Genomic DNA, 112,464 nt, shown 5'->3' with positions numbered 1-112,464 from the left:
AGCTGGATCGCGGCGAACCCAGACATCTGCTCGCGCGGGAGGCCCGAAATCGGGATCAGCTCGTTGCGCTCTTCGGCGCTGTCGCCGACCACCAGGATCTCGGCCTGCGCGCCCTCGTCGAGCGATTTGAGTTTGGCGACTTCGCGCGCCTTGATCGTGATCCCGCTTTCGGCGCGGGACGCATCGGGATTTCCGAGCGAGAAGGTCAGCGCCAGCGCCAGCGCGGCGACCAGCCCGCCGCCCAGCGCGAGGCGGCGGTGCGCCTTGCCGTCGCTGCCGAGCCAGCGCTGCTCGAAGGAGAGGGGCAGGCTTGCCATTACGACATGCCCCCTTGCTTGCCGGCGCGATCAAGAATGTCTTTCTTGCTGCCGTCGGCCACGATCTTACCCTTGTCGAGCACGATGATCCGGTCGACGAGATCGAACAGCGCTGGGCGATGGGTCGAAACCACCAGCGTCTGCTGCTCACCCAGCGAACCCTTGAGGCGTTCGACGAACAGCCGTTCGGTCTGCGAATCCATCGCACCGGTTGGCTCGTCGAGGAACAGCAACTCGCTGGGCGAGACAAAGGCGCGCGCCAGCGCGAGGAAGCTGCGCTGCCCGCCGGAAAGCCGGCGGCCCTGTTCGCCGACGGCACGGTCGAAACCGCTGTCATCGCGCGCGAGAAACTCGTCGGCGCCGCTCAGCCGCAGCGCCTCGAACAGGCGATCATCGTCGATCCCCGGGGCGCCGAGCGAAAGATTGTCCTTGATCGAACCGGTAAACAAAGTCGCGTCCTGGCCTACAAAGCGGAAAGCACTGCGCAAATCCTGCGGCCGGAATTGCCGCGAGTCGATGCCATTAACCAGGAAAGCGCCGTCCGTGGGCTGGTAAAGTCCGCAAATTAACCTTCCGAGCGTGGACTTTCCCGAAGCGACACGCCCGATGAGGGCAATCCTTTCACCCGGCTCGATCGAAAGGTTCAATTTGTCGAGCGCGGGCACCGGCGCCTCGGGATAGGCGAAGGTGCAATTCTCGAGTCGCAGGGCGGCATTGCGCACCGTAGCGGGAATGCTGGACACGCCTTGCTTGCGCTCGTCGGGCACCTCGAACAGCCTTTCGATCGAATCGAGCGTCTCGCGCGCCTGGCGGAAACGGGTGAGCAGGAAGGCGATCTGGCCCGCCGGAGCGAGCGAACGCGAGGCGAGCATGACGATCGCGATGATCGCACCCATCGTGATCACGCCGGCATCGAACAGGTAATATCCGCCGATGATGAGCGAAATCGAGGAGACCTGCTGGAAGCTCTGCGCCAGGCCAATCGCGATCGACTGGATGCGCTTGAGCCGCTTCTGCGAATTGCTGCCAATCTCGGCGAGATTGTACCAGCGCCCCATCATCGCCCGCTCGCCGGTCATCGACTTGAGCGTTTCCATGCCCGCCACCGATTCCACCAGCAGCGTCTGCTGCAGGCCGTGATCGGCCTGTGCGTCGCGCGCGGCATCGGTAACCTGGCGCTGCAGGTAGAACCCTGCCGCCGCCATCAGTATCATGGCGACGATCGGCACCAGCGCGAGCCACCCGGCAATGTAGGCAATCACCGCGACGAACAGCACCAGGAAGGCAAGGTCGACCACCAGCACAACGGTGGTCGAGGCGAAGAAATCGCGCACCACGGCATATTCGGAAACGCGCGCGGCCAGCGCCCCGGTATTGCCCTGCCGCGCTGCCAGCGGCAGGCCGAGCACGCGGCCGAAGATCTTCTGGCTGAGCTTGATATCGAGCCGGCGCCCGATCTCGTCGATCACATTGGTCCGCGCCGCACGCAGCGCGAATTCCATCAGGAAGGCGAGCAGCACGCCGATCCCGAGCACCCACAGCGTCGAAGTGGCGCGGTTGGGGATCACCCGGTCGTAGACGTTCATCGAGAACAGCGGCAGCGACAGCGCCAGCATGTTGATGATCAGCGAGGCAACCAGCACCGAACGGAACGCCTTGCGTTCCTTGCGCAGCTCACCCCAGAACCAATGATGGCGGCCCTTCTTGTGCCACGGCGCTTCCTGTTCGCGCAGCGCATCGGGATCGCCGAAGACCGACAGGAACTTGCCCGCATAATCGGCCTGCAGGTCGTCGCGCGCGATCCAGCGCGCTTCGGGCCGTGCCGCCCCGGGCATCCAGACCAGCAATTGCCCATCCTTGGCCTCGTGGATCACCGCCGCACCGCCATCGGACAGTGCGATCAATGCAGGATAATCGGCATCGCCAACGGGCAGCTTCTTGTGATCGTGGATGTCGAAGTCGAGGCCCGACAGCTCAAGCGCGGAACTCGCCTGATGGAACGGCAACCGTCCCTTGGCATCGCGCGCAAGCGAATCGAGCAAGGCCGGGGAAAAGGCGAGGCCGTAACGCCGCGCCAATTCCCCGATTGCCTCGATCAGAGGGTCATTCGCCTGAAGCGAGTCAGACGTTCGGTCTTGCAGCACGCATTCCCCTCTGCAGTTGGATTACCGCCTCGCCTCAGTCGGCGTAGCGGCGGTAATCGGTTTCGGCCTCCTTCGAGGGGCCGTAGTCGAAGCGCTCCCGCTCGGCCTTGCCGGCACCGGCACCCGGAGCGATGTTCATCGCGTCGAGGAACTGGTTGGTCGCCGCAAGGATCTGATACTGCGCGAAAAGCTGCGAGAAGCGCGAGGTTTCCAGCCGTACCTGCGTGTTGAAGCGCGTGTTCTGCGCATCGAGCACATCGAGCAGCGACCGGCGACCGACGTTGAACTGGCTACGATAGCTCAGCAGCAGGTCGTCACTCACTTCCGACTGGCGGGCGAGAGCGGCACCGATGTTCTGCTGCGCACGCAGCGCGGTCCAGGCGTTGGAAGCGTCTTCCTCGGCGCGGCGGGTCATTTCGTGCAGGCGATAGCGGGCTTGCGAGGCGCGGTGGACCATTTCCTGGTACCGGCCCTGTTTCAGACCGCCGTCGAAGACGTTCCAGCGCAGGTAGACCCGCGCCTGGATATCGTTGGTTTCGCCAGCGAACCCGTCGATGTCCTCGCCCACTCGGCCACGCGCATCGATCCCGATGGTGGGCCAGAACTCACCCTTGGCCGCCATGACCTGGCCATGCGCCGCATCGACATCGGCCTGGGCTTCACGCACCAGCGGATTGCGGGTCCGGGCAAGGCCCAAGGTCTCGTCCTCGGTCGAGGGAAGCGCCGCTGAAAGGTCGGGCGGCAGGGTCACGGTGTTGATTGTCAGGCCCGTCAACCGGCGCAGCGCGTGCTGTGCAGATTCGAGCGATTCCACCGCCTCGCTCTCGCGCACCTTGGCCGAAAGGAACCGTTCTTCCGCTTGCTGGAGGTCGGCGATCGAAATCGACTCCTCCTCCACGCCGCGCGACAGATCGGTCACCAGCGTATTATGGAACGCAAGGTTGTCCTGCGCGGCTGCCACGATCCGCTGCTGGAGCAGCACGTCGAGATACTGTCGGGCAGTGGCCAGGGCGATGAACTCGCTGCGTTCCGTCACGCGCAGCGAAGCACCGTCGACACGGGCCGCCTGACGCAGCAATTCGCCGCGACGACGACCGAAGTCGAGGATGGTCCAATCGGCGCTCACCTGCGCCTCGAGCGGATAGAGCTCGTCATTGGCAATGCCGAGGTTGCGGCGCGTGTTGTTTTCGAGCCGACGAATGCCTGCCGAAGCCTCGATATCGAGCCGTGGCAGGTACAGCGACTGCGCCTGTTCGCGTTCCATCTGGATCGCTTCGGTGTTGTATTGCGCCTGCAGGATTTCCGGGTTGGCGGCCATCGCCACCTCGATGGCTTCCTGCATCGAGATCACATTGCCGGTGTTGGCCGGCGCCGTGGTCATATCCTGTGCGATCGCAACGCTCGAAGTCGCCCCAAGCAGGACGGCGGCAGCGAAGCTCGTGAATGTTGTCTTCTTCATGTCACCCTCCCTTTACTTGCTAACCTGGATTTCAACGCGGCGGTTCTGCGGCTCGCGCACACCATCCTCGGTCGGAACGCGGGGTTCGCCTTCGCCCTTCGAGGCCGGTGCGGCCAGCATGTTAGCAGGAACTTTCTCGGCCAGCATGTTGTAAACATTGGTTGCGCGCTCCTGCGCGAGGCGCATGTTGTACTCTACACTGCCCGAACGGTCGGCGTGACCGACCACCGCAATCGAATTCCAGCCACAAGTCTGGAAGTTACCGGCGACAAAATCGACAACCTGCTGCGCTTCGGCAGCGGGCGGTTCGGCAATGTCGAATCCGAAGAAGATCAGCTTGGGATCCTCGCAGATCGCAGGCGCTTCGCCGGCCGCCCACAGCGGCACAGGCACGCGGCGGGTATTATCCTGCATCAGCGCCGTGGCGCGTGCGCATTTGCCCACCGAAACCGGATCCTTGGTCCCGCTCTTGAGATAGCCCAGCGCGATGCCGCACTGTGCCTTGGCCTCGTTCGCCCACACGAAGCGGGTGTCGTCGGCATTGACCACCCCCCCATCGTTCGAAGCAGCCAGCGCCGCGTCGAAACGAGTCTGAATTTCGCCCCTGAGACTGTCATTGTCGAGCGCCATCAAGGCGTCGGCATCGTTTGTTTGGGCCTGGGCACCCTGGTGCATGGCGAGTGCCATCACCAGCGTCGCCGTAGCCGCGCTTGTTTTCTTGAACCGCATATTTTTCCCCCTGGTCAAAGGAATTGTTTTAAGCACTTGCGGCCGCCAGGGCTGCTGCATCTTCGTGCAATTCAGCCATGGTGCCATTGTCAAAAGCGAAGGCGCCTCCGTCAATCGAGAAGTTCAGGGCATCATTGCCCAGGTAGCCGCCGGCATCGTTCACGGCGAAATATTCGCCCTGATCGCCGGTGAAATGATCGATCAGGTTGTCGACCTCGGTACCGGCCAAGGCATCATCGAGGACAGCCTCGACCTCTGGCAGGTCCTGCGTGGACTTGGTCGCACCGTCGTCGGCAGCGGTATCGTTGGCAGCAAGCGCCAGCAGCGCTTCCATCGTACCATCGACATCGCCTGCAGTCATGAAGGCCGCGTCGGCGACTTCGCCGGTGCTGCCGTCAGCCATGGTATAGCTGGCGGTGCCGAAGACAGTGACGTCGCCATCGGCGGCGGCAAACACATTGCCGTCGGAGACGAGTTCGATCGAAGTGATGCCCGCATCCTTCAGCGAGACGAATTCGCCCGCGTCGGACACCGCGTCTAGATCGGCGTCGATCCACAGGCCGAAGCTTTCGTAAGCTGCATCCTGCGCATCGAGCACGCCGTCGCCATTGTCGTCATAGAGCGCCGCGACCGCTTCTAGGTCGGTCACGCCATCGCTGCCGAAGACGAACTCCGAAGCATTGTTGACGAAGCCGTCAGCGTTCATGTCGTAGGCAAGGATCGCGCTGCCTGCGGCCATCCACGCGGTCTTGGTCTTCACTCCATCGCCATCGTAATCGTAAGCGATACCGGCGGCGAGGCTCGAGAAATCGGCGCCTCCTCCATCGAGATCGAGCACGATCGGTGCTGCCGGCGCGAAGGGGGTCAGCCCGTCGGCCACGCGGACGCTGAAGTCCTGCGTCGAAGTGGTGTCGCCGTCACCATCGGTGAGCTGCAGCGAGAAGTTGATCGTCTTGTCGATCGAGGAGTCTGCCACCCCGACGTTGGTCAGATTCAGCTTCATCTCGCCGGTCGTCATGTAGGCGTCGACATAATCGATGAACGTGCCTGCGGGCGCCGTGATCGTGAAGCTGCCGGTATCGGTGGTACCGTCGATCACAAAGGTCTGCGAGGTGTTGTCAGTATAGTGAGCTACGAATGTGATGATCTCGTTCTGTTTGGGATTGCCTCCCGTTTGCTGGAAATTGAAGAACGAAAAAGTCGCATAGGAGACATCTGCGATGTCGAGAGGGCTGGGCGGCGTCCGACCATCCGTGGTGGGCGGTACGTAGCTACCGGCGCCGTCATAATCATTGGCGTCACCGAAGTCGAAGCGCAGGAATTCATCCTGGTCGAAATTATTGTTGCCGCGGCCCCAACCTTGGGTCGAGCCGTTGACGTCACTCTGCTGGATCGCATTGCTCCAGGTCGAAGGGTCATTCTTGTTGAACCCGGGCCCAGCTGACCAGGCGGTAACAAGCACAAGATCTCGTCCGGATTCGTCCGAAAACTCGTTGACGAGCACCGAGTTGGTCGGGCCCACACCGAAAGAACTTCCCGAGCCGATCGGAACGTCGGTAATCGTCGGATCGAGCGCGGTGATCAGGTCGAAGGTGTACTGGCCAGATGCACCTGCATCAGGGTTGACCGTCAGCGTGAACACTGCGGTCGTTTCACCTGGATCGAGCACACCATCTGAGTCGGCGTCGATATAGGCCGTCAGCACATTGCCGACCTGCTCGGTAACGAGCGGCCTGCCGCCCGAGGTAATGCCGGTCGTGTCGGCGGTAATTACCATCGTCGCTCCGGTATCGTCGGCACCCGCCTCGAAATTCAGCGTGCCCACAGCCGGGGTCTGCGTCGGATCGTTGCTCGCCTGCTGGTCCTGGATGGTGCCCAGCGTCGGAACATCGTCGACCACATTGACGGTAATCGTACCCGTGGTCGTGTTACCGTTGCCGTCAGTCGCGGTGTAGGTGAAGGCTTCCCCGAACTCGGTCGTTACGCCATCGTTATCGTTTGGCGTGGTCTCGACCGGCGCAGTGAGCGTGTAGGTGAACTGACCCGTGGTCTCGTTGATCCGGATCGTCCCGAAGCTACCCGCCAGCGTGGTGAAGCCAGCCGACGAGGTTCCGCCCTGGATGCCGAATGCCGTCGCGCCGGCGACCACGACCGTGCCGTTGGCACTCTCGGTGGTCTCCGCAGGGGCCGAGCCGAAGATCGTTCCGGCCGCGACATCGCCCGCATCGACAGTGTCGTCGAGGGCTTCTTCGTAGACCGTCACGCTTGGCGCATTGCCCGACAGGTTCACCGGCGTGACCGCGAAGGTCAGCGTGGTGGAAACCTCGTCCCCATCATTGTCGACGATCGTGTAGGTGAACACATCGTTGCCGCCGGTGGTGACGCTGTTGCCCGCAACGGCGTAGGTATAGGTGCCGTTCTGGTTGAGCGTGAGCGTGCCGAATTCGCCGGCAAGCTGGAATTCACCCGCGGTAACCGTGGTATCGCTGGTCCCCTGGTTGGTGCTGGCGATTCCGACGATTGCCGGGCTTTCCAGCCCGTCGGCACCGCCCTCGTCCGCCTGAAGCGCCGAACCGACATTGCCGCCCGTACCGTCAAGCACGTTGCCCGTCGTCGAGGAGCCCTCGGTTACATTGTCCACATCGGCATTGGCGCGCGGGGTATCGTCGTCGACCGTGACCACGACCGAGCCGATCGCATCGGTCCGGTCGCCATCGATATCGGTCGCATAGACCAGGCTGCCGAAGTCGATGTCGATATCGACCACGTTCTCGCTGTCGTTCGTGTCGTCATGGTCGAGCGGACCTTCGAGCACGAACTTCCAATCGCCCGAGGCCGGATCGTTGAGCGTGAAGGTGAACACAGGCGAACCGCCCGCGGTCGCCGTTACCGTGTCCCCATTGATGACGTAAGTCACCGTGACGCCATTCGATTCGAGGCCGAGCGCATCGAGCGCGGCGGTCGACGTGTCGTCGAGCGCATAGGTCAGCGGACCATCGGCGCCTGCCGTGAACAGCCCGGCGACGCTGCCGGTCGCCTCGGTCGCGGCGCCTAGCATGTCGTTGGAGCCATTGTCGGCGATGCCATCGGGCTGGAGCCCGTCCTCATCGACCGTGCCCGAGCTCGTAACCGCATTGGCAACCGCAGTGTCATCATCGACGGTAATGGTGAGCGACGTGGTCGCCGTGTCTTCATCGCCGTCGGTCAGCGTGGCGCCGAGCGTGAAGCTGACTTCGTTCTCGTCATTCTGGCCGTCATTCTCGTGCCAGATATTGTCGAGTTGGCTGACCGTGTAGTTGCCGGTCGTGCCGTCGAGCGCAACGCGCACAACTGGTACCCAGTTGCCGGTGCCCTGCTCCTGTTCGATGATCACGCCATCGCTGAGTGGATCCGCGACGAGGCGGTAGCCGCTCGGGAGCGTGCTGGTCAGATCGAAAGCGACGCTGCCGCCATCGTTCCCGAAACCAAGGGTCGGGTCGACGAGGGTGCCGGTGAGGTTCGCCGTATCGGGCGATTGGTCATCCGGTCCATTGGCATTGCCGCCGAGCGCATCGTCATCGAGGAACGCGGTCAGGGTCGGCTCGGCGGTCGGCCCATCGTCGCGGAAGGTGATCAGCGAGGTGATGTCGACTGCGGTCGCATCGACGCTGTCGCCGTCGAAATCCTCGGCCGTCACGGTCGCCGTCAGCGAACCGGTCGCAAGCTGTTCCGGCTCGTTCGGGTCGGGGTTCACGCCATGATCGAGGCTGAGATATTGTTCGACTGTGATCTCGCCGTTACCCGCGTCGATCTCGATCGCGAAGGCCGCCGTGTTGGTGCCCTGCACGACACCGACAACCACCGTATCGCTCACCTTGACGAGGACGATCGGGGTGCCTTCGGTCGTGGTCATGCCCGAAGTGGCATTGGCAACGTTGAGCGAATAGCTCAGGCCGCCGCCCGCAGCGGGGCCATCGGCACCGAAGAGCACGGAGACGTCGAGCACGTTGTCGGTCGTCGCCGAGCCGATCAGCGTGGGATTGGCCGAAACATCGCTGTCGGCACCTTGGTCGTAGGTATCGAGGTTGATCGTCGCGGCGGCTTCGGCGAGATCGGTCTCGTCGACGGTGACCGTCGAACCCGTGTCGAGCGCCGCAGTGATAACCGGGATATCGTCGATGATGGTCACATCGAGATCGCCCGTTCCGATTTCGTTGCCCGACAGGTCCTCGACCCGATAGGCGAAGCTCTCGGCGATCGGTTCCTCGTTACGGTCGGCCCCGCTCAGCGGCGGGTCGTGATCGAACTCGGTGTCGAGCGTGTAGGTGTAGGCACCGGTCGAGGCATTGAGCACGATCGTGCCGTACATGCCGTCGATGGTGTAGGTGTCATCGCTCGTGCTGGCCGTTCCCTTGTCGTCGAACACACCGCCGACCAGGATGAACTTGAACGGCCCGGTAGCGCCATTGACCGAGATCAGGCCATTGGCATCGATTTCGCTCTGGTCATTGTTCGGCACGTTATCGGCGAGCTCGCCGGTACCATCGGCCAGGCCCTTTTCGTCGACATCGATGTCCTGGTCGGACACGCTTCCTGCGACGTTGGTGATGCCGATCACCAGGTCGGCGGTGTCGCGGTCGCCGTCGCCGTCCTCAATCGTGTAGGTGAAGGTCAGGTCGGTGTTGGAATTGACCGTGTTCGCGACCGATGTGAAGGTGTAGTCGCCGTCAGCCCCGATCACGAGCGTACCAACCGACGTGGTCAGCGTGATCGTGCCGTCCAACGCAACCGACTTGTTGATCAGGGTGACGCCAGCCGGATTGCTCGAAGAGAAGCCGGCATCGACCACCGGACCATCGGCAGCGTAGCCGTCCGCGCCGGCAGTATCGAGGCCATTGCCACCGTCATCGTCGGTGATGACGTTACCATCGGTGGCCTCGCCCTCGCCGACAGTATTGGCATTGTCAGTTGCGACGGCCATGTCGTCGTCGATATTCAGGAACGCATCAAACAGTGCGACAAAGTTGCTTCCATCCAAGGTGATGCTGTCGCCGTCGCCATCCGTGATGGTGATGTCGAGGTAGAGCCCCAGATTGTCCTCGTAGCCTTCGAGGGTACCGCTGCCATCGTCCTGCGAAGGATGGTCGAGCGGCTTGAACAGTGTGAAGGTGTACTGAAGGTTAGCGAGATCAACCACCAAGGTATAGACAGGATCGCCAACATCAGTGGTGTATCCGGTAAGGGTGTTGGTATCGGCGTTCCAAACCGTCAGCACTGTCGCGCCACCCGAAGAAAGCGCCACGGGAGCCCCGTCAGGATCACGCGAGAACACTGAATCGATCGCAATCGTCAGTTCGTCCGCCGCGGGTCCGTCGGCACCAAATTGTAGGTCCAGCGATCCGGTGAAGGACACGCCACCATCGTCGTCACCGGGCTGGGCATCGTTGTTGCCTGATGCAAGTGCGTCTTCGTCCAGATCTCCGATCGAGAGAGAAATTCTAACGGGACCATCGTCTTCGAACGTGAAGGCATCACCAATTTCTGCGGTTTCGCTCGCCTGATCGCCGTCGCCATCGGTCACCGTAGCGGTGATGGTGATGAGGCCGGCGGCCATCGTTTCGGCTTCGACGCCGGTCTCGAAGGAGTCAGCCGGATTGTCATGCTCGATCGCACGGAACTGGGTCTGCGTAATCACTCCGGTCGCAGGGTCGAGCGATAGCGTGAAGGCCACTTCGGTCGGATCGCCGGACAGATATCCCTCGATCACATTGCCGTTGAGGCGCAGCAGGATGTCGTTGCCGGTCGCCGTGTCGTCGAGACCCGAATCCGTTCCGTTGCCGCCTGTGATCGCGACTGCATAGACCAGCGAGTCGACAGCATTGGGGCCGTCGGCCTGGAAATCAGGCGTGAACAGCGTGCTGAAATTGCCGGTGTCGGTGCTCGACGGATTGTTGCGAAGGTCCGTGTCGTCGGTGGCCAGCACCGGCGCCTGACCGCTGTTCAACGTGACCGACGGAACATCGTCGATGACCTGTATGTCGAGGAATGAGGTCGGCGAGTTGGTCGAACCATCGGTATCGGTCGCGACAACCTCGAAACTGTCGATGAAATTGTCCTCGCCACTCTCGTCGTGCAGCAGCGAATTGTCCTGTAGCGTATAGCTGAAGAAGACTTCCGCCGTGACAGCATCGCCATTGGCGTCGAACACCGGTACCACATTGGTAATTGTCAGCTGGCCATAGGTCGGATTGTCGATCGTGACCGGATAGATTGTGGGATTGTCAGCGTCGTAAACCAGAACGCCGCCCACGGTCAGCGTCGCCAGACCATCGGGGCTGTCGACGGTAAAGCTGCCGGTCTTGGTCAGCGCGGCCGCATCGGGCGAAGTGCCATCGGCCAGATCGTCTTCGTCGACGACCAGTTCGGGCGCGGCAAGATCGAGGCCATTGACCGTGACGCCATCGTCGGCGCCATTGATGGTGATCGTCAGCGTGGTTTCGCTGGTGTCGCCATCCGCATCGGTGATCGTGTAGGTGAAGATCTCGGTCAGGCTCTCGGTGCTGTCGAGGCCCTGGACCAACGGGTTGGTATTATCGAGTTCGTAGCGATAGTCGCCATTGGCATCGATCGTCAGTTTGCCATAGGTGCTGGTCAGCGGTGAACCGACCGTGCCGAGAATCTGGCCGAAGGCGAGACCTGTCACGCTTGCACCATCGGCGCCCTGCGCATCGGCAACGCCATCGGTCGCATTGGCATCGCTGCCGCCGGAACCTGTCAGGACGTTACCGTCCGCCACCAGCGGGCCGTCCTCGGTCACCGAATCGACGTCTGCCACCGCAGTCGGCGCGTCATCGTCGAAGATAATGGTAAGGTTGGTCGGCGCGGTTTCGCCCTCGCTGTCGGCGACAAGGAAGTCGATCGAGACCGACGCATCGTTCTCGTCATTGCCGCTGGCATGGAACACGTTGGTCAGCAACGTGACCTGGTAAGCGCCGGTTGCGGCATCGGTGATCTCGACCGTGAACAGGTCGGTGCCGTCCCGCGCTCCCCCGGTGATAGTGGCGGTGAGCGTGCCGCCGCTGACCGAATAGGTAACGGTTTCGGTGCCGACCGTGTCGGTAGTGCCGGCCAGTGCCGGATCGACCGAAATAGTCGCGGGCGTGTCGTTCCCGACGTCGAATCCGAGGGTGCCCGTGAAGCTCGCTTCGCTGGTGTCAGCCGGATCGTCGCCCGTATTGGCGGCGAGATCGCCGGTCGTCGAAGCGGGGTTGCCGTCTGCCAGGCCGTCATCGTCGACGGTCGCGACCCGCTCGCTGCCGCGCGGTTCGGAGTCGGGCTGAAGGGTGAAATTGACGGTCGCGATCGACGGATCCCCGTCACCATCGATAATGGTGTACTGGAAGCTGTCGGTCAGATTGCCGTTCGAACCCGCGCCCGGATTGGGCGTGTAGGTGAAAAGGCCTGTCGCCGGGTCGTAGGACGCGGTGCCCTGCGAACCCTGGGTCGAAACGAACACCTTGGTCGCATCGCTGGTGTCGACATCGTCCGCGCCGAACACGTCGTTATCGAGCGCGTCGATGATGATCGGCTGGTTCTCGTTGACCTGTCCGGCGACGTCGTTGGCCGCCTCCGGTTCGTCGTCAACAATCTCGATGACGAGCGTGTCTTCGGCCTTGTCACCGTCGAGATCGGTCACGATGATCTCGAACTCGACTTCGGTGTCGTCGCCCGAAGTGTTGTCGCCGAGCGTATATTCATACGAGATTGTGCCGTCGCCCGTCGTGGGGTCGTAGGTCACCGCGGTGATGACCAGCGTACCGGTCTCGTCGTCGATCACGATCTGGTCGTCGGCATCGTTGCCGGCCTGGTTGTTCAGGTCGACCTCGACTCCGTTGATGGTGATGCTGGCAAGGCCATCGGGCGAGTTGAACTCGATCGTTGCGCCGGTGGTTTCCGAAGGATCGCTGTTATTGTTGGGATTGTCGTCCGCACCCTCTCCGGTACCCACCGGTTCGTCGGTCCGCGGCGGCAAGCCCCCTTCGTCGACCTGCGTGCCTTCGCCCGTGGTAGGGACGAAATCGATCGTGTTTGGAGCGTTTTCGATCGTGATGACGAGCTTGGCTTCGGCCTCGCTGCCGTCTTGGTCGACGATCGTGTAGGTGAAGGTGTCGGTGACACCGCCCGGCGTGTTGAAGTCGCGGGTGTATTCGTATGTACCGTCGGCGTTGAGCGTCAGAACGCCGTACTGGCCCTGCAGGCTGGCCCCGGGGGCCGCCGAGCCGCCGGCGTTGTCGCTCGAGAAACCGGTAACAGCCTCGATCCCGTCTTCGCCGACCGGATAACCGTCTGCCCCTGATTCGTCGTTATCGAGCACATTGCCCTCGATCGGGCCGAACGTGCCGGGTTCGATAGTGCCGTTGTCGATCTCCGCGCGCGGTCCGTCATCCTCGACGATGATCGACAGAGTCGCGTCGGCGGTGTCGCCGTCGCGGTCGACCACGGTCACCGCGAAGAAGCCGTCGACCGTTTCGCCGAGCAGATTGTCCTGCAGCTGGTAACTGAAGCCCACCTCGCCTGAGTCGAGATCGATGCTGGTGATGGTGAGCGTACCAACCGGGCTGACGAACTGCTGGCCGACGGTGGTGATCTCGACCCCGTTGATCAGGATCGCCGACAGTCCATCGGGTGCAGCGAACACGATGGTGCCGCTGGTCGAGTCGCTGGTGTCGCTGTCGTTGCCGGGATTGCCATCGGCATTCTCGCCGACGCCCGGGGGCTCGTTGCGCTCGCCTTCGCCGTCGCCGTTACCGGGCAGGCCGGTTTCGAATACCCGGGCAATCGCATTCTCGACGCCAATGGGATTATCCGGGGTCTCGATAACGACCACGGGGTCTTCATCGACGAAGGGAAGAATTTCTTCTTCCTGCTCGATCGTGCGGTTCAATTCGGTGTAGGGCAGGAGATCGCCGCGATCGAAAGCGTCCTGGATGGCCCCTTCATCGGCCGCGAAATTGCCGCCCGAACTGGGCGTCTGCGCCTGCGGTCCAGCTTCCGGATCGATGCCATTGAGATAGTCGGAAACGGTCTGCGGAGCGATCACCACACCATCGACCACGAACTGCGGAACGATCAGCGCGCCGCCCGGGATGACCATCTCGGTCCCGTCTGCCAGGGTGATCACCAGGTCAGTGCCGCGAACGGTGATATCTTCCAGCGAAACACCTGCGGGAAGGACCACTACGCCATTGGCATCGGCCTGCAGAATTCCCGTTCCAGGTGAATAGCTTGCGCCGGCGTCCTGATACTGGCTCGAACCAGTATCCAGGCTATTGTCCGGGGCGCCTTCTAGGTCAAATCCACCGGACTTACCGCTTTCGAAATCTACCATCTCACCGTCCTTGTTGCATGGAACCGGATCCCCGGTTCCGACAGCAAAACCTGTCACGTGAGCTGGTCGCAAAGGCCGACGCCCGTTGTTCTACCCAAGAACACGATTCAGGTTTTGCGGCCCATCTAACTTCCGCCTCAAATCGAACCGAATCGACTCGGAGCGGACTGATTCATTGGGCACAGGGAAAACAGTGAATCGCTATGGTTGCAAGCTTGGTAACTATATTTTCGCAATTTTACAGGCGGTTCATCGGGACTTCACAGGGCGCGCGGAATTCCGCCGATTCATGCTGTGCCAATGCGGAACAACAGCCGCGTGGAAGTTCAACGTCGACCGCTCGTAAAGGTTAACCTGGCTAACGAAAAAACGGGCACCAGGAACCGCACGGGCCCCACTTGGGCACCCTCAAACCGACTCAGCATTGTGCTCGAGTTGCTCACACTCGACTGAGCTGCTGGTTACCCGCCGGAAGGCACAGCGATCGCCAAATGTGCTATGAAGTGTTCTGACGCACATTGTCCGGCTCTGACGCTCGCAGCCAGGATCGATGGCGGCATCAGGCTCTATCGCGACTCGGAATCTACGATAGCGCCGAGAGCGGCGTCAGCTTAAGTAGCGGAAACTAGGGGCGATTCGTGTGGCAAGAACGACTCGCACCGCGAAAAAAGAGTTAACAGGGGTGATTCCGGATTGAAATAGGGCCATATTGGTCACGCGTTAACCGGGTTTGTTATCGAACTTGGCGGTTAAGATGATGATTTTTGGGGTTTATTTTTTGTTAGACATTCGCCGTTGACCCTCAGAGGTTAAAGCGAGAACATGATGCCAGTTCCGATGAGGAATCAGTGCGATGACCGGCGTGATGCCGGAAAACTATAAACGGGGTCGCGCCGGTTCCATCACATTACCCTTCATCGGGGCATGGTAATCCGGAAATAGAAGCCGGAAGCCAGGACTTGGACAGTACGGATATCCTCCTTGGGGCAACCGTGCAGATTTGAATGGGGTAATGACAATGACCTTTGTGAAAACTTTCCTTCGTGATGAATCGGGTGCTTCGGCGGCCGAATATGCTCTGATCCTCGCCGTTGTCGGCGCTGCGATCGGTGTTGCTGCTTTTGCGCTTGGCTCGGAAGTCAAGATCGCGATCGATAGCGCGACTTCGGATGTTCGCGAGTGTAACACGACGACTGGTTGCACGAACCCTTAATCTGAATGGATCCGCGGGGGGCCTAGGCTCCCCGCGGTTTCACGCTATTGTGTGGCTGAAGTCAATTAGGGGGGAAGATCATGAGGGGACGTAACCTCCTCATCGTCGGTGTGGCCATATTTTTCGGCCTGATCGCGGTGTATCTGGCAAACAGCTATTTCAGCGGCGTCGAAGAACGCCAGGCGCGCGAAGCGGAGGCAAACCGCATGGCGCAAATTGTCGTTGCGACGCAGGACTTCCAGTTCGGCACTCCTCTGGCGACGACCAACTTGCGGCTGGCCAACTGGCCGGCCAATTCGGTGCCGCAAGGCGCATTCGTATCGATTGAGGAAGCGACCCGCGGCGGTCGCGTTGCTCTGCGCCCGATTGCAATCGGGGAGCCAATCCTCTCGACCAAAGTTTCCGGTGAGGGCGGCCGCGCCACTCTCGCCTCCATACTTCCCGAAGAGCTTCGCGCGGTTTCGATCCCGGTCAACCAGGTATCCGGCGTAGGCGGTTTTGTCCGCGCAGGGGATGTCGTCGACGTCATGCTGACCCGCCGAATCCCTGGAGAAGGCGCTGACCGTGACGATCAGATGACTTTCGTGGTTCTCGAAAACGTCCTAGTGCTCGCGATCGACCAAGTTGCCGACGAGAATCAGACCGAACCAAAGGTCGGGAGTACCGCCACGCTCCAAACCGATATTCTCGGCGCGCAGAAGCTGACACTTGCCCGACAGGTCGGCTCGCTCAGCCTGGCTCTCCGCAATGTCGAAAATCAAGACGTTGGCGGCACCGAGGTCGTCACTCCGAGCGATCTTGGTGGGGCCGGCTATTACATTGCTGCGCGCAGCAGCGCTCCCGCAGCGCCGGCACCGGCTGCACCCGCCGTTCGCAATTCGGCAAATGCAGGCCCCGCTGCACCCAGCCGACCGCGTGGTCCGACCATGTCGATCGTGCGAGGTACCGAGCCGACTACATACGAAGTTAACCGGAAGGGGGGATGGTAAGGTCATGCGCACCCGTCTCAAGACATTCAGCGCGGCTATTGCATTCGGCCTGACTGCAGGGGCTCTTCCCCTTGCAGCAGTTCCTGCCGCCGCCCAGGGGGAAACCTCGATCCACGCAGGATCGGTCGAAGTGCCGATCAATAAAAGCCAAGTAATCAGTGCCGACCGACCGATCGCGAGGGCGATGATCGGCAATGACGAGATCGCCGATATCTTTCCGATCTCGGACCGCTCTGTGTACGTGCTGGGCAAGAAATTCGGCACCACCAGCCTGACGCTCTACGATCGGGGCAACAATGTGCTTGCGGTGATGGATATCGCGGTAGGCCCGGACGTGACCGGCCTGCGCGAGCAAATGGGTAACCTGCTGCCGAATGAAAATATCGACGCCTACATCTCGAACGAATCGATCGTCTTGAGCGGCACCGTATCGGGAGCAGGCGCGGCCGATCGCGCGGTTCAGCTGGCCAAGGCCTATGCCGGCGAGAATGTCATCAACCTGATGTCGCTCGGCGGCAGCCAGCAGGTCATGCTCGAGGTTCGCTTCGCCGAAGTCAGCCGTAATGTCGGCAAGGACCTTGGTGTCCGCACGTTCTTTAACGGACGAGGAGGCAGATTCAGCGGCGCCACCGGGCCTGGAACGACCCTTACTCCTGGTGCGGGCAATTCGAACTTCGGTAACGGAGACTTGCAGGTCGAGTCGGTCCTGGGTGCCTTTGGCGTCGTAACCCGGTCATTCACGGATGTTTTGGGCCTGGATATCGACGTCGCACTCGATGCGCTGGAGGACAAGGGGCTCTCCAAGACGCTCGCCGAGCCGACGCTCGTCGCCTTGTCGGGTGAGAGAGCTTCGTTCCTGGCTGGCGGCGAATTTCCCGTGCCGGTTGCCCAGGCCATTGGCGGCCAGGGTGGCGCTGGTGGAGGGAGCGCAGCGATTACGGTCGAATTCAAACCCTTTGGCGTCAGCCTTGGGTTTACGCCAACCGTGCTCTCAGACAATGTGATCAACCTGTTGGTCGAACCAGAAGTCAGCGCGATCGACCCAACCGCTTCAATCACGGTTGGCGGGCTTTCTATTCCCGGATTGTCGACGCGGCGGGCGAGCACCGTACTGGAACTGCGCGACGGCGAGAGCTTCGCCATTGCTGGCCTGATCCAACAGGACTTCAAGACTACGGTCGAACAGGTTCCTTTGCTTGGTTCGATCCCGATAATCGGATCGCTGTTCCGCTCGTCGAGCTTTCAAAAGGGCGAGACCGAATTGCTGATCGTGGTAACGCCGCGGCTGGTCCAGCCGGTCAGGCCTGAGCAAGTCCGCCTTCCGACCGATCGCGTTGGCGATCCCGTACAAGCGGACGTGCTGCTCAATGGTGTAGCCTACCAACCCAAGCCGGTTGCGCCGAACGGCGCGACACCGCTGCCGCAAGCCGGCGAGCCACAGCCAGTGGAGGAAGAATATGACTACTAGGTCCGCAATTTCCGCCCTCGCTCTGTCCCTGGCCTGTGCTGGCTGCTCTGTCGCCGACATGGAACTGGCTGGTTACCAGGACCCCGGCTTCGGCGAAGCCAACCGCGCAACCTATGCCGCGATGGTGGTCAATCCTGACCCGAAATATGACACGCCGATGCCGGCGACCAGCGCACAGCACGCGGCACAGGCGATCGAGCGCTACCGCACCGACGCTGTGAAGAAGCCGGAACGCATTACGACCACCGAAGCGGGTTCCGGCAATTGAGCTAGCAAATTGGCATGAAAAATGAGCGGGAAACGATCAAATAAACAATTCTGGAGTGACCAGCGTGGCGCAGTTGCAGCCACCTATGCACTCGCATTGATCCCGCTTATTGCGATTGCAGGTCTCGGCTTCGACTACGCCCGCGTCATGGGCATGGATACCGAGCTCCAGAATGCAGCCGACCAGGCCGCGCTCGCCGGGGCCACGCAGCTCAACCAGACATCGGATTCGATGACGCGCGCGATCAACGCGGCGACGGGGAATCTCGTCACCAACTCGACCTTCCTTTCGAACGATGGTGCCGGCGGAACGATCGCGATTACCGACACAGCGACGCAGATCGTATTCTATGCGAACAAAGCCGATGCTGAAGCAGGCACCGGGGGTTTCACCGACACTTCGCGCTTTGCGGAAGCACGATTCATAGAGGTGACTGTCGATACGCGGGACGCCCGCTATGCCTTTACGCCTGTTGTAGGTGCATTGGTTGGCAGTCTGAACGCTGGTGCTGTTGCGGGAGTCGGATCGGCGGTGTGCCGCATCCCCCCGTTGATGATCTGCAACCCGGACGAACCGACGAGCGGCGACAAGGATGCACCGTTCCTTGGTGACAACTACAAGGGTAGAGGCCTGCTTGTCGTCCAGGGCGGCAACAACGCCTGGGCGCCAGGCGATTTCGGCTACCTTGACCTGGGCAACGGCGCGAATGGCGTCCGTGAAGGTCTCGGTTGGCCTGTCCCCGGCGGCGGCTGCCTCGCCGTTGATGACGCTGACAAGATTGGGGTCGATACGGAACCAGGCGTTATCGCGGACGCGCCCGACTCGCTGAACACCCGTTTCGACATTTACGACAATGTCGCCTGTCCCGCCGGAGACGATTGTCCCGCTGCACGCAACAACCGGAAGGACGTCGTGCGGCCTGCCAATGCTACTCCCTCGACTGGCAATTCGTGCAAATACGGCAACCAGGGTTGGCGCGAACCCGCAGTCCCCTATCAGCCACCAGACCTCACGCCGCTCGATCCTCTCACCGACACTATGCCCACCACGATGGGGCATCCCCGCGATATCTGCCATGCAGTAGGCGAGAACAATGCTGCTTATTGCAACTCGCCGTTCGGCGACGGTGTGTGGGACATAGCTGCCTATGTCTACACGCACTTCAGGCGAACGGACGGATCCAACACGCGCTGGTCGATGACGGATTTCGCGACCAACACCGGCCTCGACGCGACCGCTTCGCGGTACGATGTATACAAATGGGAGAAGGACAACCGGAACACACTGGTCGATGGCCTGACGGTCCTTGAAACCTTCCCAAAAAATGCCACGGGTTCGACCAACATCAATCCTGGGCAACCGGTGTGCAGCAACAATGCATACGGTTATGCGCCAACCACCATCATCGACCGGAGGGTCATGTCGATTGCCGTCGTGAATTGCGTCGGCAACGGGGTCCGAGGGGCACGTGACAACGTTCCTGTCGAAACTTGGGTCGACGTGTTCCTCGTGCAACCCTCACTCAATCGCGGTACCGGACCGAGTAAACGGACCACGCGCGAAGAAATCTATGTTGAAATCATGGGCGAGTCCAAGATCAACGGTACCGGAACCAATGGAGGCCTCGTCGTCAGACGCGATGTGCCTTACCTGGTGCGATGATGCGGCGTCGGGGCTTCATATTCGATTGTGAAGGGGCCGCGGCAGCCGAGATGGCCTTGATCCTGCCGATCGCTGTCTTGCTGCTATTCGCAGGGTTTGAATCGGCGAATTATTTCTATTCGCAGCACCAGATCTCCAAGGGATTGAGAGATGGCGCGCGCTTTGCGGCCCGTCAGAATTTCAACGATATCAACTGCCGTTCAGGTGCCTCCATCTCGTCGGGCGTTGTGGCGCAAATCCAGAATGTCGCCAGAACTGGAAAGGCATCGGGAGGCAATGCTCGGATATCAGGATGGGACAATGCGGACATCACCGTAACTGTCACCTGCCCGACAGCTGCGGAAGCGCAGACCGGAATTTTCACGAGCAGTGAGCCGGCTCCGCAAGTCAATCTCACCACGACCATCAATTACGATTCCCTGTTTAATGGGCTCGGAGTCATCACCGACAGCGCCGTGATCGGCGCGCGTCATCAAGCAACGGTGATGGGAATCTGACATGAAGCTCCCCAACTCCATCAACCGGTTCCTGCAAGACGAACGAGGTCTCGCGGCCGAGTTCGCATTGGTTCTGCCGCTGCTGATCATCTTCGTTCTGGGGACGATCGACATCGGCATCTACGCCTATCGCCTTAATCAGGCCGAGAAGGCTACTCAGATGGGTGCACGCTACGCTGTCGTGACAAATCCGGTGTGGCAGGAACTCACAACGCTCTCGATGGTCAACAAGAATGTCAACGGGACCGATGTCACTCAAGGTGACCGCATCCCGGTGATGGATTTCACGGTAACCTGCGATGATACGGCTTGCACCTGCGCTGGCCCGAATTGCGGTCTCGTGGGCACCCAGACCCGTGACGCAGCTGCCTTTACCAACCTGGCCACTCGGATGAGGGTGATCGCGCCAGGCATCCAGGACGCCAATATCGAGGTCGACTACAGCGGTTCAGGGCTCGGTTATGCGGGTGACCCGAATGGCCCGGATATTTCGCCCTTTGTAACGGTCCGTCTGACTGGACTGGAATATACGCCGATTTCGCTCGCCGTTTTCGGGTCTAAGATCGGCTTCGGCGATTTCACCTACACATTGACGGCAGAAGACGCCGCAGGAACGAATTCGAATTGAGAAGAGACATGGGAAGGATTGACAACATTTACGAGCCGCCGCTCAACCAGGCCGTCGATTTGCCCGAGCACGTGCACATTGTTGCGCAACCTGCCGTGCTGGACGGCATCGATCCTATCCGGGATGACGTCAAGTTGATCGAATGCGGTGTCGATGATCCACTTCCGATCCATTCGCTGGTCAATGCTTCGATTGTCGTGATCGAAGTCGATCCGCGTTCACGCAATTCGCTTGAGCGGGTCGATCAATTGCGCAAGCACGCGCCTTCCGTTCCCGTGATCGCAGGCCTTGGCGATGTCGACATTGCCACCACTCGTCAGCTGTTGCGGCGTGGAGTGAGCGACATCGTCGCCCTGCCCTTCGCACTTGACGAACTCGTGACCTCGATAGTGGATGTCGCCGACAAGATCGAACTCGACGTCGCAGATCAAGTGGCACCGGCGCCGTTCATCACGGTGCTCAAGAGCATCGGCGGCTCGGGTGCGACGACGGTAATCACGCATCTTGCCGCGCAAATGACCAGCGATCTCGGCGAAGGTGCGCGTTCGTGCATTATCGATCTCGACCTGCAGTCGGGCGACGTCGCGTCCTACATGGGGGTTGCGCCGCGCCGTACGCTCGCCGATCTGATCGAATCTACCGACCGGGTCGACGAAGAGGTCATCTCCTCGGTTGCGGCCAGCGGCCACCACAATGTCGACGTGATCGCCGCGCCGACCGATATCGTGCCGATTGAATCGCTCGAATTCGACCAGCTCATGATGATCGTGACACTCGCGCGCAAGCGCTACGATCTGGTGTTCGTCGACCTGCCTGCGAACATGACCAATTGGTCCCTCTCCACTATCTTCGCGGCCGATCAGACCCTGGTGATCGGTCAGCTTACCATTCCGAGCCTTCGGCACGCCAAACGGCAGATCGATTTCCTCGTCTCGATGGGGATACCGCGCGACAAGATCCAGGTTGCTCTCAATCGGGTCGAGAAACGCCTGTTCAAGACGATCGATGCCTCCGACGCCGCCGGAGCGCTCAAGCACCCAATCCTCGCGACGATTGGCGAAGATGCCAATCTGCTGCGCACCGCCCAAGATCAGGGCGAACTGGTCGATGCCTTCCAGAAGCGCAGTAAATTCAACCGGGATATTATGCAGCTGGCAGATCTCGTCGCGGATCGTCTGGCGGAGTTGAATTGAAATGTGGAAGATCAAACGCCCGGAAGCCGAAATGGAGCAGATGGAGGTCGAGCCGGCCGCCGATGCATCCGAAGAGCTGGCAGAGGTCGTAGCCCTCCATCCGCAAATCAGCGCCCGTGAAGAGGCGCTGCTGCAGATCCGTATGGGCATCCACCAGGGTTTGCTCGACCGCATCAATCTGTCGATGCTCGACAAATTGTCGGAAGAGCAGATCAAGTCGGAGGTAACGCAGATCGTACCCGAACTGCTCGTCACCTACGACCAGCCGCTTAACCGTGAAGAGCGCGCCAATCTCATCGACGAAGTGATGAACGAGCTGCTCGGCCTCGGCCCGCTCGAGCCGCTGCTCAAGGACGAGAGCATCACCGACATCCTCGTCAACGGCTGCAACACAGTGTTCGTCGAAAAAGGCGGAACGCTCACTCGCGTTTCGACGCGCTTCCAGGATGAAAAGCATCTGATGCGGATCATCCAGAAGATCGTCAGTGCGGTCGGCCGGCGGATCGACGAGAGCTCGCCGTTTGTCGATGCGCGTCTCAAGGACGGCAGCCGCGTCAACGCCATCGTTGCGCCGCTCGCGCTCGACGGCTCGCTGCTGTCCATTCGTAAGTTCGCCAAAATCCCGATCAGCATGCAAAAGTTGATCGACCTGCATTCGGTCCCGGAAGCGATGGCCGAAGTCCTGCAGGCCATTGTCGCTTCGCGTCGCAATGTGCTCATTTCGGGCGGTACCGGTTCGGGTAAAACCACCATGCTCAACGCCTTGTCGAGCTTCATCGACGAGCGCGAGCGCATCGTGACGATCGAGGACTCGGCGGAACTGCAACTCCAGCAGACTCACGTCGCCCGTCTTGAAACCCGCCCCCCGAATATCGAGGGCCGCGGCGAGGTCAGCCAGCGCGACCTGGTGAAGAACGCCCTGCGCATGCGACCCGACCGCATCATCGTTGGCGAAGTTCGCGCCGGTGAAGCGTTCGATATGCTGCAGGCCATGAACACCGGCCATGACGGCTCGATGACGACGGTGCACGCCAATACGGCCCGCGATTCGCTTAGCCGTGTCGAGCAGATGATCGGGATGAGCGGGATCGACATGCCCCAGCGCGCTGCTCGGGCGCAGATTGCCTCGGCGATCAATGTCGTGCTCCAGGTTTCGCGGCTGAGCGACGGCCGCCGCAAGGTAACCAGCCTCTCCGAACTCACCGGAATGGAAGGTGATACCATCACCATGCAGGAGATTTTCCGTTTCAAGAAGGAGGGGATCGACGAGAACAACATGGTTATCGGACATTTCGAGGCGACAGGCATCCGGCCCAAGTTCCTTCTCGACGCCGAAGCCCACGGCATCAAACTGCCAGCCGAATTGTTCCGACCCGAATTGAAGATTGGTTGATCGATGACAGCAGAGATCATCCGCATCGTCTTACTGCTCGCAGTCTTTGCCGGGGTGTTCCTGCTGGTGCAGGTCGTCGGTTCGTCTTACGCTAAAAGCCGCAGTTATCGCGGTGCGGTGAACAAGCGCTTGCAAATGATCGGCTCAGGCCAGGATCGCGAGGCTGTAATTGGCCAGTTGATCAAGAACCGACCGACCGGGCTGCCAGATCTGCCGAAATTACTGGCCAGTCCGGCCGACAAACTGCAGCGCAAGCTATTTGCCTCAAACCTGGCTCTTACAATCGGTCAGCTTGTTCTCTTCATGGGAATTGGCCTGGTCTCCATCTTCCTGTTGGTCATGCTGATCATCGTTTCGATGGGCTACGGACTCGGGTTGGGTGCGATCATAATCGCCCTGCTTTTCGCCACTGCGTTGGCAGTTGTCCTGCCGCTGTTCATCATCGGCACGATCGCGGAATCGCGCCGCAAGAAGATGGAGCACCAGTTCCCGATCGCGCTGGACATTTTCGTCCGCGCCCTGCGTTCGGGACACCCTATCGCATCAGCCATCGACCTTCTCACCCATGAGATGGAAGATCCGATCGGTACCGAGTTCGGGCTAGTAAGCGACGAAGTGGCTTATGGTGCAGATCTCATTACGGCGCTTGAGCAAATGGCCGATCGATGGGACTTGGAAGACATGCAGATGTTTGTCGTGTCTCTGTCGGTCCAGAGTCAGACCGGGGGTAATCTGGCCGAAATCTTGGACAATATCTCCAGAGTTATTCGCGAGCGCCACCAACTCTTCCTCAAGGTGAAGGCACTGAGCTCTGAAGGGCGTATGACCGCACTGATGCTAACCGTCTTGCCGGTGTTCGCATTCGTCACGTTCTTCTTGGGAGCGCCCCAATACTATCTCGAAAGCGCCGAGGATCCGATCTTCATCTACGGAGCGATTACCCTCGCGGTAATGTACTTCCTGGGCGTTTACATCATGCGCCGCCTCGTGGACCTGAAGGTTTGAAATGATTGATATTGCCGCCAACAACTGGGTCTTTCGCGCACTCATCCTGCTAGGCATCTTCGGCCTGGTAGCGTTGGTCGTTTTTCTCGCCACAAGTGCAACGGCAAGGAGGGCACGCTTTACCAAAGAGCTTTCTGCGATCTCTGGAGAATCTGCCGGAATATCCAGCGAGTCCTTGCGCCGCCAACGAACTGAGGGAGTTTGGGCAGGGATAGTCAAGCGGATCGAGAATGCCGGACTCAATCTCGGCGATACCGCAGAGAGCGAGATCGCCAAGCAGCTCCGTGCAGCAGGATATATCTCCCAATCGGCACCGCGAGTGTACACGCTTGTCCGGCTCTTGATGATTTTTGCCCTGCCTGGTGCATTTCTCATCCTGTCCTCGACGCAAGGCGAGCCGCCGTCGATCATGCGGCTGTACTTCACTAGCGCCATCCTGGCCCTGCTCGGCTTGTATATTCCCAATCTCTTCGTTCGCGCGAAGGCCGAGCGGCGACGGACCGAAATCATCAACGGCTTCCCGGACAGCCTGGATCTAATGCTGGTCTGCGTGGAAGCCGGGCTCGGCCTCGAATCCACCCTCGATCGGGTCGGTCGTGAGATGGCTTCTTCGCACCCGCGCATCGCCGCGATGATTACCGAAACCACGCTGCTCATGCGCGCCGGGGCCAGCCGTGAGGACGCGCTGCGCAAGCTGGGCGAAAACGCCGGGGTGGACGAGATTCGCTCATTTGCCACGCTGCTCATCCAGTCTGATAAATTGGGTACCAGCCTGGCCACCACGTTGCGCGTTTACGCCTCAGAGATGCGCGAAGCACGACGCCTTAGAGCCGAAGAAAAGGCGCATCGCTTGCCAGTTCTTCTCTCCATCCCACTGGTCGTGTTCATGCTGCCGACCATGATCGGGGTCATCACTCTTCCAGCTATCGTACTGTCAATTCGCGAAGTCTTTCCAGCCATGTCAGGGAGCCGCTAAAATGAAACCCGCAATCCGTATCGCAATGTGCGCCGCCGCCGCCTTCTCGCTTTCGGGATGCCAGAGTTTCGTCAGTGCGCTGGGCTTCGGTCCGAAAGACAAGGAAGCGCAGCGCGCCGAGGCCAGCACTTCGGTTTTCGGAAAGGATGAGCTTGAGCAGGGACGCCTTGCGCTCAAGTCTGGGCATCCGGCCAATGCCATACAGTTATTCCGGCTGGCAGCGCTCGACGAAGGCAGCGCCCCTGACGCTTTCAACGGCCTTGGCGTGGCATACGCTAAACTGGGCCGTGCCGACCTGGCCGAGCGCTACTTCAAGATGGCGGTAAGCCTCGACGGTTCAAACCCCAAATTTGCTGCCAATCTCGACCGGTTCTACAACTCGGCGCTGGGCAATTCGCACCGGGCACTCGCCATGCGCGAACAGGCGGCCCGGGAAGAACTCGCAGCCGCCGCCAAGGCTGCCGATGCGCTTGGTCTGCTGCAGCCGCTAGCGCAAGAATCGGAGCGCAGGGGCGCTCTGACACTCGAGAAACCGTCGGTGCAGATGTCGCGCACTTCGCGTCGCGAAATCCGGCTAAGCACAGGATCGGCTGAAACCGGCCGCGGTGGCGCCCTTCCCGCAGTGGCAGTGCGCAATCCTGCCAAGGAGCCCAAAGCAGAGCAAATCGAAGACACGGCGCAGTTGGAAGATGATGCCGCACCCTCGGCCAAGCCCGGCGAACGCAAGACGCCAACGGCGATCAGCCTACTAGGCCGGGGATCTTCGGGTGAAAGCTACCCGGTACGGATCAGCCTGACAAAGCCGCAAAGCGGCAAGTCAGCGCCTGCTGCGCGCGCAAATTATCCGCTGCGAGTGGCGCTTGCATCTACCAGCAAAGGCGACTGATCCTTGAGCCTGGAAGTTTTATGGCCCTTGGGCCTGACCGCTTTGCTGTTAATCGGAGCGATCAGTGACATTCGGGCGAGAAGGCTGCCGAACTGGCTTGCCCTCGCACTGCTTGTCTATGGACTGGCTCATGGCTTTATGCTCGATGGGCTAAGCGGCCTGGGCTGGCACGCAGCGCACAGCGCTGTCGCACTGCTCGTTGGGATGGGGCTATTCGCAATAGGCGCATTCGGTGGCGGCGATGCCAAGTTTTACGCAGGGATGGCGGCCTATTTTCCGCTTCAGTCGGGGATCAACCTCCTGCTCTGGGTAACCTTGCTAGGCGGCCTGTTTATTCTCATTTGGATGGTCGGTCGACGGGTCCCTGTCGGAACCCGGGCCAAGGAACAGTCGGGCCTCAAGGGCAAGTTTCCCTACGGCGTCGCCATTACTTCCGGCGGGATCGGTGCAGCGTGGACGGCAGTAATGCTCGCTCCTGCCCTTCCCGGCATGCAGTTGTGACAAAACCGCGGGATTCTGCCAAAGTCGCGCCATGAGCACTGTCCCTCCCTCTCGCTCGATACGCCGGATCGCCGAGAATGGATTTGCCCATGCCCCGCGACTGGCGCTGATTGGGGCCCTTGCCTTCGTCCTCGCCATGCCTGTTGGCTTGCCTACGCTTGCATTCATTCCGAAAAGCGCCATGGGCGCCCTCAGCAGGATCGAGGAAGGCTCTCCTTTGCGCTTGGTCCTGCCCGAGGCGACGGTTGTACAACCAGCCTCGCTCGCTGTGGATTCCGCCGCAGATACCGTAGCGGCAGATCGAGATGGGCGCGAGACGTCTCAATCCGCCTCGGACTTCGACTCGGCGTTTCTATCGGCGGACTTCACCGGTCCGATCAGTTCAACCAAGCCTCCCAGCCCGATCGATCTCAAGCCTGGGAGGTTCCTCGATCTCAAATACGACATCTCCCGGCTTGAGCCGACAGCGGAGAAACTCGATCGCAACGACGGCAGCCTGACGGTCGAGAAACCGCTGCTGGTAGACGGCGTCAGTGCCGGTTCGGCGATGATCAGGATTGAGGAAGGCGCCAAGATCTATATTTCGGCTTCGTCGGTTGCACGGGCGCTCGGGCCGAAAGTCAACGCCCTGCCCAAGCGGATTAGCGGCGCGCTCGCCCAGGGTAGCGGCTTCATTCCTTTCTACGAATTGCGTGGTGCCGGCATTGCGGTTGAGTATGATGCGGCCCGTGACCGGGTCGCCATGTCGACCCCCTCCTGATCCAAACGAGAGGCTGGCGCCGGCAAGGGCATCGGCTATATGGTCCGCCTCGCATGATCGAAACGCTCGACACAACGGTCCGCTTGGTCTCCATCGGAGCCGCGCTGCTATTGCTGGTGCTCGTCATTGCCGGGAAGGCACGCCGACCGATCAAGATCGCGCTAATCGGGCTGTTGTTCTCAGCGATCGCCTATCTCATCAACTCGTCCACGGTAATCACGGTGCCGCAGCCGTATCGCCCCTTTGTCGACCTTGCATCGATCTTCACGCCTTTCTGGACCTGGCTGTTCGGACGTCGGCTGTTCGAAGCCGAACCACCGCGCTGGCTGGTTTGGGCTGTTGCGACGCTGCTGGTGCCCAGCTGGATCCTTGCGCATTTCGTCCAGGACACCGATCCGCTGGGATTCTACGCGATCCACCTAATCTTGCTGGTGCTGATAGTCGACCTGCTCAGGGTTGCACTGGGCGAACGCGCCGACGACCTGGTCGAGAAGCGCCGACTGATCCGCCTGTGGCTGCCGCTGCTCGTAGCGCTACAAACCGGCGGCATTTTGCTGTTCGAGACGATCTTGGGCCGCGCCATTCCCTACCCCTCGGTGCAGTTGACCAACGCCGTTCTGATCCTGGCTCTTACGCTGTTTGCCGGTCTCGCCTTGCTCCGTACGGACGAAGAGCTGCTGGCCGCACTTGGCACCGCTCCCGATGCCAAGCCCGAGTTATCTCCGGCCGAAATCGTGCTGCGAGAAAAGCTCGACGCGGCGATGGAGCAAGGCTTCTACCGCACGTCCGGCCTATCGATCGCCGGCCTGGCCGATCATCTCGGTGCGCCCGAGCATCGCCTGCGCGCGCTGATCAACCAGCGGCTTGGCCACCGCAATTTCTCCGCCTTCCTGAACCGTCATCGGATCGCAGAAGCGCGCGAGATCCTGGCCGACCGCGAGCGCGTATCGCTTCCCGTCCTGACCATTGCGATGGATCTCGGCTATAATTCTCTGCCGACATTCAATCGGGCGTTTCGCGAAGAAACCGCAATGACTCCAACCGATTACCGCCGCGAAGCGATCGGTGCCGAGACCGGTCAAAACTGAAAAAACGCCGTCGATTTCGAAATTTTCCGGTTTTTTTGGGCGTTGCGGAGCCAAGGAGTTGCCGTGCCATCATTATCGCCGCATCCTTCAACCGGAGCGCAGACGATGTCATTGCCTGAAAATCTTCCCCTGTTCGACAAGATTGCAGAGCACATGCTCGACGTGATGTATTTCGACCTGTTTCGCTACATCGTAACGGCTTCGGTGATGTTCGCCATCATCGTAATCTTCAAAGGCTGGGCCGAACGGCGCCGGATTCAGGAACGCCGGGCGAAGCGCGAGGACTACCTGCGCGAGATATCATCCTCGATCCGCACCGTATTCTTCTTTGGGATCACCACGCTTTCGACTCTGTTCCTGCGCGAAGCCGGGATCATTCGCTTCCACTTCGACAGTTTCCCGATCGCCATCATGCTGCTGCAGGCAGTGGCGATGATCCTCGCGCACGATACCTATTTCTACTGGATGCACCGGGCGCTGCACACGCGCGCACTCTATCAGGCGACCCATCTCCATCATCACAAATCGCGCACTCCGACGCCATGGACCGCATACAGTTTCTCGGTTTGGGAGGCGATCGCCGAGGCCGCATTCGTGCCGCTCTACCTGCTCGCGACCAGCCTGCTGGGCGTCGCATACATCGGCATGGCGATCCTGGTGTTCATCTGGTTCCAGATCATCCGCAACGTGATGGGCCATGCGGGCGTCGAAGTGATGCCGGCAGGTTGGGTGGACAACAAGTGGGTCGGCTGGATCAACACCACGACGCATCACGACCTGCACCACAGCACCTTCAACCATAATTTCGGGCTCTACTTCACTTGGTGGGACCGCTGGATGGGAACCGAGCATCCGCAATACAAGGAGCGCTTCCGCGCCGTCGCCAAGCCGTTGGTCGTTAGTCCGCGCCTTGCCGAGAAGCTGAGTGTAGTGATGATGGCGGGCCTTGCCAGCACAGTCACGCTTTCCGGCGGCCTCGCGAGCATGGTGGCCTGAAGCTGCCCCCTACCGAGACCAAGACCCGCGAGCGCTGATCCCCAATTCCAGCCAGCTCGTGGACGGGGCGATCGCCAACCTCTCAAGGACGGTCGCCCCTTTCCTTGCGTGCGACGCTTGGCCGAGCGTGAAGAATGTGGGAGCATGAGCCCCATGAAATGGCTATTCTGGGGTTTCCTGCTGAGCTTCCTCGCGGCGTTCGGCTTCTTCGTCAGCAATATGATGGGCTGGTTCGGACAGACGCCTGACGCGTTAGCAGGCCTCTATCTCTTGCCCTTCGGAATGCCGTGGAACCTGGTAGGACTGGAGTTGCCCGACCCCTTCCCGCTGCTGTTCGGCCTGGGTGCACCCTTGCTCAATCTGGCGATCCTGTTCTGGCTGTGGCGCCGCAGCGCACGAAAAACCGGTTAGTTGGCGGGCTTCGCCGCCCGCCATTCCCGCGCAAGCAGCCCCCAGTAATATTCATCGCACCAACCGAGATGGGAACGGCAGCTCTCGACATAATGCGCTTCGCGGCGGAAACCGAGCTTCTCCAGGACCCGATTCGACGCCACATTGCGCGGATCGGTCCCGGCAATCGCGCGGTGGATGCCCTCTTCTTCGAACAGATAGGCTAGCAGGCGCCGAACGCACTCAACGGCGACGCCCTGTTTGTGGCGATGCTTGACGGTGCCATAACCGATCTCGAACGTCCCCTCGCCTGAAGGTACCGCCACGATCCGCCCGACCAATTCGCCCGTACTGCGATCGATCCCCGACCAGCTGCGCCCGTTCCAATCGGGATCGCACAGCCAGTCGCCCAAGGCTTCCACGCTTTCGAAGGGAGCCTGGATCAGGAATTGCGCGTGGTCCGGGTCGGACAATGTCGGGAACAGCGCCTCGGCATCGGCGGGGACGAGCGGACGCATGGTGAAACGCTCGGTTTCGAGCGTCGGCGTGGGTAGATCCTGCGTCATTGCCCAGTCAGATGGGCGACGAGTGCCTTGACCTTCTTCTGGCGCCATTGCGGCAAGGGCGCGACCAACCAATATGCCCGGCGCCCCGGCTCCGGACCTTCGAGAATCTCGAGCTTGCCCGCCTCCACCGATTCCCGGACCAGCAGATAAGGCAGGATCGCACGTCCCATACCGGCAACGGCGGAACTGAGCGCCTGGCCGGGATTACCCGCCTTGACCGTCGCGCGCTCGCCCTCGGGTAGCGCTGCCCCAGGCCATTCGATCCATGCGTCGGCTCCGCCGGTCGCGGCTACTACGACCTTCTGCGCCGGGGCGAGCTCGACCCCCTCGAGATCGCCTGGGCCATCCACTAGCCGGATCGCCACGTCGAGGTTGGCCTCGGTGAAATCGGCATTCTCGTCGGCTACCAAGTGGAATTGTGCCTGCGGATTGTCTTTCTGGAAGCCCGACAGGCGTGCGCTGAGCCATTGCGCGTAAAATTCGCGCGGCGCCGCGATTGTGTAACGGTCCGATGCCTGGCCAGCCTGCATCGCCTGCACGCTTTCCTCGAACTTTAGGAATCCTTCGCGCAGCGCATCGAGACCCGCGCAACCCTCTTCGGTCAGTTCCAGCCCCTTGCTCGTGCGGCGGAACAGCACCACGCCGAGGTGGTCTTCGAGCGCGCGGATCTGCTGGCCGACGGCAGCGGGCGTCACCGCCAGTTCGTCCGCAGCGCGCGTAAACGACAGGTGCCGCGCGGCGGCATCGTATACGCGCAAGGCGTTGAGAGGCAGGTGCGTCCGTTTCATGGCTTGGGCGATTTAGGCGGGCTTGCGCGCAGGCTCAAGGCCTAACGGTTCGCGCAGTGCTATGCCCAGTCAGTCCGCGGTCGCGGGCGCAGCGAGCGGGAAGAAGGGGATCCGCACTTCCAACGGCGATCCATCCTCCCGGTAGAAGGTGTAGAAGCCCTCCATCGAGCCGTGCGGCGTCGCCAGCGGGCAACCCGAGACGTAATCGTGGCTGTGCCCAGGCTTGAGCAGGGGCTGTTCACCCACAACTCCTTCGCCATCGACATGGTTCACCATGCCGCGGGCGTCGGTGATGCGCCAATGCCGGGTGCGCAGTTGCAGCACTTCGTGGCTGCCGTTCTCGATCCGTACATGATAGACCCAGAACCACTTGCCGGCTTCGGGATGCGATTGTTCCGGCAGGAAATTCACCGCGACACGCACGGTGATACCATCGGTGGTTGCAGCGTGTTGAAACAGCTCTTTCATGACAATCCGAAGTTAGCGATTCGGATTTACGTAACAAGGGGCGCACCCCCGGTAATCCACCTTCATCGCAATATTCGGCTTTTGCCGTAGCCCTGTTTCACTGGTATGAGTGGCAAAACCACAACAAGAATAACCTGTTTCTGGGTCGCCTCGGATCGAACGGACTGGGGAGATCGACATGCTCAACCTCATTGGATTTTTCGCCGCCCTGATGACGACGACGGGGCTTGGCGCGGCAACCGACACCACTGCTAGCGACGCTGCGCAAATGGCTGCGCTCGACCCCACGCTGCCGGGCCGCAAGGCCTGCCGCGGCATCGACGCCTTTGGTGCAGCGCTCGACGCGAGGCTCGCAATGGCTGCCCAGATGCCGCTGCTGATGCAGGCCGGGAGCGACACCTTTCCGCTTTATTCCAACATTGCGGAATCCGACATCGGCGTAACGGGCCTTGATGGCGACGCCCGGCGCTATTTCGACCAGGGCGTGGCGCTGCTTTACGGTTTCAACCATGCTGCGGCCGTGCGATCCTTCCGCAAGGCGCGCGCCTATGCGCCCGAATGCGCGATGTGCTGGTGGGGCGAGGCCTATGCCAACAGCCTCAACATCAACGCCGGGATGAGCGAGGAACAGAACCGCCAGGCAATTTTTGCCGTTCAACGCGCGCAGCAGCTCTCCGAAGGGTTGAGCGAGGTCGAAAGGTCGCTGATCGCGGCGCAGGCAGAACGCTTCCCCGATGACCTGTCCGCCGATCGAGCCGCGCTGGAGAAGAAATACTCAGCTATGATGATGGCGATTGCCGAACGCTTTCCGCAGAGCAACGACATCGCCGTGCTGGCAGCGGAGTCAGCGATGAACACCACGCCGTGGGACTATTGGGACGCCGATACCCGTGCGGCGCGACCGCAGATCGGCCCGGCGATCGCGCTGATCGAGCGGGTGATGGCCAACAACCCGCGCCACCCGCAGGCCTCGCATCTCTACATTCACCTGATGGAGAATGGACCCGATCCGAAGATGGCTGAGGCGGCAGCCGACCGGCTAGTCGAGAATGCGCCCAGCGCACTCGGCCACCTGGTGCACATGCCGGGGCACATCTTCTACCGCATCGGGCGCTACACCGATTCCATCACCGCCAATATCGCGGCGGCGCGGGCCGACGAAGAATACCTCAAAGTCGCGGGTGACGATGGCCTCTATCGCTTCGGCTATTACCCGCACAACGTCCACTTCCTGCTCACCTCGGCCCAGATGGCGGGCGACATGATGACCGTGACCAACGAGACCGAGCGACTCAAGCTGACGTTGAACGAAGATATCGCGCGCCAGCTCCCCTGGGTGCAGGCGATCCACGCGGCACCGTCATTCGCGATGACGCAATATGCCTCACCGGCCGCGATCCTGGCGTTGACCGCCACACCGACCGACCTCGCCTATGTCGATGCGATGCGGCGTTACGCCCGGGCGGTGGCGCACGCACGCGACGGCAACGATGCCGGCTTCGACGAGGACATCGCCGCGATGCAGGCACTCAAATCGGATCCGCAAATGGCGTTGATGGTCGAAAACGGCTTCCCCGCCCCCGATATCGTCGACCTCGCCGTGCATGTCGCGCAGGGGCGCAAATCGCATGCCGAGGGGCAGTACGATTCAGCAGCGAAGCATTATCAGGCAGCGCAGGCGATCGAGAAGACCATCCCCTATACCGAGCCGCCTTATTGGTACTATCCGGTGGCGCAATCGCTCGGCGCCTCGCTGTACAAGGCCGGGCGATACAAGGAAGCGCAAGCCGCGTTTCGAGAAGCGCTGTTCAAGGCTCCAAACAGCGGCTGGGCGCTTTACGGGCTGTCGCTGACCGAAGCCAAGCTCGGCAACAAGCTCGAGGCGAAGGCCGCGAAAGCGGCAATGGCGAAGGCCTGGATCGGCGACAATTCCTGGCTGACGATGGATCGGCTCTAGCGACGGGGAACGCGGCTCAGCCCTTGGCGAGTTCTTCCTCGACCTGCGCCAGCCGTTCCTTGCCGAAGAACATTTCGTTGCCAACGAACATGGTCGGAATACCAAAGGCTCCGCGCTCGACAGCTTGCGAGGTATTTTCGATAAGCCCCTGTTTTACTTCATCCGCCTGCGACCTTCTGGACAAGTCCGCCGCATCGAAACCAGCCTCCCCGATCGCATTCGCGACGGCGTCAGGGTCGGTCACATCGAGTTCGCGTTCCCAGATAGCAGGCAGCAAACTCTCGACGAATTGCACCGCTCGGCCGTCCTGATCCGCAGCATAGAGCATCCGCTGTAGCTGGATAGAATTGAACGGGAATTTCGGGTTCAGCCTGTATTTGTTGAGCCGGTGCTTCTCGATGAACCGCCGCATCTCGAGCATGGCATACTCGTTCTTGCCCTTCACCTCCGCATCGCGGATCATCGGCGGGGCATTGCCGGTAAGCTTGTGCATCCCGCCAAGGAAAACGGGAAGAACATCGAGCCCTGCACCGGTCTCGCGAAGCAAGTCGCGCAGGGGCCACCACACCAGGTAGGCATTGGGGCTGACGAAGTCGAAAACCAGCTGCACGCGATTTGCCACCAAACTACCTCCCGAAAATCTTGGAAATCCGGGATTCGCACGCTTGAACGCCCCTTGCAAGCGCCTGAAAATGGCAGATCGTCATGGTTAAATTCGCATGAACTGCGATTCCTTCGAATTCCTTAGCGAGACTTCGCGCATACCCGCCATGTTGGAAAAGAATGTGGGGCGAATGGCTATGCGCAACAAGCTGATCCGGATTTGCCGGAACCTGCGGAAAGACCTGAACGGCAATGTCCTGATCATTGCCGCAATCGGTGCTGCTTCGACCGTCGGTGCTGCGGGCATCGGCGTCGACACAGTCGAATGGTACCTGTCGAAACGCCAGCTCCAACAAGCGGCAGATTCCGGCGCGCTGGCTGGCGCGATGAACCTGTTCCGCGGCCAGGACATAACCAGCGCTGCCACCGGCGAGGTCGACCGCAATTACGTCGACGGGTTCAACATCGTGCGCATCGTGAACCCGCCGCAAGAAGGTGACTGGACCGGCGACGGCGGTGCTGTCGAGGTGGTCGTCTCTGCCAGTCGCGCGCTGCCGTTCTCCGGTATCTTCCTCGAAAACGCTCCGACCATTCAGGTGCGCTCGGTCGCGGCAACGGTTGCGGTCGGCGAACCCTGCGTCATTGCAACGGCAACCGACGGAATTGGCATCGACGTGTTCGGTAGCGCAATCGCCGATCTGGACTGCCCGGTCGCCTCCAACTCGCCCGATGGCGTGTCGGTCGATCTCGGCGGTTCGAGCTTCCTCGACACTGACTTGATCATGAGCGTTGGCGGGGTCGATTACGGCTCCAGCAACATTGCTGCCGACACGGCTGTCGTATCATATGGCCTGCCGGTTGAAGATCCGCTCGCCAGCAGAGGCCTTACTCCGCCGAGCTCCCCGTCAGGTTGCACCGCGAACAACTTCAACGTCTCGCCCAGCCAGACGGTGACCATCAGCCCGGGGCGCTACTGCAATGGCATGGACATCAAGGGGACAGTGACGATGAACCCCGGGGTGTACATCATCGATCGCGGCGCGTTCAAAATCAACTCGCAGGCCGACGTCGTCGGACACGGTGTAACGATCATCCTTACAGGGAATTCATCGTCGAACGTCGCGGAACTGCAGATCAATGCAGGCGCCGACCTCGACCTGCGTGCGCAAACCCTGGCGGAAGCGACAACCACGGGCGACGACAACTGGGCGGGTATTCTATTCTACCAGGATGAACTGGGCGATGGCACGCAGCACACCATCAACGGCGGTGCCGACATCAACATGGAAGGCATTATATATATGCCGACCGCCGATCTGACCTACAATGGCAACGCCTCCCAAACCGCGCAGTGCCTACTGCTGATTACCGAGCGCGTACGCTTCGGCGGTACCAACCGGATTGCGAACAATTGCAATGACGAGATCGACGACATCGATACGTCGGCGAGAATTATCAGGGTTGTGGAGTAAGCGCCGATGACCAAGACCCCACTCACGACGCTGCGAGGTTTCCTTGCCGATGAACACGGCTTCGGTGCCATGGAACTTGCGCTCGCCATGCCGTTCCTGATGCTGCTGTGCCTCGGCATGATGGATGCATCGATGCTGCTCGGCACCAAGATCGATTACGAACAGGCTGCGCAGCGAACGACCGATCTCGCCTTTGCTCGCCGTCCCAACTCCGATGATGGGCGCGAGTACAACTGGTACGTAACCGAAGCCAAGACCGCCGCGGATGTGGAAGCCGACGCTGTCGACGTCGACATTTTCCTCGAATGCGACGGCGTAAGGCAGAGCGACTTCAACGGCCAATGCGCTTCCGGCGAAGTTTCCAACCGCTTCGTCAGCGTCTCGATCAGCAACCAGGTCGACACGCAATTCGACTGGGCCGGCCTTGCCGGACTGATCGGGTTCACCAATTTCCCGCGGCAGGTGACTGTCGTAGGAGACAGCCTGGTGCGCATCCAATGATCGTTCGTAAGCTCACTTCCGACAATCGCGCGAGTACCACCGTCGATTTCGCCTTCGCCGTGCCGGTGATCCTCGCGATCATGCTGGGTACGATCCAGATGGGCCAGTACCTCCATGCCTCGGGCGCGATGCGCCATGCGCTGGGCGAAGGCGTGCGGCTGGCGAAGGTCGATCCCGACGCCTCGACCAACCGGATTGAGCGGGAAATCCGCGACGAGCTGGTTGCGATCGACAAGGACAACATCGTGTTGCTCAACGTTACTCGCTCTACGGCGAGCAACGGTGCGAAGATCGCCACCGCCAAGATCAAGTACAAGCTGACACCGATGATCCCGTTGATCCCGGTGCCGGCAATCACGATCTCTGAAGAGAAGACCGTCTGGCTGCCGGTTTAGCAAGAACTTGATAAATCGATACAATTTCGGATAATTGAGCGCTCGCGGCAGGGCATGATACATTTGTTCAATGCGTTGTGCGATCGCCCTGATGGCTTGGGCCCTCATGGTCCCGCAGATGAGCGGGCCGGTTGCTGCACATCCCGGCGGGACGAATGCAGACGGCTGCCACACCAATCGCAAAACCGGGGACTATCACTGCCATGGGAATCGTAAGGCGCGCGCCCGGCAGCCCAATTCGACGGGCGCTGTGTACTACCCGAATTGCTCGGCCGTGCGGGAGGCGGGCCACGCACCATTGAGGCGCGGCGACCCGGGCTATCGATCGGGGCTTGATCGGGACGGCGACGGCATCGCCTGCGAGAACTAGAAACCGGCCGCCTTGAGCGCCTGGTCCATATCCTCGATCAGATCCTGCACATCTTCCAGTCCCACGTTGATCCGTAGCAGGCCTTCGGTCACCCCCATTTCCGCACGCGCTTCCTCGCTCATCGAGGCGTGGGTGGTTGAGGCCGGATGACACATCAGGCTACGCGCATCGCCGATGTTATTGGAGATGTCGATCAGTTCGAGCGCATCGAGTATCGCGAAGGCCTTGGCGCGCGACTGGACATCGAACGCGAAGATCGGACCCACCGCGTCCATCTGGCTCAGAGCGAGCTTGTGGCGGGGGTGACTCGGGAGGCCGGGATGGAGAATACGCGGAACACGCGCCTCGACATAGCGGCCCAGTTCGAGCGCGTTCTCGCTCTGCTTGTGGGCGCGCAGGCCAAGCGTCTCGAGCCCTTTCAGTACCACCCAGGCGTTGAACGGCGAGATATTGGGGCCGGTGTTGCGCTGAAACGGCAACAGCACCTCGTTCATCCATTCCTCGCTGCCGCAGACCGCGCCGGCCAGAACCCGTCCCTGCCCGTCCATCAGCTTGGTCGCGCTATAGGCAACAACGTCCGCACCGAACTCGAGCGGGCGCTGGAGCGCGCTTGTGGCAAAGGCATTGTCGACCACCGTCGTGATGCCCCGCGATTTCGCTAATCCGCAGACGTAATGCAGATCGACCACATCGAGTGTCGGATTGGCTGGAGTCTCGAAGAAGAAGACCTTGGTGTTGGGCCGGATTGCAGCATCCCACTGTTCGTTGACAGCGCTGTCGATCACCGTCGTTTCGATGCCGAAACGAGGCAGAAGGTTGTCCACCAGCCAGCGGCACGAACCGAACGCGGCGCGCGCGGCGACAACGTGGTCTCCGGTCGATAGCTGGCACAGCAAAGCCGCGGTCATCGCTGCCATGCCGCTTGCCTGTGCCCGGCATGCCTGGGCGCCTTCCATCAGCGCTATCCGTTCTTCGAGCATGGCGACGGTCGGGTTCTGCAGGCGCGAATAGGTCATGCCCTCGGCCTCGCCCGCGAAACGATCGGCGACCGTCTGCGCATCATCATAAGTGTAGCCGGAGCTGAGGAACAGCGCTTCGCTCGTTTCCCCATGCTCGCTGCGCCAGGTGCCGCCGCGCACCGCGCGGGTCGCAGGGCGCCAGTTGCTGGTCTTCGCCCGGTCCATGCCTGTGGTCTTCTTCATCGCGGCTGGCGGTTTAGGCGGCAGCGGCATGGGCGGCAAGCAAGTTAAAGCTGCGCTGCCGACAGCCCAGCCTTGGCGACATCGCCCTTGCCGATCCCTTCGAGCATGAGGGAACCCTCGACGAGGACCAGCATGAGCCGCGCCCCTGCTGCGGGATCGGGATCGTCGACTGGCAGCTTGCTCTCAAGCCAGAGCAGCAGCCGGTCCATGATCGCACCGGCCGCGTCGCGATAGGATTGGTTGCCGCGGGCAGCTCCGGCCACGATTTCCCACCACAGGCCCATGAATGGTTGCATCTGAGGGTCCCTGATCCGATCGAGGAGCAGGTTGAGGCACTGGTCACGCGACGAGGCGCGATCCTTGCCGAAAGCCTGATCGAGCATGACCGAGTAGCTTTCCGCGATGAAAGAAAGAAGCTCCGCGATCAGCGCGTCCTTGTTGCCGAAATGGTAGATCAGCATGCGGTCACTGGTCCCCGCGGCTTTCGCGAGCGGGCGCAGGCTTGCGGCACCCATACCGTGCTCCATTACATGCATCGCCATCGGCATCAGCCATTTGCGGCGGGTATCTTCGCTTCTGCTCATCGGGGTCTTGTAGCGAGCGCTACACTCAGCTACAAGGCGTGTAGCACTCGCTACAAAGGAGCCGCTCAATGACCGCTTTCGAGATCCTGGTCACAGCAGGAATACTCTTCACCGTGGCCGCATTCGTTCACATCGTCGTCAACAAGCCCACGATCGGCAGCACTTTTGTCGCAGCCATCGTCTGCGCCGGATTTGCCGGCTTCACAACCGTGACCGTCATGTCAGAGGGCTTCCTCCCTGTCTGGGCAAATCACACTGCCAACTTGTGGGGTGTGCAGGTCTGGTGGGATCTACTGATATCGGTCTCGCTCGCACTGCTGCTGGTTGTCCCGCGCGCGAATAAGGTCGGCATGAACATCCTGCCGTGGGCACTGTTTGTCGCTGCCACAGCCAGCATCGGCCTTTTGGCGATGGTCGCACGCCTGTTCTGGCTTGAGCGCAATCAGGCCAGTTCCTGACGCCCCAGTCAAAGGCGATAGCGCAGAAACGAAAAAGGCGGAGCCGCGAGGCCCCGCCTTTCGTATCTCGTACTAAGCCCTTGAATCAGGGGCTGGTCGGCAGGTCGTCGTCGTCCGAAGCCGTCAGGACGATGAAGCCGGCCAGAACGGCAAGAGCAACAACGCCAATGATGGTGTCCGAGCCACCGCCAAGTTCCGATTCACCAGCAACCGGTGCAACTGCACGGTCTGCTGCCTGAGCTTGAAGCGCAACCGGAGCGGCTGCGAGTGCAAGCACCGAACCGATCAAAGCAATCTTCTTCATAATCAATCCAACCCTTTCATGAACGAACGTTCGTGCCCCTCGATAGGGCGTCCTCAACCCACCTACAAGCTAGAACAGCAATTGTTTCACAAATTTAGCGAATTGGGGCGAAGTGATGCAAAATGGCGACGAACCGTTACTTGATAGTTGCCCGACTTTGATCCGATATCAAATCAAGAGCTAGCCGGACGCCGAACTTGCTCATCGCGAACCTGCTGCTAAATCCACACCCGATGAGCCAGGCCCCTGCACAGCCCCGCGATCCGCTCGGCCTGAGCCTGCTCATGGCGCTTGCATTCACGCTTCTGGCCGGACTTCAATTGACCACGCCATCGAAACCGTTCTTCGACGAGGTCCACTACCTTCCCGCTGCGCGCGAGATGCTGGCAAACGGCAGTTACATCAATCGCGAGCATCCCTTGCTGGGCAAGGAGCTGATCGCGTTGGGCATTGCGATCTTCGGTAATAACCCGCTGGGATGGCGCGTGTTTTCGCTCCTCGCAGGAGCACTTGCCTTGTTCGCAAGCATGCGTGCGATGTGGTTTGGGAGCCTGTCGCGTTTCGCCAGCCTGGCGTTCGGATTGCTCCTCGCCAGCGGCTTCATGCTGTTCGTTCAGAGCCGCATCGCGATGCTCGACATCTACATGGCGGCCTTTCTTTGCGTGGCCACGTGGCAATTCGCCGGTGCGATCCGCGAGCCGGAGACTGGACGCTGGCGGCTAATCGCCACGGGGGCCGCACTGGGAGCGGCGATGGCATCGAAGTGGAACGCGATCCCGCTGGCAATAGTCCCGGGTATCGCTTTCCTTTTGGCACGCCTGAGCGCGGGCAGGCGGCGACTGCTGACCAGCCAGCGTGGCATTCCAGTCCCGGGTGTCTCGCTGCTCGAAGCGACGCTATGGCTCGGCGTTCTGCCACTGGCGGTCTACGCGGCAACCTTCATCCCCGCATATCATTTTCGCGACACTCCCTTTGCCACGCAAGGACTGATCGAATTTCACCGCGAGATGTATGCGCTACAAACGCAGGTGCTTGAGCCCCATCCCTACCAGTCGAACTGGCCCGACTGGGCGCTCAATCTACGCGCCATCTGGTACCTCTACGAAGCCGTCGACGGTGCCCAGCGAGGCGTCCTGCTGGTCGGTAATCCGCTCACCATGATGCTGGGACTTCCGGCGCTGATCTGGTGCGCGCTGACGGGCAACAAGCAGCGGCAATGGGCGCGGATCGGTGTCGTTGCCGGGTACGCGGTGAGCCTCGGCCTATGGCTGTTCGCTTCCAAGTCGGTGCAATTCTACTATCACTATTTCTTGCCGCATTTCTTCCTGCTCGGCGCACTCGCATTGGCGCTCGATGCCCTTTGGCAAGGCGGACATCGCAAGCTGGCCCTGCTGGTGTTGGCGGCCAGCCTTGTCCTGTTCGCCTATTTCTATCCGATCCTTTCGGCCGCGGCGCTCGAAGGGCCGCAAAGCTTCCTCAATTGGAGTTGGATCGACGGCTGGAGATAGCGACTAGTACCGGCCCCAGACGAAACGGCTCGACAGCGCGTAGTTCCACACCGACCCGACCACGATCCCGGCCAGCGCAGCAATCACCCAGTATAGCCCGCGCGATTCGAGCAACGTCGCGACCGCGACATTGGCAAAACCGCCCACGGCGCAGGTGAGGCAGAAGCCGACCCAGCCCTTCAGCACTGCGGCCGTGCCTTTCAGGCGCTGGTCACGATATGTCAGCCAGTTATTGAGCCAGAAGTTGAAGCTCATCGCGCTGAGGACCGCGACCGCCTGACCGACGGTGAAGGCCTTGTCGAACCAGAACAGCACGAGGCTCAGCACTGCCATGTGGACGATGACACCCATCGCCCCCACCGTACCGAACAGGGCAAAGCGCGTCGGGATCAGCTTCCCGAAGGTCTTGTCGTAAAGGCCGGCGAGGAAATCGAACGCGATCGCCCGGTCGAGCTTGCTTTCGCCTTCGCGGCGCGCGGAGAAATTCAGCGGGAATTCCCTCACTTTCATCGGGCGCTCGGCAGAGGCGAGCAGGTCGAGCAGAATCTTGAACCCGATCCCCGACAGCTTGGGCACCAGCGCACGCGCTGTCTCGCTGGGCAACATGAAGTAACCGCTCATCGGATCGGTCAGTTCGACCCCGGTCAGCTTGCGCGCAAGCGCATTGGCCGCCCCGGACAGCTTCTCGCGATCAGGCCTGCCCCACCCTTCCATGCTTGCGCCCTCGGCGAAGCGCGAGGCGACCGCAATATCACCCTCGCCCGCCTTCAGGGCATTGAGCATCAGCGGCAATAGCGCCGGATCGTGCTGGTGATCGGCGTCCATGACCGCGCAAAAAGGAGCAGCGGTGGCGCAAAAACCTTCAATCGCCGCACTCGCCAGCCCGCGCCGACCGATCCGCTGGATCACCCGCACACGGCCATCGGTCAGCGCGATGCGCCGGGCCTCGTCGGCTGTACCGTCGGCCGAGTTGTCGTCGACAATCAGTACCTCCCAGCCGCCGGAGCCGAGGGCGTCCTCGATCCGCTCGACCAGCGGCGCCAGATTTCCCCGCTCGTTGAGCGTTGGCAGGATGATCGCCAGTTCGAGCTGCTGAGTGGATTCAGCGCCGGAGGGATCGGGAGAACGGGTCATGTCCATGACAGACCCGATTAATGCGAAAATCTCAAGATAGGGTAAGCAGCTTGCTAACCACGCTATCGCCGATTTCCCGCGACGTGGCACGTCCGCCGAGGTCCCCTCCGCGCACGCCATCGGCAAGGCATTCGGCCACTGCGCGCTCGACCCTTACCGCGTCTTCTTCGCGTCCCATTGAATGACGCAGGAGCATTGCGAGAGAGAGGATCGTCGCCATCGGGTTGGCCTTCCCCTGCCCCGCAATATCGGGCGCGCTACCGTGGATCGGCTCGTAGAGCCCGAAAGCGCCATATTCGGTCTGGCGTTCACCAAGCGAAGCGCTGGGCAGCAGCCCGATCGAACCGACGCACATGCTCGCCTGGTCGGACAGGATATCGCCAAACAGATTGCCGGTGACGACCGTGTCGAACTGCCCCGGCGATTTCACCAGCTGCATCGCCGCGTTGTCGACATACATGTGCTCGAGCGCAACATCGGGATATTCCTTCCCGACCTCGATCACCGTGTCGCGCCAGACCTGGCTGGTTTCGAGGACATTTGCCTTGTCCACGCTGGTGAGCCGACCGCCGCGTTTCCGCGCCGCGCGGAATGCGACATGCGCGATCCGCCTTACCTCGCTTTCGGAATAGCACATCATGTCCCATCCCTCGCGCTCGCCATCGTCCCGCGTGCGGATACCCTTGTCGCCGAAATAGACGTCGCCATTGAGCTCGCGCACGATCAGCAGGTCGATTTCCCGCGCGATCTCGGGCCTCAGCCCGCTCATATGCTCGAGCCCGGTGAACGTTGTTGCCGGGCGCAGATTGGCAAACAGGCCGAGCTCGGCACGCAGGCCCAGGATAGCCTGCTCTGGCCGCAAGTGCCGCTCGAGATTGTCGCAGGACGGATCGCCTACCGCGCCGAACAGGACGGCATCGGCCGCGCGGGCCATGTCGAGCGTCTCTTGCGGCAATGGATGGCCGTGGCGCTGATAGGCGATCGCGCCGACGTCGCCTTCGAACAGGACAAGACCCGGCAGGTTCAGCGCATCGAGGACCCGCAGCGCCTCGCGCACAACTTCCGGACCGATCCCGTCGCCGGGCAAGACTGCAATCTTCACGCGTGATTCCTAAGCCAGCATCCGCGCGAGCCTCTCCCGCAACAGGTGCCGCGCAGCCATAACATCGCCCCGCTTGTCGGCAAGAAGGTAGCGGGCAAGAGGTCCTTCCAGCGCATCAAAGTTTGCTAACATGCCGGTCAGTTCTTGCGCGATTTCAGGGCGTTCACCGCCATATCCGAGCTCGCGCAGCAGCAGCGCCTCATAGGAATTCATCGCCGGGAACCAGCCGCGTGCGCTGGGCGCCTGACAGACGGCACCAAGCAATGCCTCGAGCGCCAAGTACAAGGCAGGATAGGGATTGCGTTCTGGCAAGGCGCTGGCGGTTAGCGCGCAGGCCCAGGTGATTGCGGCGGCGGGGAGCGGCTCGGTCAGCCATGGTCCGCGGCTCTCGATCAGTTCCAGCCGGGCGAAGGGCATCTGGCTGTCGGACTTGGCGCGGAGGTCGACTTCGACGAGGTTGCCCGGGATCATCACCGGGCGCAATTGGCGCCCTCGCCCACCCGCGACATAGCAGGCGACAACGCCGTGGTCCCCGGTCAGCAGCCGTGCAATCGACGCGGTCTCGCCGTGCTGGCGGGAAGCGATAAGTATGGCGGGTGCGCGCAGGTTCATTGCGCGGCGATCTACCTGGCGGCGAGCTTGGCTTCCAGCTCTTCGATGCGGGCCTTGAGCGCCTCGTTCTCTTCGCGCGTCTTGGCGGCCATCAGCTTGACCGTGTCGAACTCTTCGCGGCTGACGAAGTCCATGCCGCCCAGCGCTTCCTTCATCCGCTCGCGCGCGCTTTCGCGCGCCTCGCGCGTCATACCGGCGAAGGTGCCTGCCGCGCTGTTGGCGAGCTTGGCGAAATCGGCGAGCATTTTGTTCTGGCTTTGCATAGGCGCTATCTGGCGATCACAATTCCAAAGGACAAGCGCGAATTCAAATCTCGATCCGCTGGGTCGCGCTGGTCGAGGAGCCGTGGCCACCATCGGGATTGAGCCGCAGGAACTCGTAGTTGAGCAGCGTCGCGAACAGCACCCAGGCGAGATAAGGCAGTAGCAGCAGCCCAGCCGCGCGCCGTACCCGCCAGAACAGGAAGATCACGACCAGCAGCGTGATATCGATCACGGCCAGGAGGATCAGCGCGCCCTGGATGTTCTGGGCGCCGAAGAACACCGGCGACCACGCGAGGTTGAGCGCGAAATGGACCACGAAGAAGCCCACGGCGATCCCTCTGCCCCGCGCGCCCCAGGCGCTGCAGATCAGCGCGAAAGCGATGCCGATCATGATGTAGAGGATGGTCCAGACGATCCCGAACCATTTCGGATCGGGGTAGATGTCGGGCTTCACGAGGTTCTGGAACCACATGGTGTTGGGGCTACCCAACTGACCGGCGACAAAACCCAGCAGGACAATCAACGGCACCGTAAACAGCGCCCAGCGCAGGAAACTGGCTCGCAATTGTCCGCGTGATGCAACGACGTTCATCAATTCTCCCCGCGATATTCGTTAGTCGATTCGCGCTTCGTGTTAGTTGCCTGCGCGATACACGGCGCGCAAGGACTCGCCAAATCGCTGTGCCAGTTAGGGATGCAATTACGGCCCGCGCCGAGCGCTGACGAGGAATTCCACGTTGCCTTCCGGTCCCGTGATCGGGCTTTCGACAATACCTTCGACCTGCCAGCCGCCGGACGCGAGCCAGTCGCGCACCTCGTCGCAAACGCGCTGATGCAGGGCGGGATCGCTGACCACCCCCTTCTTGCCCACTTCCTCGCGTCCCACCTCGAACTGCGGCTTGATCAGCGCCACCAGACGGCACTCCTCGGCTGCCAGTTCCAAAGGTCGTTCGAGCACCTTGGCAAGCCCGATGAAGCTCGCGTCGCACACCACCCAGTTGCATGCGCGGTCGATCATTTCCGGCGTCAGGACCCGTGCGCTGGTCTGCTCGAGCACGGTCACGCGATCGTCCTGTCGCAATTTCCACGCGAGCTGGTTGGTGCCGCTGTCGACCGCGAAAACATGCGCCGCCCCCTTTTGCAGCAATACGTCGGTAAAGCCGCCGGTCGAGCTGCCGATATCCATCGACACCGCGCCGCCTGGATCGAGCCCGAAATGTTCGATCGCGTGGGCGAGCTTTATCCCGCCGCGGCTGACCCACGGGTGATCGCGCCCGCGCACTTCGAGCGGTATGTCTTCGGCCATCTGCTGGCCGGGCTTGGCGATCTTGCTCTCGCCGGAGAAGACCACGCCCGCCATGATCAGCGCCTGCGCGCGGCTGCGGCTTTCCACCAGCCCGCGCTCGACAAGCATCTGGTCTATCCGGCGTTTTTTGGTCATTCGATCCCCAATAGTCGTGGACCCATACGGCGTTAGCGCGCATTAAAGCGGCATGAAACCGATCTATCTGAATTTTGCCGGGGCGCTGGCGCTGACTTTCGTAATTGCTGCCTGCGTGCCTGCCGCACCTGAGCCGACTCCGGCTCCCTCGCCCAGCCCGACACCTGCGCCCACCCCGATCGCGACGGCTGCTCCGGTCGTGCAGCGTTCGCTCGAGAACTGGCTCGACGCGCCGCAAACGCCGGGCGATTGGAGATACTCTAGTGGTAGTAGGATAAGCCAGGCCAGCTTTGGCATTGGCGCGAACGCATCCTCCTTCACCATGACCTGTATAGCCGCGAATCGCGCCGTTCGGCTGGAGCGTGCCCACCAATCACCTGCAAACATTGCGATGCGCATTCGCACCGAAACCGGGGAGCGCCTGATCAACGCGCAGCCACTGGCCGGAGCGCGCGAAGGTGTGGTCTTCGCCCAACTCGCGTCAGGCGATCCGTTGCTGGATGCGATGGCGGTGACCAAGGGGCGGTTTGCGGTCGAGGTCGAGGGCATGCCCACACTCTATCTGCCCTCGTGGACCGAGGTCTCGCGCGTGATCGAGGATTGCAGGCAATAAAAAAGGCGCTCACGGGCGCCCGACAACAGCGTGCTATTCTGACGTGGGAAAACTATTTTTCAAGCCTTGTTTTCGCGGACGACCTGACTCAAATTGATACCTGAGGCCAGCGGCAATACGCGGTTCTCGGCCCCCGGTGAAACGGTCCAGGGTCTTGGCTCAAAAGCGCGAAAGGAGGTGATCCGATGTCTCATGGTTCAGCAGAGAGGTCGGCAAGTTTCCGCGCGGAGCACTATCGGTAAGGAGATACCTTTAGAGGCTTCGTGAGCGGCACTTCCCGCCGCTGACCATGCGAAAGGCGATCCTGCGACGGGCGGGGTCGCCTTTCTCATTTGTGCCGACAACGTCTTGCCCTCGCGCGCCCATCACATTACGCGCTCGCGCATGGACTTCGAATGTATTCCTCACCCCGCACCCGTTCCCGGAGAAACCCGGACCGAAGCGCTCGCCAACCCCGGTTTCGGCACGCTGTTTTCGGACCACATGGTTACGATCGATTATGACGAGGCCAAGGGCGGCTGGTACGGCGCGAAGGTCGGTCCGCGCGAGCCGATCCCGCTCGATCCGGCAACCGCGGTGCTGCACTACGCGCAGGAAATCTTCGAAGGGATGAAGGCCTACAAGCAGGTCGATGGCAGCCTCGCGCTGTTCCGGCCTGAGGAGAACGCGCGTCGCTTCAACGCCTCGGCCGATCGCCTCGCGATGCCGAACCTGCCCGAAGAGATCTTCATCGAATCGGTCAGGCAGTTGGTCGCTGCGGATCGCGACTGGTTCCCCACGGTCGAGGGCGGCTCGCTCTACCTGCGGCCCTTCATGTTCGCATCTGAAGCCTTCCTCGGCGTGCGTCCTGCCAAGCAGTACAAGTTCGTGGTGATCGCCAGCCCGGCGGGCAATTACTTCAAGTCGGGCTCGCCAGCGGTGAGCATCTGGATTTCCGATTACACCCGCGCAGCGCCGGGCGGCACTGGCGCGGCAAAATGCGGTGGCAATTACGCCGCGAGCCTCGTCCCCACCGGCCAGGCCTTTGCCAAGGGGCACGACCAGGTGCTGTTCCTCGATGCAGTCGAACGAAAATGGGTCGAGGAACTGGGCGGTATGAACCTGTTCTTCGTGTTCGATGACGGGCGCGTCGTCACCCCACCGCTGACCGGCACGATCCTGCCCGGAATCACCCGCGACAGCCTGATCACGCTGCTGCGCGAAGAAGGGCTCGACGTCAGCGAAGAGATGTATTCGATCGACCAGTGGCGCGATGATGCGACCAGCGGCAAGCTGCTCGAGACCATGGCCTGTGGCACGGCGGCGGTCGTCACCCCGGTCGGCAAGGTCGCCGGCCCCGATGGTGAATTCGAGATCGGCACTGGCGGCCCCGGCCAGATCACCAGCAAGATTCGCGAGAAGCTCGTCGGCATCCAGAAAGGTGCGGTCGAAGACACCCATGGCTGGGTGATGAAGCTGGGGTGATTGCAATGACGGCCACCCCGTCGATCACCGTCGCGGCGCTGTACCAGTTCACGCCATTCGAGGACCCGGCAGCGATCCGCGGCCCGTTGCTGGCGTTGTGCGAGGAAGTCGGAACACGCGGTACGCTGCTGCTCGCGCGCGAAGGCATCAACGGCACCATAGCGGGGAGCGAGAATGCCATCGCGCAAGTGCTGACCCACATTCGCGCGCTGCCGGGATGCACCGACCTCGACGTCAAATTCTCCTACGCCGACGTAATGCCGTTTAACCGCATGAAGGTGCGGCTGAAGCGCGAGATCGTGACCATGGGCGAGCCCGACATCGATCCGCGCCTCAGCGTCGGCCACTATGTCGATGTGCAGGACTGGAACGCGCTCATCGCCGAACCCGACACGCTGGTGATCGACACGCGCAACGACTACGAAACCGCGATCGGCACCTTCAGGGGTGCGGTCGATCCTGCGACCGCCCGTTTTCGCGATTTTCCCGAATGGTTCCGCGCCCATCGCGAGGAACTGCTCGTGGGCAAGAAGAAGGTGGCGATGTTCTGCACCGGCGGCATCCGCTGCGAGAAATCGACCAGCTTCCTGCGCAAGGAGGGGATCGAGGAGGTCTATCACCTCAAGGGCGGCATCCTGAAATATCTCGAGGAAGTACCGCAGGAAGAAAGCCTGTGGGACGGAGAATGCTTCGTGTTCGACGAGCGCGTCTCGGTCGGGCATGGCCTCGAACAGGGTGACTACACGCTGTGCCGCGCCTGCCGCCGCCCGCTGACCGAGGAACAGCGCGCCTCGGCTGATTACGTCGAAGGGATCAGCTGCCCGCTCTGCGTCGACGAGCGGAGCGAGGAGCAACGCGCGCGTTATGCGGAACGCCAGAAACAGGCCGAACTCGCGAGACGACGCGGCGAACGGCACGTCGGCGCCGACAGCGCCAGCCGGAAGTGACCTCCCTCCCCATCCTCTACAGCTTCCGCCGGTGCCCCTATGCTATGCGCGCGCGGATGGCGCTGTGGATCAGCGGCACGACCTGCGAGCTGCGCGAGGTCAAGCTGGCCGACAAACCCGATGCGATGCTCGCAGCCTCATCCAAGGGTACTGTGCCGGTGGTTGTCCTGCCCAACGGCGAGGTGATCGACGAAAGCATCGACGTGATGCGCTGGGCGCTTTCGCAGAGCGATCCCGAAGGCTGGCTGGCGGGCGATGACCGCGAATTGCTCGAGCAGATCGACGGGCCGTTCAAGCATCATCTGGACCGCTACAAATACTGGACGCGGCACGATACCGATCCGGGGGAACACCGCGCTGCAGCGCTCGAAATCCTGCGCGGGCTCGACACAAGGCTTGCCCAGCACGGCCAGCTATCCGGCCCGACCCGCACGCTCGCCGATATCGCCAGCTTCCCGTTCGTCCGCCAATTCGCCAATCACGACCGCGCGTGGTTCGATGCGCTCGACCTGCCGCACCTCCAGCGCTGGCTTGCAGGGCATCTCGATTCAGAGCTTTTCGCCGCAATCATGGCCAAGCATTCGCCGTGGAAACCCGGCGACGAGGTCGTGCTCTTCCAAGCTGCCTAGGTTCCCACGCGTTTGCCCGCGAGCGGCGCTATTGCAGCACCGCCTGTTGCGTGGCGAGCCTTGCGCGCATCTTCTCGCTCCGCGGGAACTTGACCACGACCATGATGATGATGCCGAGCAGGTGCATCGCAAACACGATGACCAAGGCCGAAGGCAACCCGCCCATCTTTGTGCTGAGGGCGAGTACCCAGGCACCCAATGTGATCCCGAAATTGCTGATCGCCATGTAGATGGCGAACTGCGTCGCAGCCACACTCGGATCGCAGAGCCGCATCGCAATCGGCACCGTCACGACGCGCAGCAGCACATCGAGGATTATCCAGGCATAGACGAATGTCAGGAAGTGGCTCGGCAAGCCCCATCTTGGCACGCTGAACCACATCCACGCGCTCAGGACCAGGAAGGCCAGCAAGGTCACGATAATCGACTTTTTCGCGCCGAGGATCTTGCCGCCCCAACCACCGATCGTGAGACCAATAATGCCGGCAACGAGCTGCGCCGTGCCGACCAGGCTGGTTACCTGTTCTTCGTTCCAGCCGACCTCGCCCGTTCCGATCAGGGGGGTCGCGCCGGTCAACACACCGTAATGCAATCCGGTCGAGATTGCCACGGGGACCCAGAGCAGGCTCAACGGCTTGGCGAGCGACTTCAGCGTGTTGCGCAGGATCGGCCACCAGGCGCCGAGATAAATCTCGATGTTGGCGGGATGTGCTTCTCCCTTAGTCCAGGGGAGCGCCCGCTCCCCTTCACGCTCACGCAGGAACAGCACGAAAATCGTGACCGCCCCCACGAACGCCGCCGACAGGAGGTAGGCCGCCATCGGCCCCATCCGCGCGATCGCAAGGCCGGTGAGCGCAGTCGACATGGCCATCCCGATCGACTGCCCGCCGAACATCATGCCTCCCGCCTGCGCCTGTTCGTCCTCGCTCATGATATCGACCGCGAGACCGTCTACGGCGACGTCCTGGAAGGTGGTGGCCAGATTGACGGCGAAACCGGCGGCACCAAGCAGCAGCACGTCGTCGACGCCAGGCTGAACCAGGGCCGCAATGATGAACAGGGCGATCATCACGAGCTGGGACCCGATGATCCACGGTCTGCGGCGTCCCATTTCGAGGAAGGAATAGCGATCCATGATGAAGCCGTTGAGGAACTTGAGCGTCCACGGCAGCGAAGTCAGTCCCAACACATAGGCGATATCGACTTCGTCGGCACCGTTGGCCGCCATCCACGCCGGGATCGCGAACCAGAACAGGCCGATCGGCACACCTTGCCCGATGTACAGTATGAATACGGTCAGCAGGCGCAAAGCCCGACTCTGCGAGAGGGTCATCCTCTCGCCCATTGCTGCAGCAGTCGCCATCAAGCCTTCCCCCCTAAAGCTTTGGATGCGCCCTGTTCTTTTCGGTCATGCTAACGTTAATGGTGGCGAGCACAAGGTAGGGTGTGCACAGCCCGACCTGTCAGAGCTCCGGCAATCCCTTCCTTAACTCCTCCAGCCACACATCCGCCACAGCATCGGAGGGCGCGCGCCAGTCGCCGCGGGGGCTGAGCGCGCCGCCTGCCGAAACCTTGGGTCCGTTGGGAATCGCGCTGCGCTTGAACTGGCTAAAGGCGAAGAACCGCTTGAGGAAATTCTCGAGCCAGTGCGCGATGGTCGGCAGCGAATAGGCGGTCTTCTCCTCGTCGGGGAAGCTCGCCGGCCATAGGCCCTTCTCCACGTCCTGCCATGCATGCCAGGCGAGGAAGGCGATCTTGCTGGGTCGCTGGCCCCAGCGAATGGTGTGGTGGAGGAAGAAGTCGTTCAGCTCGTAAGGGCCGATGATGCTCTCGGTGCTCTGGATCGCACCCTTGTCGTCGGCCGGAACGAGCTCGGGCGAGATCTCGGTGTCGAGGATCGAGAGCAGCACCTTGTCGGTCGCCTTGTCGAATTGTTCGGTGCCCACCGCCCAGCGGATCAGATACTGGATCAGCGTCTTGGGCACACCCGAATTGACCGCGTAGTGGCTCATCTGGTCGCCCACGCCATAGGTGCACCAGCCAAGCGCCAGCTCGCTGAGGTCGCCCGTGCCGATCACGAACCCCGAATGGTGCCCGGCAAGGCGGAACAGGTAATCGGTGCGCAGCCCGGCCTGTACGTTCTCGAAGGTCACGTCGTAGACCGGCTCGCCGTCGGCAAAGGGGTGATCCATGTCCTCGAGCATGCGCGTTGCAGCAGGGCGAATGTCGATCTCATCGGCGGTAATGCCAAGCGCCTCCATCAGCTTCCACGCATTCGACTTGGTGTGATCGGAGGTGCCGAAGCCGGGCATGGTGTAGCCACGAATGGTGGTGCGCGGCAGGCCCAGCCGATCGCAGCACTTGGCGGCGACGATCAGCGCATGGGTCGAATCGAGCCCGCCCGAAACGCCGATGACCATGCTCTTGGCATGGGTCGCTTCGAGCCGTCGCATCAGCCCATCGACCTGGATATTGAAGGCCTCGTAGCAATCCTCGTCGAGCTTGTGCTGGCGATTGGGGACGAAGGGGAAGCGGCGGATCGGGCGGATCAAGCCGCGGTCCTGCGCACGGTCTGCGAGTTCGAATCGCACCGTGCGGAAGCTGTCTTCGGGTCGACCTGCAGCCTCGGCGGCGTCGTTGAAGGTCTGCATCCGCATCCGCTCGGCCAGCACGCGCTCGCAATCGACGTCCGCGATCGAGAGCTCGGCATCCATGCTGAACCGTTCGCTCTCGGCGAGGAGATCGCCCAGTTCGTACGTCATGCCCTGCCCGTCCCACGCCAGGTCGGTGGTGCTCTCGCCGTGCCCGCTGGCGGAATAGACATAGGCGCAAACCGCGCGCGAGCTTTGCGCACGCGCGAGCAGGTGCCGCTCGTCCGACTTGCCGATGGTGATGTTCGAGGCGGACAAGTTCGCGATGACAGTCGCCCCGGCCAGCGCTCCCATGGTCGAGGGGGGAGTAGGCGACCAATAGTCCTCACAGATCTCGACGAACAGCCTGCAACCCGGGAGGCTATCGGCCGCAAAAATCAGGTCGGTGCCGAAAGGAGCTTCGCTACCGGCGACCGTGATCGTCATGCCCTGGATATGGCGCCCATGCGCAAACCAGCGCTTCTCGTAATACTCGCGGTAATTGGGCAAGTAGCTTTTCGGGATAACGCCAAGCAAGCGTCCGCCTGCGATCACCAGTGCGCAGTTGTAGATCCGCTCGTTATGCCTGAGCGGCGCGCCGACCAGCAGGAGCGGAGAGAGTTCGGCAGAGGCGGCGACGATCCGCGCCACCCCGTCTTCCGCCGCATCGAGCAGCGCGTTCTGCAGATGCAGATCGTCGATCGCGTAGGACGAGACGCACAACTCGGGATAAACCACGAGGTCGACGCCGGCGTCATCCGCGCGGTGCGCCTCGGCAATGATCCCCTCGACATTGTAGCCGACATCGGCCGTTCGCGTCTTGGGTGTCGAGGTCGCAACCCTTAGGAAACCGTGGTTTCTGAGGTCGTAGAAGGGATGCGAAGCATCGCTCTTGGCGGGCTTGCTGCTGGCGGATTTGGCGTCTGACGTCGTAGCCTCGCCGGATGCAGGCTCGAGCCAGTCGCCCGGCTCGCACACGCCGAGTTCGGCCAGCTTCTTCTGCACCGGGGCGCGGGCGATCTTGCCCTTCGCCTCCCAGCCATAGACGGTGCGCGAGGGCCAGGGATCGCCATACTGCTCCCCGAATTCCTCGGCGGAAAGCGGCGGCTCATGGTTTTCGCGCCACTGGCGAATCTTGATTCCGGCCAAATGCATAATCTTCTAGTATCCTTTTCGGATACGATTGGCAACAGGATTGTCCGGATCAGGCAGCGAGCAGCTTGACGGCTTCCGGGCTGTCTTCAAGCAGTTCGAGCAACCCCCGTTCAGCCCGGGTCAGCCAGCGGGTGGCGCGGGGCAAATTCAGGTTCTGGCGCCATTCGACTTGTCGATCGACCAGATCGATCACGGCGGGGTGGATATAGCTCTTGCGGGTGACGGCAGGGGTGTTTCCGAGGTGCTCGGCCACGCAATCGAGCAGCGACTTGATCGTCAGCCGGTCCTCGGCATCGGCAAGGCAGCGATAGGCCATGACGCTGGCGTGCCAGGTGCGGAAGTTCTTGGCGGTGAAGCCCTGCCCCATCGTCTCGCGCAGATATTCGTTGACGTCACTCGACCCGACCGCCTGCAGATCGCCTTCCTCGTCGAAATACTGGAACAGGTTCTGCCCCGGCAGGTCCTGCATCTTGCGCACGACCCGGGCGAGGCTGCCATCGGTCAGCGTCACTTCGCGCTTCTTGCCGCCCTTGCCGACATAACGCAGTCGCAGCGTGTTGCCGGTGAGTTCGGCATGGCGTCGACGCAGGGTGGTCGCACCGAAGCTCTTGTTAGTCCGCGCATAGCCCTCGTTGCCGATACGGATCGCGCCCAGATCGAGCAGGCGCACGACGCTGGCGATTGCGCGCTCACGGGTCAGCTTGCGGGCCTCCAGGTCTTCTTCGACCCGCTTGCGCACCAGCGGCAGGAGGTTGCCGAAGACCATACAGCCATCGAACTTCTCGCCTTCCTTGCGCATGCGAAACTCGGGGTGATAGCGATACTGCTTGCGTCCGCGCGCGTCATAACCGGTCGCGAGGATATGGCCGTTGGGCGCGGGGCAGTACCATTCGTCGACATAGGCGGGCGGCAGCGCGATGGCATTAAGCCGCCGGCGTTCCGCCGGGTCGGTGATCCGCTTTCCCTGCGGGTCGTAATAGGCGAAGCCCTTGCCCGCACCGCGGCGAGTGATACCTGGAAGGCTATCGTCGACATAGATCAGCTTCGTCATCGCAAATGGGAAATGCTCTGAGACGATAAGGGTTTCCGCCTTGCGCAAGTAACCTTGCGTGTCCAAGTAGCGAACCCAAGCGTTGCAAAGGACAACCGAAAGGACCTCTTCCAATGGCCGAACCCTATACTCCGCCCGAAGTCTGGACTTACGACAAGGAAAGCGGCGGGCGCTTTGCCGCGATAAATCGTCCCACGGCGGGAGCGCGCGAAGAGAAGGACCTTCCGGCCGGGGACAACCCGTTCCAGCTCTATTCCTTGGCGACACCCAATGGGGTCAAGGTTACCGTCATGCTCGAGGAATTGCTCGAGAAGGGCCACTCCGGCGCCGAATATGATGCCTGGACGATCAACATCGGCGACGGCACGCAATTCACCAGCGGCTTTGTCGACATCAATCCGAATTCGAAGATTCCCGCGCTCGTCGATCGCAGCGGCGACAAGCCGTTCCGCGTGTTTGAATCGGGCGCGATCCTGGTTCACCTGGCCGAGAAATTTGGCGAGTTCCTGCCGACCGATCCTGCCGCTCGCGCCGAAGTGCTCAGCTGGCTGTTCTGGCAGGTCGGCACGGGTCCGTTCATTGGTGGCGGTTTCGGCCACTTCTATGCCTACGCGCCCGAGAAGTACGAATATGCGATCAACCGCTACGCAATGGAGGCCAAGCGTATCTTCGACGTGGCCAACCAGCGGCTGGCCCAGACCCGCTATCTCGCGGGCGACGAATACACGATCGCCGACATCGCCAACTTCCCCTGGCTCGCCCCGTTCGTGTTCGGCGGGATTTACAACGATGCCAAGACCTTCCTCTCGATCCACGAATACGAGAACGTGGTGCGCTGGGTCGAGGAGATCGCGCAGCGCCCTGCGGTGCGACGCGGTCGGATCGTGAACAAGACGTGGGGCGAAGAGGACGAGCAGATGCTCGAACGCCATTCCCCCGCCGATTTCGAGGGCAAGAAATACTGAAGGCGCCAGTCGATGCTTGACTGCGGGGCCGTGCTGCCTTCCTCTGCTGGCTTGAGGAGGAAGGTTTGACAGCACGGGCCGCAGACCGCGTCGGACGCGGCGAGAAGCTCGCCTATGGGCTGGGCGAACTAGCGTCGTCGCTCTACGTCCACTTCTTCGGCTTTTTCCTGCTCTTTTTCTTCGTCGATCTGGGCGGTCTCGCCCCGGCAGCGGTCGGCCTGATGCTGTTGCTGACCAAGCTGATCGACGCGGTGACCGACCCGATGATGGGCGTTATCGCCGATCGCACGCGCACCCGCTGGGGGCGCTACCGACCCTATTTGCTGTGGGGCGCAGTCCCCTTCGGCGTGACCGGCGCGATGATCTTCGCAGCACCCGAGATGAGCAAGGGTGCGCTGCTCGCTTGGGCCTACGTCACCTACACCTTGACCATGCTCGCTTATACCGTCGTCAACGTGCCCTATTCGGGCCTGCTCGGCAGTATCTCTCCCTCGTCGAGCGAGCGGGCGAGCACGACTGCTTATCGCATGGTTTTCTCATCGGTCGCCCTCATCTCGATCGGGCTGTTCGGCACGACGCTGGTGCGTGTTTTCGGCCAAGGTGACGAGGCGCGCGGCATCTCCATGACGATGTTCGTGATCGCCGCTCTCGCGGTCGTGTGCATTTTGATTACGTTCTCGGCGACACGCGAGCGCGTACCGCCCGCAAGGGACAACGGCACCGTTTCGGGCGACCTCCTGGCGCTTATCAGGACGCCGGCCTGGCTGATCGTGGCGACCGCCGCAACGCTCGCACCCGTCGCTATCGCGGCGCGCGCCGGGAGCGCCCTGTTCTTCTTTAAATACGTCGTGCGCGACAACGGATTGCCGGTGTTCCTGTTCTTCGACCGCGTGGCGCTGTTCTACACCGCACTCGCACTCGGCCAGGTCACCGGAGTGATCCTCGCCAACTATCTTCAGCGGCGGTTCGAGAAGCACCACCTGATAATCTGGGCGGGCGCGATCAAGGCAACCGCGATACTCGTCTTCTATGTCATTCCGCTCGATGCCGTCTGGCCGCAAACCATCGCCCAATCGTTCGTCGGGCTCGGTTTCGGCATGATGTTGGTGATGGCCTATGCCATGTTCACCGACATCGCAGAGTATGTCGAATGGCGGAGCGGCAGGCAGATGACGGGGCTGGTCGTGTCCGCCTCGATCTTCGCGACCAAGGCTGGGATTGCGCTGGGCTCCGCCCTGCCCGGCTTCGCCTTCGCCCTCACCGGTTTCGTGGCGGGCGAGGTCCAGAGCGAAGAGGCGGTCGCGGGCATCAACCTCGCCTTTGCCCTGATCCCGATCATGGCGATCCTTCCGGCGGGGATCGCCATGATGTTCTACCGGATCGATCGCGCGATGATTGCCACTGCAGAGGCGGAATTGGCCCAGCGCCGCGCCAGCGCCGTTTGAAGGGCTTCACATTGCTTTCCCACGCGCTATAGGGGGCGCCCCGCCACCTGATGCGCGGGCCTGCTGGGGTGTAGCCAAGCGGTAAGGCACCGGTTTTTGGTACCGGCATGCGCAGGTTCGAATCCTGCCACCCCAGCCATATCATTTTTTCATATATTTTTCAGATATTTATGGCGTCAGAATTTCAGCCTGTGGGGCGGGAATGTGGGGCAGGTTTTCCACAGCAGGATGCTCGTCGAGCGCCCCCTGCCGAATGCCCTAACTTGCTCCCGACTGAAAGTTAAAGGCCTTTGTCCCCAAGCGCAGTTGGAAGCGGGTTGGCGGAGAAGAATTGGCAATTTAAACTCTTCTCTTTCAACTAAAGGACCCAGAATTGTCAGAGGCTACACCTTGGCTGCGGCTGGACGGCGAGCACATTGGCGAGCCGCTGGTCTTTTACTCACAAGAAGACGCGGGAAAATGGGTAAACGCCGAGCTGGTTGCGTGGGAATGGCTTTGGACTGAGCCGCGAGAAACGGGCTCATTGGCGCCCAATCAGTTCTTGCATCATCGCAATGGGTTCGACGCTCTTTTGTCGCATCTCAGCGGGCCGCTTGAGCCTCGCTCACAAGCATTCTCGCAATTCGACAATGCATTGAGAAATATGTTCAACCCAGCAAACGCGAATTCGGTTCCTCACTCGCGGTCTGCCGCGGGCTCAGCGGTCTTAGCAATCAAGGAGGCACAGGGCGCTGACGTTGGCCGATGGGCCTATCAATTTCACGTGCGGGGCACTGCATTCAATCAGGTAGGCAGTGCAACCGACTATCCGCTCTACCTTGCCGCAATCCTTCATCACGAAGATATTTTCTCTAGCTTCGGAGATACGCTCAAGAAGGAACGGTCTCGCTACCGAACTGAGATCACGCGGCTACAAAACAAGGTGCGCGAGCTTGAGAAACAACGGATAGTCGAACGTGAGCGTGATCGGCAGTTGGCGAGAAAATTAGTAAGACGCCTGCTCCGCCAGACTAAGCGGGTCTGGGAGGTGGGCACGCTCTCATCTGCGAAGCAGGTTGCAGAGGCTATTGGCTCCATCACGGAAACCGAGCACCAATATCGCGCCCAAATGGCGTTAATGGCTCCCGTCCAATATTGGAAGGATAAGGCCAAGGTCCACGGGAAATGGGAGGCGGTTTATGCCGCGACGTGCCTACTCTACTTCTTTCTCGCTGGTCTGGCTCTTTGGCAAACCGCAGGGCGCACGATTGATTTCCTACAAGGGATCAGCGGGGAGGGCCAAGCAAGCGCCTACGTAATCACGGCGGGCGCCATCCTTGGCGGCACCACTCTCCTGTTTTGGCTGGGTAGGGTGTTGGTCAAACTGTTCTTGAGTGAGCACCACCTTCGCAGCGAAAGCTCCGAAAAGGCGATAATGACGCAAGCCTATCTTTCGATGGAGACCAGCGAAGCTAAATTCGGAGAAACCGACAGAGCAATCGTCCTCGCTTCGATTTTCAAGAGTTCCCCCGATGGTATCGTGAAGGATGAGGGTCCAACAGACCTCGCCGGGACTGCATTGCTGGCAAGGCTACTTAGTAGATGATTTTTCGGTGCGGCTCTTGGAACTGTCCTAGACTCTACGAAGTCTGAAAACGCAGGGCCCGCCGATACCCCTAAGGACACGGACAGGACCCGCTAAGGGATCACGCGTTCGATGTTAGCTATGGTCAATCTGTGGTTGTGGCGGCACGAACCGACTCCTAGAATCGTTCGAAATGAACAAGCAACCCAATAGCCCGTTTGAGAAATATGTAGAGGTGACATTTGAGCGCCTTGTTCTCGCACACCTTGAAGACGCAGCCGACCAGTTTTCTAAAGCCAGTCAGGAGCCCCTGCGGCTGTTCTTGGCCGCCAGATCGGTCCATCTCGCATTGATGACTGCTCTCTCTGCCGCAATGTCAGGAACGGACGGCATCGGGGCAATGCCAAAGAGCTACAGAGAGGATTGGATTACCTTCTTTGAAGATACAAGGCACGGCCTGCGGGAAACACCCCCAACCCGAATGCTGGGCTTCAATGCGATGCTTGACCGCGCCAGCCAAGAGCGTGTTGGTTGGTTTCACAAGCCTCTCGAACTTGCCGACGAAACAAGAAGCAAATTGAATCGACTGACGGCGCTTCGAGATTGGGTAGAGCACCCCCGCCCCGACCATCACTTTATTGAACCAGAGTGGATATACGAGGCCATTGCGCCGGGAGTTGAGCTTACAGAGTCATGTTTCTCTCTGGTGAGCCACCGTCTCGACGAGCCAGATGAGGAGAGGGCATTGTCGCTACTAAATCAGCTCAAGATTGAGATATCCCAGACAAACAAAGCAGGGCCTCGGGCAGGAGCGAGTTAGGCCAAGACCTCCAGCCGATTGAGGAGCCGCCGCACTCCTGAGGGGTGCCACTCTCCTCCTCGCGGTGCTTCGATCCGCCGCTCATTGAGCCCCGCCGCAATCTCGCGAAGGCTTGAGGCCCCCGCGGCGCGCAGCTCTGCGACCTCTCCAGCCAGCTCTCTTGCTCGACTGTCGATTACTGCCTTGCGCGCCTTGAGGGCCGCTGCGTTGCCCTTCCCCGCCCTGCGGAGCGGTGCGGCGCCGTTGGGGTTGCCGAGCCTCACTCCGCGCGCCTTAGCAGCCCTGAGCGCCTCCCTCGTGCGCGTCGAGATTGCCTTGCGCTCCGCCTGAGCAACAGCGGCGAGGATGTGCACTGTAAGCTCGTTTGCCTCTGGCATGTCGGCCGCAATGAACTTCGCGCCGCTGTCCTGTAGAGTGGAGAGGAAAGCAACGGAACGGGACAGACGGTCCAGCTTAGCGACCACTAGGGTTGCCCCGGTGAGCTTTGCGCGGCGGAGGGCCTCGCTCAGCTCCGGCCTATCAGCCTTCCGGCCGCTCTCTACCTCAGTGAACTCTGCGATAATCTCCAGCCCCCGCGATGCACACAACTCAGCCACAGCCGCCCGCTGTGCCTCTAGGCCCAGCCCTGAGCGCCCCTGCGCTGCGGTCGAAACGCGATAATAGGCAACCGCTTTCATGCTCAATTCCTCACTGTTCCATATTGCCTAATGTCCGTTAGGTGAAATGGAACACGCTGTAAAGAGGAATGCGCTTCCAGCTCTGAGATAGGTCGAAATCTGTATGTTTTATTGGGGTTTACAGGGATTCTGGCAGGACTCATATCCGCCCGACCACCACAGACAGGGAGGAATATGTGAGTTCGAATACGCCTGTGGCAATCAATGACAATCAAGGCCGCGCCGCTGCTGCGAGGGCCCGTCTCTCAAGGCTCATAGACGGGGCGCCTGAGGAGCCCGTGGGGGCCTCGAAAGACACGGCAGGTTGACCGCAGGGGAGTGCGGGCCTCGCTTGGAGCATTTCTAGCTCGACTGTTCCGACGGGCTTGCCTCCCCGCCACCCCCTAGGGGGGAGCACGCGGGTTTCGACTATCGTTATCCCGCTTCGGATTTTTGAGCAAAATCCATTCTCACTGATCTGCCTAGTTGTTTCACTGGGGTGGATAATTTCGTCCCCGGCGTTGCAAGGAATTTCGATGGATAGCAATGCTATGCGCCATGGCTTTGTTACCACTCTTTAGTCGCCGCAAGCGACAAGCCGAACAGCCCGCCAGTGATGTTTTCGAGTATGACGAACTTCCCTCAAAAGTCCGTGTTCAAATTCTCATGAATATCGATGAATGCATTGGCACTGTGGAGGATCATCGCAATTCGGCTGAGGAAATCTACAAAACAATTGTCAAAGAACTTCGAGAGGAACTTGGTCGGGGGAACCTAACAGGACGCCGCACTCATTCATTTGCGCAAGAGCTTCACGAGTGGTTTGGGAACATGGCGTCGCTGCCAGAAGCCTTTGATGCGGTGGAGCTTTTCGCAATGTTGGTTCGGCACGTTACGCGCGGCAGGTCTCAGGCAACTGAGGTCTTCGAATCGCATATAGCACGAATTAACGCTCGGCTTCTTGAGGCAGGAATTGGCTACGAGATTTCAGGAGTGGAGGTGCTCAAGAAATCCAATGAGTTTTTACACTCGGAGGTGGTTCGCCCAGCCCTTCATGTCCTTTCAGAAAGCCGGTTCTCCAGTGCGAACGAGGAATTTCGCGAGGCACACAAGGCTTTTCGAGCGGCCGAATACGAAGACTGTCTTATCGATTGCCTCAAAGCTTTCGAAAGCGTGATGAAAGTGATTGCTGCCGATAAGGGCTGGGCATTGCCAGCCAACGCCACGGCGTCAAAACTAGTCGCCGCTCTTTTTGAGAACGAATTCGTTCCGGCGTATATGAAAAGTCAGTTCGATGGATTGAGAGCGCTTCTCGAAAGTAGCGTCCCCACCACGCGCAACAGGTCCGGGGGTCACGGCAAAGGCACGGAGAATCGTTCGGTCCCCGCTAGCCTTGCCGCCTTTCAACTCCACCAGACTGCGGCAATTATCGTGTTCCTTGGTGAATTGGAGAAATAGGACACTATCGATCAAATACGCCGGGGTTTCTCCGCACCACTGCTAATAGCTCGCCCGGCACGAGGTGAACTAGCGACCGGGAGGCATTGACATAGCTCTGGCGTAACTTGGGGCACCCGATTGAAGTCGCGATACTTGCGAAGGGATAGTCAGCCAAGGTCTAGCTCCTCAGGCAACTCTACGACCCGCACTCGGGTCCTACATTCCTTCTCCCGCGCCTCACAGTGCTCAAACCATTTACGCGCTCTCAAACGCTGCTCCTGCTGTTGCTGGCGCAGGCAGGGGCTGCAACGAGACTTTAGGGATGGCCTCCCCCGCGACATTCGCTTGGCAAACTTCGACACAGACAGCGCGGTCTCGCAGCCGTGGCACCATTTGGTTCCGGCCGGGACCGGGGGAGAGGCTCTGTTCGCCATCGCTTGTCCTTTCATGGGGGTGCAGCCCGAAGGTCGCCAATTTGGCTCCCGCGGCAAACCCTCGGGCTGCTAGCTGGTTACGGTCGGGGCGGTGGGGTCCCGATGGTGATGACGGTTAGACCGCCCTCCTTCCGGGCGCTCTGCTGAGAGCGCTCAGCAAAGTCTGGACTGCCGGGACGGTAGGGGTTCTTTGGGGACGGTCGGGGCTTGCGCGGCTTGCCACTCCTCACCGTTCAGTATCCTCGAACTTGCGATAGGCCGCGGCCTTCTCCGCGACGCGAGCTGCACGAGCCTCTTGCGCGGCAAGGGCCTGCGCTTCGTTGTCGATAGCGACCTCATCTCGGAGCTTCTTTGCATTCTCGACCGCCCGCCACGTCGCCTTAGCAAGCCTGTTTTGCCCTTCGGAGCCCCGCAAAAGCGCAATGCGCCGGCGCAGTTCGGCGGCTTCATGCTCCGCTGCGGAGCGGGCGTCACCTTGGACACGATAGACAGGTTCATCCCAAGTTTCGCCCGTTGCCTCGTCAACCTTGCGGTCGTGGCGGATAATCTCTGCGAGTGCAGACTGCCGCTCTGCCAGCCGCGACTGAGCTTCGAAGACTTCATTCTCAATGAGAAAGCGCTCCTGCTGATAGTCGTTGGCGTCCGGGCCGGGGCCTCCCCACACCCGCACCGCGTAGGCGTAGTTACGGGCTTCTTCATTGATGATCCCCTGCTCAGCGGCGGCGCGAGCATTCGCGGGAAGCGCTTCAAGTCTCGCATCGACCTGAGCAAGCACGGCTTCATTCAGCATTCCCCGAGTGACCTTGTCGGGAAACTTGAGCGCGACACTTGAGGTTGCAGGCCCCGCTAGGTCGCGCAGAAAATCTTGGTTCGTGAGTTCATGGGCGAGCGCAGCGTCTTCGGCTGCAATCTCATAACTCTTGGGAGTGTAGTTGCTCGTTCCTTCGCCCTCACTGATGGCTGGTGAGCTGCTTTCTTCGGACATTGGTAGATGTGCCTTTCAGGCTGGTCGCGCGGGGAGCCGCCGCGCACGGCATCGTCTCCCGCCGTTCAGCGGCAGGAGCATCGAATGAGAATAGTGGGGTTCGGCGGGGGCCTGTCGCGTCCGACAGACACACCCCGCCGCTGGCCTTCGACCTGTTGGTCAACAGGGAGGCCGGATAGAATGGAGGGGGTAGAAGAAGCCCAGCCGTGAAGGAGCGAGCTGCAAAGGTTTCTTCTACCAAAGGTGGGCGGTATTTGAGGTGGCTCTAGGATTCGCGAGAATGCCTTCTGAGACTCATCTGAGCCTTCCGACTCCTCCCCTACCCAAAGCTCCTTCAAGGCAATCCTGAGCCATCTGAGGGAATCCTAGGCGATGGTTAGTAGGGGAGGAGGAGAGGAGGAAATCACAGGATACTCTCGAACCCGTTTGGAGCTCCTGTGGGTCTCTCAAGGGGACCCTAAGGAATACCCTAAGGTATATCTTCAATACTCCTTCCCCCAAAGGTGGGCACTAATTGCCTCGCGCTGGGAGTTCCACGCCCGGATAGGCGATTAGCTCAATGATGTTTGCCTTCTGCTCCAGAGTGATGCCGTCCGCGTTGTACCGCCCATATGTGAAGCCCTTTTCGTGGCCGAGCACCTGTGCCCACTCGTTCTCATGAACACGGGCCCGCTCCATGATCCGAGTGACATTCTTGCGGAAACTATGGAACGCCTTTGTGCGGGAATTGAAGCCGTGCCGCGCCTTGAAGTTTGAAAACTCCTTCCCAGCGTCGGCCCCCGGCTTGTGGCCGGGACCCTCGCCATTAAAGCCGGGAAAGACGGGGCCTTCGCCCACCTCTCGCGCGCGATCCCAAAGCCAGCCGAGCCGAGAATGTAGGGGCACCTCTCGGTTCCCCGCGGGCGTCTTGGCATCGCGCACTTGGATAAAGCGAACACCCTCGCGCTCTTGCAGTTGGTCGCCAGAGAGTGATGCAATTTCATTGATCCGCATACCACTAAACATTCCGATTAGAATGAGTTCGCGAACGTCCGCTCGCTTGGGAGGCTTGGCAAAGAGCTTGTTGAGCTCGTGGTCTTCCCACGCCTCATACCCATGTAAGTTCTTTCCCTGTCGGAGCCTCTGGCGAAAGCCCTTGAAGGGATTACGACCAGAGCAGTGTTCCCTTTCCTCCGCCCACTGCCAAAGCGAGGCAAGAGCGGCGGCGTGGCGATTGAGGCTTGAAGTGGCGAGGCCGCTCTCGTGGTCTCCGAACTTTCTCATCAGTTCCTGCCAATTGAGCCGCTTTACCTCTGCGGACCTAGCCCAAGATGGATCGAGCGAACGCAGAGTGTCCATGAACTTCGCTGCGTCCGCTTTTCTAACCTCACGTAGGGGGCGCTCTCCGAAGAACGAAGCAAATAGCCAGAAGGTGGCCCGCTTCTGGTTGCCGGTGTTGGCAGGCTTGAGGCCGCGCTGTCTCGACCACCATGCCATGTAGTCTGCGGCAAGCTCCGCGAAGGTCGGTTCCAGTTCCTCACGACGGGGAACCTCCTGCCCCTGTAACTGCCTCGAAGCATCTTGCAGAGCAGCCACCCTCGCCGCTTCTAGCTGCGTGAGTTCGCGTGGACCTATCTGCTCCGCCATCTTTTCGAGCTCGTGGTCAATGCCTGCGAGGGTCGGGTTTTCGTCCCCCGAGTGAACGGCGAAGACGCCTTCGACTGCTTTGCGGCGGATATGTTCGTAGGCTCTACGTTCAGCGCGCAGCCCTTCCAGTGCGTCGCAGTTGTGCCCCTGCTCAGCGGCCCAATCGAGCTTAAGGCCGTTCTCCCATTCGGAAGCTTCCAGCCGCGCAGCTCTCCGGTTCGATGCCTTTAGGGTCCGGTAGAGATACTGGCGGTCGCCATAGTTGGCGCGCAGGGTTTGGGGGATACGGACCTTCGCTTCGAATTTGTTGTGTCGTGCCTTAAGCGCAGCCATCTCAAATCCTCCTGCCTTCCATCTCGCGGATTGCGAAATGCTCTCCAGCCAAGGGTGGGCAATAAATGCCGTGAGCTCCTCTGTGGGGCTGGAATGTGGGGCAGGCTTGTGGGGGGAAAAGGACGCTAATTCAAGCAACTAGCTGAGAGAATTGAGCTTTCAGTAGGCACCTGAAAAACTCCTGCCACCCCAGCCATTTCTACGGGACAGATCTAGCGCAGTTCGATCGGTTCCTGCGGATTGTTCGGGACCAGCACCATGGTCTGGCCCTCGACCCGCCACGATTTGAGCCGCGACAGCAGGTTCATGCCGACCACGTTGGTCTCGCCCAATGTCGGCGCAATGACCACGTCCAAACCGCGTGCCGCGACATTGCCGAAGCGAATTTCCTCGGCCGTGGCGAGTTGCGCCGCGACCGGGCCATTGGCGGTCCCGATCGAGATCGGCAGCCCGCCGCGACGCGGCTGGAGGCGCGCTTCGGCTGCCAGGTTGCTGGAGACGGCGGTGACGGTCGCGCCGGTGTCGACGAGGAAGTTGGCTGGCACCCCGTTGATTTCCGCTCGCAGCCAGAAATGCCCGTCATCGGCCATCGGGATGCGGGTTTCGCCGCCTTCGACCACCTGCTCCGGCAAGCCGAGTTGCGGCACTGCCACCTCGAGCCGAGGATCGAACCGCGAAAGCTGCAGGACGACAGTGACGAGAATTCCGACGAGAACCACCGTGCTCGCGGTCCGCACGATCCGCCCTGCCGGAACCCGGCGGCGAATCATCATCGCCCCGATCCAGCCTCCAACCAGCGCCGCGAGCGCCAGCATCAACAGCTCGCTGCGCGGGATAGCGGCGATCGAAGCAGCAATGTTGTTCCAGAGGTTCTGGATGCTCATTGGGTAGATATAGGTGTCATAGACCTGCCGGTCCATGAACCGAGCTCAAATTCTCACGGGGCACTTCGAGGTACCGTGGCGTCGGCGAGGATCAACGAGAAGCGCCGCTCGCTGTCCAGCCAGAGATGCGCCGGCGTCCAACCGCCGGCGAGCAACAGCGTTGTCGACGTCCGCCGGTCGAACTTGTGGCTGTTTTCGGTGTGGATGGTCTCCCCCGCCTGCATCGAGAAACGCCTGCCCGAGACGGTGAATGCGATGTCACGCTGAGCGACGAGGTGCATCTCGATCCGCGCGTAATCATCGACCCAGCGCGCCTCGTGCAGCAGCGCCTCGAGCGGAATATCGCCATCCAGCTCACGATTGATGCGCCGCACGAGGTTGTAGTTGAATTCGGCCGTCACCCCCTGGGCATCGTCATAGGCAGCTTCGAGCACTGCGGGATCCTTGATTAGGTCCATCCCGATCAGCAGCTTCGAGCCTTCGCCCAGCGTTTCGCGCATGGTCCGCAGCAGGTCGACCGAGGTGCGCGCCACCATGTTGCCGATCGTCGAACCTGGAAAAAAGCCGAGTTTGGGCATTTCGGCCACTTCGGGCGGCAGTTCGACCCGGCGCATGAAATCGGCTTCGACCGGGTAGACCGGCAGGCCGGGGAACTTGACCGCGAGATCGGTAGCGGCTGCGCGCAGGAAATCGCCCGAGATATCGAGCGGGACATAGGCCGCGGGATCGATCGCCTTGAGCAGCAACGGTGTCTTGACCGAACTTCCCGATCCGAATTCGACAACCGCCCTGCCCGGCCCGATCAACTCAGCGAATTCCGCGCCCCTTGCTGAAAGGATCTCGGTCTCGGCCCGGGTCGGATAATATTCGGGGAGCTGGGTGATATCCTCGAACAGTTGCGATCCCGCATCGTCGTAGAGCCAGCGCGCGGGAACTGCCTTCTGCTGCTCGCCAAGACCTGCGAGCACATCGGCGCGGAAGGCCTTATCGACACCGTCATCGTCGAGCTCGACGAGGGCGATTCCCTTCTTTGCTGCCATGCGATCAGAGGTCCTTTGCCAGCCGCAGTCCGGTGAACTGCCAGCGCTGGTGGGGGTAGAAGAAGTTGCGATAGGATGCGCGCGAGTGCCCGCGTGCGGTCGCACAGCTGGCGCCTTTCAGCACGAACTGCCCGCTCATGAACTTGCCGTTGTATTCGCCAACCGCGCCGTCGGCCGGCTGGAAACGCGGATAGGGCAGATAGGCCGAGCGGGTGAACTGCCAGCAATCGCCGAACAAGCCGCCGCCGCCCATTGGCGTGACCGGGCCTGCCCGATCGAGTTGGTTGCCGCCCGAGGGATCATGCGCGGGCGCTTCCTCCGCGTGCTGGCCGCGCGCCACTGCTTCCCATTCGAATTCGGTCGGTAAACGCGCGCCCGCCCAGGTGGCGAACGCATCGGCCTCGTAATAGGAGATATGCGTGACGGGCGCATCCGGATCGCGGTCCTGCCAGCCCTGATGGGTGAAATGTCGCCCTTCGTCCCAATAGAGCGGAGCGGCGACACCATTCTCGCGTACCCATGCCCAACCGTCGGATAGCCACAGCCGCGCCTCGCGATAGCCGCCATCGTCGATGAACTGCTGCCACTCGCGATTGGTAACGAGCCGGTGCGACAGGGTGAAAGGCTCGAGCAGCACGCGATGGCGCGGCCCTTCATTATCGAAGGCAAAGCCTTTGCCGTCGTGACCGATCAGCGCCACGCCGCCGGGATGCTCGTGCCAGCCGTCAGGCTGTGCCTGCGAAGGCCCAGGCAGTTCGTCCCACATTGCCGGGCCGAGCGGGTTCTGGATTAGCGCGTGCTTGATGTCGGTCAGCAGCAATTCCTGGTGCTGCTGTTCATGCGCCACGCCCAACGCGATCAGATCGGCAAGATCGTCGCGCCCGAGAAGAGCCTCCATCGCCGCGTCGACATGCGCACGCCAGCCGATGATCTGTTCGAGCGAGGGCCGCGACAGCATGCCGCGCGAAAACCGGGCGATGCGCTCGCCTTCCGCCTCGTAATAGGAGTTGAACAGGAACGGCCAATCGTCGTCGAACAGTCGATAGCCATCCGAATAATCGCGCAGGAGGAACGTCTCCCAGAACCACGTCGTGTGCGCCAGGTGCCACTTTGCGGGCGAGGCGTCTTCCATCGACTGAATGGTTGCGTCGGCGTCGGAGAGAGGTTCCACCAATGCCTCGGTCAACTTGCGTGTCGACCGGTAGCTTTCCGCCAGCTGCTCGCTCGGTGAAGGCGAGGCGCGGACAAGTGGTTCGGGCACGGAAATCTCCTGCTTTCTCCGATCCGTATTCGCAGCATGGAGCAAAAGCGTTACGAATGAAAGGCATGGCGCGGATTATGCCATTATTTGCTTCGCTTAAGCGGCGAGGCGAACCGTGTTCCGGCCCGCATGCTTGGCATCGTAGAGCGCGGCATCGGCGCGCGCGAACAGCCCCAGCGCGGTGTCCCCCGGGCGTGCCGCAGCGATGCCGAGGCTGATCGTAACCGGCGTCGTCTTCCCCACGCCGCTTCCCATTGCCACCGCCAGCCGCAAGCGTTCTGCAGCAAGCCCGGCAAGGGTCTTGTCCGCGCCCGGCACAACCCACACGAACTCCTCACCCCCGATGCGGCCGAGAATGTCGCCTTCGCGAACCTGCTCCTCGGCAATCATCGATATCTGCCGGAGCACCTCGTCGCCGACGGTATGGCCATGGCGATCGTTGACGCGCTTGAAGTGATCGACATCGAAGAGGATCAGCGACAGCGGTTGCCGCTGCTCGCGCACGAGCACCACCAGCCGGTCCAGTTCGGCCATGATCCGCCGCCGATTGGCCAGCCCCGTCAAAGGATCGGTTTCGGCCAGCTCGCGCGCCCGCCGTGCTTCGCGCAGCGCAATCTCGCGCGATTCCTTGAGCCGCCGTTCGCGCCTTGCATGGTCGGTGACGTCCATCAGGACGGCGATCACCCTGTGGCTGTGCGCGTCTTCCTGATCGATGTGGCAGGCCCGGATGCGAATGTCCCGCTCACTGCCGTCAACGCGCTGGACCGTCATCCGCAGGCCGAACACTCCGCGCCGCCCCTTGCGCGCCATGACCTCGGCGACGAGGTCGATCTCGTTCGCTGCCAGCAAGGTTTCCGCATCGCCCTCCATCAAGGCATCGTCGTGATCCAGCCCGAACAGGCATTTCATGCCGCCCGACCATTCCTGCTCGTTGCGCGCGGGATAATATTGCCACAGGCCTAGGTCAGCGATCTCTTCGGCCATGCTAAGGATGCGCATCATTTCAGCGAGTTTCTTGCGCCGGCGACGCGCCAGGACGCTGACCGTGCTTGGCACATCATGCTCCAGGCCCCGGCGGGCCCGAAGCTGGATGAGCCACCAGGCCGCGAGCGACAACAACAGCACCACGGCTGCGGCCATCGCGGCCTCGGTCGTCCATGCTGTGTCCATCCGCGCCTGCGATCCTCTTCCTCGATGAGGCAGAGGGACTAGGCGAGAATGGTGGACATTCGCCGCGACCGGCCTAAGCGCCAGCCGCTATATCCTTGTTAAGAGACGGATAACTCCGCCGCGTCAGGCCGCGTCGGCGCGACGCTCGGCAGCTTCCTGGTTGAGCATTTCAGCCAGCAGGAACGCGAGCTCGATCGACTGCGCCGCATTGAGGCGCGGGTCGCAATGGGTGTGGTAGCGATCGCCGAGTACGTCGTCGGTAATCGCGACCGCACCGCCGACGCATTCGGTCACGTCCTGGCCGGTCATCTCGATATGGATGCCGCCCGGATGCGTGCCTTCGGCGCGGTGGACGGCGAAGAAGCCCTTCACTTCTGTCAGTATCCGGTCGAACGGGCGGGTCTTGTAGCCGCTGTCCGACTTGATGACGTTGCCGTGCATCGGGTCGCAACTCCACACCACCGGATGTCCCTCACGCGCAACGGCGCGGACGAGCGGGGCGAGGCCATCTTCGACCTTGTCATGGCCGAAGCGGCTGATCAGCGTCATCCGGCCCGGCTCACGCGCAGGATTGAGCGTATCGAGCAGGCGCAACAGCGCATCGGGCTCGAGGCTCGGCCCGCATTTCATGCCGAGCGGATTGCCGATGCCGCGCGCGAATTCGATATGCGCCGAGCCATCAAACCGGGTGCGGTCGCCGATCCACAGCATATGCGCGCTGGTCGCGTACCAGTCGCCGGTCAGGCTGTCGCGGCGCGTCAGCGCCTGCTCGTAAGGCAGCAGCAGCCCTTCGTGGCTGGTGTAGAAACTGGTGCGCTCAAGCTGCGGCAAGGTCTGCGGATTGACCCCGCAGGCTTCCATGAAATCGAGCGATTCCCCGATCCGGTCGGCAACATGCGAGAACTTGTCGGCCCATGGCGTCCGGCCCATGAAGTCGAGCGTCCACTGGTGAACCTGGCGCAGGTTGGCGTAGCCGCCGCCAGCGAAGGCGCGCAGCAAGTTGAGCGTCGCGGCAGCCTGCGAATAGGCGCGCACCATGCGCATCGGATCGTTGCGGCGCTGCTCGGGGTCGAACTCGATGCCGTTGATGTTGTCGCCGAAATAGCTCGGCAGGGTCATATCGCCCTGCGTCTCGGTATCGGAACTGCGCGGCTTGGCGAACTGTCCGGCCATGCGACCGACCTTCACCACCGGCTTCTTGCTGGCAAAGGTCATCACAACCGCCATCTGCAGCAGCACGCGGAATGTGTCGCGGATATTGTTGGGATGGAACTCGGCGAAGCTTTCGGCGCAATCGCCACCCTGCAGCAGGAACGCCTTGCCTGCGGCCACCTGGGCCAGATCCGCCTTCAGCGCGCGTGCCTCGCCCGCGAACACCAGCGGCGGATAGGAGGAAAGCGTGTGCTCCGCCTGCGTCAGCTCTGCCGCATCCTCGTAGTGCGGAAGATGCCGGGCTTCGTGCTCTTTCCAGCTATCGGGGGTCCAGTTGGTTGCCACAGTAGTTCTCTAGTGCTCCGTACAATCGGGGCGCGATAACACGCGCGCGCTCGGAAAGGCAAAGCCGCAGCCGCCTGCCCGACAGTAATAATTCTTGTCTCGGTGATAGACCGGGACGATTGCCGACGGGCCTAGCGCCCCGATACTTCGCTGCCTGAAGACCGCCCCGCGGGCAGGCTGGTAGCTAGCGCCTGGCCTTCGGGAATGATCGCCAATTGCCACGGCTTGCGCGAAGTCAGGTAGCGCGTGGCGAGCAACTGCATCACCTCCGGGGAGGTCTGCGAATAGTCCACCAGCAGCGAGCGCAACAGGCCCACGCGGCGCGGGTCGAAGCTCGCGCCTTCCAGCTGGTAGAGCCAGAAATTGTTGCCTGTCGAGGCGCGGCTGATCAACTGGCGCAGCGGTTCGGTGACGCGATTGAGCTCATCGGCATCGGGCGGATTGATCGAAAGGTCGGCCGCGATCTTCTCCGCTTCGGAAAAGAATACCGGGACATCCTCGGGGCGAAGCTGTGCCAGCGCCATGATCGTTCCGCCGCCCGACAGGTCCCGCGGCCAGTCGGAAACGACCTGCGGAGCGTAACTGGCGCCGGTCTTCTCGCGCATCACATCCATCAGGCGATTGTTGAACAACTGGGTGAGGATCTCGAGCTGGCGCGATTCGCGCAGCCCCTCAATCCCGCCGCCGCTGGGCCAGGCGATCACTGCTGCCGCCTGGTTTGGGTCGCCGCGATGGTTCAGCACGGTCGGCCCGCCATTGGCATCGGGGAATTCGGGCAGCCAGCCGGCAACCGACGCCGGGATCGGCGTGCGCGGGTCGAGCGCGCCAAAGGTACGACGCAAGGTTTCGACCACCTCGTCGCGGTCGAACTCACCGAACACCAGCACTTCGACCGGACCCTGCTTCAGGATCGGTTCCCACACCTTGCGGAATCCCTCGGGCGTGGCTTCCGCCATCATCTTGGGGTTGGGCGTGATGAAACGCGGGTCGCGATTGCGCAGCAGGAAGTCGAGGTCGCGGTTGAGCACCCCGCCCGGGCTCGACGACAATGCATCATAAGCCAACCCTGCTGCTGCCTTCGAACGCAGTATCGGGCTTTCGTCCCAGCGGGGCATGCCCAGCTTGGCAGCGAACAGGTAGAGCTGGTCGGACACATCGGCGGAGCGCGTCTGCGCTGTGAAAGTGAACGAGCCTTCGTCGATACCGAAGTCAAAGCCCATCTTGCGACCAGTGGTGATCCGGTCGAGCTCTTCCTGGCCGAGTTCGCCCAGGCCTGCGCCGACCAGCGCCATTTCGCCCAGCGCGACATAGGGTGCGTCCTCCGGCGAAAAGGCACGATAACCAGCGCCGAAGCGAACCTTGACGGTCACGCGGCCGGGTTCGGCATCGTTCGCCCACAGGATCGCGCGGGTGCCGTTGGCGAATTCGACCTTCTCTATCTCGGGAATGCCCGTGATGCCGAGTTCGCCCTCGGCCGTAATCGCCCCCGGCTCGCCGATCGGCGGCAGGTCGTCAAAAGAGATCGCCTGCGCGGCAAGCCGCGCCGTCCCGTCGGGCTTCACTTCCTGCGACAGAGCCAGCTTGAGCGCCGAAACGTCACCATCGGTGGCCTCCGGCGTGACATAGACCGCGCGGATCACATCGCCTTCGAACAGCGCCTTGGTGCGGGCGTGAACCTCCTGCGGGTTGAGCCGCTTGCTCATGCCCCGAAAGACGTTGAGCACGGTTTCGGGTGCGGCGACCGTTTCGCGGATGTCGACCGCCTGGACGATCTGGTCGGCAAGCTTCGACCCGGCGAGAACCGCCTTCTGTTCCAGTTCGCTGGCAAACGCGACGTCGAATTCGGCAACCTCGCGGTCGATCTCTTCCTGCGTCGGCGGTGTCGCCAGTGCATCCGCAATCAGAGCGCGGGTGTCAGCCAGCGCGGTTTGCCAGTCGTTGGAAAGGGGAATCACCGTAACGAAAGTCGCGTCGGTCGAGCGCGAAACATCGTCCTGATAGACCTGCGCTTCGAGGAAGGATCCGCCCGAGCGAGCGCGCGAGCGCAGGCGGCGATTGATGATTGCCTGCCCGATCGCATCGAGCAGCAGGCCTTCATTGTAGACGATGGTGTCGTTGACGGGACGCCAGGGCCGCATGATCGCATAGGTCAATGCGCGCGGCATGTCGGGTTCGACCACCACCGCCATCTCGCCCAGCGGATTGGCGGGATCGGCGCCCGCCGGTGCGACCGGATCGCCGAAATCGGGCGCTTCGACATGGGGGCCCGTGCCCTGCCAGTCGCCGAACCATTTCTCGACCAGCCGCGCCAACTCGACCGGATCGGCATCGCCCGCGACGACGATCACGGTGTTTTCGGGCCGGTACCAGCGCTGGTGGAATTCCTGCAGCGCCTTGCCGGTCGCCGCTTCCAGTGTTTCTTCAGTGCCGATCGGCAGCCGGTTGGCTAGCCGCTGGCCCGCGAAAAGCGTTTCGCGCGTCTTGGTATCGACGCGGAAGCCCGCACCTCCGCGCTCGCGCTTCTCGGCCAGCACGATCGGGACTTCGGTCGCCACATTGGCCTGGCTCAACACCGGCTCGCGGATCATGCCCGAAAGCAGCTTGAAACTCTCATCGAGCGAGGCGGGAGTGATCCCGGGAAGGTCGAGCTTGTAGACCGTATGCGTCGGGCTGGTTTCGGCATTAGTGTCGCTACCGAAGGTCGCGCCAAGCCGCTGCCAGGTCGGAATCGCCTGCGCCGGGCCCAGGTATTTGCTCTCGCGGAAGCTCAGGTGCTCCATCAAATGCGCGAAACCCTGTTCGTCGTCGCGTTCGTGGAGCGATCCGGCATCGATGCGGATGCGGATCGACGCCTGTTCGGGTGGGACGCTGTTGCGGCGCACGGCATATCGGAGCCCGTTTTCAAGTTCGCCGAAGAGCCAGTCCTTGTCCTGCGGAACGTCGCTGCCGCGATAGATCCACGGCACCTCGTCCCCGGTCTGCAATCCGCGGGGAAGCGCGTTCTCGGCGCTGTCCTGCGCCAAGAGGGGTGAAATCGAAACGGCGGGAAAAGCCAGCAGGGCAAGAGCGCATGCGGCGCTAAGGGTCCTCTTCATGGAATACACTATAGGAAGCCAAGCCATGAAGGGATAGTGAATAGGCGCGAAGCATTGTTGCCTTGTCCCCCGACGGTACCGTCACTACATCGCGGCCATGTTCATCGAGACCGAAACAACCCCGAACCCCGCCAGCCTCAAGTTCCTGCCCGGGCGGCAGGTCATGACCGCCGGCACGCGCGAATTCGCCAGCCCCGAGGCGGCCGAGGTCAGTCCGCTGGCACAGGCGATCTTCGACACGGGCGAAGTGACCAATGTTTTCTTCGGCGGCGACTTCGTCAGCGTCACCGCGGCACCCGGCGTCAACTGGAACGAGCTCAAGCCAATGGTAGTCTCGATCCTGCTCGATCATTTCGTCTCCGAAGCCCCGCTGTTCGCGGGTGGCGACGCCAGCGGCATCACGGTCCCGGCCGAAAACGAAGACCTGCTCGTCGAAGAGAACCCAGACGATGCCGATATCGTTGCCCAGATCAACGAGCTGCTCGAAACCCGCGTGCGCCCTGCCGTCGCCGGGGACGGCGGCGACATTGCCTATCGCGGCTTCAAGGACGGGATCGTCTACCTCACGCTGCAAGGTGCCTGTTCGGGCTGCCCCTCGTCCACCGCGACACTCAAGCACGGCATCGAAGGGCTGCTGAAACACTATGTGCCCGAAGTCGTTGAAGTTCGCGCAGCCTGAATTTCGTCACCATCCAAGGATTCCCATGACCGTCCAGTTCCACGACCAGCACCTGTCCGCCGAAGCGCTCGACCAGATTTTCCGCGAGGCGCGAAGCTACAATGGCTGGCTCGACAAGGAAGTGAGCGATGAGCAGCTCCACTCGATCTACGAGCTGATGAAGATGGGCCCGACATCGGCCAATATGCAGCCGGCGCGGGTCGTCTGGGTCAAGTCGGACGAGGCCAAGGCCAAGCTCGTCGCGTGCGTGTCGGAAGGCAACAAGGCCAAGGTGGAGGCAGCGCCCGTCACCGCGATCATCGGCTACGACATCGATTTCCACGAAGAATTGCCTTGGCTGTTCCCGCACACCGATGCCAAGAGCTGGTTCGAAGGTGACGAGGAAGGCCGCAAGGAAGGCGCCTTCCGCAACTCGGCATTGCAGGGCGCATACCTGATGATCGCCGCCCGCGCGCTCGGGCTCGATTGCGGCCCCATGTCTGGTTTCGATGCAGCGGCTGTGGAGAAAGCATTCTTCGCCGATGATCCCCGGCATCGCGTGAATTTCATCTGCTCGATCGGCTATGGCGACAAGACTTCGATCTTCGGTCGTAGCCCGCGCCCCGACTTCGACAAGTTCAACGAGATCGCCTGAATTTTCGCCTCCGACTTGCAGCCCCGCGCGCGCTGAGGCATCGCGCGTCACATGCGCACGCTTGCGATAGAAACCGCCACCGAGGCCTGTTCGGTCGCCCTTTACGAGGGCGAGCGTCTGATTGCGCATGACCATCGGGTCCTCGGCCGCGGCCACGCCGAACGGCTTGTCCCGATGATCGCGAACCTGCCCGACCGAGGCAAGGCCGAGCGCATTCTCGTCTCGCTTGGCCCCGGTAGTTTCACCGGCGTGCGGATCGGCATCGCGACCGCGCGGGCCTTGGGCGTGGCCTGGGACGCCAAGGTCTTGGGCTATCCCACGCTGGCGCTTGTTGCGGCCCGGTGTTGGCAGCCCGCGCCGCAGCCGGTCACGGTCTGCATGAATGGCGGACACGGCGAATGGTTCGTCCAGAATTTCGATCAAGGGAAACCGGAAGACGAAGTCCAGTCGCTGCCACCCGAGGCCGCCGTCGCAGCCTGCCGGCACCCGCGAATAGCAGGGAACCGCGCCGACGAACTGGCCGGCCTTTTCCCTGATGGAGAGAAGGTCGCGATCGACATGCTGCCCGATGCGAGCAAGCTCTACCTGCTTCACGAGGCCAATTGGACCACCCAGCTTGCTCCGATCTACGGGCGGGGCCCAGACGCGAAGCCCACCCAGCCATGACCGCAAGCGATCCGATCGACCAGATCATGGCGGTGATGGAAGCGGCGTTCGACCCGGCGTGGGGGGAAGCCTGGAACCGCCGCCAGGTCAGCGACGCGCTGATCATGCCCCACACGTTCGCGATCCTGGTCGATGCCGAGGGGCAGACCTGCGAGGATTGCTCGAGGGATGCCGCCGGCTTTGTCCTGACGCGCCATGCACCGGGCGAAGAGGAACTGCTGCTGATCGCCGTAACCCCTGAACAACGTGGACGAGGGCTGGGGCGAAAACTGCTGTCACATCTGGCCCGGGACGCGCGTGAGCGGGGCGCCGAGCGCATCTTTCTCGAGATGCGCAGCAACAATCCCGCCGAACGACTCTATCGCGATTTCGGTTTCGAGCCGATTGGACGGCGCCCGAATTATTACTTGTTGGCAGACGGCAATCGAATGGATGCCATTACTTTTGGTTTGTCTATTTAGTCTAACTATCATTAATGTCGGGTTTTTTTGTGCAACTAGAGTTGCAAGGTGGGCAAACTTAGTCCAGAACACACTTGGCCCAAACTAACGGCGGGCTACTAAAAAAAAGAAGGTGGGGAACTCATGGAAGATATCGAATATGACATGAAAGAAACGCTGATAACGCTGACTTCGGATATCGTTGCAGCGCATGTCAGCAATAATGACGTTGCTGTGGGCGACGTACCGGGGCTTATAACCAGTGTTTTCAATGCCCTGTCAGGCCTCGACGGGGGAAGCTCGTTGCAGGAAGAACGCCCGGATCCAGCCGTTTCCGTGCGTGCATCGGTCAAGAAGGACCACATCATCTGCCTCGACTGCGGCAAGAAGATGAAGATGCTCAAACGGCACCTTTCGACCGAACACGGCATGACGCCCGAAGAATACCGCGCCCGGTGGGAACTCGCAGCCGACTACCCGATGGTCGCGCCGGAGTACGCCGAAACGCGCCGCGACCTCGCCAAGAAAATCGGTCTTGGGCGCAAACCCGGACAAAAGCGGGGCCGCAAGAAAAAGGCAGCCTGATGGCCTAGTGCCAGCTTGAGAAGCGCGCCCCGGCCCTCTAAGGGTGCGGGGCGCCTTTCGTTTCGATGGGGCGTCGTACTGGAGTGACTGTTGCAGCAGAAGATCGATCTTGAACAACTGTGCGCCGACAAGGGTTTGCGCATAACCGAACAGCGCCGCGTCATCGCACGCGTCTTGTCGGAGAGTGACGACCACCCCGACGTGGAATTGCTCCATCAGCGCGCATCTGCGATCGATCCCAAGATCTCCATTGCCACTGTCTATCGCACCGTGCGCCTATTCGAAGAGGCGGGTATTCTCGACCGTCACGACTTCGGTGACGGGCGCGCCCGCTACGAAGCAGCACCCGAAGCGCATCACGATCATCTTATCGACGTAGAAAGCGGCAAGGTCGTGGAATTCGTCGATCCCGAACTCGAAGCCTTGCAGCGCCAGATTGCCGAGAAACTCGGCTATCGCCTGGTCGACCACCGGATGGAACTTTATGGCGTCCGGCTCTCGCGCGAGGACTGAGGAAGAAATCCGCGCGGCCACTGCGCGCGGCGAACCGACCCCAATTTCCGCTCTCGGCTGGCTCCGGCTAGGCTTCAGGGTCCTGGCGCTGATCCTGTCGCTCGTGGTGCTGGTGCCCTTGCATTACCTCTATCGGGTATTTGCCTACGGCTCGCCCTTCCCCAAAATCTTCCTGTGGCTGGCGGCTTTCATCTGCGGCGCGCGGGTGCGGAAAATCGGGGTACCGCTGCGGCGCGACGTGTTCTTTATCTCGAACCATATCTCGTGGATTGACATCCTCGCACTGGCCGGTGCCAGCGGCACCGCATTTGTTGCCAAGGCGGAACTGGCCGAAGTTCCGGTGGTGGGCTGGCTTTCGCGGCTCAACCGCACCGTTTTCGTCAAACGCGAGAACCGGCTGGGCGTGGCCGAGCAAATCAACTCACTGCGCGAGGCGCTGGCCGACAACTGGTCGGTGACCGTGTTCCCAGAAGGCACCGTCACCGATGGCCAATCGCTGCTTCCGTTCAAGACCAGCATGCTGCGGGTGCTCGAACCACCGCCGCCCGGCGTGCTGGTCCAGCCGGTGATGCTCGACTACGGCGCGATTGCCGAATGGATCGGTTGGACCGGGGAGGAGACCGGGGTCAACAATGCCAAGCGCGTGCTGGCGCGGCGAGGCTCGTTCGCGTTGCGGGTCAATTTCCTTGAGCCGTTCAGCCCGGAAGATTTCCACGGTCGCAAGGCAATCGGTGCCGAGGCGCGGCGCCGGATCGAGGAGGCGCTGGTCGCCGCGCTTGGCAAGCCGCTGCGCGACTTCGAGTTCAACGTGGCGCCGGTGCGCTACAACGCCCCCGACAAGCAGATTCCACTCGAGTAGCCGGGCCTAGAGACCCGCAGCAACCAGCCAGTCATGAAACAGCCGGACCGGACGCTGCTCAAGCGCTGTCGGCTTGCATACGAACCAGTAGCTGTACGGGCTTTCGACCTCGATATCGTAGAGATCGGTCAGGCGGTTGTCGGCTGCGCGGCGCATGTGATCGTCGTGCATGATCGCAATGCCGAGCCCCTGTGCCGCCGCCTCCAGCATCAATTGCCCGGAATCGTAATGATCGATCGCCGCCGGTTCGAGCTCATCGAGCGACAGCGCCGATTTCCACGCCTCGAAACTTGCCGGAAGCTCGTTGTGGATCAGGAAGGTCTGCTTTGAGAGCTTCTCGACATCGGCCTTGTCGCCAAGGGTCGCCGCCACCTCGCGGCTGGCGATGGCATGGACCATGTTGTGGTCGAGCCGCACGGCATGCAGGCCCCGGCTGGGTCCGCGCGACAGGATGATCGCGGCATCGAGGGTGTCGCCTACCCGATCCTCGAGATGCGGTCCGGTGTCGATATCGATGTGCAGCAAGGGGTGCCGCTTGCGCAATTCGCCGAGCCGCGGAAACAGCCGCTGGCTGCCGAACAGCGGCAGGACGCCGAGATGCAGGCGCAGCAGCGAGATATTTTCCGACTGGCTTTCGACTGCCCGGGCAAGCGCCTCGAACTGCGGATGCACCGCCTCGTAGAAGGCCTGCCCCTCGTCGGTTAGTTGCATCGACTGGCGCGCCCGCGTGAACAGCTTCTTGCCGATGAAGTCCTCGAGATTGCTGATCCGCCGCGAGAGGGCCGAGGGGCTGAGCCCGATCTCTTCCGCCGCAGCACGGGCCGAGCCGAGCCTGACCGTCCGCATGAAGGCTTCGAGGGCGCGCAGCGGCGGGAGGCGTCGGGTCGGCATGGCCGGTTCCATGCGCAAGGATGCGCCGCGTGTCGAGCCGAAAGTTGCAGGAAATCGAAGGGCCGGTCGCGCTGCGCGTCAGGCAGCCTCGCCCTCTTCGTCGCCAGGGGGCTGGTGCAGGCGCAGCCGGGTCACATGGGTCTCGTCCCCGGCCGTGACCTCGATCCGCCAGCCGCTCTTGTGTTCGAGGATGGTCCCGACATCGGGAACCTGCTCCGCGAGCACGAAGGCGAGGCCGCCCAGCGTGTCGACCGATTCCTCGACCTCCGCCAGCCGCGGATCGACCAGTTCGGCCACGTCGTCGAGCTCGGCGCGCGCATCGCAATCCCACATTCCGTCTCCGATGGACACGATCAGTGCCTCGGGCGCGTCGTCGTGCTCGTCCTCGATATCGCCGACGATTTCCTCGACCAGGTCCTCGATCGTGATCAGCCCGTCGGTACCCGAAAACTCGTCGAGCACGATCGCCAGGTGCGTGCGGCGGGCCCGCATGTCGGCAAGCACGTCGAGCGCGCCGCGCACCTGCGGCACGTAGAGCGGCTGACGCATCAGCGTGGTCCAGTCGCGCGGGGGCGGCGTGCCATTGGCGAGGAAGGGAAACACGTCCTTGATGTGGATCATCCCGATCACCTCATCGAGCGTGCCGCGATAGACCGGCATGCGCGAATGCCCGTTCTCGCTGAACGCCGCGACCAGCTCCTCCCACCCGATAGTGGCCTCGACTGCGACGATCTCGCCGCGTGGCACGGCGACGTCATCGGCATCGTGCTCGCTGAAATGCAACAAGTTGCGCAGCATCTGCCGCTCGACCGGCGACAGGTCGCCATTGTCGGAGGAAGCGGGCTCGGTCTCGCCGTTCTCGTCCTCGTGTTCGTCGATCGCTTCTTCGAGCTGCGCGCGCAGCGAGCGATCGCCGTCACCGACCTTGAGCAATTTCCGGATGGCGGGGCCCAGGTTCGACCAGAGCCCGCTGCTACTTTCCGCCTCTCCGGCGGGGGGTTGGGATTCGGGCATGGCCCTTACGTGGCTACTCCTGTCATTCTCGATCTCCATATGGGTCTGCGATACCCAGTTTGGCAAGCGCCGCGATCTCGAGTTTTTCCATAGCCTCGGCATCGGCGTCGCTATCGACATGGTCATGCCCGGCCAGATGCAGCAGGCCGTGGACGATCAGATGGGTGGCGTGATCCTGCAAGCTGACGCCCTTTTCCGCCGCTTCGCGCGCACAGGTTTCATGCGCCAGCGCAATGTCGCCCAACATCTCGGGAGGGCCTTCATCGGGATCGAGATGGACCAGGTCGACCCGCTCCAGCATCGGAAAGCTGAGCACATTGGTCGGCTTGTCACGCGCGCGCCATTCGCGGTTAAGCGCGTGAACTTCGGCATCGGTGGTGAACAGCAGGCTCGCGACCAGGCGCGGGTTGGCGAGCGCAGGTTCGACTTCGGCGGTCGTTTCTGCAGCGCGCTCGGCCAGCGCTTGCCAATCGCCAGCAGGCCAACCCTCGATGTCGATGTCCAGGTTCATACTTTGGGTTGCTTTACTGAACCGATGGAACACATGGAACAGGGTTCAATGGGAGAAAGTTTGGGCGAGCCGAGAGAGACCTCGTGCAGTGAAGATGTAGCGAACGGAGCGAAGCAATCATACGGTCGCCATAGCCGCCAGGTGGCGAAGTAGGAAATCCCACCGGCTTGATGCAGCTTTTGCTCGTGTGTGGGAAGCGGTCGTTTTTGAGACCGCTATTCTGTGACCTCAAGAAGTGCCATCACTTGATCAAAATCTTCATGCACATTCACTTGCGCTCCCCCAGGGAAATTGAGGATCGCGCCCCTTTCACCTCTACCGACAAACAGCACCTGTGAAACTCGGCACGCCACGCCTGAACCATCGGTACGATGGAGCATTACAAATTGGGATTCCCGATTCATCGCAGTTCCTTAGGTTGGCATCAAAAAGTGCCCCCGCCGACTGGCGGCGGGGGCATGAAGGCGGAGAAAAAAGAGCAGATGCCCCCAATTCTCTCGGGTCGCATGGTTGCAGATGCACCCTGCATTGCGTGAGCGGCTATGGAAGCTTCAGAAATTGCCCCAAGGCTCCGAAAGTCATCAGCCAGCGCGAACGCTGGCCTGCCGGCTGGCATCGAATTACACTCTTCTCAGTGAAATCGGCTCTCCAGGTCACGTTCATTGTGAAAACCACCAGAACAACGTGATGAGGGAAGCGAATGGAAACAGAACTGAGAAGTAGGCCGGGGAATCAGATCGTTTCGTCGACACGGCCGTTCCTCAACTCCTTGATGTGGTCTGCCCGACTACTCGCCCCGGCCTGAAGAGAATGTGCGCGACCGTTCAAGAAGAAGAGATTGCGCAACGCCAAGGTCTTGAGCTGAGTGGAATTCCCTGCGGCATCCGGTTGGGAGCGCGCATGCTTGAGGCCGGTGGATCCGCCCTCGTTTTCCCACTCGTCGGTTTCTCGCGCGGATGCATCTTGCGGCCCTCGACGCTCTCCTGAAGTCTTTGCCGTTCTGTCAAATCGATGGTCTCGGGGCCAGCCTGTCGACGACAACCCCTCTGTCCTGCGCCAGGCGACGAGGCGACTTGCGTGACCGCCGGCCAACGCACGATTGTCATCGCGGTCGTCCTGGGAAAATGCGTGTTGAGCGAGCAACGCTGCAACCTGGTGGTCGTGGAGAAGTCTGTTCAAGGTCATGATGCCGATCGCGTTCGCTGATGATGGTAGGACGGCCGGAGGCTTTGCCCCCGACCGGACTGTCGTGTCACCCAGACTGTTTCTGCGCCTGTTCGCGCTGGCTCTGGCTTTCGGCCTGCTTCGGCGCGAGGTTGACGGCGTAGCGCTTGCCATCCTTGGCTTCTTTCACATCATAGCCGTAGCGATCGTTCTGCTTGGGGGCCTGAGCCTCCTGCTGGAGATCGGACTTGCGGAAGCCAAGCTGATCGCCCGCCTTCTCAGCGATGATGGTGCCAGTGCCCTTGTCACTGTCGTAACTCTTGATGGTGCCAAAATACGTCATTTGCCATTCCTTCGTGCGAAGTTGCAGCGCGCCAGTATTGACCCGGCTGCGACTATTCGGCGGAACTGAAGGAAAGAGCGCTTGATTGTAGGGCGCTAATCACCGTCGATTACGACTGGTAGCTGACCTAGAGATGGGGGCCAACGCCGCCATTTACAAGCAATTGAAAATATTTATTTTTTCAAGACCTCTTGAAAGCCCTGACGAGCGCGACCTCGGGCGGCGGAGCACCCGCCGTCATGCCAATGGAAAACGCGCCTGAGTTCGCCCTACTCCGCCTTGCCCTCGTAAGCCTCGACGATCCGGCCCACGATCGGGTGGCGGACAACGTCGGCGGCGGTGAAGCGCGTCACCGCGATCCCCTCAAGCCCTTCGAGCCGCCCGACCGCATCGGCCAGGCCGCTCATCCGGTCGCCGCCGGGAATGTCGACCTGCTTGGGATCGCCGCAAATGACCATCCGGCTGTTCTGCCCGAAGCGGGTGAGGAACATCTTCATCTGCTCGCGCGTGGTGTTCTGCGCCTCGTCGAGGATCACGAAGGCATCGGCCAGCGTGCGCCCGCGCATGAAGGCGATCGGGGCGATCTCGATCTCGCCACTGGCGATGCGCCGCTCCACCTGTTCGGGCGGCATGCAGTCGTAGAGCGCGTCGTAGATCGGGCGGAGATAGGGATCGACCTTCTCCTTCATGTCGCCGGGGAGGAAGCCCAGCTTCTCCCCCGCCTCGACTGCCGGGCGCGACAGGATCAGCCGCTGGACGCTGCCGGTGATCAGCTGGCTCACCGCCTGTGCCACCGCGAGATAGGTCTTGCCGGTCCCCGCCGGGCCGAGCGCGAAGATCAGTTCGTCGCGCGCCAGCTGGCGCATGTAGGGGATCTGGTTGGCGCTGCGCGGCACGATGGTCTTGCGCCGCGTGCGGATCATGATCGGCGGCGCTTCCTTCTCGCCGCTGATGATCCCCTCGAGCGTCGGCTCGTTCGACATCGCGATCAGCGATTCGATTGCCCCGGCATCGAGGTCCTGTCCCTTGGCCAGCCGGTCGTACATGGTCTGGAGCACGTCGCGCGAACGGGCCACGCTGTCTTCCGGCCCTTCGATCATGAGCTTGTCGCCGCGCGCGGAGATGAACACGCCGAGCCGATTCTCGACCTGCACGAGATTGGCATCGAATTGTCCGAACAGCGCACCGAGCAGCGATTGGTCTTCGAAACTCATCTCCGCCTTGGCACGGCGGATTTCGCGATTGGGTACGGGATCAGGCGACAATACCGGATCACCGGCTTTGGAAGGTCTACGGCCCATGCGCTCCTTTCGAGTCGATGTGGCATGAATCTATGGCAGAACGCGCGGGAAGCAAGAAAGGGACCGCATCGCGGCGGTGGAAAGATCAGGCGGCGACCGTTGCCCGCACGATCCCGCGAAGAGAGTTCGGCCCTGCTTCGGCGAGTTCCACCTCGACGAGATCGCCGATGGCGGCGTCGGCTTCGAACCAAACGCTTTGCAGCCAGGGCGACTTGCCGAGCCATTGCCCGGCATGCTTGCCCTTGCGCTCGACCAGCACCTGGCAGGTCCGGCCGATACTCGCCTGGTTGAAGGCAAGCTGGTCGCGATTGAGCGATGCCAGCAGGCGCTGGAGCCGTTCGTCCATCACCTCGGGCGCGATCTGCCCCTCCATCGTCGCGGCGGGGGTGCCGGGACGCGGCGAATATTTGAAGCTGTAGGCCTGGGCATAGCGGACCTCGTCCACCAGCTTCAGCGTGTCTTCGAATTCGGCCTCGGTCTCGCCCGGGAAGCCGACGATGAAGTCGCCCGACAGCGCGATATCGGGCCGCGCCGCGCGGAAGCGCTCGAGCAGCCGGAGATAGCTTTCCGCCGTGTGGCTGCGGTTCATTGCCTTGAGCACGCGGTCATTGCCCGACTGCACCGGCAAGTGGAGATAGGGCATCAACTTGGCGACTTCGCCATGGGCGGCAATCAGGGCGTCGTCCATGTCGGCCGGATGCGAAGTGGTGTAGCGAAGGCGTTCCAGCCCATCGATTGCGGCCAGTGCACGGATGAGCCCGGCCAGCCCGACTGCTCTACCCTTGTCGTCCTCGCCGCTCCAGGCGTTGACGTTCTGGCCGAGCAACGTGATCTCGCGCGCGCCGGCCTCGACCAGCCGCTGCGTTTCGCCGACGAGGTCGCTGAACGGGCGCGAGATTTCCGCGCCGCGCGTATAGGGCACCACGCAATAGGTGCAGAACTTGTCGCAGCCTTCCTGCACGGTGAGGAAAGCCGCCGGGCCGATCTTGCGCCGCGCGGGGAGCGCGCCGAACTTGGCGATGGCAGGCATGTCGGTATCGGTCGCGCGTTCGCCCTGCACCGCCTTGTCGAGCATTTCGGGCAGGCGGTGATAGGCCTGCGGGCCGACCACCATGCTGACCGCCGGGGCGCGCGCCATGATCTCCTCGCCCTCGGCCTGCGCAACGCAGCCGGCGACCGCGATCATCGGCTTCTGCCCGCGCTCCTCGCCCGCCTTCACCAGCCGGCCGATGTCGGAATAGACCTTCTCCGCCGCCTTCTCGCGAATGTGGCAGGTGTTGAGCACCACCAGGTCCGCCTCCTCCCCCTCGGGCGCAGGCGTGATGCCGCGCTCGCCCAGCAGCTCGGCCATGCGCTCGCCGTCATAGACGTTCATCTGGCAGCCGAAGCTCTTGACCCGGTAGGTCTTGGGAGGATTGGTCGGTTTCATCGGAGGCGCGCCCATAGGCGAAACACGGCCGCGGTTCAAATATTTCGAAGCGTGGCGGCGCGCGCGCGGTCCTTCTCGCGCCCGAACAGTTCGAGAATTGCGATCAGCTCGGCGCGCTCGGGGAGGAAGACCCGGACGCCACCGATATCGATCCCCTCGCGAGTGCGCGGCTGGACCGGCAGCCACTCTCCCTCGCGCAGCACTTCGAGCCCGGCCATGAACTCGACCGGCATCGCGGGCTCGCTCCACAGGCCGAAGCGCTGCGAGCGGAAGATGGCCTTGCCCTCGTCGGGCGTGTCAGAGAGCGGCAACCTGTCGTAGAGCGCATCGAGATCGCGCCGCGACACAATCACATCGATGTCGGCAATCGTGCCCGGATCACCGCCGTGCAAGGCAACCGCCGCGCTGCCGATGATCCACCAGGCATCCTCGGCCCCGGCCATTTCTCGCGCGAGCAGGTCGAGGGTCGAAGCGAGCGATGCCTCAGCCAACCGTTGCCATCACGATCTTGCTCGGCTCGCGCGGCAGCTCGGCCATGCGCTCATGGTCATGGACGCATATTTGGCAGTCGAACCTACTGACCTTGTAGGTCTTGGGGGAAGTGATTGGTATCATAGGAGGGGGCGCTTCACTGAGAATCGAAATCCGATTTATCGTCCGAGCCGCGCCAGCTGTAAGAGACTGCGGTGTGTCCTTGTTCCTTGGCGTCGGTCAGCTTGCTGCCCACCCACTTCTTGCGCCCATCTCGAAAGTCTCGCCGCTCATTCTGTTGTGCAATATGGTCTTCTAGAGGTTGGTCAGGACACTTCTTCCATCCTCCAACCCGCTCAACGTCGTGGGTAAGAGAGCTCTCAACCAAGGCAGCGGAGCCCTCATCCAATGCTTCGTAAGACTCGAGAGCTTGCGCTGCCTTCCGCCGGTTCTTTCGGTTCTCTCCCGCTTTACGAGCCGGAATCGCCTTGCGCGCCGCCTTGTCATTTTCGCCGTATGCATTGCGTCTGTCATTCGCATAGGACAGCGCTTTCTTCTCGGCAGGAGACAGGCGGCGCTTCTCAGACATCAGCCAACCGTTGCCTTCACGATCTTGCCCGGCTCGCGCGGCGGCTCGCCCTTGGGCAGCGCGTCGATGTGTTCCATGCCGCTCTCGACCTGGCCCCAGACGGTGTATTGGCCGTCGAGGAAATGCGCGTCGTCGAAGCAGATGAAGAACTGCGAATTGGCGCTGTCGGGCACCTGCGTGCGCGCCATCGAGCAAGTGCCGCGAACATGCGGCTCGCTGTTGAATTCCGCCTTGAGGTCGGGCCGGTCGCTACCGCCCATGCCGGTGCCGGTCGGGTCGCCACCCTGCGCCATGAAACCGGAGATCACGCGGTGGAACACCACGCCATCGTAAAAGCCTTCCTGCGCCAGTTCGGTAATCCGCTCGACATGGCCGGGGGCCAGGTCGGGACGCAGCTTGATCACGACATCGCCGCCCTCTCCATTACCGGTGTCGAGGGTGAAGGTCAGGGTATCGGCCATGAAAGAGTCTCCTTAGTTTGGGCGCGGATATAGAGAGTTGTGCGCGGGAGTCACCCCGCACCTTGCATTTCCGACTTGCCCGCCTAGACCACTCGCCATGAGCGAGCCGATCCACGACGAGGACCTGCTGGACCCACACACCGCCGAAGCGCCGGTGGACGATGGCCCGCACCCCGACGACCGGATCGACGACGAGCGGCACGACGAGGAAAACCGGCTCAAGCCCGAATACCTGCGCAGCGTGCGCGGCGCGCTGGAAGAAGGCGACAAGGGCGCGGTCTACGACCTGGTAGAGCCGCTCCACCCCGCCGACATCGCCGACTTGCTCGAGCTGCTCGACCGCGAGGACCGGGGCGCCCTGGCGGTGGCGATCACCGACTTGATGACGTCGGAAGTCATCGCCGAGCTCAATGATCACGTCCGCGAGGACATGATGGAGGCGCTAGAGCCCGAGGCGGTCGCGACCATCGTCGAACAGCTCGAGACCGACGATGCCGTCCAGCTGATCGAAGACCTCGACGAAGAAGACCAGCGCGCCATCCTGGCCGAAGTCGAGGCCGAAGACCGTGCCGCCATCGAAAGCGCGCTGGCCTATCCGGAAGAGACTGCCGGGCGCCTGATGAACCGCGAACTGGTCGCGGTGCCCGAGCGTATGACCGTCGGCCAGCTGATCGATTATCTGCGCGAGCAGGACGAACTGGCGCCCGAATTCTACGAAATCTTCGTGGTCGACGAACGCCACCACCCGGTCGGCACCTGTGCGCTGTCGTGGATCCTCACGACGCCGCGCAATATCGCGCTTACCGATGTCATGAAGCGCGATCAGACGCTGATCCCGGTCGATACCGACCAGGAAGAAGTCGCGTTGATGTTCCAGAAGTACAACCTCATTTCCGCGGCGGTGGTGGACGAGAGTGGGCGGCTGGTCGGCCAGATGACCGTCGACGACATTGTGCACATCATCTCCGAAGAAGCGGGCGAGGACGTCCTGCTGCTGTCGGGTGCGGGCGACGGCGACATCAACGAGCCGATCCGCGAGGCCTATTCGAGCCGCGTGCGCTGGCTGGTTGCAAATCTCGGTACGGCGCTGGTTGCCAGCTTTATCATCGCTGCATTCGGTGCCGCGATCGAAAAGCTGGTGGCGCTCGCCGTGCTGATGCCGATCGTTGCCAGCATCGGCGGCAATGCCGGTACGCAGACCATGGCGGTGGCCGTCCGCGCCATCGCAACCAACCAGCTGACCCGCGCCAACACCTGGCGGATCGTGTGGCGCGAATTGCGCGTCGCGCTGCTCAATGGCGCGACGATTGCGGTGCTGATCGGGATCGGCACCGCGCTGGTCTTTACCCCGATGCTCGGCGTGGTCATTGCGCTGGCGATGGTGATCAACATAATTGTTTCGGGCCTGGCCGGCGTGCTGGTGCCGGTGATCTTCGAGCGGCTCGACCAGGATCCGGCCGTGGCCAGCAGCGTGTTCGTGACCATGATCACCGATTCGATGGGTTTCTTCGCCTTCCTCGGCCTTGCGGTGGCGAGCGGGTTGGTCTCCTAGCAAACATTCCCTATGTGGTTGGCATGCCGCTCCACATGACCAAGATTGCCTATGGCGCCGCCAGCCGCGAGGAAGTGCGCAGTTGGTTCGAGACCGGCCCTGAAGAAATGCGGCTCACCACCCGCTACTTGCCCAAGCGCCACGAGGAGATGCAGGGCGGATCGCTGTTCTGGATCTACGAGCACACGCTGATCGGCCGCAGCCCGATTATCGGCTTCGAACAGAAGGACGATGGTCGCTGGTGGATCAAGCTCGAGCGCAAGCTGGTCCCCGTGCATCCGCTGCCCAAGCGCGCGCACCAGGGCTGGCGCTACCTCGCCAATGACAAGGCGCCGCGCGATCTCGAAGCGGGAGAGGATCCCGACGCGCTGATGCCTGCCACCATGGTCAAGGATCTGGCGAAGCTGGGGCTAGTTTAATCGCGCTGCCGCCGGAGCGCGTCGATCACATCGCGCACGTCATAGGCAGTGTCGCCCTGCTCCCGCGAGGCGTGGCGCTCATAGCTGTCGAGCAGCGGATCGATCCGCTCCCTGATCCGCCGGAAATTACTGTAATGGCTGACCACGAAACGTTCGCGCCCGAGCATCTGCGGCACGATGATCTTGGCGAATTCGCCCGAGTCCATGCCGAGGCTCATGAACTGTTCGGGGCCGATCGGAGTGTGGACCCAGCCGGGAATGACGACCCCGGCGTGGACATGCGCGGGCAGGTCTTCGCGAAAGCTCTCGGTGAGGCCGAGGACCGCGTGTTTGGCGGCGATATAGGTCCCCATGCGTGGGCCAGCGCAGAAGAAGCTGTTCTCGCTCGCCGTGTTGTAGATCGCAGATGGCGCATCCTGTTCGACCATACGCGGCGTGAAAGCCTTGCAGCCGTTCCAGACGCCCCAATAGTTGATGTCGAAGTGCGCGCGGGCATCGGCCGGATCGATTTCCCACAGCTTGCCCTGCGGTCCGCCCACGCCTGCATTGTTGAGCAGGAGTTCGACCGAGCCGAACTGCGCGAATGCCGCGTCGGCGAGTGCTTCGACCTGCGCGAGGTCCGCAACGTCGCACGGATGCGCGACCGCGCCGTCGAGCGCAGCCGCTGCCTCGTCGAGGCTCGCTCCAGGCAGGTCGGCGAGCATGACGCGCACGCCCCGTTCCGACAATTCGCGCGCCACTGCCAGCCCGATCCCGCTCGCCCCGCCGGTGATGACGGCGCTTGCAGGAAGCCAGTCGCTCACGCGGCGGTCTTCTCGATCACGCGGCGCAGCACGTTGACGTAGGTTTCGGGCGGCTGTGCGCCCGGCACCATGAACTTGCCGTTGAGCACCATCGCCGGAACGCCCGAGATATTCATGTCCCAGGCCGCGCGTTCCTCGGCGACGACGCGCGCTTCCAGATCGCTGTCGACCAGCGCGGCCTTGGCCGCCTCGCGGTGCAGCCCCACCGAAGCGGCGACGTCGAGCAGGACTTCATGGTCGGACACGTTCCTGCGCGCGTTGAAATGCGCCTTGAACAGCGCGAGCTTGAGCGCGGTCTGCGCCTGCGGCCCGGCTTGCTCGAGTGCCCAGGTCAGCAGCTTGTGCGCGTCGCGGGTGTTCCACATCATCGCTGGCGGGGCATCGGCTCCATCCTCTCCGGCGCCCTCATAATCGAGAGAGACCTTGGCCGTATCGGCGGCTTCGCGCATGCGGCCTTGCACCGCCTTCGATTCATCCAGCGTGCGCCCGTATTTGCGCGCGATGTGCGCGGTGCGGTCCTCGCCCTCAGGCGCCATGTCGGGATTGAGTTCGAAGGCATGCCAGCGAATCTGCGGTTCGACTTCGTCACCGAGCTGTTCCAGCGCCTGCTTGAGATTGCCCCAGCCGACATAGCACCACGGGCACATGACATCGGACCAGATGTCGATCGTCATAGGATGGGGTGCGGTCATCTTGAAATCCACCAATGCATCAGCTGATGCGCAATAGCATGCGGGGGCGGCGCGACGAAGGGCCCATCGCCATCAAGCGCAGCGGTCACTTCCTCACGCGAGTACCAGATGATCTCGGCCATTTCGGTCTCGTCGATGGTGAGATCGGTGTTCAAGGCATGCGAGTGGCAGCCGATCATCAACTGGCTCGGGAATGGCCAGGGTTGGCTCGAGATATAGCTAACGTCGTGCACGCGGATGCCCGATTCCTCGAACACTTCGCGCGCGACCGCTTCCTCGATCGTCTCGCCAGGCTCGACGAAGCCGGCGAGCGCGGAAAAGCGGCCCTCCGGCCAGCCCTTGCCCCGGCCGAGCATCAATTTTCCATCGTGTTCGACCAGCATGATCGTCACCGGGTCGGTGCGCGGAAAATGCTGCGCACCGCAAGACTCGCAGCCGCGCTGCCAGCCGCCCTTGGCGATGCTGGTCGGTGCGCCACACTGGGCACAGAACCGGTGGCGGGCATGCCAGTCCGTGATGCTGCGCGCGCCGCCATAAAGCGCCAAATCGCCCGGCTCCATCGTCGCCATCAGCGACCAGAGCTGCGGATTGGCCATGCGCGGGCTGGCGTCGCCCTCCCCCGGCACGGCGGCAAAGCAGGGCTTCTCGCCCCCGTCGCTGCGATCGAGCCCGAGGAATACAAGTTCGGCGTCCTCCGCGGCGTCGGCCAGCGTTCCCCAGGCGAGGCGGCCGTCGTCGCCGAGCGAGGGCATCAGCCCGTCGAGCAGCAGCAGCCGCGCCTTCCAGTTCATCATCCCGGCCAGCGCAGCAGGATCTGCGCGCAGATTGTCCGCCCGGTCGAGGGGCGAACCGGCGAAAGCGATCGGCCCGTGATTACCCAAGCGCTGCCGCCTTGGCTTCCCCGCCGAGATCCTTGGCCAACGCCGCGATGAACTCGGCGCGGATCGGATAGGCGTCGGACGGCATATATTGCACGAACAACCCGGCGCGCAGGTTGTTCTCGAAATCGACCGAGGCGAGCGTACCGGCTGCGCCGCCCCACCCATAGGTTCGCCCGACCACGCGGCCGCCTGCGCCGAAGCCTTGTCCATCGACATAGCTGCCCTTGGTGATCGCGCCTTCGGGCAAGAGGTTGGACGTGCCCATCCTGACTGCCGCTGCGCCCATCACGCGCTTGCCGTCGATCACCCCGTTGCCGAGCAGCATCTTGAGGAAGCGGTCATAGTCGCGCGGGCTGCTGACGAGGCCCGAACCGCCCCACAGGATCGGCGGCTTGTCGAGGAAGATCGAGGCCTCGCCCGGATCGACCGGGATGGGCATGCCGGCAAGGATGCCGTAGTTGTCGGTATAGCGATCGACCTCGCTTTGCGGCACGCGGAACCAGGTGCTGTCCATCCCGCACGGATCGAACATCCGCGTCTGCAGGAAGGCGTCGAAGCTCTCGCCCGAAACCACTTCGATTACCCGCCCGAGCACGTCGATGCTGGTCGAATAGATCCACTTTGTGCCCGGCTGCGCTGCGAGCGGCATGGTGGCGAGTCGGTCGACCATCGCCTTCAGCCCCGGTGCCGGGGCGGCATTGGGCAGGCCGGGAATCGGAATGCGGCTGACCTGACCCGACAGCACGCCATTGCGCAGGTAAGCCTCGAGCAATGGCCCCTTGGCGGTGATGTCGTAGCTGAAACCGGCGGTGTGGGTCAGCAGGTGGCGAATGGTGATCTGGCACTCTGCCGGCACGACGTCATCGATCGGGCCGCGCGCATTCTTGAGCACCTTCATCTTCTCGAAGGCGGGAATGATTTCCGCCAGCGGCTGGTCAAGCCCGAGCTTCCCTTCCTCGATCAGCATCATCACCGCCATGCCGGTGATCGGCTTGGTCATCGAATAGATGCGATAGAGCGAATCGAGCCCGGCAGGAGCCGCCGTACGGCCGAACTTGAGGCCACCGCGCGCCACCGAATGCGGGTCCTTCTCGCCCCAGCCGAAGCTCGCGACCATGTTCGGCACCTTCTGCTGCCGCACATATTGCTCAATCTTGGCCGCGACATTGGGCCAGGTATCGCTGACGTCGTGCGCCAAGAGCTCCCGCCCGAATGGCAGGCTGACGAGCGCGCCACCGGCGACCGCATAGGCCGATCCGCGGAACAACGCGCGGCGCGAAACTGTATTGCTTCCCAGGCTGTGGGCGACCATCGACAAGTCCTGTTTTGAAATCCTTCTTGCGCAATCCTTGGAATATCGAACCTTGGCGGTCAATGAACACTTGCGCGAAAAGGGTGTCCTACCCATATAAGACACATGCTGAACTTGCTTTCGATTCTCATCGGTATCGTCTCGCTGGTGATCGTGATCCCGGCGCAAATCCCCCTGCTCGGCTGGGCCAACTGGCTGGCCTTGCCGCTGATCGCCATCGGCGTCGTCTTGGGGCAACTTTCCTCGAGCCGCGGCGGGCGGAACTTCTGCCTGATCGTCGGTCTGATCGCGGTGGTTCGCCTCAGCCTGGGTGGCGGCATCCTCTAGTCACGCTGGGCCAGCGCGAGCCGCGCGGCCTTGGCAAAGAGCGTCGGCAGCCCCGCCTCGTCGATCTCCGCGATCGGCCACCATTCGCCCTCGCCATGCGGCCCCGCATTCGCCGCCAGGCTCCGCACATTAAGCGTCAGTGACGCATGGGTGAAGACATGGCGGACCGAGCCGAGTTCGCGCCATTCGCCGCCGAGCGGAGGCCGGGCGTCGCCATCCGTGCGCGCGCTCCAGCCATCGTCGGGCAAGGCGCGCATCCCCCCTAACATGCCTTTGCCCGGACGGGTGACTAGCCAAACTGCGCCTCCGCACTCGATCCAATAGGCATGCCCCACCCGCTCGGGCTTCGCTTTCTTCGGTGCCTTGACCGGCAGGCGTGCGGGATCGCCGCGCTTCCTGCCCTCGCACTCCTCGGCCAGTGGGCACAGCAGGCACTTGGGATCGCGCGCCGTACAGATCGTCGCGCCAAGGTCCATCATCGCCTGAGCGAAATCGCCGGCGCGTTCGTCGGGGGTGATCGCCTCTGCGTGAGTGCGGATCGCCTTGCGCCCGCCCGGTAGCGGTTCCTCGATGGCAAACAGCCGCGCGACCACCCGTTCGACATTGGCATCGACGACGACCGCCCGCCTGCCGAACGCGATCGCGGCAACGGCTGCGGCGGTGTAATCGCCCAGCCCCGGCAGCTGGCGCAGTTCCGCCTCGGTATCGGGAAAACCGCCGCGCGCCGCGACTTCGCGTGCGCATTTCACCAAATTGCGCGCCCGCGAGTAATAGCCCAGCCCGGCCCAGGCGCCCATCACCTCTGCCTCATCCGCGGCTGCCAGCGCCTCGACCGTCGGCCAGGTGGCCGTGAACTTCTCGAAATAGGGCTTAACTGCCGCGACAGTCGTCTGTTGCAGCATCACCTCAGACATCCATACGCGATAGGGGGCGGGCGCTTCTTTCCCGGGTCTTGCGCGCCACGGCAGGTCGCGCGCATGCGCATCGTACCAGTGGAGCAATCGCTCTGAAATAGTCTTGCCGGTAGCGCTCACGCCGTGCCTATGGCATTGGCTGAAGGCGAATGGAACGGGACGACACCTCGAAACCACAGGGCAAGAGACCCAGGAAAGCGGGCAAGGAATACCACCGTCCGCGGGGCGGCGCTCCGCGTGCGATCGGCGAGCTGATGCCGCAGATCGGCCGCACCGCCTTTCGCCGGTTCGGTTTCGTCCAGAGCTCGGTGGTGACCCGCTGGCCCGAAATCGTCGGCGAGCATCATTCGCGCCTGTGCATGCCCGAAGCGATCCGGTTCCCGCCGGGCGAGAAGGCGGAAGGCATCCTGCAGCTCGTCGTCGTGCCGGCACAGGCGCCGTTGATACAGCAGGTGATCCCCGAGATCATGGAGCGGGTGAACCGCTTTTTCGGCTACAAGGCGGTATCCCGGGTCAAGCTGCGGCAAGGCGAGGTTAAGCCAAGAACTGCTGAAGAGCGGCCCAAGGCACCGCCTTCGCTCAAGCCCATTCCGATGGAATTGGGTGACAGCCTGCGCGATATCGGCGACCCCGAGCTCCGCACGGTGCTGGAATCGCTTGCGCGCAGCCTCGGCGACGGCAAGGGAAACGGGGACGACGGGAAATAAAGGACCTGCAGTTGAAAAAGCTTCTTCGCACCGGTGGCCTCGCAGTGGCCGCGCTGCTTTCGATCGGCGCTTCGGGCAATTGGAACACCACCGTGGTCGATACCGACCGCGGCTATCTTTTCGGCAACCCCGAGGCCGAGGTGACGCTGATCGAGTTCGCCAGCTACACCTGTCCGCACTGCGCGCATTTCACAAATGAAGGCGAACCGGCGCTCCAATTGGCCTATATCGGCCCCGGCAAGCTGAAGTTCGAAATCCGGCCCTTCGTCCGCAATGTCGTCGATCTGGTCGCCTCGCGGCTGGTCGAGTGCGGCGGGGAGGAAAAGTCCCTCCAGACGCACACCATGTTCATGACGCGCCAGCCTTACTGGCTCGCCAGGGCGCAAAACGCTACACCGGCGCAGGTCCAGATCTGGACCAAGGGTGATGCCTATGGCTTTCGCGCGGTCGCGAGTTCTCTCGGTTTCTACGACATGATGGAAAGCCGCGGGGTGAACCGCGTTGCGGTCGACAAATGCCTCGCTGACAAGCCCGCCATCGATGCCCTGATCGCCAATACGAAGGCCGACGCGGTCGAATACGGCGTCAAGGGTACGCCCAGCTTCGCGCTCAATGGCAAGCTGCTCGACGGCGTTCATGGCTGGGAACCGCTCGAAAAAGTACTCAAGTCCCAATTCTGAACACAACCCGGGGGGACAAACTGTGGATAGGGGCGTGACGCGCTTCTACCCTCGCCCTCCTTGGTATAGCCTTCCCCTCCCTGACAGAGAAAAGTGACATGACGAAACTTCGCAAGATCGCCCTCACCGCTTTCACCGCTCCGCTCGCGCTGGCGCTCGCCGCATGCAGTTCGGAAGAGGAAGCCGGCCCCGTCCAGGGCGAGCCCATCGCCGCCATTCCGGCGCCCGAAGGCCAGCAATGGGTCGATACGGTCACCGTGACCGACAAGGGCGGCTATGCACTGGGCAATCCCGAAGCTCCGATCAGGCTGGTCGAATACGGTTCGCTGACCTGCCCGGGCTGCGCCGCCTTCTCCGCGGCCTCGGCGCGTCCGATCGAGGAATACGTCAACTCGGGCCGCGTGAACTTCGAATTCCGCAGCTTCGTCATCCACGGACCGATCGACCTCGCGCTGACGGCGCTGGTCAGCTGCGCCAGCCCGGAAACCGTGCATCCGCTTTCCGAACAGGTCTGGTCCAATCTCGGCGAGATCCAGCAACGCGCCTATGCCGACCAGGCCGCGATGGAACAGGCGCTTTCGCTGCCGGAAGACCAGCGCTTCGTCGCCTTCGGCGAAGTGACCGGCCTTTATGACTTCTTCTCGGCCCGCGGGCTGAGCGAGGCGCAGGCCCGCGCCTGCCTCGCGGACTTCGATAATCTCACGCGCCTGGCCAAGTTCTCGCAAGGCTATGCCCAGGAAGACGGGATCACCGGCACGCCAACCTTCACGCTGAACGGCAGCAGGCTGACCGAAACCGGTTGGCCGGATGTCGAGGCAGCCCTGCAGAGGGCTGGCGCCCGGTAGGGGCTCGTCAACGGGGGGTACGGAACGACGATGGAAATCAGCAGGCTCAAGCTCAGCGGTTTCAAGAGCTTCGTCGAGCCTGCCGAACTGCGCGTCGAACCGGGCCTGACGGGGGTCGTTGGCCCCAACGGCTGCGGCAAGTCCAACCTGCTCGAAGCGATCCGCTGGGTGATGGGCGAAAACTCCCCCAAGTCGATGCGCTCGGGCGGGATGGAAGACGTGATTTTCGCCGGGACCGAAACCCGCCCCCCGCGCGATTTCGCCGAAGTCGTGCTGCAGGCGAAGGACGACCGGGGCGAAGAACTCGAAGTAACGCGCCGCATCGAACGCGGTGCCGGCAGCGCCTACCGCGTCAACGGGCGTGACGTCCGGGCCAAGGATGTCGCGCTGACCTTCGCCGATGCGGCCACCGGCGCGCATAGCCCCGCGCTCGTCAGCCAGGGCAAGATCGCGCAGGTTATTGCCGCCAAGCCTGCCGAACGCCGTGCCATGCTCGAAGAGGCTGCCGGAATCGCGGGCCTGCACGTGCGTCGCAAGGATGCCGAGAGCAAACTGCGCTCGACCGAAAAGAACCTCGAACGGCTCGAAGACCTGATGGCCGGGCTCGATTCGCAAATGGCGACTCTCAGGCGGCAGGCGAAGCAGGCCGAGCGCTACAAGAAGCTTTCCGACGAGATCAAGGTCGCCGAGGCGCGGCTGCTCTATGCCCGCTGGCGCGATGCCGCTGCCGCCGCTGACGAGGCGCGCGCGCAGGCGAAATCCGCCGAAGAACGCGTCGAAGCGGCCAAGCGCGCCGCCGACGAAGCGCAAAAGGCGCAGCATGCGGCCGCCGCAGCCATTGCCGAAGCGCGCGAGGAATTGGCCGACCGCCGCGACGATGCCAGCGCACATGGCCACCGGATGGCGGCACTCACCAGTCAGCTCGAAGCCGCCGAACAGCGGCTTGCCGACCTCGACCGCCAGAAGGCGCGGCTCGAGGAAGATCGCGGCAATGCCGACCGGATGACCCGCGATGCTGCCGAAGCCTTGGCGCGGCTCGAACGCGAGATCACCGCCTCGGCCAGGACGCTCGAACAGGATGAAGCGCGTCGCCCGGCGCTTGCCGCCAAGGCCGAGGATGTCGAGCGCGCCAGCCGTGCGGCCGAACTTGCGCTGGCCAAGGCGACGGCGGACCATGCCGGGGTCGAAGCCGAATGGCGCGTGGCCGAAGCGGAGATCGCGCAGGCAGAACAGCGCCTCTCGCGGCTCCGCAACGAAGCCGAGCGGCAGGAACGGGCGCGGGCGGAACTGACCGAGGCGGGCGATCCCGAGGCGGCGGTTGCTGCGGCCAGGCAGGCTGCCGAAGGTGCGACCGCCAGACTCGATCAACTCCGTGCCAAGCTCGCCGATGCGCAGGGGCAGAAGGCCGCGCTCCAGACGCAGCGCGACGAGGCCGCCTCCACCGTGGCCGCCGCGAAGGCCGAACTGGCCGGGGTCGAACGCGAATACCAGGCCCTCGCCCGCGATCGCGACGCCCGCGCGCGGCAGGCAGAACAGCGCAAGGGCCTACCCGCAGCAATCGACAAGCTCGGCGTCGAGCCCGGTTATGAGCGCGCCATTGCCGCGGTGCTGGGCCGCGATGCGAAATCTCCGCTCGGTTCGCCCGAGGCCGGCAGCGAGGGAAGGTTCTGGACCGGGGGCGCTGCTCCGAAGAAGCTCGCCGACAGCATCCTCGACCATGTGACGAGCTGCCCCGACGAGCTCAAGGCGCGGCTCGCGCTGGTCCATGTCGCAGAGAGCGATGACGGCCGCGCGCTCCAGCCGGGCGAATGGCTGGTCACCAAGGGCGGTCACCTGCGGCGCTGGGACGGTTTCGTCGCCCGCGGCGAAGGCGCTGCCGAAGCGGCGCGGCTCGAAGCGGCCAACCGGCTGGGCGAACTCGAGAAACAGCTGCCCGCGCTGCGCGATGCGGTGGAACGGGCATCGGTGGCCGAACAGGAAACACGCGAGGCCCTGGCCGCGCTGCAGACCGATCTCGTCGCACAGGAACGCGCAATTGCCGAGGCTTCCGACAACGAGCGCCAGGCCTTGCGGACGCTCGACCAGGCCGAAGCTGCGCGCGAGCGCCATGCCGCACGGCTCGCAGAGCTGGCCGAGACCGGTAAGGATCTGGCCGAGCAGCTCCAGCAGGCCGAAAGCGAACTTGCGGCGGCGCAGGAGAAGAAATCCGCCTTGCCCCCGCCCGACGCCGGGCGAGCCACGCTCGAAGCGGCGCAGGCCAAGCATGAGGCGGCGAAATCCGCCGTGCAGGCCGCGCTCGCCGAACTCGCCGCGCATGATCAGGGACTCGCCGTGGCCCGCGAGCGTACCGCCGCTCAGCGGGCCGAGAAATCGAACTGGGAGATGCGTTCAGGCGAAGCGGCAGCGCGCATGGCCGATACCGCCGGTAGGCTCGAAGAAATCGAGCAGGAACGCGCCGTGGTCGCCGCCAAGCCCGCCGGGTTGATGGCCGAGATCGAGCAGGGCGACGTGATGCGCACCAGGCTCGGTGAGGAACTGGGCGCGGCCGAGAAAGTGGTCGCTGAGCGGCAGGAACTCGCCAACCAGGCCGATCGCGCCTTCGCCGATGCCAATGAGACACTCGCTACGGCGCGCGAATCGCGTGCCGGGCTCGCCGCCCGGGCCGAGAACGAGGAAGCCCGCCGTGGCGAAATGGCCCGCATCTCGGGCGAGCGGTTCCAGTGCCCGCCGCCGATGCTTTCGGAACGGTTCGATTTCGACAGCGACGCGGTCAAGTCGTCGAGCGAAGAAGCCGAGGAAATGGACCGCCTCACCGCCAGCCGAGAGCGGATCGGCCCGGTCAATTTGGTCGCCGCCGACGAACTCGAGCGGATCGAGCAGGAACACGGCGCCAGCGCGAGCGAGCAGGCCGAGCTGGTCGAAGCGGTCAACCGCCTGCGCGGCTCGATCGGCAATCTCAACCGCGAGGGCCGCGAGCGGCTCCGCGCAGCATTCGAGGAGGTGAACGAGCACTTCCAGCGGCTCTTCACCCGCCTGTTCCAGGGCGGCCAGGCTCATCTCGCACTGATCGACAGCGACGATCCGCTCGAGGCCGGACTGGAAATCTTCGCCCAGCCGCCGGGCAAGCGGCTACAATCGCTCAGCCTGCTGTCTGGCGGCGAGCAGGCGCTGACCGCCACCGCGCTGATCTTCGGCCTGTTCCTCACCAACCCTGCGCCGATCTGCGTGCTCGACGAGGTCGATGCGCCGCTCGACGACGCCAATATCGAGCGGTTCTGCGACTTGCTTGATTCAATGGTACGCGAAACCAACACACGCTACCTGATCGTCACCCATAACGCGGTGACGATGAGCCGCATGCACCGGCTGTTCGGGGTAACGATGGCGGAAAAGGGCGTCTCGCGCCTCGTCAGCGTCGATCTGGGCGAAGCGGAATTGATGGCGGCGGAATAGCCGCAACAAACCTCAGCTAGCGCAAATCAAGCTTCGAGTATGGCTTCCAGCCGCGCGCGGATCGCCTTGAGCTGCGGCACCACGTCTTCGACACTTGGGCCATCGTGCTGCGCCGCGGCGCTGGGCGCTGCGGGTGCGGCCGAGGGCGACGGGACAGCCCCAGCATCCGCCTTGCCCGCCCGAATCGCGGCCTTGGCACCCTTCAGCGTGTAGCCCTCGCGATTGACCAGTCGGTCGATCGTTTCGAGCAGGGACACGTCTTCGGGGCGATAGTACCGCCGTCCGCCGCTACGTTTAAGCGGCTTGAGCATCGGGAACTGCTGTTCCCAATAGCGCAGCACATGTGCCTTGATTCCCAGAGCTTCGCCAACTTCGCCGATGGTCCTCAGCGCCCCCACGTCCTTGCCATCGTTGAATTGGGTCATGCGCCCTTGGCCACCCTCTCTTTGAGCAATTGGCTGGCGCGGAAGGTCATGACGCGGCGCGGTGTGATCGGCACTTCGATCCCGGTCTTGGGATTACGACCGATTCGTTCGCGTTTGTCTCGCAAGATAAAACTGCCGAATCCGGAGATCTTCACATTCTGCCCATCACCCAGTGCATCGCACATCTTGGCCAGAATCGCCTCAACCAGATCGAGCGACTCGGCTCGTGAGAATCCCAGTTTCCGGTTGATAGTTTCCGCCAAATCGGCGCGAGTCAGCGTGCCCACCGAACGCATCATTCGCCTCTCCCTCTGTCAGTGCGACCCTGACAAGTGAGATTACCTTATGGTTTTCCAGACAATTTAGCAACTTAGTTGCAATGTAGAGCGTGAATTTATTCACACCCGGGCGAGACTGGCCCCCCAGGTGAACCCTCCGCCCATCGCTTCGAACATTACGAGGTCGCCCGGCTTGATCCGCCCATCCTTGCGCGCGGTGTCGAAGGCCAGCGGCACCGAGGCGGCAGAGGTGTTGGCGTGACGGTCGACCGTCACGATCACCTTATCCTCTGCAATGCCGAGCTTCCTGGCCGTTGCGTCGAGGATCCGCTTGTTCGCCTGATGGGGTACGACCCAGTCGATATCCCCCACGGTAAGTCCTGAATCTTCAATGACTTCGCCCAAAACCTCGGCCAGATTCACCACCGCGTGGCGGAACACCTCGCGGCCCTTCATGCGGACATGGCCGGTGCTTTGCGTGGTGGACGGACCGCCATCGACATAGAGCAGGTCGTGTTGCGCGCCATCGGCATGAAGCCGGGTCGCGATGACCCCCGTATCGGCCTGATCGGTATCTTCGGCCTCGAGCACGATCGCCCCGGCGCCGTCGCCGAACAGGACGCAGGTGGTGCGGTCTTCCCAGTCGAGAATGCGGCTGAAAGTCTCGGCACCGATCACCAGTGCCCGTTTGGCCATGCCCGTGCGAAGCATCGAATCGGCTGTCGCCAACGCGTAGAGAAAGCCCGAGCACACCGCCGCCACGTCGAAGGCGATTCCGCCGTTGCAGCCGAGCGCATCCTGAACCTTGGTCGCCGTCGCCGGGAAGGTGTTGTCGGGCGTCGCCGTGGCGAGAACGATCAGTTCGATCGATTGCGGATCGACGCCGGCATCGGCGCAGGCCTGCCTGGCCGCCTCGGTCGCGAGCGTGGCGGTGGTTTCGCCCTCGCCCGCGATATAGCGCTGCCGGATACCGGTGCGCTCGACGATCCATTCATCGCTGGTATCGACCTCGGCCGCCAACTCGTCATTGCTGACGCAGCGCTGTGGCAGCGCCGAGCCGCTTCCCCGTATGAAGGAGCGGATCACTCGGCTGCCTCGTCCGTGTCTTCGCTCGCACCAGGCTCGTCGCCATTGCCGAGCGCGGCAAGATCCTGCGCGATGCGATTGGTGATGTCGTCTTCGAGCAGGCGCGCCGCGACCTCGACCGCATTGGCCACGCCCTTGGCGGTCGCGCTGCCGTGGCTCTTCACCACCACCCCGTTGAGACCGAGGAAAACCGCGCCATTGTGATTGTTGGGGTCGAGATGATGCTTGAGCAGCTCGGTCGCAGGGCGCGACACGAGGAAGCCGATTTTCGAGCGCAGCGAGCTGGTGAAGGCGGTCCGCAGAAGGTCGGTCACGAAGCGCGCTGTCCCCTCGATCGCCTTGAGCGCGATATTGCCCGAGAATCCGTCGGTCACCACGACATCCACTTCACCGCGGTTGATCTTGTCGCTCTCGACGAAGCCGTCGAACTGCAGCTCCAGCCGGGTCGCGCGCTGCAATTGGGCCGCAGCATCGCGCAGAGCCTCGGTGCCCTTGATCTCTTCGGTGCCGATGTTGAGCAGGCGCACGCGCGGATTCTCGAACCCGTTGACGATGCGCGAATAGGCCGCTCCCATCACCGCGAACTGCACCAGGTTGCGCGCGTCGGCCTCGGTATTGGCACCGAGGTCGAGCATGATCACGTCGTGTTCTTCGAGGGTGGGGAGCAGCGCTGCCAGCGCAGGACGGTCAATCCCGGGCATGGTGCGGAGCGCGAGCTTGCTCATCGCCATCAGCGCGCCGGTGTTCCCGGCGCTTACCGCGGCACCGGCATCGCCTTGCTTTACGGCGTTGACCGCTAGCCCCATCGAAGTGGTCTTGGACCGGCGGAGCGCGCGGCTGGGCAGTTCGTCACCGCCCACGACATCCTCGCAATGGAGGATTTCGGACGCGCCGCGCATGTTGGGATGGTTTTCGAGCGCGGCCTTGATCCGCGTCTCGTCACCCACCAGCAGGAACTGGAACTTGTCGTGACGACGGCGCGCGAGTGCGGCGCCTTCGACCATGACGCGCACGCCTTCATCGCCGCCCATCGCATCAACGGCGATACGCGGCAGGCTCATCCCAGGTTCTCCAGCAATTGCAGTCGATTAAAGGCCGACCGCGACAACCTCGCGACCGTTGTAATAACCGCAGTGCGGGCAAAGATTGTGCGGGCGCTTGAGCTCACCGCAGTTCGAGCATTCGTGATGAGCTTCGACCTTCAGCGAATCATGCGCGCGACGATTGCCACGGCGGTGGGGCGATACTTTTCTCTTGGGGACAGCCATCTCGGCACCTGTTCCTCAAATAAATCAATCAATTTGTGGGCCGCTCTAGGACAAGGTCGAAAAGCGCACAAGTGCATGTGCGCGATTCTTGACCCGGCATTGGCGGGAAGCCGCGCGCTATAGAGCAAAATTCGCCCGTTGCAACCCATAGGCGTCACAGGTAGCAATTCACCCACCAAGAGGAGGGGAACCCGTATGAACGTCATCCTGCCAGTTACGCTGAGCGCCGCCGCCGCAGCCGGCATCATCAACCTGTGGCTCGCCATGCGCGTCGGGCAGATGCGCGGCCAGACCAAGAAGATCCATGGCGACGATGGCGGTGGTCCGTTGACGCGGCGCATGCGCGCCCATCTCAACTTCGTCGAATACACCCCTTTTGTCCTGATCCTGATCGGCGTGATCGAACTGGCCGGCAGAGGCGCGGTGTGGCTGCCCTATGTCGCCGGCGTCTATATGCTCGCCCGCGTGGCGCACGGATTCGGAATGGATTCGGAATCCTTCAGCAAGCTGCGCGGCGTCGGCATCCTCGTGACCATGCTCACACTGCTTGGCCTCGCGATCGTCGCGGTGCTGATCCTACTCGGAGTAATGTAGCGACTACGTGATCCGTATGCGCCGTCGGGCGGGTAGGTCTCAGGAAAGCGCGTAATCGCTGACGAAGGCGTTGGTCTTGCGTTCCTGGCCGAAAGTGCTGGTGGGGCCGTGGCCCGGGATAAAGGTCACGCCCTCGCCCAGCGGCCACAGCTTCTTGGTGATCGAATCGATCAGGTCCTGGTGATTGCCGAGGGGGAAATCGGTGCGCCCGATACTCCCCTGGAACAGCACGTCGCCAACGATCGCGAAATTGCTCGGCCGGTGGAAGAACACGACATGTCCGGGGGTGTGGCCGGGGCAATGGATCACCTCGAGCGTCAGCTCGCCCACCGTCACCGTGTCGCCATCGACCAGCCAGCGATCGGGCTCGAAGGTCTTGCCATTGATGCCGTAGCGCGCGCCATCATCGTCGAGCCGCGCGATCCAGAAGCGGTCGTCTTCATGCGGCCCCTCGATCGGCAGGCCCAACTCCTCGGCGAGGATGCCGGTTTGCCCGCAATGATCGATGTGGCCGTGCGTGACGAGCAGCTTCTCCAGCGTCACGCCGACCTTGTCGACGGCTTCCTTGAGCCGGTCGAGATCTCCACCGGGATCGACCAGCGCCGCCTTCATGGTCCTGGTGCACCAGATCAGCGAACAGTTCTGCTGCAGCGGCGTCACCGGAATGATCGCAGCGCGCATCGGGGGCAGTGGCTTGGTGTCGGTCGTCTCGGTCATGCGCGGGAGATGGCGGCTCGCGTTCGCGGTTGCAAGCCGCTTCTCTCCCCTCCGCGACAGCTAGATCGGCATGGGGCGCAGATCGGGCGGCACCCAGTCGCGCCGCGCCCCAACGCTGAACAACCTATCGCGCGACCAGTAGGCGAGGATCCAGTCCGGGCGGGCGAAGGGGCTCGCCATCAGGTCGCCGAGGACCGCGTTCAGGGCCGTGTCTGGCGAGTGTGCCTCAAGCACCGACCGCGCCGCGCGCAGCGATGCCACGGTGATCGTGTGGTGATAACCGTCGCTGTCGGTGTTGGGCGTGCCATGCGCCTCGTTGAGGTGGGTGATCACCTCGCGCATGGCGGCAGGCTCGGCCAAGTCGGGCCGGTGCCGCAGCAGGTATAGCGCCAGCGCGAAATGCGCCGCGTGGGTCCATTCGCGCTTGGGCAGCGAGCGGTCGAGCGCGCGCAAGGCGAGGCTTTCGATGGATGTGTCGGATGGGAATTCGGTCATTGTCTCTTGTCCTGTCGATAGTGCCCGACCGACATGAAAAACCCCGCCAGCCGGGCGGGGTTTGCGAGAGTTGCAATGTCTGGAAGCCTTGCCTTCAGAGCACGCACACGCCTTTGGCCGCCGCGAATATCGGGCGGGTTTGTTGTGTGATGCTGCGGACCAAGCGCATTTCCATCGTTTCGGGATGCTTCAGCACGCTGTGTTCGTCAAGCTTCGCCGGTGAGGAGCGCTCCGCCGAGAAGGGGCAGCGGAGCGCCCCGTTCGATGTCATCCGCGGCAGGCGATGCCCGGATGAAAGCCCGTGCCGGGGGCAGGCCGACCGAATGCCCGCACGAAGCTGGCGTAGGTTTGGGTAAAGCCCATCGCGTCCTCAGGCGTGTCGTTGAGGCCGCTGAATGCACAAGCGGAGCTGGCCTTGCCATAATGGACCGGGGTCCATTTGCCGTTGCCGGTGATTTCCCCGGCGAGGGCCGGAACGCCGAGCACCAGAATTGCCGCGGCACCCAGGAACTTAAGGTTGCGTCGTGTCATGATCATCTCCCCAGTGATTAGGACATACGACCCGACGACCCGCCTGTTGTGCCACCAGTAAGCTCCACAAGTTTGGCAGAATGATGTCTGCAACTGGATCTGCGCTTGATGGACGCGAGTAGCGCCATCGGGTTATATCCGCCCCGCCTTCCACACCACCCGGCCGATAATCTCGACCTCCTCGGCTGCCACTTCGACCGGCGGATAGGCGAGGTTCTGAGAGAGCAACGCCAGCCGCCCTGCCCCTTGCGAGGCGACCCGTTTCACCATCAGCGTGTCGCCCAGCCTCACAACATGCACGCCATCGCGCAACGGCCGCGGCGTACGATCGACCAGGATCTCGTCGCCATCGCGCAGGAGCGGCTCCATGCTGTCGCCCTCAACCGTGATCGATGAAAGTTGCGAGCCTTCGAGCCCCTGTTCGCGTAGCCAGCGGCTCGAGAAACGGAAGGTGTCGAACGCCTCCTCCGAATGCGCGAGCGCGCCAGGGCCGGCGGATGCGCCGATGTCGAGCCGCGGGACGTCGATCCATTGGGCACTCTTGCGAGGAATCAGGGCCGCACCGTAGGATTTTTCCCGTGTTCCCGCCTGCGGAGCGCCCAGTTCCCCTTCATCTACCCCGAAGAACTGCGCCAGCTTGCGGCGGTCCTGTTCCTCAAGCTTGCGCGGCGAGCCCTTGCGCACAAACTGCTGCAAATAGCTGGGGTTACGCCCAATCATCGCGGAAAGCGACGCCAGGCTCGCCCGGTTCTTCTCGGCCAGTTCGAGGAGCCTTCCCCGCTCCTTCGCGCCATCGTCCATATGTCATTCCCTCAACATCGATTAAATTTCCTATAGCATAGGATTTTTCCTAGACAAGTAGGATTTCGGCTGGAACGAATAGGGAACACAGCGAGCGATTCGCGTGCCGATTCAGTCACCAAGAGGGGTTCTATGCTGATCCGTTCCATCGAGGCTTTCCTGCGTTCCCACGACATGCCTGCCACCAAGTTCGGCCGCCTTGCCGCGCACGATCCGCGCTTCGTGCTCGACCTGAGGATGGGCCGTATACCCCGCCCCGATACCGAGGCTCGCATCCGGCGCTGGATGGACCGCTACTCCCCCAGCGCCATTCCCGCCGCATTCGAAAACAAGGACCTCGCCCATGCGCGCTGACATCTTCACCAGCCCCGAATTCGAGACCAAGGCGCGACGTTTCCGACCGCGCCGCACCCCTGCCGACCGCTTGCGCGAGGCCTTGCTGGCGCTGGCCGAGGCCAAGGCGTGCATCCTCTCGCACGAGGAGAAAGCCTGGGCCTCGATCACCTTCTCGGGCACGCGGCACACACTCACGCTCGACTTCGACGGGGCAGCAGCGGTCGCGGCGGGCGAGCGCTTCATCGCTGCCCTGCCCGATCACGAGTTTGCGATCTCCGGCCAGCTGGTCGCCGACGCCAGCGTCAGCGAAGTCGATCACCTGCTGCACCCGCAGCCGCGCATGCTGGTAACCGTGGTGCTGTTACTGCTTGAGGAGAGCTGAGGGTTAGTACCCCAATTTCGGATCGAACACCGGCCCGACCGGCTCTCCCTTCAGATAGCGGTCGAGGTTCTCAAGGAAGCGCTCGGCACTGCGCATGAACATCTTGTCCTGCGCGCGGCCCGAAAGGTGCATGGTGATGTGTGCGTTGTCGAGCGTCCATAGCTCGTGATCCGCGGGCAGTGGCTCGGGGGTGGTGACGTCGAGGAAGGCACCGCCGATCGACTTGATCTTGAGCGCCTCGACCAGAGCGGGCTGGTCGATCACCGCGCCGCGCGCGATATTCACGACCACCGCGTCCGACTTCATCGCAGCAAGTTCGCTCGCGCCGATCATCGCTTCGGTCTCTGGCGTGGCCGGAACGGCGAGGATGACCCAGTCGAACTCGCCCAGCTTGCCGCGCCACTCATCGGGCCTGAGCGCACCCTCCCCGCCGCTGCGCCGCACAACCGTCACTTCGACATCGAAGGCCTCGAGCCGCGGCTTGATCAGCTTGCCGATGGCGCCGTAGCCAAGCAGCAGCGCCTTGGTACCCGAGAGTTCGCGCTTGCCGGGTGAGTCCTGCAACCATTCCTTGCGGTCCTGCGCACGAACGACATCGCGATAACCCTTGGCGATATTGAGCATGCCCATCACGACGTATTCGGCGATGGTAATTGCGTTGATGCCCGCACCGTTGGTGACAGTGATGCCGCGTTCGATCAGCACGTCCATCGGCAGGAAATCGAGGCCCGCGTAGATCGAGTTGAGCCATTTCAGATTTGTAGCGGCGCGCAGCGTGGCTGCCATCGCATCCTGCTCGTACATATCGAACCAGCCGATCTCGGCTTCGGGCACTGCCTCCAGCGCTTCTTCCTTGGTCATGAACCAGCGCACGTCCAGCCCTGCGGGCAAGCGCGGCTCGAGCAGCGGCCGGATGAGGCCCGAAATCGCGAGAATGGTCATGGCTGGGTCCTAGCCGCGATATGCCATCCACGCCACTGCCAGAAGCACTGGCAGACCGGCGAGGTCGACCAAGGCGATCCGCCGCAACGCTGCAGGCGATCCCGCCATCCAGTAGAGCGCAAGGAAGCTGACCATGCTGATCCCGACAACGATCACGGCCAGACGCCGGCCCTCTGGTACGAATGCCGCATAGACGCAGGCCGCGAACACCGCGAGAAGAAGCGCGGCACGATGATGCATGAGCAGGAAGAGCGGGTTATCCGCCGCGATACCGTATAGCTGGGAGAGCCCCGCTGGACGGAAAAATGCAAGCGCCGGCAGGGCATGGATCGCCGCGAGGATGAGCCAAAGAATAGGTTGCAACATGCAACTATCCTAACTCCGTCGCGGGTTTTGGCAAGGCTAGGAGATGCCGGAAAACCGATCGAGCATGGGAGGCCGGTGGAGGCATTCGGCGAAGCTGAAGTGGCGCGTCGTCAAGGGCGGGACTTGTTGTGCTTCAGGATGGCGAGGGTTGAGATAGATCACATCAGCCTCGGGCAGCACTTTCGACCGGATCGCGCACAGCAGCGATCGGCGCGTGTCGAGCCATTCGCCGACATAGGCGCGAATGGCGTCCTCAACGGGCTCGGGCGCGCGTTCCGGAGCCGCGTCAACCTCGGTCCAGCCAAGCACGAAATCGTCGGGCGCCAGGGCAAGATCGTCGGGCTGGTATCGCAGCGCCACCAGCACCGCGAGCCCCGCTTCGCTGGCGAGACTGACAACCGGATGCCCCGGCGGCGCGTAGCGTGCGCCATGCAGTTCGGCCCCTTTCCCGTCGAGCGCCACGAAGGGCGCGCGGGTCAGGCGCCAGAGCTTCATCCGAGTTTCCACTCCCAGCCGAGCGGATCGCCGTCCATCACTTCGACGCCCTTGGCGGTAAGCTCGTCGCGGATGGCGTCGCTGGTGGCGAAGTCCTTCTCGGCGCGCGCGGCCTTGCGACGGCCCAGCGCGTCCTCGATCTCGTCCTCGGTGATCTGCGCATCCTTGGGACGGATGCGAAGGTCGGCACGGGAAAGGCGGGCGAGATCGAGGCCAAATACGCGATCCAGTTGCTCAACCGCGGTCACAACGCATTCGGGTGCAGTCTTCTTCAATGCCAACGCTTCTTCCAAGATGGTAAGCGCATCCGCAGTGTTGAGGTCCGAAGAAATCGCGGAATCGAAGCGTTCGACCAGTTCGCGCGTCACCCGTTCATATTCCCAGCAATCGCCCGGAATGTCCGTATCGGGAAGGCGCTCTTCCCATTTGCGCAACGCCATCACCATCCGCTTCAGCCGGGTCAGCGCAGCGTCCAGCCCTTCCCAGCTGAATTCGAGCTCGCTGCGATAATGCGCCTGCAGGCACATCAGACGATAGGCGAGCGGGTGGTAGCCCTTGTCGACCAGCAGTTGCAGGCGCAGGAACTCGCCCGCGCTCTTCGACATCTTGCCGCTGCGTTCGATCAGGAAATTGTTGTGCATCCAGATGCGCGCGCCGGAGTTGCGCGCGTCGTCTAGACCATTGGTGCAGCAATAGGCCTGGTTCTGCGCGATCTCGTTCGGATGGTGGATCTCGCGGTGGTCGATCCCGCCGGTGTGGATGTCGAACGGGAAGCCGAGCAGCGCCTCGCCCATGACCGAGCATTCGAGATGCCAGCCGGGCGCGCCCCGGCCCCAGGGCGAATCCCATTCCATCTGGCGCGTTTCGCCGTCCGGGGTTTTGCGCCAGATCGCGAAGTCGGCGGCGTTGCGCTTGCCCTCGACCGTGTCGATCCTGCCTTCTCCGTCCTCGGTCACGGCGCGCGCCAACCGCCCGTAATCCGCGACGGTCGAAACATCGAAATAGAGCCCGCTGTCGAGCTCGTAGCAATGCTTGTCCGCGATCCGCTCGCCCCAGGCGATCATCGCCGCGACATACTCGGTCGCGCGCGGATGCTGCTTGGGCTGGACGTTGAGCCGCGCCAGGTCGCGCTCGAAATCCTCCTGGTAGAATTTCGCGATGTCCCAGGCGGACTTGTTCTCCTTCGCCGCCATCTTTTCCATCTTGTCCTCGCCCTCATCGGCGTCGGACGTCAGATGACCGACATCGGTGATGTTGATGACATGGGTGAGCTTGTAGCCCTTCCACTGGAGCGTGCGCCCCAGCGTGTCGGCGAAGACATAGGCGCGCATGTTGCCGATGTGCTGGTAATTGTAGACCGTCGGCCCGCAGGAATAGACGCGCGCCTCACCCTCGTGGACGGGCTGGAACTCTTCCAGTTTGCGGGTCAGCGAATTGAACAGCTTGAGCGGAACGGCGTCGGTCATGGTGCGCGCGCTTTGCGGCGGTGCGGCTTTCGGGTCAAGCGCCGTGCTTGCCCAGGTCCCATTGATCGGGCGCATAGGTAGCAGCAGCAAAAGCGGCCGGCTCATCCTCCAGCGCAGTCGCCATGGTGTCGTTCCATCGGTTGAGAAAACCGAACAGCGAGATCACGGCTACAATCTCGACAATCTCGCGTTCGCTGAAGTGCCGTCTCAATGCGGAGAAATGCGCATCGCTGGCAGCATTGGGCACCTGTCCTGCTGCCAGTGCAAGATCGAGCGCTGCCCGCTCCGCGTCGCTGAACAGGTCGCTCTGCTGGTATTCCCACACGCGCACGACCTTCTCGGAATCGACGCCCCCGGCATGAGCGGCGCCATGCGATGTGTGCGCCTGGCAATAACGGCATCCCGCAGCGGCGCTGGTGACAGCCGCGATCATCTGCTTGAGGCCAACATCCAGCTCACCCGACCGCAGGATTGTCACCGCCATCGGAGAGAAGACTTTCAGCAGGTCCGGCCAATGCGCCATCGTCGGCAGGGAATTGGGCAGGAAGCCCATGCGCGCGCGGGCCATTTCGAGAATGGGCCGGATCTCGTCGGGCAGGTCATCCTCTGCGACGGGAGCAATGTGCGCCATGGCCTACTCCCAGCCTTCCCAGCGGATCGATTCCTCGAGCGGTGCGCGGGGCACGTCGAATGTGTTCACCGGCGCATCCGGATCGCGATATCCGATGGCGATCCCGCAGAAGAAAATATGGTCCTCGGGGATATCGACCACCTCGCGGATCTGCGGCGAATAGACGGCCCATGCCTCCTGGAAGCAGCAATCGAGCCCTTCCTCGCGCAGCAGCAGGCCGATGGTCTGCAACCACATGCCGATATCCGACCACTGCGGCGGGCCCATGTATTTGGGGGTGTGGATCAGCATCAGCACCGGCGCGCCGAAACCGCGGAAATTCTCGGCGAACCACATCAGCCGCTTGGCCTTGTCCTCGCGCGGGATTTCCAGCGCCGCGTAAAGCGCCTCGCCCACACCGAAGCGGCGCTCCTCATAGGCGCCATCGAGTTCGGGCGGATAGATGTGGTACTCGGGCGCGTGCGCCGCGCGCCCCTTGGGGAATTGTTCGGCGACCTTGGCGAACAGCGCCTGCATCGGCTCGCCAGTCAAGACTACCGCATGCCACGGCTGCGTATTGCCACCCGAGGGCGCGCGCTGCGCCTTCTCTAGGATGCGCGTGAGCACTTCGCGATCGACCGGCTGGTCGGTGAACTTGCGAACCGAGCGGCGGGTTTCGACGGCTTCTGTGACGTTCATTCCGGAAAAGCCCTAACCACTTCAATTTTGCCGACGATAGCGGCGTTGAAATCCTCAAGATCTTCGGCTGGAATCCAGTATTCCAAGTGCGCGCGGCCGCCGGCTTCCTGAATTTCGTAATTGTCGAGGAATTCTTTCTTAACTTCGAAGCGGGTTACGTAGCCTGAGCCACTTGCTGGAACGTTCCAGTCACGCGCGATCTTCACCGCATACTCTTCCGTTGTAACCGGATAAAAGATCGGTTGCTCAGGGAGACGTGGCGGCCAAACCTTCCAACCAGATTGCTCGACAAGCCTAAGTTCCTCCGGTCCTGTGGGTCTCCAAAGAGTTACCGTTTGAGCCATCACCTCCGCCGGCCCTTTTCTTCCTCGAACAGTTCGGCGAGCTGCTCGATGATCGTCCCGCCGAGTTGCTCGACATCCATGATCGTTACCGCACGGCGGTAATAGCGGGTCACATCGTGGCCGATGCCGATGGCGACCAGTTGCACGGGCGAGCGATTCTCGATCCAGTCGATCACCTTGCGCAAATGCGCCTCCAGATAACCGGCGCTGTTGACGCTGAGCGTGCTGTCGTCGACCGGCGCGCCATCGGAGATCACCATCAGGATGCGACGGTCTTCCTTGCGGCCGATCAGGCGGTTGTGCGCCCACATCAGCGCCTCGCCGTCGATATTCTCCTTGAGCAGCCCCTCGCGCATCATCAGCCCGAGGTTGCGGCGCGCGCGGCGCCACGGCTCGTCGGCCTTCTTGTAAATGATGTGGCGCAGATCGTTGAGCCGACCCGGCTCGGGCGGCTTGCCGTCGGCGAGCCATTGTTCGCGGCTCTGACCGCCCTTCCACGCGCGGGTGGTGAAGCCGAGGATCTCGGTCTTGACCCCGCTGCGTTCGAGCGTGCGCGCAAGAATGTCGGCGCTGATCGCGGCGATGCTGATCGGTCGCCCGCGCATGCTGCCCGAATTGTCGATCAGCAGGGTCACGATCGTGTCCTTGAACGCGACGTCCTTCTCGACCTTGTAGGCCATGGCCGTGCCGGGCGAGATGATGATGCGCGGCAGGCGCGAGGCATCGACGATGCCGTCTTCCTGGTCGAAGTCCCAGCTGCGGTTCTGCTGCGCCATCAACCGGCGCTGCAGCCGGTTGGCGAGGCGCGTCACCACGCCCTGCAGGCCGGTCAGCTGGCTGTCGAGATAGGCGCGCAGCCGGTCGAGTTCCTCGCTGTCGCACAGCTCATCCGCCGGGATTTCCTCGTCGAAACGCTCGGTATAGGCGCGGTAGTCGAGCCCGTCGGGGATCTCGCCCTGCGGCCGGTTGGGCCGCACCGGCATCATGCCTTCATCGCCCTCGTCGCCGGGCTCGCCATCGGCCATCTCGTCGGAGGCTTCGGCTTCGCCGTCGCCGTCGGCCTCGCCATCGGACATTTCGCCTGCGGCTTCGGCGGACTGGGGTTCGCCCTCGCCCTGGTTTTCCTCGTCCTCGCCGTCCTGCTGGTCCTGCCCCTCGTCCTCCTCGCCGTCGTCATTGTCGGCTTCGTCGGGCGCATCGGTTGGATGGGTCAGGTCGAGCTGCTGCAGCATGTCGAGGCTGAGCGACTGGAACAGCGCCTGGTCGTCGAGCGAATTGGCCAGCAGCTGGAAATCGTCGCCGACACGCTCCTCGATATAGGAACGGACCAGTTCGACCCCGGCCCGGGCGCGTTCGGGGATCGCGGCCCCGGTCAGCTTTTCGCGCACGATCAGGGCCAGGGCGGTTTGCAGCGGCACCTCGCCCTGGTTCTCGGCGCGCGTGATCGGATCGGACGCAGTGCGCATCTCGACCGCGGATTCGAGATTGGCGCGAATGCCGCTGAAATTGTTGGAGCCGAGCGCCTCGTAGCGCGCCCGCTCGATCGCATCGTAGCAGGCCCGCGCGGTGGGTTCGGGCGGGGCGTTCCTTCCGTGCAGCGCTTCGTTGTGGTGGCGCAGCCGCAGCGCGAAGCTATCGGCGAAACCCCGCGCCTCGCTCACCTGCTCGGGCGGCAGGTTGCGCGAGGGCAGCGGCACGCGGAAGTTCTTGCCGCTCTGTGAAGGAGCATCGGCGCACCACGCGATCTCGACCTCGGCCTCACGCGCGATCGCGCGGCTGGCGCCGGTCAGCGCCTGCTTGAATTTGTCGAGAGGAGTTTCTTCGGCCAAGCGACTACCTGCAAATCAGACGATCGACTGCCCCGTCGCCTGCCAGTCCTTGAGGAACCCTTCGATCCCCTTGTCGGTCAGAACGTGGTTGAACAGCTGCTTGATCACCTTGGGCGGCGCGGTCATCACGTCGGCACCGATCTTGGCGCTCTGCAGGACGTGGGTGACGTGGCGGACCGACGCGACGAGGATTTCGGTTTCGAACGAATAGTTGTCGTAGATCAGGCGGATATCCTCGATCAGCTCCATGCCGTCGAAGCCATTGTCGTCATGGCGGCCGACGAAGGGCGAGACGAAGGTCGCG

General features: G+C 62.3%; 113 protein-coding genes and 1 tRNA gene (2 of these 114 cut by a window edge). 51 read left to right on the top strand and 63 right to left on the bottom strand.

The features are described 5' to 3' along the window. The 5 genes in view from P7228_RS11595 to P7228_RS11575 are tightly spaced (at most 34 nt apart) and all read right to left on the bottom strand, a layout consistent with a single transcriptional unit that may run on beyond the window. A protein-coding gene (locus P7228_RS11595) for a cell wall hydrolase (protein WP_278015401.1) crosses the window boundary here: on the bottom strand, positions 1 to 317 show its start. It extends 730 nt beyond the left edge of the window; only the first 317 of its 1,047 coding nucleotides appear in the window; the start codon lies at positions 315 to 317; its stop codon lies beyond the left edge, outside the window. Continuing rightward, on the bottom strand, positions 317 to 2,461 hold the full coding sequence (locus tag P7228_RS11590) for a type I secretion system permease/ATPase (RefSeq protein WP_278015400.1): 2,145 nt from the start codon (positions 2,459 to 2,461) through the stop codon (positions 317 to 319). Before P7228_RS11590 ends, P7228_RS11595 begins: the two co-directional genes overlap by 1 nt. Positions 2,462 to 2,495: 34 nt before the next feature. Further along, complete coding sequence (locus P7228_RS11585; RefSeq protein ID WP_278015399.1) at positions 2,496 to 3,920, bottom strand: TolC family protein; 1,425 nt, start codon at positions 3,918 to 3,920, stop codon at positions 2,496 to 2,498. Positions 3,921 to 3,932: 12 nt separating this feature from the next. Beyond that, positions 3,933 to 4,649, bottom strand: coding sequence for an OmpA family protein (locus tag P7228_RS11580; RefSeq protein WP_278015398.1), 717 nt, complete (start codon positions 4,647 to 4,649; stop codon positions 3,933 to 3,935). Between the two features lie 28 nt (positions 4,650 to 4,677). Next, positions 4,678 to 14,016, bottom strand: a complete 9,339-nt coding sequence (locus P7228_RS11575; RefSeq protein ID WP_278015397.1) for a T1SS-143 repeat domain-containing protein — start codon at positions 14,014 to 14,016, stop codon at positions 4,678 to 4,680. Positions 14,017 to 15,028: 1,012 nt separating this feature from the next. Between P7228_RS11575 and P7228_RS11570 the strand changes: the two genes are divergently transcribed. The 17 genes from P7228_RS11570 (at position 15,029) to P7228_RS11490 (ending at position 29,950) form a co-directional block, all read left to right on the top strand. Then, positions 15,029 to 15,229: a Flp family type IVb pilin gene (locus P7228_RS11570; RefSeq protein WP_347402840.1), complete on the top strand. Its 201-nt coding sequence runs from the start codon at positions 15,029 to 15,031 to the stop codon at positions 15,227 to 15,229. 80 nt (positions 15,230 to 15,309) lie between these two features. Then, positions 15,310 to 16,218, top strand: coding sequence for a Flp pilus assembly protein CpaB (gene cpaB / locus P7228_RS11565; protein ID WP_278015396.1), 909 nt, complete (start codon positions 15,310 to 15,312; stop codon positions 16,216 to 16,218). A 4-nt stretch (positions 16,219 to 16,222) separates the two neighbouring features. Then, on the top strand, positions 16,223 to 17,686 hold the full coding sequence (locus P7228_RS11560; RefSeq protein ID WP_278015395.1) for a type II and III secretion system protein family protein: 1,464 nt from the start codon (positions 16,223 to 16,225) through the stop codon (positions 17,684 to 17,686). Further along, positions 17,676 to 17,954 (top strand): hypothetical protein, encoded by a 279-nt coding sequence (locus P7228_RS11555; protein ID WP_278015394.1) that lies wholly within the window; start codon positions 17,676 to 17,678, stop codon positions 17,952 to 17,954. Before P7228_RS11560 ends, P7228_RS11555 begins: the two co-directional genes overlap by 11 nt. A gap of 21 nt (positions 17,955 to 17,975) precedes the next feature. Beyond that, entirely contained in the window at positions 17,976 to 19,616 is a 1,641-nt protein-coding gene (locus tag P7228_RS11550; RefSeq protein WP_278015393.1) for a TadE/TadG family type IV pilus assembly protein, read from the top strand. After that, a complete protein-coding gene (locus P7228_RS11545; RefSeq protein ID WP_347402839.1) occupies positions 19,613 to 20,113 on the top strand; it encodes a TadE/TadG family type IV pilus assembly protein in 501 nt (166 codons plus the stop codon). The genes P7228_RS11550 and P7228_RS11545 overlap by 4 nt, the downstream gene beginning before the upstream one ends. A gap of 1 nt (position 20,114) precedes the next feature. Further along, positions 20,115 to 20,741: a TadE/TadG family type IV pilus assembly protein gene (locus P7228_RS11540; protein WP_278015391.1), complete on the top strand. Its 627-nt coding sequence runs from the start codon at positions 20,115 to 20,117 to the stop codon at positions 20,739 to 20,741. An 8-nt stretch (positions 20,742 to 20,749) separates the two neighbouring features. Further along, the gene (locus tag P7228_RS11535) at positions 20,750 to 21,934 is read left to right on the top strand and encodes a CpaE/TadZ family protein (RefSeq protein WP_278015390.1); all 1,185 of its coding nucleotides are present in this window, start codon (positions 20,750 to 20,752) and stop codon (positions 21,932 to 21,934) included. A 1-nt stretch (position 21,935) separates the two neighbouring features. Beyond that, positions 21,936 to 23,327, top strand: a complete 1,392-nt coding sequence (locus P7228_RS11530; protein ID WP_278015389.1) for a TadA family conjugal transfer-associated ATPase — start codon at positions 21,936 to 21,938, stop codon at positions 23,325 to 23,327. Positions 23,328 to 23,330: 3 nt separating this feature from the next. Beyond that, positions 23,331 to 24,332: a type II secretion system F family protein gene (locus tag P7228_RS11525; RefSeq protein WP_278015388.1), complete on the top strand. Its 1,002-nt coding sequence runs from the start codon at positions 23,331 to 23,333 to the stop codon at positions 24,330 to 24,332. A 1-nt stretch (position 24,333) separates the two neighbouring features. Continuing rightward, a complete protein-coding gene (locus tag P7228_RS11520) occupies positions 24,334 to 25,308 on the top strand; it encodes a type II secretion system F family protein (RefSeq protein WP_278015387.1) in 975 nt (324 codons plus the stop codon). Between the two features lies 1 nt (position 25,309). Next, positions 25,310 to 26,194 (top strand): tetratricopeptide repeat protein, encoded by an 885-nt coding sequence (locus P7228_RS11515; protein WP_278015386.1) that lies wholly within the window; start codon positions 25,310 to 25,312, stop codon positions 26,192 to 26,194. A gap of 3 nt (positions 26,195 to 26,197) precedes the next feature. Continuing rightward, positions 26,198 to 26,695, top strand: a complete 498-nt coding sequence (locus tag P7228_RS11510) for an A24 family peptidase (protein ID WP_278015385.1) — start codon at positions 26,198 to 26,200, stop codon at positions 26,693 to 26,695. 31 nt (positions 26,696 to 26,726) lie between these two features. Beyond that, a complete protein-coding gene (locus P7228_RS11505) occupies positions 26,727 to 27,455 on the top strand; it encodes a hypothetical protein (protein WP_278015384.1) in 729 nt (242 codons plus the stop codon). Between the two features lie 53 nt (positions 27,456 to 27,508). Beyond that, positions 27,509 to 28,543 (top strand): AraC family transcriptional regulator, encoded by a 1,035-nt coding sequence (locus P7228_RS16090; RefSeq protein WP_347402838.1) that lies wholly within the window; start codon positions 27,509 to 27,511, stop codon positions 28,541 to 28,543. Positions 28,544 to 28,648: 105 nt separating this feature from the next. Further along, positions 28,649 to 29,539, top strand: a complete 891-nt coding sequence (locus P7228_RS11495; RefSeq protein ID WP_278015383.1) for a sterol desaturase family protein — start codon at positions 28,649 to 28,651, stop codon at positions 29,537 to 29,539. A 144-nt stretch (positions 29,540 to 29,683) separates the two neighbouring features. Beyond that, positions 29,684 to 29,950: a hypothetical protein gene (locus tag P7228_RS11490; RefSeq protein WP_278015382.1), complete on the top strand. Its 267-nt coding sequence runs from the start codon at positions 29,684 to 29,686 to the stop codon at positions 29,948 to 29,950. Here P7228_RS11490 and P7228_RS11485 read toward each other — a convergent pair. The 3 genes from P7228_RS11485 to apaG form a co-directional block, all read right to left on the bottom strand. Beyond that, positions 29,947 to 30,495: a GNAT family N-acetyltransferase gene (locus P7228_RS11485; RefSeq protein WP_278015381.1), complete on the bottom strand. Its 549-nt coding sequence runs from the start codon at positions 30,493 to 30,495 to the stop codon at positions 29,947 to 29,949. The two genes, P7228_RS11490 and P7228_RS11485, sit on opposite strands and share 4 nt — an antisense overlap. After that, complete coding sequence (locus P7228_RS11480; RefSeq protein ID WP_278015380.1) at positions 30,492 to 31,283, bottom strand: LysR family transcriptional regulator; 792 nt, start codon at positions 31,281 to 31,283, stop codon at positions 30,492 to 30,494. The genes P7228_RS11485 and P7228_RS11480 overlap by 4 nt, the downstream gene beginning before the upstream one ends. A gap of 69 nt (positions 31,284 to 31,352) precedes the next feature. After that, positions 31,353 to 31,751, bottom strand: a complete 399-nt coding sequence (gene apaG, locus P7228_RS11475; RefSeq protein ID WP_278015379.1) for a Co2+/Mg2+ efflux protein ApaG — start codon at positions 31,749 to 31,751, stop codon at positions 31,353 to 31,355. A 178-nt stretch (positions 31,752 to 31,929) separates the two neighbouring features. On the opposite strand from apaG, the gene P7228_RS11470 reads away from it, so the two are divergent. Then, the gene (locus P7228_RS11470; protein WP_278015378.1) at positions 31,930 to 33,708 is read left to right on the top strand and encodes a tetratricopeptide repeat protein; all 1,779 of its coding nucleotides are present in this window, start codon (positions 31,930 to 31,932) and stop codon (positions 33,706 to 33,708) included. A 16-nt stretch (positions 33,709 to 33,724) separates the two neighbouring features. Here the strand turns inward: P7228_RS11470 and P7228_RS11465 are convergent, their stop codons facing one another. Further along, positions 33,725 to 34,330 carry a 2-hydroxychromene-2-carboxylate isomerase gene (locus P7228_RS11465; protein WP_278015377.1) on the bottom strand — a complete coding sequence of 202 codons (606 nt, stop codon included), beginning with the start codon at positions 34,328 to 34,330 and terminating at the stop codon, positions 33,725 to 33,727. Positions 34,331 to 34,502: 172 nt separating this feature from the next. Between P7228_RS11465 and P7228_RS11460 the strand changes: the two genes are divergently transcribed. The 4 genes from P7228_RS11460 to P7228_RS11445 all read left to right on the top strand — a co-directional run bounded on the left by P7228_RS11460 (position 34,503) and on the right by P7228_RS11445 (position 37,049). After that, a complete protein-coding gene (locus P7228_RS11460) occupies positions 34,503 to 35,783 on the top strand; it encodes a pilus assembly protein TadG-related protein (RefSeq protein WP_278015376.1) in 1,281 nt (426 codons plus the stop codon). 6 nt (positions 35,784 to 35,789) lie between these two features. Beyond that, the gene (locus P7228_RS11455; RefSeq protein ID WP_278015375.1) at positions 35,790 to 36,284 is read left to right on the top strand and encodes a TadE/TadG family type IV pilus assembly protein; all 495 of its coding nucleotides are present in this window, start codon (positions 35,790 to 35,792) and stop codon (positions 36,282 to 36,284) included. Beyond that, on the top strand, positions 36,281 to 36,679 hold the full coding sequence (locus P7228_RS11450; protein ID WP_278015374.1) for a TadE/TadG family type IV pilus assembly protein: 399 nt from the start codon (positions 36,281 to 36,283) through the stop codon (positions 36,677 to 36,679). The genes P7228_RS11455 and P7228_RS11450 overlap by 4 nt, the downstream gene beginning before the upstream one ends. A 91-nt stretch (positions 36,680 to 36,770) precedes the next feature. Next, positions 36,771 to 37,049, top strand: coding sequence for an excalibur calcium-binding domain-containing protein (locus P7228_RS11445; protein WP_278015373.1), 279 nt, complete (start codon positions 36,771 to 36,773; stop codon positions 37,047 to 37,049). Here P7228_RS11445 and P7228_RS11440 read toward each other — a convergent pair. Next, positions 37,046 to 38,251, bottom strand: a complete 1,206-nt coding sequence (locus tag P7228_RS11440) for a trans-sulfuration enzyme family protein (protein WP_278015372.1) — start codon at positions 38,249 to 38,251, stop codon at positions 37,046 to 37,048. The two genes, P7228_RS11445 and P7228_RS11440, sit on opposite strands and share 4 nt — an antisense overlap. A 44-nt stretch (positions 38,252 to 38,295) precedes the next feature. After that, complete coding sequence (locus tag P7228_RS11435) at positions 38,296 to 38,835, bottom strand: TetR/AcrR family transcriptional regulator (RefSeq protein WP_278015371.1); 540 nt, start codon at positions 38,833 to 38,835, stop codon at positions 38,296 to 38,298. Positions 38,836 to 38,903: 68 nt separating this feature from the next. On the opposite strand from P7228_RS11435, the gene P7228_RS11430 reads away from it, so the two are divergent. Then, complete coding sequence (locus tag P7228_RS11430; protein ID WP_278015370.1) at positions 38,904 to 39,293, top strand: hypothetical protein; 390 nt, start codon at positions 38,904 to 38,906, stop codon at positions 39,291 to 39,293. A gap of 85 nt (positions 39,294 to 39,378) precedes the next feature. Here the strand turns inward: P7228_RS11430 and P7228_RS11425 are convergent, their stop codons facing one another. Continuing rightward, positions 39,379 to 39,597 carry a hypothetical protein gene (locus P7228_RS11425; RefSeq protein ID WP_278015369.1) on the bottom strand — a complete coding sequence of 73 codons (219 nt, stop codon included), beginning with the start codon at positions 39,595 to 39,597 and terminating at the stop codon, positions 39,379 to 39,381. 233 nt (positions 39,598 to 39,830) lie between these two features. Between P7228_RS11425 and P7228_RS11420 the strand changes: the two genes are divergently transcribed. Next, positions 39,831 to 41,105, top strand: coding sequence for a phospholipid carrier-dependent glycosyltransferase (locus tag P7228_RS11420; RefSeq protein WP_278015368.1), 1,275 nt, complete (start codon positions 39,831 to 39,833; stop codon positions 41,103 to 41,105). A 3-nt stretch (positions 41,106 to 41,108) separates the two neighbouring features. Here the strand turns inward: P7228_RS11420 and P7228_RS11415 are convergent, their stop codons facing one another. The 6 genes from P7228_RS11415 to P7228_RS11390 all read right to left on the bottom strand — a co-directional run bounded on the left by P7228_RS11415 (position 41,109) and on the right by P7228_RS11390 (position 45,657). Next, the gene (locus tag P7228_RS11415) at positions 41,109 to 42,245 is read right to left on the bottom strand and encodes a glycosyltransferase (RefSeq protein WP_278015367.1); all 1,137 of its coding nucleotides are present in this window, start codon (positions 42,243 to 42,245) and stop codon (positions 41,109 to 41,111) included. A gap of 25 nt (positions 42,246 to 42,270) precedes the next feature. Beyond that, the gene (gene leuB, locus P7228_RS11410) at positions 42,271 to 43,341 is read right to left on the bottom strand and encodes a 3-isopropylmalate dehydrogenase (protein WP_278015366.1); all 1,071 of its coding nucleotides are present in this window, start codon (positions 43,339 to 43,341) and stop codon (positions 42,271 to 42,273) included. A 9-nt stretch (positions 43,342 to 43,350) separates the two neighbouring features. Then, positions 43,351 to 43,953 carry a DNA repair protein RecO gene (gene recO / locus P7228_RS11405; RefSeq protein ID WP_278015365.1) on the bottom strand — a complete coding sequence of 201 codons (603 nt, stop codon included), beginning with the start codon at positions 43,951 to 43,953 and terminating at the stop codon, positions 43,351 to 43,353. An 11-nt stretch (positions 43,954 to 43,964) separates the two neighbouring features. Next, positions 43,965 to 44,216 (bottom strand): accessory factor UbiK family protein, encoded by a 252-nt coding sequence (locus P7228_RS11400; RefSeq protein ID WP_278015364.1) that lies wholly within the window; start codon positions 44,214 to 44,216, stop codon positions 43,965 to 43,967. Positions 44,217 to 44,259: 43 nt separating this feature from the next. Then, the gene (locus tag P7228_RS11395) at positions 44,260 to 44,808 is read right to left on the bottom strand and encodes a TspO/MBR family protein (protein ID WP_278015363.1); all 549 of its coding nucleotides are present in this window, start codon (positions 44,806 to 44,808) and stop codon (positions 44,260 to 44,262) included. A 108-nt stretch (positions 44,809 to 44,916) separates the two neighbouring features. Further along, entirely contained in the window at positions 44,917 to 45,657 is a 741-nt protein-coding gene (locus P7228_RS11390; RefSeq protein ID WP_278015362.1) for a TlyA family RNA methyltransferase, read from the bottom strand. A 52-nt stretch (positions 45,658 to 45,709) separates the two neighbouring features. On the opposite strand from P7228_RS11390, the gene P7228_RS11385 reads away from it, so the two are divergent. From P7228_RS11385 to P7228_RS11370, 4 genes are all read left to right on the top strand, one after another. Beyond that, entirely contained in the window at positions 45,710 to 46,270 is a 561-nt protein-coding gene (locus P7228_RS11385; RefSeq protein ID WP_278015361.1) for a hypothetical protein, read from the top strand. A gap of 384 nt (positions 46,271 to 46,654) precedes the next feature. Then, positions 46,655 to 47,734, top strand: coding sequence for a branched-chain amino acid aminotransferase (locus P7228_RS11380; protein ID WP_278015360.1), 1,080 nt, complete (start codon positions 46,655 to 46,657; stop codon positions 47,732 to 47,734). 5 nt (positions 47,735 to 47,739) lie between these two features. Beyond that, complete coding sequence (trhO, locus tag P7228_RS11375; RefSeq protein ID WP_278015359.1) at positions 47,740 to 48,681, top strand: oxygen-dependent tRNA uridine(34) hydroxylase TrhO; 942 nt, start codon at positions 47,740 to 47,742, stop codon at positions 48,679 to 48,681. Then, positions 48,678 to 49,310 carry a glutathione S-transferase gene (locus P7228_RS11370; protein ID WP_278015358.1) on the top strand — a complete coding sequence of 211 codons (633 nt, stop codon included), beginning with the start codon at positions 48,678 to 48,680 and terminating at the stop codon, positions 49,308 to 49,310. The genes trhO and P7228_RS11370 overlap by 4 nt, the downstream gene beginning before the upstream one ends. A 28-nt stretch (positions 49,311 to 49,338) precedes the next feature. Here the strand turns inward: P7228_RS11370 and P7228_RS11365 are convergent, their stop codons facing one another. The 3 genes from P7228_RS11365 to P7228_RS11355 all read right to left on the bottom strand — a co-directional run bounded on the left by P7228_RS11365 (position 49,339) and on the right by P7228_RS11355 (position 54,146). Next, positions 49,339 to 50,673 carry an MFS transporter gene (locus tag P7228_RS11365; protein ID WP_278015357.1) on the bottom strand — a complete coding sequence of 445 codons (1,335 nt, stop codon included), beginning with the start codon at positions 50,671 to 50,673 and terminating at the stop codon, positions 49,339 to 49,341. 100 nt (positions 50,674 to 50,773) lie between these two features. Then, on the bottom strand, positions 50,774 to 53,095 hold the full coding sequence (locus tag P7228_RS11360) for an NAD(+) synthase (protein ID WP_278015356.1): 2,322 nt from the start codon (positions 53,093 to 53,095) through the stop codon (positions 50,774 to 50,776). A gap of 49 nt (positions 53,096 to 53,144) precedes the next feature. Continuing rightward, on the bottom strand, positions 53,145 to 54,146 hold the full coding sequence (locus tag P7228_RS11355; RefSeq protein ID WP_278015355.1) for a DNA topoisomerase IB: 1,002 nt from the start codon (positions 54,144 to 54,146) through the stop codon (positions 53,145 to 53,147). A gap of 113 nt (positions 54,147 to 54,259) precedes the next feature. On the opposite strand from P7228_RS11355, the gene yghU reads away from it, so the two are divergent. The 5 genes from yghU (at position 54,260) to P7228_RS11330 (ending at position 58,940) form a co-directional block, all read left to right on the top strand. Next, on the top strand, positions 54,260 to 55,111 hold the full coding sequence (gene yghU, locus P7228_RS11350) for a glutathione-dependent disulfide-bond oxidoreductase (RefSeq protein WP_278015354.1): 852 nt from the start codon (positions 54,260 to 54,262) through the stop codon (positions 55,109 to 55,111). A gap of 65 nt (positions 55,112 to 55,176) precedes the next feature. Beyond that, positions 55,177 to 56,556 (top strand): MFS transporter, encoded by a 1,380-nt coding sequence (locus P7228_RS11345; protein WP_278015353.1) that lies wholly within the window; start codon positions 55,177 to 55,179, stop codon positions 56,554 to 56,556. A gap of 64 nt (positions 56,557 to 56,620) precedes the next feature. After that, positions 56,621 to 56,695, top strand: a tRNA-Gln gene (locus tag P7228_RS11340). A 234-nt stretch (positions 56,696 to 56,929) separates the two neighbouring features. Beyond that, positions 56,930 to 58,141, top strand: a complete 1,212-nt coding sequence (locus P7228_RS11335; protein WP_278015352.1) for a DUF6161 domain-containing protein — start codon at positions 56,930 to 56,932, stop codon at positions 58,139 to 58,141. Between the two features lie 172 nt (positions 58,142 to 58,313). Further along, complete coding sequence (locus tag P7228_RS11330; protein ID WP_278015351.1) at positions 58,314 to 58,940, top strand: hypothetical protein; 627 nt, start codon at positions 58,314 to 58,316, stop codon at positions 58,938 to 58,940. Here P7228_RS11330 and P7228_RS11325 read toward each other — a convergent pair. Beyond that, entirely contained in the window at positions 58,937 to 59,617 is a 681-nt protein-coding gene (locus P7228_RS11325) for a recombinase family protein (RefSeq protein ID WP_278015350.1), read from the bottom strand. The two genes, P7228_RS11330 and P7228_RS11325, sit on opposite strands and share 4 nt — an antisense overlap. 537 nt (positions 59,618 to 60,154) lie before the next feature. On the opposite strand from P7228_RS11325, the gene P7228_RS11320 reads away from it, so the two are divergent. Next, complete coding sequence (locus P7228_RS11320) at positions 60,155 to 61,054, top strand: abortive infection family protein (RefSeq protein ID WP_278015349.1); 900 nt, start codon at positions 60,155 to 60,157, stop codon at positions 61,052 to 61,054. Between the two features lie 642 nt (positions 61,055 to 61,696). On the opposite strand, the gene P7228_RS11315 is transcribed toward P7228_RS11320, so the two are convergent. From P7228_RS11315 to P7228_RS11280, 8 genes are all read right to left on the bottom strand, one after another. Beyond that, positions 61,697 to 62,455 carry a hypothetical protein gene (locus P7228_RS11315; RefSeq protein WP_278015348.1) on the bottom strand — a complete coding sequence of 253 codons (759 nt, stop codon included), beginning with the start codon at positions 62,453 to 62,455 and terminating at the stop codon, positions 61,697 to 61,699. Between the two features lie 510 nt (positions 62,456 to 62,965). After that, positions 62,966 to 64,414, bottom strand: a complete 1,449-nt coding sequence (locus P7228_RS11310) for a site-specific integrase (RefSeq protein ID WP_278015347.1) — start codon at positions 64,412 to 64,414, stop codon at positions 62,966 to 62,968. Between the two features lie 212 nt (positions 64,415 to 64,626). Further along, positions 64,627 to 65,334: a retropepsin-like aspartic protease family protein gene (locus P7228_RS11305; protein ID WP_278015346.1), complete on the bottom strand. Its 708-nt coding sequence runs from the start codon at positions 65,332 to 65,334 to the stop codon at positions 64,627 to 64,629. Positions 65,335 to 65,351: 17 nt separating this feature from the next. Further along, the gene (gene egtD, locus P7228_RS11300) at positions 65,352 to 66,338 is read right to left on the bottom strand and encodes an L-histidine N(alpha)-methyltransferase (RefSeq protein WP_278015345.1); all 987 of its coding nucleotides are present in this window, start codon (positions 66,336 to 66,338) and stop codon (positions 65,352 to 65,354) included. Between the two features lie 4 nt (positions 66,339 to 66,342). Continuing rightward, on the bottom strand, positions 66,343 to 67,599 hold the full coding sequence (gene egtB / locus P7228_RS11295; protein ID WP_278015344.1) for an ergothioneine biosynthesis protein EgtB: 1,257 nt from the start codon (positions 67,597 to 67,599) through the stop codon (positions 66,343 to 66,345). A 96-nt stretch (positions 67,600 to 67,695) separates the two neighbouring features. After that, positions 67,696 to 68,769, bottom strand: a complete 1,074-nt coding sequence (locus P7228_RS11290; RefSeq protein ID WP_278015343.1) for a GGDEF domain-containing protein — start codon at positions 68,767 to 68,769, stop codon at positions 67,696 to 67,698. A gap of 123 nt (positions 68,770 to 68,892) precedes the next feature. Continuing rightward, positions 68,893 to 70,266 (bottom strand): class II 3-deoxy-7-phosphoheptulonate synthase, encoded by a 1,374-nt coding sequence (locus P7228_RS11285; RefSeq protein WP_278015342.1) that lies wholly within the window; start codon positions 70,264 to 70,266, stop codon positions 68,893 to 68,895. Between the two features lie 131 nt (positions 70,267 to 70,397). After that, positions 70,398 to 73,361: a M16 family metallopeptidase gene (locus tag P7228_RS11280; RefSeq protein ID WP_278015341.1), complete on the bottom strand. Its 2,964-nt coding sequence runs from the start codon at positions 73,359 to 73,361 to the stop codon at positions 70,398 to 70,400. A 97-nt stretch (positions 73,362 to 73,458) separates the two neighbouring features. Here P7228_RS11280 and P7228_RS11275 point away from each other — a divergent pair, with 97 nt between their 5' ends. The 7 genes from P7228_RS11275 (at position 73,459) to P7228_RS11245 (ending at position 77,737) form a co-directional block, all read left to right on the top strand. Further along, positions 73,459 to 74,040: a NifU family protein gene (locus P7228_RS11275; protein WP_278015340.1), complete on the top strand. Its 582-nt coding sequence runs from the start codon at positions 73,459 to 73,461 to the stop codon at positions 74,038 to 74,040. A gap of 25 nt (positions 74,041 to 74,065) precedes the next feature. After that, positions 74,066 to 74,674, top strand: coding sequence for a malonic semialdehyde reductase (locus tag P7228_RS11270; RefSeq protein ID WP_278015339.1), 609 nt, complete (start codon positions 74,066 to 74,068; stop codon positions 74,672 to 74,674). Between the two features lie 51 nt (positions 74,675 to 74,725). Continuing rightward, positions 74,726 to 75,340 (top strand): tRNA (adenosine(37)-N6)-threonylcarbamoyltransferase complex dimerization subunit type 1 TsaB, encoded by a 615-nt coding sequence (gene tsaB, locus P7228_RS11265; RefSeq protein WP_278015338.1) that lies wholly within the window; start codon positions 74,726 to 74,728, stop codon positions 75,338 to 75,340. Next, on the top strand, positions 75,337 to 75,801 hold the full coding sequence (locus P7228_RS11260; protein WP_278015337.1) for a GNAT family N-acetyltransferase: 465 nt from the start codon (positions 75,337 to 75,339) through the stop codon (positions 75,799 to 75,801). The genes tsaB and P7228_RS11260 overlap by 4 nt, the downstream gene beginning before the upstream one ends. 123 nt (positions 75,802 to 75,924) lie before the next feature. Next, positions 75,925 to 76,365 (top strand): Ros/MucR family transcriptional regulator, encoded by a 441-nt coding sequence (locus P7228_RS11255; protein ID WP_278015336.1) that lies wholly within the window; start codon positions 75,925 to 75,927, stop codon positions 76,363 to 76,365. Positions 76,366 to 76,455: 90 nt separating this feature from the next. Continuing rightward, positions 76,456 to 76,878, top strand: a complete 423-nt coding sequence (locus tag P7228_RS11250) for a Fur family transcriptional regulator (protein WP_278015335.1) — start codon at positions 76,456 to 76,458, stop codon at positions 76,876 to 76,878. Continuing rightward, the gene (locus P7228_RS11245; RefSeq protein ID WP_278015334.1) at positions 76,850 to 77,737 is read left to right on the top strand and encodes a lysophospholipid acyltransferase family protein; all 888 of its coding nucleotides are present in this window, start codon (positions 76,850 to 76,852) and stop codon (positions 77,735 to 77,737) included. Before P7228_RS11250 ends, P7228_RS11245 begins: the two co-directional genes overlap by 29 nt. Before the next feature lie 6 nt (positions 77,738 to 77,743). Here P7228_RS11245 and P7228_RS11240 read toward each other — a convergent pair whose 3' ends face one another. From P7228_RS11240 to P7228_RS11195, 10 genes are all read right to left on the bottom strand, one after another. Further along, positions 77,744 to 78,628: a LysR substrate-binding domain-containing protein gene (locus tag P7228_RS11240; protein WP_278015333.1), complete on the bottom strand. Its 885-nt coding sequence runs from the start codon at positions 78,626 to 78,628 to the stop codon at positions 77,744 to 77,746. Between the two features lie 78 nt (positions 78,629 to 78,706). Beyond that, on the bottom strand, positions 78,707 to 79,642 hold the full coding sequence (locus tag P7228_RS11235) for a hemolysin family protein (protein WP_278015332.1): 936 nt from the start codon (positions 79,640 to 79,642) through the stop codon (positions 78,707 to 78,709). A gap of 22 nt (positions 79,643 to 79,664) precedes the next feature. Beyond that, complete coding sequence (gene ybeY, locus P7228_RS11230; protein WP_278015331.1) at positions 79,665 to 80,153, bottom strand: rRNA maturation RNase YbeY; 489 nt, start codon at positions 80,151 to 80,153, stop codon at positions 79,665 to 79,667. Positions 80,154 to 80,368: 215 nt separating this feature from the next. Beyond that, positions 80,369 to 80,557 carry a hypothetical protein gene (locus P7228_RS11225; protein WP_278015330.1) on the bottom strand — a complete coding sequence of 63 codons (189 nt, stop codon included), beginning with the start codon at positions 80,555 to 80,557 and terminating at the stop codon, positions 80,369 to 80,371. Between the two features lie 848 nt (positions 80,558 to 81,405). After that, on the bottom strand, positions 81,406 to 81,660 hold the full coding sequence (locus tag P7228_RS11220) for a cold-shock protein (protein ID WP_278015329.1): 255 nt from the start codon (positions 81,658 to 81,660) through the stop codon (positions 81,406 to 81,408). Positions 81,661 to 81,929: 269 nt separating this feature from the next. After that, positions 81,930 to 82,961 carry a PhoH family protein gene (locus P7228_RS11215; RefSeq protein ID WP_278015328.1) on the bottom strand — a complete coding sequence of 344 codons (1,032 nt, stop codon included), beginning with the start codon at positions 82,959 to 82,961 and terminating at the stop codon, positions 81,930 to 81,932. 85 nt (positions 82,962 to 83,046) lie between these two features. Next, positions 83,047 to 84,390 (bottom strand): tRNA (N6-isopentenyl adenosine(37)-C2)-methylthiotransferase MiaB, encoded by a 1,344-nt coding sequence (gene miaB, locus P7228_RS11210; RefSeq protein ID WP_278015327.1) that lies wholly within the window; start codon positions 84,388 to 84,390, stop codon positions 83,047 to 83,049. A gap of 35 nt (positions 84,391 to 84,425) precedes the next feature. Further along, on the bottom strand, positions 84,426 to 84,881 hold the full coding sequence (locus tag P7228_RS11205) for a hypothetical protein (RefSeq protein WP_278015326.1): 456 nt from the start codon (positions 84,879 to 84,881) through the stop codon (positions 84,426 to 84,428). A 137-nt stretch (positions 84,882 to 85,018) separates the two neighbouring features. Then, on the bottom strand, positions 85,019 to 85,450 hold the full coding sequence (locus P7228_RS11200; RefSeq protein ID WP_278015325.1) for a hypothetical protein: 432 nt from the start codon (positions 85,448 to 85,450) through the stop codon (positions 85,019 to 85,021). Beyond that, positions 85,450 to 85,911 carry a peptidylprolyl isomerase gene (locus P7228_RS11195; RefSeq protein ID WP_278015324.1) on the bottom strand — a complete coding sequence of 154 codons (462 nt, stop codon included), beginning with the start codon at positions 85,909 to 85,911 and terminating at the stop codon, positions 85,450 to 85,452. Before P7228_RS11195 ends, P7228_RS11200 begins: the two co-directional genes overlap by 1 nt. Positions 85,912 to 86,008: 97 nt before the next feature. Between P7228_RS11195 and mgtE the strand changes: the two genes are divergently transcribed. Together mgtE and P7228_RS11185 are read left to right on the top strand one after the other, a co-directional pair. After that, positions 86,009 to 87,463 (top strand): magnesium transporter, encoded by a 1,455-nt coding sequence (gene mgtE, locus P7228_RS11190; protein WP_278015323.1) that lies wholly within the window; start codon positions 86,009 to 86,011, stop codon positions 87,461 to 87,463. Between the two features lie 23 nt (positions 87,464 to 87,486). Continuing rightward, positions 87,487 to 87,882, top strand: a complete 396-nt coding sequence (locus P7228_RS11185) for a DUF1489 family protein (RefSeq protein WP_278015322.1) — start codon at positions 87,487 to 87,489, stop codon at positions 87,880 to 87,882. On the opposite strand, the gene P7228_RS11180 is transcribed toward P7228_RS11185, so the two are convergent. The 4 genes from P7228_RS11180 to P7228_RS11165 all read right to left on the bottom strand — a co-directional run bounded on the left by P7228_RS11180 (position 87,879) and on the right by P7228_RS11165 (position 91,570). Next, positions 87,879 to 88,685, bottom strand: coding sequence for an SDR family NAD(P)-dependent oxidoreductase (locus P7228_RS11180; RefSeq protein ID WP_278015321.1), 807 nt, complete (start codon positions 88,683 to 88,685; stop codon positions 87,879 to 87,881). The two genes, P7228_RS11185 and P7228_RS11180, sit on opposite strands and share 4 nt — an antisense overlap. Further along, positions 88,682 to 89,377 (bottom strand): DsbA family oxidoreductase, encoded by a 696-nt coding sequence (locus P7228_RS11175; RefSeq protein WP_278015320.1) that lies wholly within the window; start codon positions 89,375 to 89,377, stop codon positions 88,682 to 88,684. The genes P7228_RS11180 and P7228_RS11175 overlap by 4 nt, the downstream gene beginning before the upstream one ends. Then, positions 89,374 to 90,168 carry an NAD(+) diphosphatase gene (gene nudC, locus P7228_RS11170; protein WP_278017757.1) on the bottom strand — a complete coding sequence of 265 codons (795 nt, stop codon included), beginning with the start codon at positions 90,166 to 90,168 and terminating at the stop codon, positions 89,374 to 89,376. The genes P7228_RS11175 and nudC overlap by 4 nt, the downstream gene beginning before the upstream one ends. Positions 90,169 to 90,250: 82 nt before the next feature. Beyond that, complete coding sequence (locus P7228_RS11165) at positions 90,251 to 91,570, bottom strand: serine hydrolase domain-containing protein (RefSeq protein ID WP_278015319.1); 1,320 nt, start codon at positions 91,568 to 91,570, stop codon at positions 90,251 to 90,253. A 105-nt stretch (positions 91,571 to 91,675) separates the two neighbouring features. Here P7228_RS11165 and P7228_RS11160 point away from each other — a divergent pair, with 105 nt between their 5' ends. Next, entirely contained in the window at positions 91,676 to 91,897 is a 222-nt protein-coding gene (locus tag P7228_RS11160) for a hypothetical protein (RefSeq protein WP_278015318.1), read from the top strand. On the opposite strand, the gene P7228_RS11155 is transcribed toward P7228_RS11160, so the two are convergent. Then, a complete protein-coding gene (locus tag P7228_RS11155; protein WP_278015317.1) occupies positions 91,894 to 92,931 on the bottom strand; it encodes an A/G-specific adenine glycosylase in 1,038 nt (345 codons plus the stop codon). The two genes, P7228_RS11160 and P7228_RS11155, sit on opposite strands and share 4 nt — an antisense overlap. 29 nt (positions 92,932 to 92,960) lie before the next feature. Between P7228_RS11155 and P7228_RS11150 the strand changes: the two genes are divergently transcribed. The 4 genes from P7228_RS11150 (at position 92,961) to P7228_RS11135 (ending at position 98,496) form a co-directional block, all read left to right on the top strand. Next, the gene (locus P7228_RS11150; protein ID WP_278015316.1) at positions 92,961 to 93,518 is read left to right on the top strand and encodes a DUF721 domain-containing protein; all 558 of its coding nucleotides are present in this window, start codon (positions 92,961 to 92,963) and stop codon (positions 93,516 to 93,518) included. Positions 93,519 to 93,529: 11 nt separating this feature from the next. Beyond that, complete coding sequence (locus tag P7228_RS11145; RefSeq protein ID WP_278015315.1) at positions 93,530 to 94,198, top strand: DsbA family protein; 669 nt, start codon at positions 93,530 to 93,532, stop codon at positions 94,196 to 94,198. A gap of 98 nt (positions 94,199 to 94,296) precedes the next feature. Beyond that, positions 94,297 to 95,043 (top strand): thioredoxin domain-containing protein, encoded by a 747-nt coding sequence (locus P7228_RS11140; RefSeq protein WP_278015314.1) that lies wholly within the window; start codon positions 94,297 to 94,299, stop codon positions 95,041 to 95,043. Positions 95,044 to 95,073: 30 nt separating this feature from the next. Then, a complete protein-coding gene (locus tag P7228_RS11135; RefSeq protein WP_278015313.1) occupies positions 95,074 to 98,496 on the top strand; it encodes an AAA family ATPase in 3,423 nt (1,140 codons plus the stop codon). A gap of 26 nt (positions 98,497 to 98,522) precedes the next feature. Here P7228_RS11135 and P7228_RS11130 read toward each other — a convergent pair whose 3' ends face one another. The 5 genes from P7228_RS11130 to rpmF form a co-directional block, all read right to left on the bottom strand. Beyond that, on the bottom strand, positions 98,523 to 98,921 hold the full coding sequence (locus P7228_RS11130; RefSeq protein WP_278015312.1) for a MerR family transcriptional regulator: 399 nt from the start codon (positions 98,919 to 98,921) through the stop codon (positions 98,523 to 98,525). Beyond that, a complete protein-coding gene (locus P7228_RS11125) occupies positions 98,918 to 99,220 on the bottom strand; it encodes an integration host factor subunit alpha (RefSeq protein WP_278015311.1) in 303 nt (100 codons plus the stop codon). Before P7228_RS11125 ends, P7228_RS11130 begins: the two co-directional genes overlap by 4 nt. Positions 99,221 to 99,319: 99 nt before the next feature. Next, complete coding sequence (locus P7228_RS11120; RefSeq protein WP_278015310.1) at positions 99,320 to 100,285, bottom strand: beta-ketoacyl-ACP synthase III; 966 nt, start codon at positions 100,283 to 100,285, stop codon at positions 99,320 to 99,322. Then, entirely contained in the window at positions 100,282 to 101,346 is a 1,065-nt protein-coding gene (gene plsX, locus P7228_RS11115; RefSeq protein ID WP_278015309.1) for a phosphate acyltransferase PlsX, read from the bottom strand. The genes P7228_RS11120 and plsX overlap by 4 nt, the downstream gene beginning before the upstream one ends. 27 nt (positions 101,347 to 101,373) lie before the next feature. Beyond that, the gene (rpmF, locus tag P7228_RS11110; RefSeq protein WP_152435052.1) at positions 101,374 to 101,553 is read right to left on the bottom strand and encodes a 50S ribosomal protein L32; all 180 of its coding nucleotides are present in this window, start codon (positions 101,551 to 101,553) and stop codon (positions 101,374 to 101,376) included. Positions 101,554 to 101,748: 195 nt separating this feature from the next. Here rpmF and P7228_RS11105 point away from each other — a divergent pair, with 195 nt between their 5' ends. Continuing rightward, on the top strand, positions 101,749 to 102,147 hold the full coding sequence (locus P7228_RS11105) for an MAPEG family protein (RefSeq protein WP_278015308.1): 399 nt from the start codon (positions 101,749 to 101,751) through the stop codon (positions 102,145 to 102,147). 39 nt (positions 102,148 to 102,186) lie between these two features. Here P7228_RS11105 and P7228_RS11100 read toward each other — a convergent pair whose 3' ends face one another. From P7228_RS11100 to P7228_RS11085, 4 genes are all read right to left on the bottom strand, one after another. Beyond that, complete coding sequence (locus tag P7228_RS11100; protein WP_430732514.1) at positions 102,187 to 102,828, bottom strand: MBL fold metallo-hydrolase; 642 nt, start codon at positions 102,826 to 102,828, stop codon at positions 102,187 to 102,189. 96 nt (positions 102,829 to 102,924) lie between these two features. Next, entirely contained in the window at positions 102,925 to 103,359 is a 435-nt protein-coding gene (locus tag P7228_RS11095) for a hypothetical protein (protein ID WP_278015306.1), read from the bottom strand. Positions 103,360 to 103,626: 267 nt separating this feature from the next. Then, on the bottom strand, positions 103,627 to 103,890 hold the full coding sequence (locus P7228_RS11090) for a hypothetical protein (RefSeq protein ID WP_278015305.1): 264 nt from the start codon (positions 103,888 to 103,890) through the stop codon (positions 103,627 to 103,629). Between the two features lie 132 nt (positions 103,891 to 104,022). Then, on the bottom strand, positions 104,023 to 104,691 hold the full coding sequence (locus tag P7228_RS11085) for a S24 family peptidase (protein WP_278015304.1): 669 nt from the start codon (positions 104,689 to 104,691) through the stop codon (positions 104,023 to 104,025). 132 nt (positions 104,692 to 104,823) lie between these two features. On the opposite strand from P7228_RS11085, the gene P7228_RS11080 reads away from it, so the two are divergent. Continuing rightward, positions 104,824 to 105,045, top strand: a complete 222-nt coding sequence (locus tag P7228_RS11080; RefSeq protein WP_278015303.1) for a hypothetical protein — start codon at positions 104,824 to 104,826, stop codon at positions 105,043 to 105,045. Then, positions 105,035 to 105,409 (top strand): hypothetical protein, encoded by a 375-nt coding sequence (locus P7228_RS11075; protein WP_278015302.1) that lies wholly within the window; start codon positions 105,035 to 105,037, stop codon positions 105,407 to 105,409. Before P7228_RS11080 ends, P7228_RS11075 begins: the two co-directional genes overlap by 11 nt. A gap of 3 nt (positions 105,410 to 105,412) precedes the next feature. Here the strand turns inward: P7228_RS11075 and P7228_RS11070 are convergent, their stop codons facing one another. The 9 genes in view from P7228_RS11070 to fsa are tightly spaced (at most 36 nt apart) and all read right to left on the bottom strand, a layout consistent with a single transcriptional unit that may run on beyond the window. Next, on the bottom strand, positions 105,413 to 106,351 hold the full coding sequence (locus P7228_RS11070; RefSeq protein WP_278015301.1) for a D-2-hydroxyacid dehydrogenase: 939 nt from the start codon (positions 106,349 to 106,351) through the stop codon (positions 105,413 to 105,415). A 9-nt stretch (positions 106,352 to 106,360) separates the two neighbouring features. After that, positions 106,361 to 106,717 carry a hypothetical protein gene (locus tag P7228_RS11065; protein ID WP_278015300.1) on the bottom strand — a complete coding sequence of 119 codons (357 nt, stop codon included), beginning with the start codon at positions 106,715 to 106,717 and terminating at the stop codon, positions 106,361 to 106,363. Between the two features lie 36 nt (positions 106,718 to 106,753). Continuing rightward, complete coding sequence (locus P7228_RS11060; protein ID WP_278015299.1) at positions 106,754 to 107,212, bottom strand: RES family NAD+ phosphorylase; 459 nt, start codon at positions 107,210 to 107,212, stop codon at positions 106,754 to 106,756. Continuing rightward, positions 107,209 to 108,678 carry a cysteine--tRNA ligase gene (gene cysS / locus P7228_RS11055; protein WP_278015298.1) on the bottom strand — a complete coding sequence of 490 codons (1,470 nt, stop codon included), beginning with the start codon at positions 108,676 to 108,678 and terminating at the stop codon, positions 107,209 to 107,211. Before cysS ends, P7228_RS11060 begins: the two co-directional genes overlap by 4 nt. A 34-nt stretch (positions 108,679 to 108,712) precedes the next feature. Next, a complete protein-coding gene (locus P7228_RS11050; RefSeq protein ID WP_278015297.1) occupies positions 108,713 to 109,309 on the bottom strand; it encodes a carboxymuconolactone decarboxylase family protein in 597 nt (198 codons plus the stop codon). 3 nt (positions 109,310 to 109,312) lie between these two features. Then, positions 109,313 to 109,987, bottom strand: coding sequence for a nitroreductase (locus P7228_RS11045; protein ID WP_278015296.1), 675 nt, complete (start codon positions 109,985 to 109,987; stop codon positions 109,313 to 109,315). Beyond that, a complete protein-coding gene (locus P7228_RS11040) occupies positions 109,984 to 110,331 on the bottom strand; it encodes a hypothetical protein (RefSeq protein WP_278015295.1) in 348 nt (115 codons plus the stop codon). Before P7228_RS11040 ends, P7228_RS11045 begins: the two co-directional genes overlap by 4 nt. Next, complete coding sequence (gene cobT, locus P7228_RS11035; RefSeq protein ID WP_278015294.1) at positions 110,331 to 112,160, bottom strand: cobaltochelatase subunit CobT; 1,830 nt, start codon at positions 112,158 to 112,160, stop codon at positions 110,331 to 110,333. The genes P7228_RS11040 and cobT overlap by 1 nt, the downstream gene beginning before the upstream one ends. Positions 112,161 to 112,175: 15 nt before the next feature. Continuing rightward, positions 112,176 to 112,464: the 3' portion of a fructose-6-phosphate aldolase gene (fsa, locus tag P7228_RS11030; protein ID WP_278015293.1), read on the bottom strand. It continues 365 nt past the right edge of the window; only the last 289 of its 654 coding nucleotides appear in the window; its start codon lies off the right edge, out of view; the stop codon is at positions 112,176 to 112,178.

The sequence above is a fragment of the Altererythrobacter sp. CAU 1644 genome (assembly GCF_029623755.1).
In the GTDB taxonomy this organism is placed as follows: domain Bacteria; phylum Pseudomonadota; class Alphaproteobacteria; order Sphingomonadales; family Sphingomonadaceae; genus Erythrobacter; species Erythrobacter arenosus.
This window is presented reverse-complemented; position numbering and strand designations above follow the sequence as displayed.

Bases quoted from the DNA above. Each gene is read 5' to 3' on its own strand.
- P7228_RS11585 (WP_278015399.1), bottom strand. From the start codon at position 3,920: ATGAAGAAGACAACATTCACGAGCTTCGCTGCCGCCGTCCTGCTTGGG.
- P7228_RS11580 (WP_278015398.1), bottom strand. From the start codon at position 4,649: ATGCGGTTCAAGAAAACAAGCGCGGCTACGGCGACGCTGGTGATGGCA.
- P7228_RS11575 (WP_278015397.1), bottom strand. From the start codon at position 14,016: ATGGTAGATTTCGAAAGCGGTAAGTCCGGTGGATTTGACCTAGAAGGC.
- P7228_RS11570 (WP_347402840.1), top strand. From the start codon at position 15,029: ATGACAATGACCTTTGTGAAAACTTTCCTTCGTGATGAATCGGGTGCT.
- cpaB (WP_278015396.1), top strand. From the start codon at position 15,310: ATGAGGGGACGTAACCTCCTCATCGTCGGTGTGGCCATATTTTTCGGC.
- P7228_RS11560 (WP_278015395.1), top strand. From the start codon at position 16,223: ATGCGCACCCGTCTCAAGACATTCAGCGCGGCTATTGCATTCGGCCTG.
- P7228_RS11555 (WP_278015394.1), top strand. From the start codon at position 17,676: ATGACTACTAGGTCCGCAATTTCCGCCCTCGCTCTGTCCCTGGCCTGT.
- P7228_RS11550 (WP_278015393.1), top strand. From the start codon at position 17,976: ATGAGCGGGAAACGATCAAATAAACAATTCTGGAGTGACCAGCGTGGC.
- P7228_RS11545 (WP_347402839.1), top strand. From the start codon at position 19,613: ATGATGCGGCGTCGGGGCTTCATATTCGATTGTGAAGGGGCCGCGGCA.
- P7228_RS11540 (WP_278015391.1), top strand. From the start codon at position 20,115: ATGAAGCTCCCCAACTCCATCAACCGGTTCCTGCAAGACGAACGAGGT.
- P7228_RS11535 (WP_278015390.1), top strand. From the start codon at position 20,750: ATGGGAAGGATTGACAACATTTACGAGCCGCCGCTCAACCAGGCCGTC.
- P7228_RS11530 (WP_278015389.1), top strand. From the start codon at position 21,936: ATGTGGAAGATCAAACGCCCGGAAGCCGAAATGGAGCAGATGGAGGTC.
- P7228_RS11525 (WP_278015388.1), top strand. From the start codon at position 23,331: ATGACAGCAGAGATCATCCGCATCGTCTTACTGCTCGCAGTCTTTGCC.
- P7228_RS11520 (WP_278015387.1), top strand. From the start codon at position 24,334: ATGATTGATATTGCCGCCAACAACTGGGTCTTTCGCGCACTCATCCTG.
- P7228_RS11515 (WP_278015386.1), top strand. From the start codon at position 25,310: ATGAAACCCGCAATCCGTATCGCAATGTGCGCCGCCGCCGCCTTCTCG.
- P7228_RS11505 (WP_278015384.1), top strand. From the start codon at position 26,727: ATGAGCACTGTCCCTCCCTCTCGCTCGATACGCCGGATCGCCGAGAAT.
- P7228_RS16090 (WP_347402838.1), top strand. From the start codon at position 27,509: ATGATCGAAACGCTCGACACAACGGTCCGCTTGGTCTCCATCGGAGCC.
- P7228_RS11495 (WP_278015383.1), top strand. From the start codon at position 28,649: ATGTCATTGCCTGAAAATCTTCCCCTGTTCGACAAGATTGCAGAGCAC.
- P7228_RS11490 (WP_278015382.1), top strand. From the start codon at position 29,684: ATGAGCCCCATGAAATGGCTATTCTGGGGTTTCCTGCTGAGCTTCCTC.
- P7228_RS11485 (WP_278015381.1), bottom strand. From the start codon at position 30,495: ATGACGCAGGATCTACCCACGCCGACGCTCGAAACCGAGCGTTTCACC.
- P7228_RS11480 (WP_278015380.1), bottom strand. From the start codon at position 31,283: ATGAAACGGACGCACCTGCCTCTCAACGCCTTGCGCGTATACGATGCC.
- apaG (WP_278015379.1), bottom strand. From the start codon at position 31,751: ATGAAAGAGCTGTTTCAACACGCTGCAACCACCGATGGTATCACCGTG.
- P7228_RS11470 (WP_278015378.1), top strand. From the start codon at position 31,930: ATGCTCAACCTCATTGGATTTTTCGCCGCCCTGATGACGACGACGGGG.
- P7228_RS11460 (WP_278015376.1), top strand. From the start codon at position 34,503: ATGGCTATGCGCAACAAGCTGATCCGGATTTGCCGGAACCTGCGGAAA.
- P7228_RS11455 (WP_278015375.1), top strand. From the start codon at position 35,790: ATGACCAAGACCCCACTCACGACGCTGCGAGGTTTCCTTGCCGATGAA.
- P7228_RS11450 (WP_278015374.1), top strand. From the start codon at position 36,281: ATGATCGTTCGTAAGCTCACTTCCGACAATCGCGCGAGTACCACCGTC.
- P7228_RS11445 (WP_278015373.1), top strand. From the start codon at position 36,771: ATGGCTTGGGCCCTCATGGTCCCGCAGATGAGCGGGCCGGTTGCTGCA.
- P7228_RS11440 (WP_278015372.1), bottom strand. From the start codon at position 38,251: ATGAAGAAGACCACAGGCATGGACCGGGCGAAGACCAGCAACTGGCGC.
- P7228_RS11435 (WP_278015371.1), bottom strand. From the start codon at position 38,835: ATGAGCAGAAGCGAAGATACCCGCCGCAAATGGCTGATGCCGATGGCG.
- P7228_RS11430 (WP_278015370.1), top strand. From the start codon at position 38,904: ATGACCGCTTTCGAGATCCTGGTCACAGCAGGAATACTCTTCACCGTG.
- P7228_RS11425 (WP_278015369.1), bottom strand. From the start codon at position 39,597: ATGAAGAAGATTGCTTTGATCGGTTCGGTGCTTGCACTCGCAGCCGCT.
- P7228_RS11420 (WP_278015368.1), top strand. From the start codon at position 39,831: ATGAGCCAGGCCCCTGCACAGCCCCGCGATCCGCTCGGCCTGAGCCTG.
- P7228_RS11415 (WP_278015367.1), bottom strand. From the start codon at position 42,245: ATGGACATGACCCGTTCTCCCGATCCCTCCGGCGCTGAATCCACTCAG.
- recO (WP_278015365.1), bottom strand. From the start codon at position 43,953: ATGAACCTGCGCGCACCCGCCATACTTATCGCTTCCCGCCAGCACGGC.
- P7228_RS11400 (WP_278015364.1), bottom strand. From the start codon at position 44,216: ATGCAAAGCCAGAACAAAATGCTCGCCGATTTCGCCAAGCTCGCCAAC.
- P7228_RS11395 (WP_278015363.1), bottom strand. From the start codon at position 44,808: ATGAACGTCGTTGCATCACGCGGACAATTGCGAGCCAGTTTCCTGCGC.
- P7228_RS11390 (WP_278015362.1), bottom strand. From the start codon at position 45,657: ATGACCAAAAAACGCCGGATAGACCAGATGCTTGTCGAGCGCGGGCTG.
- P7228_RS11385 (WP_278015361.1), top strand. From the start codon at position 45,710: ATGAAACCGATCTATCTGAATTTTGCCGGGGCGCTGGCGCTGACTTTC.
- P7228_RS11380 (WP_278015360.1), top strand. From the start codon at position 46,655: ATGGACTTCGAATGTATTCCTCACCCCGCACCCGTTCCCGGAGAAACC.
- trhO (WP_278015359.1), top strand. From the start codon at position 47,740: ATGACGGCCACCCCGTCGATCACCGTCGCGGCGCTGTACCAGTTCACG.
- P7228_RS11365 (WP_278015357.1), bottom strand. From the start codon at position 50,673: ATGGCGACTGCTGCAGCAATGGGCGAGAGGATGACCCTCTCGCAGAGT.
- P7228_RS11360 (WP_278015356.1), bottom strand. From the start codon at position 53,095: ATGCATTTGGCCGGAATCAAGATTCGCCAGTGGCGCGAAAACCATGAG.
- P7228_RS11355 (WP_278015355.1), bottom strand. From the start codon at position 54,146: ATGACGAAGCTGATCTATGTCGACGATAGCCTTCCAGGTATCACTCGC.
- yghU (WP_278015354.1), top strand. From the start codon at position 54,260: ATGGCCGAACCCTATACTCCGCCCGAAGTCTGGACTTACGACAAGGAA.
- P7228_RS11330 (WP_278015351.1), top strand. From the start codon at position 58,314: ATGAACAAGCAACCCAATAGCCCGTTTGAGAAATATGTAGAGGTGACA.
- P7228_RS11325 (WP_278015350.1), bottom strand. From the start codon at position 59,617: ATGAAAGCGGTTGCCTATTATCGCGTTTCGACCGCAGCGCAGGGGCGC.
- P7228_RS11320 (WP_278015349.1), top strand. From the start codon at position 60,155: ATGGCTTTGTTACCACTCTTTAGTCGCCGCAAGCGACAAGCCGAACAG.
- P7228_RS11315 (WP_278015348.1), bottom strand. From the start codon at position 62,455: ATGTCCGAAGAAAGCAGCTCACCAGCCATCAGTGAGGGCGAAGGAACG.
- P7228_RS11310 (WP_278015347.1), bottom strand. From the start codon at position 64,414: ATGGCTGCGCTTAAGGCACGACACAACAAATTCGAAGCGAAGGTCCGT.
- P7228_RS11305 (WP_278015346.1), bottom strand. From the start codon at position 65,334: ATGGACCGGCAGGTCTATGACACCTATATCTACCCAATGAGCATCCAG.
- egtD (WP_278015345.1), bottom strand. From the start codon at position 66,338: ATGGCAGCAAAGAAGGGAATCGCCCTCGTCGAGCTCGACGATGACGGT.
- P7228_RS11290 (WP_278015343.1), bottom strand. From the start codon at position 68,769: ATGGACACAGCATGGACGACCGAGGCCGCGATGGCCGCAGCCGTGGTG.
- P7228_RS11280 (WP_278015341.1), bottom strand. From the start codon at position 73,361: ATGAAGAGGACCCTTAGCGCCGCATGCGCTCTTGCCCTGCTGGCTTTT.
- P7228_RS11275 (WP_278015340.1), top strand. From the start codon at position 73,459: ATGTTCATCGAGACCGAAACAACCCCGAACCCCGCCAGCCTCAAGTTC.
- P7228_RS11270 (WP_278015339.1), top strand. From the start codon at position 74,066: ATGACCGTCCAGTTCCACGACCAGCACCTGTCCGCCGAAGCGCTCGAC.
- tsaB (WP_278015338.1), top strand. From the start codon at position 74,726: ATGCGCACGCTTGCGATAGAAACCGCCACCGAGGCCTGTTCGGTCGCC.
- P7228_RS11260 (WP_278015337.1), top strand. From the start codon at position 75,337: ATGACCGCAAGCGATCCGATCGACCAGATCATGGCGGTGATGGAAGCG.
- P7228_RS11255 (WP_278015336.1), top strand. From the start codon at position 75,925: ATGGAAGATATCGAATATGACATGAAAGAAACGCTGATAACGCTGACT.
- P7228_RS11245 (WP_278015334.1), top strand. From the start codon at position 76,850: ATGGCGTCCGGCTCTCGCGCGAGGACTGAGGAAGAAATCCGCGCGGCC.
- P7228_RS11240 (WP_278015333.1), bottom strand. From the start codon at position 78,628: ATGCCGACCCGACGCCTCCCGCCGCTGCGCGCCCTCGAAGCCTTCATG.
- P7228_RS11235 (WP_278015332.1), bottom strand. From the start codon at position 79,642: ATGCCCGAATCCCAACCCCCCGCCGGAGAGGCGGAAAGTAGCAGCGGG.
- ybeY (WP_278015331.1), bottom strand. From the start codon at position 80,153: ATGAACCTGGACATCGACATCGAGGGTTGGCCTGCTGGCGATTGGCAA.
- P7228_RS11225 (WP_278015330.1), bottom strand. From the start codon at position 80,557: ATGAATCGGGAATCCCAATTTGTAATGCTCCATCGTACCGATGGTTCA.
- P7228_RS11220 (WP_278015329.1), bottom strand. From the start codon at position 81,660: ATGACGTATTTTGGCACCATCAAGAGTTACGACAGTGACAAGGGCACT.
- P7228_RS11215 (WP_278015328.1), bottom strand. From the start codon at position 82,961: ATGGGCCGTAGACCTTCCAAAGCCGGTGATCCGGTATTGTCGCCTGAT.
- miaB (WP_278015327.1), bottom strand. From the start codon at position 84,390: ATGAAACCGACCAATCCTCCCAAGACCTACCGGGTCAAGAGCTTCGGC.
- P7228_RS11200 (WP_278015325.1), bottom strand. From the start codon at position 85,450: ATGTCTGAGAAGCGCCGCCTGTCTCCTGCCGAGAAGAAAGCGCTGTCC.
- P7228_RS11195 (WP_278015324.1), bottom strand. From the start codon at position 85,911: ATGGCCGATACCCTGACCTTCACCCTCGACACCGGTAATGGAGAGGGC.
- mgtE (WP_278015323.1), top strand. From the start codon at position 86,009: ATGAGCGAGCCGATCCACGACGAGGACCTGCTGGACCCACACACCGCC.
- P7228_RS11185 (WP_278015322.1), top strand. From the start codon at position 87,487: ATGCCGCTCCACATGACCAAGATTGCCTATGGCGCCGCCAGCCGCGAG.
- P7228_RS11175 (WP_278015320.1), bottom strand. From the start codon at position 89,377: ATGACCGCACCCCATCCTATGACGATCGACATCTGGTCCGATGTCATG.
- nudC (WP_278017757.1), bottom strand. From the start codon at position 90,168: ATGAACTGGAAGGCGCGGCTGCTGCTGCTCGACGGGCTGATGCCCTCG.
- P7228_RS11165 (WP_278015319.1), bottom strand. From the start codon at position 91,570: ATGGTCGCCCACAGCCTGGGAAGCAATACAGTTTCGCGCCGCGCGTTG.
- P7228_RS11160 (WP_278015318.1), top strand. From the start codon at position 91,676: ATGCTGAACTTGCTTTCGATTCTCATCGGTATCGTCTCGCTGGTGATC.
- P7228_RS11150 (WP_278015316.1), top strand. From the start codon at position 92,961: ATGGAACGGGACGACACCTCGAAACCACAGGGCAAGAGACCCAGGAAA.
- P7228_RS11140 (WP_278015314.1), top strand. From the start codon at position 94,297: ATGACGAAACTTCGCAAGATCGCCCTCACCGCTTTCACCGCTCCGCTC.
- P7228_RS11135 (WP_278015313.1), top strand. From the start codon at position 95,074: ATGGAAATCAGCAGGCTCAAGCTCAGCGGTTTCAAGAGCTTCGTCGAG.
- P7228_RS11130 (WP_278015312.1), bottom strand. From the start codon at position 98,921: ATGACCCAATTCAACGATGGCAAGGACGTGGGGGCGCTGAGGACCATC.
- P7228_RS11125 (WP_278015311.1), bottom strand. From the start codon at position 99,220: ATGATGCGTTCGGTGGGCACGCTGACTCGCGCCGATTTGGCGGAAACT.
- plsX (WP_278015309.1), bottom strand. From the start codon at position 101,346: ATGAGCCTGCCGCGTATCGCCGTTGATGCGATGGGCGGCGATGAAGGC.
- rpmF (WP_152435052.1), bottom strand. From the start codon at position 101,553: ATGGCTGTCCCCAAGAGAAAAGTATCGCCCCACCGCCGTGGCAATCGT.
- P7228_RS11105 (WP_278015308.1), top strand. From the start codon at position 101,749: ATGAACGTCATCCTGCCAGTTACGCTGAGCGCCGCCGCCGCAGCCGGC.
- P7228_RS11100 (WP_430732514.1), bottom strand. From the start codon at position 102,828: ATGCGCGCTGCGATCATTCCGGTGACGCCGCTGCAGCAGAACTGTTCG.
- P7228_RS11095 (WP_278015306.1), bottom strand. From the start codon at position 103,359: ATGACCGAATTCCCATCCGACACATCCATCGAAAGCCTCGCCTTGCGC.
- P7228_RS11090 (WP_278015305.1), bottom strand. From the start codon at position 103,890: ATGACACGACGCAACCTTAAGTTCCTGGGTGCCGCGGCAATTCTGGTG.
- P7228_RS11085 (WP_278015304.1), bottom strand. From the start codon at position 104,691: ATGGACGATGGCGCGAAGGAGCGGGGAAGGCTCCTCGAACTGGCCGAG.
- P7228_RS11080 (WP_278015303.1), top strand. From the start codon at position 104,824: ATGCTGATCCGTTCCATCGAGGCTTTCCTGCGTTCCCACGACATGCCT.
- P7228_RS11075 (WP_278015302.1), top strand. From the start codon at position 105,035: ATGCGCGCTGACATCTTCACCAGCCCCGAATTCGAGACCAAGGCGCGA.
- P7228_RS11070 (WP_278015301.1), bottom strand. From the start codon at position 106,351: ATGACCATTCTCGCGATTTCGGGCCTCATCCGGCCGCTGCTCGAGCCG.
- P7228_RS11065 (WP_278015300.1), bottom strand. From the start codon at position 106,717: ATGTTGCAACCTATTCTTTGGCTCATCCTCGCGGCGATCCATGCCCTG.
- P7228_RS11060 (WP_278015299.1), bottom strand. From the start codon at position 107,212: ATGAAGCTCTGGCGCCTGACCCGCGCGCCCTTCGTGGCGCTCGACGGG.
- cysS (WP_278015298.1), bottom strand. From the start codon at position 108,678: ATGACCGACGCCGTTCCGCTCAAGCTGTTCAATTCGCTGACCCGCAAA.
- P7228_RS11050 (WP_278015297.1), bottom strand. From the start codon at position 109,309: ATGGCGCACATTGCTCCCGTCGCAGAGGATGACCTGCCCGACGAGATC.
- P7228_RS11045 (WP_278015296.1), bottom strand. From the start codon at position 109,987: ATGAACGTCACAGAAGCCGTCGAAACCCGCCGCTCGGTTCGCAAGTTC.
- P7228_RS11040 (WP_278015295.1), bottom strand. From the start codon at position 110,331: ATGGCTCAAACGGTAACTCTTTGGAGACCCACAGGACCGGAGGAACTT.